The following is a 113,192-nucleotide window of genomic DNA, read 5'->3' on the forward strand; positions in this document are numbered from 1 at the left end:
CTCACCTCGCCGCTACACCCTCAACTGTGATGAGCCCTTTTAGCGCGTCGGGCTCAGTGCTGCAACCGTTGAGGTCGTTGGAGATATTCGCGCGCGGCGGCGGCGAGCCGGCTGTCTCCAAGTTCAGCCAGCTTGTCGCCTAGGACCCCAGGTTCGGCTCCACTTTGCGCGGCCCAATATAGATCGATCATTCGAATGTATGCGAGCAGGAGCGGGTCGGTGAGGTTGCAGTCGAGCGCCGAGAGGTCTTGGCCAGAGCGGATGCTGGCCTCCAGTCGCAACCACTCGGTCCACGCCGCGGAGGCGTCCTCCCAATCTGTGTCGAATTGCGGCGCCTGTGTCGCTCCGGACGCCGCCGGGCTCGGTTGATTGGCGAGAAGTCGTGAAGCCCGGTTGAAGTGGCGCTCGTAGAGATGTAGGGAAGAGCTAAAAATGACCAGTCGCCCAGGCATGCATTGGAGCCACCGCGACATCACTTCAAGCAGTAGTGTCCACTCGAAGGCGTTGATGCCTGAGAATCCCCACCAAATGTCAGTGCTGCGGGCGGCCACGTGGAGGTCGAGATGCCCATCCCTCATAAGGAAGTGAAGCCAGTTGTTGCATGGGATATCTCGACTCTCGACGAAGTCGCGATCGGGATCGTAGATGCTCGCGACGGCACGGCGCGAGAGCGGATCTTTCCGGAGAATTTTCATAATCTCCGCGAGTTGATCCACGCCGTTCCAATTTCGGAGACGGAGGCCGTACCCAGCGCGCCATGTAAGGCCATCATCCGAAAAGTCGACCGCGCGCTCTAGATAGGCGGTGAGAAAGCTCAAGTCGTTTCGGCCTGCCAGCACCCACATGCTCTCCGCTATCGAGGCAAAAACGTTATTGTTTCGGTGGGGGAGTACAACGTGGCGAGACCGAATGTCAGACACCTCGATGAGTCGCGCCCGCAGCTCCCGGGTCCGCTCTCCGCGGACCTCAACCGGGTCTCCAGAGTCAACAACGGCATCCAACTCGGCTAAGAATGCCTGCTCCACATCTCGATAGACGGCCACCGCGCCTCATTGATTCTCAACTCGAGCAAGTCCGCGATTCAGAAGCGTCTGAGTTACAAACGAGTGTGTCTCTTCTTCGTTCGCTTTCGGGACGACAACCGTGGACTTGGAGTATTCGTTCAAGAGTGCTCGATAGCCGTCCTGTACGCCCGGAACGTTGTTCGGGTCGAGATGGTGGGGTTCGAGAAAAACGAACACGATAGACGGCTTGATTGGTGACCAGATCGTGTCGATGAGTTCCTTGAAGCTCGTTTCAGGGAGTCCTGACTGCTTCACTGATCCGCCGCACCAGCCGTAAGCGAGGGTGGACCACCACCAACGATCCAGGATCAAAGATCGCGTCTCCGCAGCTCGCTTGAGATCGGGCACGGACTCCGCATGGCACGCGAGGTGCGCTAGCTGCTGGGCGAGGCCTGACGTGGGCTTCTCGTCAGGGGTCTCGCCCTCCAGTGCTCTGTACACACGTTCGGTGAACATAGTGAAGCCGCTTGGCATGTGAGCGAACACCGTGGACTTCTCGTCGAGCGAGCCACGGAGGCGGTTCAACTGAGTCGACTTACCAGTCTGATCGAGGCCCTCGAACACGATGACCGCACCGCGGCGGATGGTGAGATCAGTCTTGGCCATCACCAGCTCCTTCGCTCCGCCCAGCGTGGCTCCCGGGATGTGTTAGCGGTCAGCCCGAGCATCAAGCTATGCGACAGAAGCGGGCTCACGAGGGAGGTGCAGCGGCGCGTCGCCTCGGCGAGCCGTGGCGCGAGCTCCCCGATGCCGGCCGCGGCTACCTGTCTGTCTACTTCTCTGAGCCCCTTGCCCGATGGCCAGTTCGCGAGATCACCCGACGTGCGGATAACAAGAGCGATCCAAACATCGAGACCGGAACATACGGCCTGTTCTCCACCTGCGAGCCGTCCATGCGAAATCGGATCGTTCTCGATGGCGCGGCCACCATCTTCTTCCTCACGACACGCAAGCCGCACCAGGGGAGAGTGATCTCCGGGTACTACCACGTTGGCTGGTACACGGAAGGCACCCAGGGTGCGGTTAACCGTGACTACGCCCTCGCTGCCGACAACTTGCACTTCATAGACCCCATCCTCGCGAGCGATCTGCCAGAGCCGTTAGCAGCGATCTGTTCTCCGCAGTTCCGCACGATGAAACCGATCGATGTTGAGACTGTGGCGTCTCTTCGCCGGATATGCGACGAGCGCCCTGACCGCACGGCCGAATACTTGGGAGAAGTCGAGCGAGTCGAAGCGTTCGCGCGGGCTCGATCGGGCTACGCGTATCCGTCGTGGGGGCGGGAGGCTGGATTTTGCTGGGAAGATGCCCCCGAATACTACCAGACAGACGCTGAGCTCTCGAAGGTGCCCAACAGTTCCAGGAACCGCAAGTGGCGATGCCGAGAGTGCGGATATGTCATCAACAGCGGCGCACTGCTGAAGAAGTGTCCGTTGTGCAAGCAGATGGCAACGCTCGCTCCCACCGAGGAGGGCGCATGACCCGTCGAGTCTTTATCAGTTACCAGCATGCCGATCAGATGAAAGCCCGTGGCTTGAACCTGATGACGTACAACAAGAACGTCAACGTTGACTTCACGGGACGGCACCTGCTCGATCCGGTGAAGAGCCAGGACGCGGATTACATCAGCCGAAAAATCAAGGAGCGGATCAAAGGGTCATCGGCGACAGTCGTTCTCATTGGAAAAGATACCTCCCAAAGTGAGTGGGTTGAGAAAGAGCTCCAGTGGAGTAAGGAACAGGGAAAGGGCATCATTGGGATTCGTATCGATCCCGACGCCCCAGTCCCCGAAGGGTTGACAGAGTACGGCGCTGAAATTCTCGACTGGAACACTCCAGCAGATGTCAATCAGTTTGACGATGGCATCGAGCGAGCGATCGCAGCGACGAGCCGCGGCAGGTCGATGCCCACCAACACGATGAGTACATGCACGCGATGAGCAGTCACAACAACTCCCGCGGGCCAGGGAAAATCACGTTGCCCGTTATCCACGATGCGGCAAGCGAAGCGTCAGGGCGCGGACAAACAGCGTACGTCCGACTAAGCGCCTCCCGGCTAGTTGCGCTTCTAATCGCAACGCTCGCCGCGGCGCTGGGCATTGCCATCGGAAGTTGCGACTTCTCTGGCCTTGTAGTGCTTCTCGCGTTCGTAGTAGCCGCACTAGCCGAATTAGCTCTGATCCGGTTTCAGCCCGAACGTGACTGGTACGCCGGACGCGCGGTCGCAGAGTCCACCAAGACGCTCGCATGGCGGTTCGCCGTCCAGGGAGAGCCCTTCGGTCCGACTCTCACTGAACAAGACGCTGAGGCACTGCTTCGAACCCGAGTCAGCGAAGTCTTGCATCGTGGCAAGGACCGAATCAACGTGGGTCCTGGCGATGCGGTGCTCACAGAGAGCATGCTCGATCTCCGTCGGTCTCCATTCTCCGAACGCAGAGACGCTTATCTCGAGCAAAGGACAGAAGAACAGCGCGCCTGGTACTCGTCCAACGCCCGGAAGAACGAGGTCCGTGCTACGGCGTGGCGTTATGTTCTTCTTCTTGGTGAGTTGTTGGCAATCGTAGCTGCTGCTCTTTCCCTAGGTCGCGACGAGCCGTTCGACTTCGCCGGCATCGTCGCTGCGTTCGTTGCAGGAGGAGCCGCCTGGCTGGCGATCAAGCAACACTCCCAACTGACCTCTGCGTACAGGGTGGCGGCAGGTGAACTGGCCGTTCAAGCAGATGTTCTCCGCGGGGTGAGCGCTGAGGACTGGCCGCAAGCGGTGGCGGATGCTGAGGAAGCGATCAGTCGGGAGCACACAATGTGGCTGGCAACCCGCGGCGAGGAGCCGTTGCCGCCTCCCCACATAAGCAGGGCTTGATCGAGACTTCGGTCGCAACATGAGGTCCGGGCATTGTGGGCTCTTCGTACCTGCGGTGGGTGTGAGGGACTCGTTCGTGTGAGCTGAGGCCGGGAAGGGGTCGAGGCCTTTCAAGATCGGGAGCGACCAAGCCACCCGTTCCGGAAGGCCTCGACGGCGTCCGAGCTTACGGCGTGTTCTCGCGCGCGCTCTCGTCCCGATCCATCCGCTGATCCCTCGTACTGGGACCGCTGCGATCTGCTCGTCGGCCTGGACGGGTTCCAAGTCCTGGAGGTCGCCGAGCAGCCCGGCCGGATGAAGGTGGTGGTCGAGTCGACGCCGGTGCCGATGGGCCGCCTGACCTGCCTGCGGGGTTCTCGTCGGCAGCCGCGGTCGCCGCGACGTTGCCTTGATCGACGTGCACTGCTTCGGCCGCCCGGTCCGCCTGGTGTGGCGCAAGCGGACCTGGCGCTGCGCGGAGGACGCGTGCACCGGCAAAGCGTTCACCGAGCAGCACGCCGACCTGGCCCCGCCGCGCGCGCTGCTGACCACCCGGGCGGCCTGGTGGGCGGTCTGGCAGCTGCGCCGCGAGCAGGCCTAGGTCGCCGGGATCGCCGCCAGCTGGGCACGAGCTGGCGCACGGTGTGCGGTCGATCCGCCCCCTGCTGGAGGCGATGGCCGCCGACGAGACCCACTTCGCCGGCGTCACCTCCCTCGGCGTGGACGAGCACATCTGGCATTACGTCTCCACCAAGCCCGAGACCGAGGGCGGCCGGGGCCGCAAGGAGCTGACCGGCATGGTTGACCTCACCGTGACTCCGACGGACGTGTCAGGGCCCGGCTGCTGGACCTGGTGCCGGGACGGTCGGGGAAGGCCTACGCCGACTGGCTGAACGCCCGCGGCGACGCGTTCCGCTCCCGAGTGCAGGTGGCCACCCTCGACCCCTTCAACGGCTACAAGAACGCATTCGACGACCAGCTGGAGGACGCCACCGCTGTGCTGGACGCCTTCCACGTCGTCAAGCTCGGCACCGACGCGGTCGACCGCTGCCGGCGCCGCGTCCAGGAGATCCACGGCCACCGCGGCCGCAACAACGATCCGCTCTACGGCATCCGCACCACGCTGCGAGCCGGCGCGGAGAATGTCACCGACCGGCAGTGGGCACGGCTGCAGACCGCCTTCGACGCCGACGAGCGACACCTTCCGGTGTGGCTGGCCTGGTCCTGCGCGCAGCAGCTCCGGTCGGCTTACCGGCACGAGCGCACAGCCGAGGGCCGCACGATCGCCGAGAAGGTCATCGACTCCTTCCCGACCTGCCCCGTGCCCGAGATGGCTGCCTCGGCCGGACGCTGAAGCAGTGGCGTGAAGCGTTCCTGGCCTACCTCGACACTGACCGCGCCAGCAACGGCGGCACCGGAGTCGTCAACGGCCTCATCGAGCTCCACCGCCGCATCACCCGCGGCTTCCGCAACCGCAACAACTACCGGCTACACATGCTCCTGATCGCCGGCGGCCTATCCAGCCCCCACCTCAAGTAAGAAGAGCCGCATTGTGGTGCTATCGAGGAATCGCAAGGGCGCCCAGACATCTGCGGCGGGTGGATTCGGTTCATAGCACGCCGCAAGTGGGTTCGAAGGTGCGGCTGAGCGCCCTTGACCCGGTCAACCCCGGCCCGCCTCGGAATCTCATGCGCGGACCCAATCTGGGTGCCGCACGGTGGCGGAGCCCGTGGGGGTCAGCGGTGACAAGGTGATGAGGGATGCTCCTGCTGACCTTGCGAGCCTCCACTGAACGTCGTCTTCTCCGAATTCGGACGAGAGGCATTGGCGAGAGGGCTCGAAGCGGGGGCATCGCGGTTCCCTCCTGAGATGGTCTGTGGGTAGGGTGCGCGCGATCGGCCAGAGAAATGTCAGTGCCGGGTGCGATCGTGGAGGCATGCGGGAGCGGACGGAGGAAGACATGCTGGGAGCGATCAGAGCGATCCCGGAGACGATCAAGAACTGGCGAGAGAACCGAGTCATGCTGTATCAACTCGTCACGGGAATCTCAGCAGCACTCGTGGTGACCGCGCTTGCCGGCGGGAATCGACCGTCGGACTCCCTCGCGGCGGTCGCTCACGGGCTTGGGATCACCCCCGTCGCGAACTGGTTGAGCACGAACGCACCGCCGGTGCTGGCCGGGAGTAGTCCGACGGTGCAGTCGGTCGCATTGTCTGCTGTCCTGTTGCTCGTGGCTGGCATGGTGATCGTCCCGCTCTGGCTGGGTCGTCACGACGACAATCAGACGTTCAGCTATGAGCCCCTACGCCTGATTGGCTCACCGGCGGCATCCACAATCTGGATTCTGTTGCTCATCGCGGCGCAGCAAGGCGACATCATCTCGACGCTCCAGCGCTGGGCAGACACGGCTGTGGCGGCGGCAGGCTGGACGATCGCAGGGCTGCTTGTCTTCGGTGTGCTGCACCTCATCGCGAACCGTCACGGACTCGATGAGCTGACCAAGATGCTGTTCTGGCCCGTGGCGGCCGTGGCGTATCGCGGTGGTTACGGGCTCTGCGCGACGATCCTGGCGATCGCCCTCGCGGCCATCTCCCTGCCGCTGTCGATGATCGGTTGGATGAGTGCGTTGGAGTCCGACCACAGCCGCAAAGCTCGCTCCGAGATGGCGCGAGTACGCGCCGAGGGCGCGACACAGCCATCCGGTGCAGTAGCCGTACCGATCCGGCCCAGCTGAATCACTTGAACCCAGCGGCACAACGGCAACGCCGCCGCGTAAAACGCGGCGGCCTGTCGGCCCACCAGGAGACGAGGCCCGTAGGCGGCTTGGGTGACCGCTTGTTCGATCGCCGCGACCGCAGAGTCGAGTTCTCGGACGGTGGGTGAGGAGATGCCGGTGAGGCGTCTGCCTGCTGGCCATCGCGACACGGCGTAGCGAGTCGCTTCCGGGACGGGCTTGAGGTGGATTAGTTACACGTAGATGTGTGAAAATAGCGCGTGGGCAGTTTGCAGCGCCGGACGCAGCCTGCCCGCCGAACCCAGATCGAGGAGACACCATGACCGACCTGCCCATCATCGAGAAGGTCAGCTGCGGATGCGGCGACCACGACGAGGAGTTGCCCGTCCTCGATGCCCGGGTGATTCCGCATGCTCTCCGGCATGCGGCCATTCTTGGGGCGGTCGCGTCCCTCGCGCCGGGGAAGGCTCTCGCTCTGGTTGCCCCGCACAACCCCCTGCCCCTGTTGGCGCAGGTGAGGGAGGCCCACGGTGAAGCCATCGAGGTCTCCTACCTGGACGAGGGCCCGGAGGCCTGGACGCTCAAGCTCGCGCGCGTCCAGTGAACGACCACATTCCGGAAGATCTCGACCCTGCCGGGCGTGACCTGCGCGCCTACACCGACGAACTCCGCCCCGATCACCGGATGGTTCGCAACGCGCGGGGCGAGTGGGTGCTGCTGCGCCACGAGGACGTGGTCGCCGTGGCGCAGGACCCCGAGCGCTTCGCCAGCGGCGTCTCCCAGCACGTCCACGTGCCGAACGGTCTCGACGGGGACGCCCACCGTGCGGCCCGGCGAACGCTCGACCGCTACTTCGACGCAGAGGAGCTGCCGCCCTTCGAGCCCGCGTTCCGTGGCATCGCCCGGGCCCTGTTCGCACGCCTCGCGCGTGGAACGGCGGTGGACGCGGTGAACGACATCGGCGCCACGTTCGCCGTCCGTGCCCAGAGCGCCTGGCTGGGGTGGCCCGCCGAGATCGAGCCGCACCTGTTGACTTGGATGGCGGAGAACCATGCGGCGACGCGGTCGGGTGACCGGTCGCGGACGGCGGTGGTGGCGTCCGACTTCGACGCGATCATCCGCTCGGTGCTCCAGCCCCGGCGTGCCGGCGACGGCGTGCTCGGCGACGACGTCACCGCGCGGCTGATGCGCGACACCGTCGACGGGCGCCCGTTCACCGACGACGAGATCGTCTCCGTGCTGCGCAACTGGACCGGGGGAGACCTGGGTTCGATCGCGTTGTGCGTGGGCGTCCTGTTCGCGTTCCTGACGACCCATCCGGACGAGCAACGCCGGCTGCGTGCGGGCGTGTCGGACGCCGAGCTGGACGCCGTCATCGACGAGGTGCTGCGCATCGACGATCCGTTCGTGTCGAACCGTCGGGTCACGACCTGCCCGGTCCACATCGGCGGCGCCGACATTCCCGAGGGCGCACACGTCAAACTGCACTGGACGTCCGCCAACCGCGACGCTGAGGTGTTCGGCGACGCTGATCGATGCGATCCCCACGGCCATGCCGCGGCGAACCTGGTGTACGGCACCGGCCCGCACGTGTGCCCGGGGCGTCCCCTGGCCACCATGGAACTCCGCATCGCCGTGCAGGAAGCTCTCGCCGCCACGACGTGGATCACCGCGGCGCCCGGCGAGGAGCCCGAGCGCGAGGTCGCACCCCTCGGCGGCTGGGCCCGGGTTCCCGTGCTGCTCGGCTGAACCGCACCCGCCCCATCACGCTCCCGCCAGGATTTGGGCGGCCGTGTACCATGAATCATTGTCGCCGACCACCACGGTCGGCGCGGGAGCCGCAGCACAGCCCACAGCTGGGTGCACTGCACGGCCCCGTCCGCACGAACCAGAGACATGGTCACCTGCGCCGTTCGTGGCGCCACGCCGCATGCCGGCGTCCGGGGGCCACATTGCACTGTCCGGCTCACCCCGGGCTGAGGAAAGAAGAAGGAAAGCACGCATGATCACGAACACGGCGCACTGGCGCCTCACCGAGACCCCGCTCACCTGCGGCCACACCCTGGCCGTCCGCACCGGCGAGACCTTCGCCTGGTGCTCCTGGTGCGCGGCCACCCGGCCCGTGCTGCAGCACGCTGCGGCCTGACGCCACCCCGACGACCGCCGCGCCGGTCAGGTGATGCCCTGGTGCACCGCCTGACCGGCGCGGCTCTTTCGTGTCCGGGGTCAACCGCTGACGCTGCCGGGTCACGGAGCGTCAGCCGCCGCTCACTGCAACGCGGCCTTCACCTTGGCGGCCACCGCCGAGCCCTCCGCCCGGCCCGCGGCGCGCGCGTTGACGGCCTTGATCACCTGACCCATCTGGCGCATGCCGGGCTTCTCGCCCAGCGTCGCCTCCGCGGCCGCGACCTCCTCGGCCACCAGCGCATCCAGCTCGTCGTCGCTCAGCGAGGCGGGCAGGTACACGGCCAGCAACTCGGCCTCGGTGAGTTCCTTCTCGGCGAGCTCCGGGCGGCCGCCGTCGGTGTAGGCCTGCGCCGAGTCGCGCCGCGTCCGCACCTCACGCTGCAGCACCGCGATCTCCTCCTGCTCGCTCAGCTCGCGCGCCTGCTTGCCCGCCACCTTCTCGTTCTTGATCGCCGCGATCGCCATCCGCAGCGTGGTCGTGCGCTCCCCGTCGCGGGCCTTCATGGCCGCGACCATGTCGCCGTGCAACGTGTCCTCGAGGGTTCCCATGCGTCTCGTCCTTTCGTCGCGTTCGATTCTGTCACAGGCCCGCCGTAGAGTCCGTGGGCATGGGAGCACGCCTGTTCACCGCGGTCCTTCCGCCGCCCGAGCTCGTCGAGGAGCTCGACGCCTTCTGCCGCCCGAGGCGCGAGGCCGTCCCGCAGTTGCGCTGGACGCGGCCCGACACCTGGCACCTGACCACCGCCTTCATGGCCGACGTCGACGCCCGGCACCACGACCGGTTGGTGGAGGGCCTGGCAGCCGCGGCTGCCCGCACGCCGGCGTTCGCGATCCGGCTCGGCGGGGGCGGCACCTTCGGCCCGCCCGAGGCGGCACGCCACCTGTGGCTGGGCCTGACCCGGGGAGCGGACGCCCTCGCCGCGCTGGCCGTCCGCTGCCGCAACGCGGCCGAACACGCCGGTGTCCGCACCGACGGCACGAACTTCGTGCCGCACCTGACCCTGGCGCGGGGCACCCGGCACGCCGACCTGCGGCGGCTCCGCGCGGTGTTCGACACCTTCGACGCCGACGGCTGGGTGGCCGACGAACTGGTGCTCATCGAATCCCACCTCGCTGATCGGGCCAACCGCTACGAGGTCGTGGAACGCTTCACCCTGCCGCCAGCCGATACCACTAGCCTGAGGGCCGACACCACCAGCACCGAGGAGCCACGATGAGCGAACGCCGGTTCGAGACCCTGGCAGTCCACGCGGGCCAGGAGCACGCCGACCCCGCGACGAACGCGCGGGCGGTGCCGATCTACCAGACGACGAGCTACGTCTTCGACGACACCCAGCACGCCGCCGACCTGTTCGCCCTGCGCACGCCGGGCAACATCTACACCCGCATCATGAACCCCACCCAGGGCGTGCTCGAGGCGCGCGTGACCGCCTTGGAGGGGGGCCTGACGTCGCTGGCCACCGCCTCAGGTGCCGCGGCGATCACCTACGCGGTGCTGACGCTGGCCGGGGCCGGCGACAACATCGTCGCCTCGGCCAAGCTGTATGGCGGCACGTACGCCCTCTTCGCGCACACGCTGCCGCAGTTCGGCGTCCAGACGCGGTTCGTGGATCCCGACGACCCCGACGCGCTGGCCGAGCACGTCGACGACCGGACGCGGCTCGTCTTCGTCGAGTCGATCGGCAACCCGGCGCTCAACGTACTCGACGTGCCCGCCTGGGCGGACGCCGCGCACGCCCTCGGGCTGCCGCTGGTGGTGGACAACACGGTGCCCACGCCGTATCTCTGCCGGGTGCTCGACCACGGGGCCGACATCGCCGTGCACGCCACCACCAAGTACATGTCGGGCAACGGCACGTCGATGGGCGGGGTCATCGTCGACAGCGGCAGGTTCGACTGGGCGGCGCACGCCGAGCGCTTCCCCCAGCTGACGGGGCCCGACCACGCCTACCACGAGACCGTGTGGACGGACGCCGCCGGCCCGGCCGCCTACATCACCCGCGCCCGCACCGTGATGCTCCGCAACACCGGCGCCGCCATCGCGCCGATGAACGCCTTCCTCACCCTGCTCGGCACCGAGACCCTGCACCTGCGCATGGAGCGGCACAGCAGCAACGCGCTGGCCATCGCCGAGTACCTCGCCGCCGACGAGCGCGTGGCGTGGGTGCAATACCCCGGCCTGGCCGAGGACCGCTACCACGACGTGGCGAACCGGGTGCTCGAGGGGCGCGGCTACGGCGGGCTGGTGAGCTTCGGGCTGAAGACCGGCCGCGAGGGCGGCTCCCGGTTCATCGAGAGCCTCGGGCTGTTCAGCCACCTCGCCAACATCGGCGACGCCAAGAGCCTGGCGATCCACAACGCGACGACGACGCACTCGCAGCTCACCGAGTCCGAGCTCGTGGACGCCGGGGTGGCGCCCGAGGGCGTCCGGCTGAGCATCGGCATCGAGAACGCCGACGACCTGATCGCCGATCTGGATCAGGCGCTGTCTGCGTGACGAGCCCCGTGACCCCCACCGCCGACGTGATGGCCGGCTCCGTCGGCCTCGTGGAGACGGAGACGGTGCGGCTCTTCACCGCCGCGCAGCCCCTGGTGCTGGTCAGCGGCGCCACCCTGGGCCCCGTCGACGTCGCCTACGAGACCTACGGCCGGTTGAACGCCGACCGCAGCAACGCGGTGTTCATCTGCCACGCCCTGACCGGGGACGCCCACGCCGCCGGCTGGCACGCCGGCGACCGGCACCCGGGGTGGTGGGACAACCTGATCGGGCCGGGGCGTCCGCTCGACACCGATCGCTTCTTCGTCGTGTGCGCCAACCTGCTGGGCGGCTGCCAGGGCACCACCGGCCCGTCGTCGCCCCATCCGGAGACGGGCCGCGCCTACGGTCTGGACTTCCCGCTGCTCGAGGTCGCTGACTTCGTCACCGTGCACCGCGCCCTGCTCGCCCACCTGGGCATCGAGCGCCTGCTCGCCGTGCTCGGCGGTTCGCTGGGCGGCATGCAAGCGCTGCAGTGGTCCCTCGACCACCCCGAGGATCTGGCGAACGCGCTCATCGTCGCGGCGTCCAGCCGGTTGACGGCGCAGAACATCGCGTTCTCCGCAGTGGCCCGGCGGGCGATCATGTCCGACCGACAATTCCGCGACGGGCAGTACGCCGCGGAGGGCACGATGCCGGCCGTGGGCCTGGCGATCGCCCGCATGATGGCGCACATCACCTACCTCTCCGAGGACGCCTTCACCGCCAAGTTCGGCCGCACGTCGCAGTTCGAGACGCGGCGGCGGGGGTTCGGGATCGACTTCGCCGTGGAGAGCTACCTCGACCACCAGGGCACCACGTTCCTGGAGCGGTTCGACGCGCTGAGCTACCTCTACCTCACCCGCGTCATGGACTACTTCGACCCCTTCGCCCGCCCGGACGCCCTCGCCGCCGTCGAACAGCGCCCGGTGAACCACCTCGTGCTGTCCTTCGACTCCGACTGGCGGTTCTCGACCGACCACGCCCTGCGCATCACCCGCCGCCTGGAGCAGGCGCGCCTGCCGGTGACGTTCCGCGAGATCAGCTCGGCGTTCGGCCACGACTCGTTCCTGTTGGCCGACCCGGTGTACCACGCGACGTTGCGCGCGTTCCTGGATCGGGCGCTGGAGGTGGGCACGTGAGCGCACCCTCTCCGCGGCGCGGTGCGGCCCGCCCCGCGTCCCTGCGCCCCGACTTGGCGCTCGTCTCCGACCAGATCGCGGCGGGCTCGCGCGTGCTCGACCTGGGGTGCGGGCAGGGCGACCTGCTCCGCAGCCTGATGGACGCCAAGGACTGCACGGGCACGGGCGTCGAGATCGATCCCGACGCCGTGCTCGGGGCCATCCGCCGCGGCGTCCCGGTGATCGAACGCGACATCACGAGCGTGCTGGACGACCTCGCCGACCGGTCCTACGACGTCGTCGTTCTCTCCCGCACCCTGCAGACCATGTTGCAGCCGGCCACGGTGCTCGCGGGCATGGCGCGGGTGGGGGAGCGCCTCGTGGTGTCGGTGCCGAACTTCGGCTACTACCGCAACCGCTTCCGGTTGCTGCTGGGCCGCATGCCCATGAGCAAGGAGATCCCGTACTCCTGGTACGAGACGCCCAACCTGCGCTTCACCACGTTGGCCGACCTGGAGGATCTCTTCGACCGCCTCGGCCTGCGCATCGAGCGGCGCTTCACCTACACCGAGACCGGACGCCGCCTGCGGATGTACGGCCGTCTGTCGAACTGGGCCGCCGGCGCTGCCGTGTACGTGTTGTGCCCGATCGATGCCGGCCGGACGCGCGCCTGACGGCCTCAGCGGGCCATGGCCTCCAGGATGCGTCGTGCGCTGCCGCCCAGATTCAGCAGCTCGCTGAGCTCGGCGAACTCACTCGGCCGAGCCGGCGCGGTGGGCAGGGTGAGGTCGGGCGTCCCGAGGTCGAGGTCGCGGACGGCGCCGACGACCTGGCGTGCCGGGCCGAGGTAGTCGATCGCGGCCGTCAGCGCCCGGGACACGGCGGGGGAGAGCGACCCGGCGTGGGCCACGATCCCGTCCAGGTCGCCGTACTTGGCGATGAGCTGCGCGGCCGTCTTCTCCCCGATGCCCTTGACGCCCGGCAGTCCGTCCGAAGGATCCCCCCGCATCACGGCGAAGTCGACGTAGCCGGCGCCGGAGATGCCGTACTTCGCGGCCAGCCACGCGTCGTCGACGCGCTCGTGCTTCGCCACGCCGCGCGCCACGTACAGCACCCGGACGCCCTCGCCGTCCGACACGAGCTGGAAGAGGTCACGGTCGCCGGTCACCACGTCGACCGGGCCGGGGGCGCCCGTGGCCAGCGTCGCGATCACGTCGTCGGCCTCGTGGTCGGGGGCGCCCACCACGGGTAGGCCGAGGGCGTCCAACACCGCGCGGATGAGCGGCACCTGCCCGGTGAGGGCCTCCGGCACCTCCTCGACGTGGCCGTGGGCCACGCGGTGCGCCTTGTAGGTCGGGACGAGGTCGACCCGCCAGGCGGGCCGCCAGTCGTCATCCCAGCAGCAGGCCAGGCGCTGGGGGGCGTACTCGGTGATGAAGCGGGCCAGGAAGTCGAGCAGCCCCCGCACCGCATTGACGGGTCGCCCGTCGGCCGCGGTGAGGGCGTCCGGCAGGCCGTGATAGGCCCGAAAATACAACGACGCGGTGTCGAGCAGAAGTGTGCGGGGCGCGGTCACACCGGCCAGTGTGGCAGAGCACCTGCCCCGATCGGCGCACGATGTGAAACGATGACGTCCATGGAGAGCACGGATCAGCAGATTCTCTCGTTGCTGGCCCGCGACGGACGGATGTCGTTCACCGACATCGGCAAGGCCACGGGGCTGTCCACGTCCGCCGCGCAGCAGCGGGTCCGCCGGCTGGAGCAGCGCGGCGTCATCACCGGCTACCGGGCGGTGGTGGACGCCGAAGCGCTCGACAGGATGCTCACCGCGTTCGTGTCCCTGCGCGTGCCGAACCCCGGTGACGACGAGGACATCCCTGCCAAGCTCGCCCCGATCGAGGGCATCGTCTCCTGCTACTCGGTGGCGGGGCGCTACAGCTACCTGCTGAAGGTGCAGGTGGAGTCGCCGAAGGACCTCGAGCGGCTCCTGCAGGAGGTCGGCCAAGCCGCGAGCGTCTCGACCGAGACGACGCTGGTGCTGTCGGTGCCCTACGCCGATCGTCCGTTGGTCTGACCCGCTCGTCACCCCCGCCCGACCGCAGCGCCCAGCTCGGCCAACAGCAGCGCCTCGGCCAGGCAGGCCTTGCCGAAGTCGCCCAGGTCGAGCGACTCGTCGATGCCGTGCATCCGGGAGTCGGGGTCGCACACACCGGTCACCAGCACGGTCGCGTCCGGGAAGGTGCGCTGGAAGTCGGCCACCATCGGGATCGACCCGCCCTGCCCCATCTGCACCGGGTCGGTGCCCCACGCCTGGGTGAACGCGGCGACCGCGGCGTCCGCCACCGGCCCCTCCAGTGGGATCTGCGACCCGTGCCCGTAGTGCTCGGCACCGAAGGTCAGCCGGGCGCCCCACGGGGCGTGGGCGGTGAGATGGTCCTTGAGCGCGGTGAGCGCGGCCGGCCCGTTTTGGCCCGGCGCGAGCCGCACGCTGATCTTGGCCCGCGCCGTCGCGGTGAGCGTGTTGGACGCCTGCGCCACGCTCGGCGCGTCGACGGCGAGCACGGTGATGGCCGGCCGGGTCCACAGACGGTCGGCGAGCGGGCCGGTACCGAGGAGCTCCACCCCGTCGAGCACTCCGGCCTCCGCGCGCAGGCGGTCGGCGTCGTGCTCCAGGGGGAAGCCGTCGTCGCGCACCAGGCCGGCCACCGCGACGTCCCCGGCGTCGTCGTGCAGGGTCGCGAGCAGGCGCACCAGCGCGGTGAGGGCGTCCGGCGCGACGCCCCCATACTGGCCGGAGTGCAGCGCGTGGTCGAGCGTCGACACCTCGACCACAAGGTCGGCCAGCCCGCGCAGCGTGGTGGTGAACGCGGGCGTCCCGACCGCCCAGTTGGCCGAGTCGCAGATGACGTAGACGTCGGCGGCGAGCAGGTCGCGGTGGCGTTCGAGGATCGCCGCGAGCGTGGGGGAGCCGACCTCCTCCTCGCCCTCGACGAAGACGGTGACGCCGACCGGCGGCGTGCCGCCAAACGCGCGCAGCGCCGCGAGGTGCACGGCCACGCCCGCCTTGTCGTCCACGACGCCGCGGGCGTGCAGGCGTCCGCCGCGCTCGGTGACCTCGAACGGGGGCGACGTCCAGGCGTCCGGGTCACCGGTGGGCTGGACGTCGTGGTGGGCGTACAGACACACCGTCGGCGCGCCCTCGGGAGCCGGCCAGCGGCCGATCACCGCGGGCTGGCCGCCCTCGGCAACGATCCGGACGTCGGGGCAGCCGGCCCCGCGCAGGAGGCCGGCGACCGCGTCCGCGCTGGCGGACACGTCCCCGTGGTGCGCGGGCAGCGAACTGACCGAGCGGATGGCGACGAGGTCGGTGAGGTCGGCGAGGACGCCGGGGAGCAGGTCGGACACGGTGCGGCGCAGGTCATTCACCCCGGCGACGCTACCCCCTGGCGGGCGCGTGTGCCCAGACGGCCCGCAGCCGCGGGTAACCTGAGCGCGTGATCGTGTCCCGCCCGGTGAAGGAGCCGCTCCCCACCTGGTTGCTGCTCCCCGGCGCGATCGGCGGGGGACTGCTGGCCACCCTGGCCTTCGCCCCGTTCGGCTGGTGGCCACTCGCCTTCGTCGCGGTCGCCGCGCTCGCCGTGGTCGTCGGACGTGCCCGCCGCCTGGGAACGGCCATCGCGCTCGGCTACGCCTTTGGCCTGGCCTTCATGGGCACGTCGCTGCTGTGGCAGACCTCGATCCTCCTTCTCTCCTACACCGGGCTCACCCTTGCCACCGCCGCCGTCTACGCCGGGATCGCGGGCGTCATCCGCGTCACCCGACGTCTCCCGGGGGCCCCCGTCTGGGGCGCGGCGGGCTGGGGGTTCGGCGAGTGGGTGCTCTCGGTGTTCCCGTTCGACGGCTTCGCCTGGATGCGGCTGGGCTACTCCCAGGTGGACGGCCCGCTCGCGGGTTTCTACCCGTTCGTCGGGGCGGCCTTCGTGTCCTTCCTCGTCGCCCTCATCGGGCACCTGCTGGCGTGGGTGGCCGAGTCGGTGGTGGCCGGACGCCTCCGCGCCGGCCGCCGCCGGCCGCTCGGCGTCACCGCGGTGGTCGTGGTGGTCCTGCTGGGTGTGGGCTGGCTTGGCACGCGCTGGGACGCGCCCCGCTCCGGTGCCGGCACGGTCGAGGTCGGTTGGGTGCAGGGCGGCGCGCCCGGTGGGGGCGTCTACGGGCTGGGCCCCGCCCGCACGATCACGACCAACCAGGCCACCCAGACCGCGGGCCTCATGAACGCCGTCGCGGCCGGGCAGTTCCCGGCCCCGGACTTCGTCGTGTGGCCCGAGAACTCCACGGACATGGATCCGCGCGCGGACGCCACCACCCGGTGGCTCGTGGAGCAGGCGGTGGCGGACGCCGGCGTCCCGATCCTGGTCGGCTCCATCTACGAGGACCCCGAGCGCGAGGAACGCCAGACCGTCGCGTTGTGGTGGGACGCCGACGGCGTCGAGGCGAGCTACGCCAAGCGCAACCTGGTGCCGTTCGGGGAGTGGATCCCGTTCCGCTCGCTGCTGCTGCCCCTGGTGCCCGAGTTGCGCTACGTGGGAAACCAGTCGGTGCCCGGCACGGAGCCCGGTGTGTTGCCGGTGAGCCTGCCGGACGGGCGGAGCGTCGACGTCGGCGTCGCCATCTGTTACGAGGTGATCTTTCCCCAGACGCTGTACGAGGCGGCCCGGGCGGGCGCTGAGGTCTTCATCGTCCAGAGCAGCAACGCGATGTACCAGGGCACCACCCAGATCGACCAGCAGTTCGCCGCCACCCGGGTGCGCGCCGCCGAGATGCGCAGCGACGTCCTCGTCGTCACGACGTCGGGCGTCTCGGGCCGCATCGGCACGCACGGGGAGGTCCTCACCGTGGTGCCCGAGTCCGTCGGCGCCTTCGGCGTCGAGACCATGCCCCTGGCCCGGGCCCAGACCCCGGCCATGGTGCTGGGTCGCCTGCCCGAGGCCCTCGTCGTGCTGACCGCGGCGGTGGCGCTGGCGCTCGGATTGGTGGCGACCAAGGCCCCACGGCGCGGCGGGTTGGCGCGGAGCGGTGGAACCGGGCACCACGGTGGAAGAATGGAACGCACGCCGGCGCACGACGCAGGCGAGTGAGGAGAACAACCCCATGCCGGACGCCGACGCGTCACTCGGCCGCATCCTGGTGATCATCCCGACGTACAACGAGATCGACAACCTCGACATGATCACCACGCGCCTGCGGCAGGCCACCCCCGAGGTGCACATCCTGGTCGTGGACGACAACTCCCCGGACGGCACGGGTCGCCGCGCCGACGCCCTGGCCGCGTCCGACGACCACATCCACGTGCTGCACCGCGCGGGCAAGGAGGGCCTCGGCGCCGCCTACCTCGCCGGGTTCGCCTGGGGCCTGGAGGCGGGCTACGACGTCCTGGTCGAGTTCGACGCCGACGGCAGCCACCAACCGGAGCAGTTGCCGCGTGTGCTCGCGGCCCTCCACCACGCCGACATGGTGAAGGGCAGCCGCTGGGTCCGCGGCGGCCGCGTCGTCGACTGGGCATTGCACCGGGAGCTGCTGTCCCGCGGCGGCAGCATCTACACCCGCCTGATGCTCGGCGTGCCGGTGAAGGACATCACGGGCGGGTTCAACGCCTTCCACGCCGACACCCTGCGCGCCGTCCTCAGCGAACGGATCGACCAGCACGGCTACGGCATCCAGCGCGACCTCACGTGGCACGCCCACCGGCTCGGCAAGACCATCGTCGAGGTGCCCATCGAGTTTCGCGAGCGCCAGCGCGGCGCGTCCAAGATGAGCGGCGCGGTGGTGAAGGAGGCGATGCGCTCCACCACCCGGCTGGGTGTGGAACACCGCGGGCGGCAGGCCCGTGCCCTGGCGACCGAGCTGGGTCGGCGCGCCCAACGTGCGGGTGAGACGGCGAGGCGGGTCGCGGGCTCCCTCGCCCGCTCGGCCGGCGCCGCCCTCGGTGCGGCACGTCACCGCGACGCCCGACCGGACCCGACCGTCCCGGCCCAGCGCCCGGAGGATCGGCCATGAGCCGGTTCTGGCTGGTCGTGGCCGCCCTGCTGGGCGGGGCGGTGCTCGAGATCGCGGTGCTGTGGTGGCTGGCCGACACGATCGGGGCCGGGTGGACGCTGCTCGTGCTCGTCATCAGCGCCGTCGTCGGGGTGCTGCTGTTCCGCCGCGAGGGCGTCCGGACGTTCGCGTCGCTCCTCCAGGCTCCGCCGGAACCCGACCAGATCGGCCAGCGGGTCACCGACACCTTCTTGGTGATGCTGGGCGGCTTGCTGCTGCTGCTGCCCGGCCTGATCAGTGACGTGCTCGGCCTGATGTGCCTCGTGCCATTCACCCGGGCGATCGCGCGGCGCGGCGTCCAGGCGCTGGTGGGGCAACTGACGCGCCCCTACCGCGACCGCGCCGACCTCATCGACCTCCACCTGCGACCCGACACCGTGGTGCCGGGCCAGACGGTCAGCGGCGAGTCGACGGGCAACGGCGGCGGGGCGACCGCGGCCGACGACCGGACGCATCGGCCCCGCCCCGACGACCCCACCGTCATCCGCGGCGAGATCGAGCCCTGACCCGGGACTGAGCGGGAGCCAGGAGGGCCGGCATCGTTCAGTCCTGGGTGCGGATCTCCTGGAGCCGTTCGGCGAGGATGCCCTCCAGCTCCTCGATCGAGCGCCGCTCGCGCAGCATGTCCCAGTGGGTGCGGGGGGCCTTGCCCTCCTTCACCTCGGGCTCGACCCCGTCGGCCCGGCGTGCCTCGGTGCCGCAGCGGGGGCACTCCCACAGGGTGGGGAGCTCTGCCTCGGCGGCGAAGGTCAGGCTGAACTCATGGTCATTGGGGCAGATGAATGCGACGTCCTGCCGGGCGGCGAGTTCGACGCCGGCCGAGTCGGCCAAGCTCTTGCCACCGAGGCCCTGGCCCCGGAGTGTCTTGTCTGGCATGCGTCCTCCTTCGTTCGCACCTCAACGCTACCGGGCCACCGCAATGTTCCCGGTGGTGGGTCAGCCGCCCGGAACGATGTCGGCGGGCTCCCGCACGGGGATCAGCACGAGCAGGCCGGCCAGCAGCACCACGACGATGCCGAGGATGCCCCAGTACTGCGTGTTCTCCTCACCCGTGACCCAGGCACCGAGCAGGATCGCCAGGGCGAAGAAGGTGGGCGCCAGGAACGAGATGGCGCGGCCGGTGGTGGCGTAGAGCCCGAAGATCTCGCCGGACTTGCCCTCGGGGATCAGCCGCGCCAGGTAGGAGCGAGACGCCGCCTGCGCCGGCCCCACGAACGCCGTCATCGCCATGCCCAGGGTCCAGAAGACGATCTGGCCGCGGTCGTGGAGGAAGAAGATCCCGAGCCCCAGGGCCACCAGCGCCGTCAGGGAGAACAGGATGACCTTCTTGGGGCCGATCCGGTCGTCCACGACCCCGAACGCGATCGTGGAGACCCCGGCGATGACGTTGGCGAGCGCGCCGAAGATGATGACGTCGCCCGGCTCGAACCCGAACGTGCCTGCCGCAATCACGGCCCCGAAGGCGAACACCCCAGACAGGCCGTCGCGGAACAGTGCGGAGGCGGCGAGGAAGAACACCGTGTGCGGGCTCTGGCGCCAGAGGTCCACCAGGGAGCGGAACAGCAGTACGTAGGACTGGGCGACGCCGACGCGCGGCGGCGCCGGTTTCGGCCGGTCGCGCAGGGTGAGAAAGGTGGGGAGCGTGAACACCGCGATCCACATGCCGCAGACCACCATGGACGCGCGGATGTCGAGCCCGTCGGTGCTCGACACCCCGAACAGGCCGACCTCGGGGGCGATGAACCCGAAGTTGAGCGCGAGGAGGGCCACGATGCCGCCGAGATAGCCCAGCCCCCAGCCGAACCCGGAGACCCGCCCCACGTTCTGCTTGGTCGAGACCTCGTCGATGAGGGCGTAGTAGTTCACGTTCGCGATCTCGCCGACGATGGACGCCACCGCGAGGATGCCCAGCCCCAGCCACAGGAAGGTGGGATCGGGGCGCACGAAGAACAGGGCAGCCGCCAGGGCGGCGATGACCCACGTCTGCCAGCGCAGGTTGCGCACGGTGCGGCCCGTGCGGTCGGAGTTCTGCCCCAGCACCGGGGCGATGACGGCGACCACGAGGCCGGCCAAGGCCGTGGACACGGCCAGCGCGAGGGAGGTGACGTTGCGGTCGCCGAAGGCGGCGCTGGTGATGTAGACGCTGAAGACGAAGGTGATGATGACGGTGTTGAGGGGCTGGGTGCCCCAGTCCCACATCGCCCAGGCCACCACCGAGCGCCGGGGGACCTGCTTGGTGACCGCGAGCGCCGAGCCCTCGGGTGCGATCTCGGTCACGGCTGGCCCTCCCAGAGGTCGCGGTCGATCAGGACGGAGCGCAGCGTCACCAGGTCGTCGCTGACCAGGCCGTCGACGCCGGCGTCGATGAGCCGTTCCATGGTGGGCCTGTCGTTGACGGTCCACACGTGCACCTGGGCGCCGCGGTGGTGGGCGTCCGCGATCATCCCCGGGCTGAGGAGCCGCAGGCCGGTCTGCGGGTGGTGCTCGGGAATCTGGAACACCTGCCCGCGCAGCGGCCAGACCCGGCGCAACCCCGGCGCCAGCCCGAAGACGGCCGACTCGACCGGGGACGCCGCGGTGGCGACCCGGCCCTGCGTGAGCCGCCGGAAGCGCTCGATGCGCGCCTGACCGAAGCTGCCCACGCACACCCGGTCGTGGGCGCCCAGCCGGTCCAGCGTCGCCACGAGGGCGTCGACGGCCCCGCTGGCCTTGAGGTCGATGTTGAAGCGGGCGCCCGGGAGGGCGTCCATGAGTTCGTCGAGCCGGGGGATCGGCTCCTGCCCACCGATCCGGGCGCGCGCCACCTCGGCCCACGGCAGGTCGGCGAGCCGGCCGGCGGCGTCCGTCACCCGGTCGAGCACCTCGTCGTGGAACGCGACCAGCACGCCGTCGCCGGTCACGTGCACGTCGGTCTCGAGGTACCGGAAGCCCGCCGCCCACGCCGCCGCGAACCCGCGCAGGCTGTTCTCGACCTCGGCGGGCGCGTCGTCGGTGACGCCGCCACGGTGGGCCAGGGCAACAAAGCGTCCCTCGAAGTAGGCGAAGTCGTCCGCCCGGCGCGCAACCATGGGGGTCAGCATAGGGAGCGCGACTGACGCTGGGGTGAACGGCGGGTTCGACACGCGTGCGTCGCGGCCCGTGCCGGGGCAGAATGGCCCACCGTGACCACGATTCTCTCGATCCAGTCCAGCGTGGCCTATGGCCACGTCGGCAACAGCGCCGCGACGTTCCCCCTGATGCGGGTGGGGTGTGAGGTGTGGCCGGTGTTGACGGTGCACTTCTCGAACAACACCTCCTACCCGTCCAAGCGCGGCCCGTTGCTGCGGCCAGAAGACGTCCACGAGGTCGTCGAGGGCATCGACGAGCTGGGCGTGCTCGGCCGGGTGGACGCCGTGCTCACGGGCTACCAGGGCGCGCCGGCCATGGGGGCGGAGATCCTGCGCGTCGTGGAGCGGGTGAAGCAGGCCAACCCGGCGGCGATCTACTGCTGCGACCCCGTGATGGGTGACGTCGGGCGCGGCATGTACGTGCTGCCCGGCATTCCGGAGTTCGTGCGCGACCACGTCGTCGCGGCGGCCGATGTGCTGACGCCGAACCACTTCGAACTGAACTTCCTCACCGGTCGCGACGCCACGACCCTGCCCGAGGTGCTCGAGGCGGCGGACGCCCTGCGCGCGGCCGGGCCGGACGTCGTGCTCGTCACCTCGGTGGTGGTGGACGGCGCCGACCCCGACACGGTGATGATGGTGGCGGTCACGGACGCCGGTGCCTGGTCGGTCACCACGCCGCTGCTGGGCCGCACGTTCACCGGCTCGGGCGACCTGACCGCAGCGATGTTCCTCGCCGCGCTGCTCGAGACGGGCTCACCCGAGCAGGCCGTGGGCCAGACCGCCGACATCGTCTACTCGGTGCTGGAGCGCACCACCGACCTCGACCAGCGGGAGCTGGCCCTCGTGGCCGCGCAGGAGGACCTGGTCGCCCCGCGCTTCGGCTTCGAGGTCTCCCGGCTGCGCTGAGCACGCCGGGAGCGCGCAGCGGAGGGACGGGCCGGGCTCAGTCGAAGAAGACCTGGACGTCGGCTCCCAGCTTGGTGAGCCGGTTGGCCAGGTCCTCATAACCACGGTTGATGACGTAGACGTCGCGCAGCACGGTGACGCCGCGCGCCGCGAGGCTCGCCAGCAACAGGCACACCGCCGGCCGCAGGGCGGGCGGGCAGACCAGCTCCTGGCTGCGCCAGCGGGTGGGCCCGTCGACGACGAGGCGGTGCGGGTCGAGGAGCTGCGTCTGGGCGCCGAGCTTGTTCAGATCGAGCAGGTGGATCGCGCGGTTCTCGTAGACCCAGTCGTGGATCAGCGTCCGCCCCTGCGCCTCCGCGGCGATCACCGCGAAGAAGGGCAGGTTGTCGATGTTCAACCCCGGGAACGGCATCGGGTGGATCTTGTCCTGCGCCGCGACCAGGTCGCTCGGGTACACCGTGATGTCCACCAGCCGCGTGCGCCCGTTGGCCGCCGGGTATTCCTCGCTCAGGTCAAACCGTAGGCCCATGTCGGCCAGGATCGCGAGTTCGATCTCAAGGAACTCGATCGGCGCCCGTCGCACGGTCACCATCGACTTGGTGACCACCGCGGCGGTGATGAGGCTCATGGCCTCGATGGGATCCTCGGACGGCGCGACGCGGACGTCGGCCTCGATGCGCTCCACGCCGCGGATGCGCAGGGTCGTCGAGCCGATGCCCTCGATCGCGACGCCCAGGCTCTCCAGGAAGAAGCAGACATCCTGCACCATGTAGTTCGGCGAGGCGTTGCGGATCACGGTCTCGCCCGGGTAGAGCGCGGCGGCCATGAGCACGTTCTCGGTGACGGTGTCGCCCCGCTCGGTGAGCGTGATGTGGCGGACGCCCTCGGCGGGCTCGCGGACGTGAGCGTGGTACCAGCCGTCGGTGGCCTTCACGTCGAGCCCGAAGTACTGCAGCGCCTGCAGGTGGGGCGTCACGGTCCGTGCCCCCAGGTTGCAGCCGCCGGCGTAGGGCAGCTGGAAGTCGGGCAGCATGTGGAGCAGCGGGCCGAGGAACATGATGACGCTGCGGGTGCGGCGGGCGGCGTCGACGTCCATGCCGCCGAGGTCGAGCACCTCGGGGCGAACCAGCTCGAGCTCGCTGCGGTCGTCGGACCAGGTCACCTGGACGCCGATGCTCTCCAGCACCTCGAGAATACGGTTGACCTCCTCGATGCGGGCGATGCCCTCGAGCACCGTCAGGCCCTTGTTGAGCAGGGAGGCGCACAGCAACGCGACGGCGGCGTTCTTCGAGCTGCGCACGTCGATGCTGCCCGACAGCTTGGTCGGACCCTTGACGCGCAGGTGCATGGTGCGCCCCACGGGGGCGAGCGCCGGATCCTGCAGAACGTCCGCGATGCGGGCGATGCCGCTCACGTCGAGGTCCTGCGTGCCGTGCTCGATGTCGCGGACGACCGTGGGCTCGACCTCCAGGGCCGAGGCAACCTGCTCGGGGGAGAGGCCACGCTGGAGGCGGGCGTCGCGGATCAGGCGGCCCACGCTGGCGGGTGTGTTCTGGGTCACGAGGAGCCAGCCTACTCGACACCCGCGCGTCGGTCGGTGCTCTAGAGTTGGGGCCATGAGCTCTCACTTCGACGTTGTCGTGCTCGGCGCCGGCCCCGGTGGTTACGTGGCCGCAATCCGGGCCTCCCAGTTGGGCAAGAAGGTCGCCATCATCGAGAAGGAGTACTGGGGCGGTGTCTGCCTCAACGTCGGCTGCATCCCGGCGAAGTCCCTGTTGCGCAACGCGGAGCTCGCCCACGTCGTGACCCGTGAGGCCGACAAGTTCGGCATCGGTGGTGACATCAGCCTGGACTACGGGAAGGCCTTCTCCCGCAGCCGGGACGTTTCCGGGCGCATGGTGAAGGGCGTCCACTTCCTCATGAAGAAGAACAAGATCACCGAGTTCAGCGGGTGGGGCACCTTCACCGACGCGAAGACGATCGAGGTCGCCGCCGAGGACGGGTCGACGCAGACGGTGACGTTCGACAACGCCATCCTCGCCGTCGGCGCCACCACGAAGCTGCTGCGCGGCACCGAGCTGAGCGAGAACGTGATCACCTACAAGGAGCAGATCCTCACCGACAACCTGCCGAAGTCGATCATCATCGGCGGGTCGGGGGCGATCGGTACGGAGTTCGCGTACATCCTCAACAACTACGGCGTCGAGGTGACGATCGTGGAGTACCTCGACCGGTTGGTGCCGAACGAGGATCCGGAGATCAGCAAGGAACTCGCGAAGGCCTACAAGAAGCTCGGCATCAAGGTCCTGACCTCCACGGCCGTCACCTCGGTGGTCGACACCGGCTCGGGCGTCCGCGTCACGGTGACGCCCGCCAAGGGCGGCGACTCGACGATCCTCGAGGCCGACAAGATGATGCAGGCGATGGGTTTCAGCCCGCGGCTGGAGGGCTACGGCCTGGAGAACACGGGCGTGACGGTGTCCGAGCGCGGCCTCATCGAGATCGACGACTTCATGCGCACCAACGTCGACGGCATCTACGCCATTGGCGACTGCACCGGCAAGCTCATGCTGGCCCACACGGCCGAGGCGCAGGGCGTCGTCGCGGCCGAGACGATCGCCGGCGCCGAGACGCTGCCGATCAACTACGACATGATCCCGCGCGCCACCTACTGCCAGCCCCAGATCGGCTCGTTCGGCTACACCGAGGCCCAGGCGAAGGAGAAGGGCTTCAACGTCAAGGTCGGCAAGTTCCCGTTCTCGGCGAACGGCAAGGCCTGGGGCCTGGGCGACGGCGTCGGGTTCGTCAAGATCGTGGCGGACGCCGAGCACAACGAGATTCTCGGCGCCCACATGATCGGGCCGGACGTGACCGAGTTGCTGCCCGAGCTGATCCTGGCCCAGATGTGGGATCTCACCGCCGACGAGGTCGGCCGGACGATCCACGCCCACCCCACCCTCTCGGAGGCCATCAAGGAGGCCGCCGAGGGCGTCGGCGGGCACATGATCAACTTCTGAGGATGGGGCCGCGACCGACTCGCGCACCACAGCGCAGCTGCGCTGGCAGGGTCGGTCGACAGATGCGGCCCGGCCCGGCGGGCAGGAGACCACGTGTGGTCGCCTTTCTTGCGGCCCATGCGGTCGTGACATCTCTCTTACTGGAGCCCGGTCAGCGCTTGTCGTGCGGCATCGCTCTGGCAGGATCGTCCGGCACCCACTCCAGGAGGTCGCCCGGCTGGCAGTCGAGCACCTCGCACATCGCCTCCAGGGTGCTGAAGCGCACCGCCTTGGCCCGGCCGTTCTTGAGGACGGCCACGTTGGCCGGGGTGATGCCGACCCGCTCGGCGAACTCGCCGACCGAAATCTTGCGCCGGGCGAGCTCCACATCGATCCGGATGACGATCGCCATCAGATGACCGCCTCCCTCTCCGTGCGTAGGCCGGTGGCCTGCACGAGCAGGGAGCGCATGAGCAGCGCCAACCCGACGCCCATCGCCACGCCGCACAGGAGCAGGAACATCCACGGCGGTGGGCCGCCGACGGTGAACGACTGGTAGACGATCGTGGCCAGGCAGACCGTGCCGCCGCCAAGGAAGGCCAGCGTCAGCCCGTCGACCCAGCGCAGCGCCTGCGGGGTGAAGACCTCGTCGCGCGAGGTCAGGCCCAGCAGGAGAAAGGTGCAGACGATCCCCACCTGGACGCAGCCCAGGCCGAGGATCGCGAAGGTCAGGATGGGCCAGCGCATGTAGGCCTCTGCGGGCAGGTCGCGAGCCACTTCCCCGGAGAGCAAGGGCAGGACCACGACCTGGATCAAGGCGATGACGCCGAAGGCTCCGGCGAGGAGAGCCCGGAGGACACCGGTCACAAGAAGGCGTTTCATAGATCGATCTTCGGTCACGATCTATTGAAAGTCAATAGATCGGGTCGGCCTTGCTGGCCTGCTCGCTCGGTGGGCCGCGCACCGCTCGCCCGATCGCGCGTCGGGGCGTGCGGCGGCGGACCCGCCTCTCAGGCGGGGGATTCGTTGGTGCGGATCACCTTCGCCGGGACGCCGGCGACGATCGCGTTCGCCGGCACGTCCTTGGTGACGACGGCGCCGGCTCCGACGATCGCACCGTCGCCGATCGTGACGCCCGGAACGACGGTGACGGAGGCCCCCAGCCACGCCTTGCGTCCGATGCGGATGGGTGCGGGCAGGGTGTCGGCTCGCCGCGCCGGGTCGACGGGATGGTTCAACGTGGTCAGGGTGCAGCCGTGCCCGATGAGGGCGTCCTCACCGATGGTGATGCCACCGGTGTCCTGGAACCGGCACCCCATGTTGATGAAGACACCCGGGCTCAGCGTGAGGTTCTTGCCGAACTCGGTGTAGAAGGGCGGGAACAGACCCACCGAGTCCGGGATCTCCTTGCCCGTCAGTTCGGCGAGCAGGGCGCGCACCTGATCGGGGGCGACGTACCCGGAGTTGAGCCTGGCCGTGACCGCCAACGCTTCTTGGGCGGCGGCGTGCATGAACGCGTGCTCCTCCGAGCCGCCGATCACCGGCGCGCCGCTGTTGATGTGGGCAAGGAAATCGTGGAGGTCCATGGCCGGCACGTTACCGGGGAAGCCGCAACGGCGGGCCTCAGACGAGGGGCCAGGGATAGGCGTAGTCGGTGGTGGGGTAGGGCAGCACGGGGTCGCGCAGCAGGCGTCGGACGCGGCGGCGCACGAGCTCGGCCTCGTGGTCGTCCAGCAACTCGGCGACCTCGGGCGGCAGCCCGTCGGCCAAGGGGGCGAGATCCACCAGCACGTCGTCGGGGAGCGGATCGCCCGCGAAGTCCCAGATCACGGTGCGGAGCCGGGCGAACGCGCCGAAGCACAGCCCGTGGTCGATGCCCCAGACGCGACGGTCGGCGTCCAGCAACACGTGGCCGCTCTTGCGGTCGGTGTTGTTGGTGATGACGTCGAACACGGCCAAGCGGCGCAAGGCGTCGTGGGTGTCGGCGTGGCCGTCCCACAAGGTGAAGTAGTGCTCGCCGTCGTTCTCCACGAACCACTGCACCGACCCGACGCCGGCAGGGGCGTCCGAACGCACCACGGTGGGGGGAACGAGGTGCCAGCCGAGGGACTCGCTCAGCAGGAACGCTGCCCGTTCGCGGGCGTGGAGGCCGGGCGGGAAGTCGTGCAGCGGGCGCTCACCCACCTCGGGCTTGTAGACGCCCCAGGCGTAGTCGTCGTCGCTGCCGAACTCGACGACGAAGGTCAGGTTGCTACTCTCCGTGACGCGCCCGATGATGGTCAGCTCTTGGGTGGCCAGCAGGTCCAGCTCGCGGGTGAACGGCGGCTCAGGGCGGGTCATGGGCTCAGGCGTCCGCCGCGGGAGGAGCGGCGGGACGGAGCTCGCGGAGCGATCCGGTGGTCGTGTTCGTGTGCAGGACGCCGACGCTGCCGTCCGCGTGACGCGCGATCACCGACACCGAGGCGGGGTTGACCCAGATGCGCTGGAAGGAATCCAACGGCGTGCCCAGCGCGTGGGCCAGGGCAGCCTTGAGGGGGTCGGCGTGGCTGAAACAGGCCACCACCTCGCCGGGGTGCGCGGCAGCGATGTCATCCAGCGCGCCGACGATGCGCTCGGACATCTCGGTGAAGCTCTCCCCGCCGGGGAAGCGGAACTCCGACGGCTTCTGCTGCACGGTTTGCCACTCGGGCAGCTTCGAGAGCTCATCGAGGCGGGCACCGGTCCAGTCGCCGAAGTCGCACTCCAGCAGGCCGTCATGACCTCTGGCCTCCAGCCCGAAGCGCACCGCGGTGGGCGCGGCGGTCTCGCGGGTGCGCTCCAACGGGGAGGTGTAGATCGCCGTCACCGGCAGCTTCTCCAGCCGCTTGGCGACCTTCTCGGCCTGGGCGAGCCCGGCCTCGGCCAAGTGCAGGCCCGGGGCGCGTCCGGGCAGCACCTGCCCGGTCGTCGGGGTGACGCCGTGCCGGACGAGCAGCAGGAGGGTCGGCAGGTTGGTGCTCATGGGCTCCGGAGATTACCCCCTCACGAGCTCAGCGCCGCCAGGTCTTCCCGGACGGACGCCGGCTCGTCGGCCAGCGGCAGCGTGTCGGGGTCGAGCGCGCCGTCGGTCGCATCGGCGGCGTCGGGGGTCAGGGCCGCGAAGAGTGGTGCCAGGTCGTCCTGCTCGGGGCCGCGCTCGGCGACCAGCTCGAGGGTGAGCCGTTCGGCGTCCGCTGTCAGGCCGGCCAGCAGGACGCGGGCGATCTGGTCGCGGGCGATGACGCCGTCGCTGGAGTCCCCGGCCCTGCGACCGTCACCCTGGAGGAACACGAGGTGCCGCTCATCGGCGTCGTTGTAGTCGAACCACCCCGGCCGCACGACGGTGTAGGGGTGACCGCTGCGCCGGACGAGCCGCTCCGCGCGCCGCTTCTGGTCGTGCGAACCGAGCTGCCGGTTGTAGGGCGAGTCGTGCACGGTCACACCGATCGCGGTCATCAGCGCGATGCGGATGTCCCGGCCGCGCGCCGCGTCCAGCACCGAGCGCACGAAGCCATAGTCGACACGCTCGACCTCGGCCGCGCTCGCGTGGGTGCCGTGGGTGAACACCACGGCGTCCATCCCCTCCACCGCAGCGGCGGCGGTGGCGGGATCACCGGGGTCGCCCACCAGCAGTTCGACGGCGTCGGGCAGGGTGCGGGCGGCGCGCTCCGCGTCCCGCACCACCGCGCGCACCCGCAGGCCGGCGTCCACCGCCTGCTGGGCGACGAGGCGTCCGATGCTGCCCGTGCCGCCCACCAGCAGGACTGTCGAGATGGTCATGCGTGCTCCTCGCGCCGAAGGGTCTGAATCCACCAGTTCCACCAGCGTCGCGCCCGGGCGCGCGAGGGGGAAGGCCCTGACCAGCGGGGTACCGCTGGAACCCCCCAGCCTCTTGCGCCCCGGGTTAGGTTGGCGGTGTGAGCGAACGCCCCCAGATCAGCACGGCCGGCGCCCTCCGAGCCTCCGGCCTCACCGTGAAGACCCTGCGCGAGGAGCTGCGCGCCAACCTGCTCGCGCGGCTGGCGTCCGGGGAGAACCCCTGGCCGGGGCTGCACGGCCTCAGCCGCACGGTGTTGCCGCAGCTCGAACGAGCCCTCATCGCGGGGCACGACGTCGTGCTGCTGGGCGAGCGCGGGCAGGGCAAGACGCGCCTGCTGCGGACGCTCGTCGGGCTGCTCGACGAGTGGACGCCCGCCGTCGAGGGCTCCGAGCTGCGCGAGCACCCGTTCAACCCGATCACGGACGCCACCCGCGCCCGCATCGAGGCCGAGGGCGACGACCTGCCGATCGTCTGGGTGCACCGCGACGAGCGGTACGCCGAAAAGCTGGCGACGCCGGACACGTCCGTGGCCGACCTCATCGGCGACGTCGACCCCATGCGCGTGGCCGAGGGCCGCCGCCTGGGTGACCCCGAGACCATCCACTTCGGCCTGATCCCGCGCTCGAACCGCGGCATCGTCGCCATCAACGAGCTGCCCGACCTCGCCGAGCGCATCCAGGTCGCCATGCTCAACGTGATGGAGGAGCGCGACATCCAGATTCGCGGCTACGTGCTGCGGCTGCCGCTGGACGTGCTCGTCGTCGCGTCCGCCAACCCGGAGGACTACACCAACCGCGGCCGCATCATCACGCCGCTGAAGGACCGTTTCGGCGCCGAGATCCGCACGCACTACCCGATCGAACTCGCCGACGAGGTCGCCGTGATCGAGCAGGAGGCCGAACTGGTGGCAACCGTGCCGCCGGTGATCCTCGAGATCCTGGGCCGGTTCACGCGCGCGCTGCGGGAGTCGCCGTCGGTGAACCAGCGCTCCGGTGTGTCGGCGCGGTTCTCGATCGCGGGCGCCGAGACCGTGGCGGCCGCCGCTCGGCACCGCGCCACCGTGCGCGGTGAGGCGGACGCCGTCGCCCGGCTGGTCGACCTCGAGGCGGCCGTCGACGTGCTCGGCGGCAAGATCGAGTTCGAGTCCGGCGAGGAGGGCCGCGAGTGGGATGTGCTCGCCCACCTGGTGCGCACCGCCACCGCGGACGCCGTGCGTGCCCACCTGCGCGGGCTCGACCTTGGGCCCCTCGTCGCGGCGCTCGACGGCTCCCGCACCGTGGTGACGGGGGAGCAGGTCACCGCCCGCGAACTGCTGGACGCCCTGCCCGAGGTGCCCGGCGGACTGTACGACGCCGTCGCCGAGCGCTTCGACGCGGGCAACGACGGCGAACGCGCCAGCGCGATCGAGCTGGCGTTGGAGGGGCTGTACCTGGCCCGCCGCATCAGCAAGGAGTCCGACGACGGGGAGACCATCTACGGGTGATCCCCGCCGCTGGTCAGCGCGTCGCGCACCGCACGCCACCCACGCACAGGCTCACGCAGAGGCCACCCACGCACAGGAGGTGAACCGATGGCAGGTCCCCAGCACCACCGGGCCCGGTACGGGCGTTACGCCGGCGGTCCCGATCCGCTGGCCCCGCCGGTCGATCTCGCGGAGGCGCTGGACGCCATCGCCGACGACGTCATGGCCGGCTACTCCCCGGAGCGGGCGCTGCGCGAGTTCCTGCGCCGTGGCGGGGAGCGGCAGCAGGGCTTCGACGACCTGGCGCGCCGCGTCCAGCAGCGCCGACGCGACCTGCTGAATCGGCACAACCTCGACGGCACGTTCCAGCAGGTGAAGGAGCTGCTCGACGAGGCCGTCCTGGCTGAGCGCAAGCAGCTCGCCCGCGACGCGATGATGGACGACGACGACCGGGCCTTCCGCGAGATGCGGCTCGACAACTTGCCTGCGTCCACCGCCGCCGCGGTGAACGAGCTCGCGTCCTACGACTGGCAGTCCAGCGACGCCCGGGAGTCCTACGAGCAGATCAAGGACCTGCTGGGACGCGAGCTGCTCGACCAGCGGTTCGCCGGGATGAAGCAGGCCCTGCAGAGCGCCACGGACGAGGACCGCCAGGCCGTCGCCGAGATGCTCGGTGACCTGAACGAGCTGCTCGACAAGCACCGCCGCGGTGAGGACACGCCCGAGGACTTCGACGCCTTCATGGCCAAGCACGGCGAGCACTTCCCCGAGAACCCCCGCACCGTGGACGAGCTGATCGACGCCCTCGCCCAGCGGGCGGCCGCGGCGCAGCGCCTGCTGAACTCGATGACGCCCGAGCAGCGGCGCGAGCTCATGGAGCTCTCGGCGCAGGCGTTCGGTTCGGCGTCCCTCATGGCACAACTGGACGCCCTCGACGGCAACCTGCAGGCGCTGCGCCCCGGGTTGGACTGGACCGGTTCGGAGAATTTCCGCGGCAACGAGGGCATGGGGCTCGGCGACGGCACCGGCGTCGTCCAGGACCTCGCCGAGCTGGATGCCCTGGCCGAGCAGCTCCAGCAGGACTACAGCGGCGCGCGTGCCTCCGACATCGACGTGGACGCCGTGATGCGCCGGCTGGGCGAGGACGCCGCCGTCTCGGCGCGCACGTTGGCGCAGCTCGAACGGGCGCTGCGGGAGGGCGGGCTGTTGCGCCGCTCGGCCGACGGCTCGCTCCGGCTGTCACCGCAGGCGATGCGCCGGCTCGGCAAGGCGCTGCTGGCGGACGCCGCGAAGCAGCTGTCGGCGCGCACGGGCGCCCGTGATGCGCGGACGGCGGGCGCGGCGGGCGAAGCCACCGGTGCGACACGGCCGTGGGAGTTCGGCGACGCCCAGCCCTGGGACGTGACGCGGAGCCTCACCAACGCGATCCTGCGCACCGCGTCGGAGGGCGGCGACCCGGGCGCGGGCGTCCGGCTGGACGTGCGCGACGTCGAAGTGGTCGAGACCGAGGCGCGGACGCAGTCGGCGGTCGTGCTGCTCGTCGACACCTCGTACTCGATGGCTGCCGAGGGTCGCTGGGTGCCGATGAAGCGGACGGCCCTCGCCCTGCACCACCTCGTCTCGACCCGCTTCCGGGGCGACCAGCTCCAGCTGATCGGCTTCGGACGCCTCGCCCAGAGCCGCAGCATCGATGAATTGACCGCCTTGCCGCCGGTGCGCGAGCAGGGCACCAACCTGCACCACGCCCTGCTGCTCGCCGAGCGGTTCTTCGCCGCCCACCCGAGCATGGATCCGGTGCTGCTCGTGGTCACCGACGGCGAGCCCACGGCGCATCTGGAGAGCTACGGCGATGCCTGGTTCAACTGGCCCCCGGAGCCGGAGACGATCCGCCGGACGGTGACGCAGCTCGACCGGGTGACCCGACGGGGGACCCGCACGACGTTCTTCCGGCTGGGCGACGACCCGGGGTTGCGGCACTTCCTTGACCAGCTGGCCGACCGGGTCGGCGGCCGGGTCATCGCGCCGGAGCTGGACGACCTCGGCGCCGCGGTGGTGGGGGAGTACCTCCGGTTCCGCCGCGCCGGCTACGACGACCTGGAGTGGGAGGCCTGACGCGAGCGTCAGCAGGGTTGCGCAATCGCCTCTTCCTCCATGACGAGCAACCGTCCACTGATGTCCTGCACCGTATAACGCCACAGGGTCGTCGCCGGCTCGTCTGGGGCGGCCACGGATCGACCCTCCTGATCCACCACCTCGATGGCCGACGTGTCGAGGCAGGCCTCGACATCGTAGGACGCATCCTCTCCGGTCACGTCACGAATCTCTACCGCTGTCGTTCCAGTCCAGATGAACTCATTGACGTGCAGCTGCTGAAGCGCTCGGAGTTGCCCTCGAGCAGCCTCGCCCGATGCGGCCTCATAGAGCGAGTCGAGCGGGATGGTCCGATCAGCGGCGATGCGATCCATGAGTCCCACGTAGCGCTCCACCACGGCGGCCGCCTCTGCTTGGCCGGCGTCGAGGGTGACGGTGGGCGTTGGGGTCACCACGGGTGTCGGGGTCGGCGTCGCCGTGGTGGGAGCCGGTGTTGCCAGGGAAGGAGCCGACGTGGGCGAAGGTGGCGCGGGATCATTGCCACTACAGGCGCTCAGCACCCCCGCGGCGGCAAAAGCCACGGTCGTCACGATCACGCATCGTTTCCGCACGAGTCGGCCTCCTTTGCCGCTTGCCCCACGCCCGCCAGGGCAACGGAGCTGTTCACACGGTCACACGTGGCGCTCGCGGGGTGGGCGGCCCCGGGGTGGGTTGCTGAGAAGCAGGCTAGGCGCCACCACTCCGCACGCACCGACGTGTCACCACCTGAGACCCGCAGTGTGGCTTGACGAGGTCGCGACGGGAGGCGCGCGTGTCGCTCGTCTGAGGCGGGGGAGCCTTCCCTAGCCTGTCGAGGTGACCACCACCCGCTACCGCTGGCAGCTGCAACCGCGGTTCTTCGTCATCCTGGGCGTGCTGGTGGCCCTCATCCTCGGCATCTGGGGCGTCTCGGCCCTCGTCGGGGTGGTGACCGCGCCGCGTCCGGCCGAGTTGCCGCGCGGGGGCCGCACGATCTTCCCTGAGTACCGCCTGTACGGCTATTCCGGCTACCCGGGCTCGTCGGCCCTCGGACGGCTGGGCACCGGTGACCTCGACGAGCGGATGACCGAGATCGAGCAGACGGGCGCCGACTATGTGGGGGACAGGGAGCTGCTGCCGGTCATGGAGCTCATCGCCGTCACGGTGCACGGGACGCCCCAGGCCGACGGCCTGTACCGCACGAGGACGTCCGATGAGATCATCCAGAGCTGGCTGGACGCGGCGCGGCGCCACGAGGCGCTGTTGCTGCTGAACATCCAGCCGGGCCGGGCGTCGATGCTGGACGAGGTGAAGCACCTGGAGAAGTGGCTGGTCGAGCCGGACGTGGGCCTGGCGCTGGACCCGGAGTGGGCGGTGAGTGGCGACGAGATTCCCGGGCGGGTGTTCGGCCACACCACGGGGGCGGAGCTGAACGAGATCGCCGACTGGACCGCCGCGTTGGTCGCCGAGCACGACCTGCCGGAGAAGGTGCTGCTGTACCACCAGCTCCACGAGAACATCGTGTCGGACGAGGCAGCGCTCGTGCCGCACGAGGGTGTGGTGCTGATCAAGTCCATCGACGGCATCGGGACGCCCCGGGCCAAGACCAACACCTACGAGCGCATCGTCGCGACGACGCCCGAGTACGTCCACTTGGGGTTCAAGCTGTTCTTCGAGGAGGACGCCCGCCACGGCCCGCTGATGACGGCCGAGGAGGTCATGGCGTTGACCCCGCAGCCGGAGTATGTGCTCTGGGAATGAGGCTCGGAGCTCAGCCGGCGCCGGGGGCGTGCCAGCGCTCGACGCCGACGCCCGCAGCGGTGAGGATCGCCGCGCCCGAGGGCAGGCCGGAGGTCGCGCGCACCTCCTCGGTGTAGGTGGTCTCGAAGACGACCCGGCGGCTGTTGACGATGAGCCGCGCGCAGGTGGCGCAGGGCTCGTGGGTGACGTAGAGGGTGTGCTGTTCACCGTTCCAGTTGGCCGCGAGCAGGGCGTTCACCTCGGCGTGGATGAACCCGCTGAGCCCCTGGTCGAGCGACTCGCGCTCGTTGGGCTCGCCGGCGGCCCGGCCGTTGTAGCCGACGCCCACCACGCGGTGGAAGTGTTCGAGCAGGCAGGCGCCGACGCGCACCTTGGCGTCCGCGCTGCGGGAGGCCCACAGCCGGGCCGTCGCGATACCCAGTTCGTCGAAGCTCGGGCGGTTCGTCGTCATGGCGGCAACCTAGCGGGAGGTGGGCGCAGGCGGGGTCAGTGCTCCAGAGGTGGGTGCAGGTCGCTCATCCGGAACCGCTGGCGAGCCATGACGGCCAGCACGTCCAGCACGAGGGCGGCCGCCCCGATGCCCACCAGCACCGCGACGTCACCCATCAGATGGGCCCACTGCCCTCCGGAGATGACGACGCGGAAGGCGTCGATGGTGTAGCTGATCGGCATGAACGGGTGGATCCAGGCGAAGAAGGGCGGCAGCACCTCGACCGGATAGGTTCCCCCGGTCGCCGAAAGCTGCAACACCAGCCACACGAGCAGGAGCGCGGAACCGGGCAACCCCAGCGCCATGCGCATGAGGTGCGCGATGCCGGAGAACACGAGGGCTCCCAGGGCCGTCAGGAGCACGGTCGCCACGGGGTGGACGGGGTCGAGCCCCATGCCCCACCAGGTGATGCCGAGCATGAGCAGGGCGCCCGCCAGCGCCACGGTTCCGAACGGCAGCCAGGCGCTCACCGCGAGGCGCAGGGGGTGGAGCCGGCCGGCCAGCAGGCGTCCGGAGATCGGTCGCATGACGAGGAAGCCCGAGATCCCGAAGACCCACATGGCGATCGAGAAGAACAGGGGCGCCAGGCCGCGGCCGTAGTAGGTGGCCGGGTTCAGCACGTCCATGCCGACCTGGACGGGGGAGGACAGGACGAGCGCGGCGGCGTCCTGCTGGTCCTCGGTCAGCAGCGGAATCTGTCGGACGCCGGACGCGAGTCCGTCCCGCAACGTCTGGGCCCCCTCAAGCAGGCGGCCGAGCCCTGTTTCCAGTTGCTCGGACCCCGTCACGAGGCGGGTGAGGCCCTCGTCGAGTTGCTGCCCGCCGTCCACGAGCCGGTCCAACCCCGTCGCGAGGCTGCCCGAGCCGTCCGCCAGCTGGTCCACGGCGTCCGCAACTTGGCCCACGCCAGAGGCCACCGAGCCGGCGCCGTCGGCGGCCCGGCCGGCGCCCGCCGTCAGGTCGTCGGCACCGGACGCGACCCGGTGGGCCCCGTCGTTCAGCGCCGTGAGATCGTCGCGGGCCTGCTGGGCCTTGTCGTCCGCGACGAACGACTGCACCTTCTGGTTCACGGTGGCCGAGTCGGCCGCCACCGTGGCCACGGCGCTCTCGATCGTGCCCGCCCGGTCAGCTGCCCGCTCGAGCGCGGCCCGGGCGTCGGCGAACTGGGGGGAGTCGGCGATGTCGGGGTTGGCCTCGGCCAACGCGTCCAGCCGCGCGGACGCCGCGCTGAGTTCTGCCGAGAGCGCTGCGGCCGCGGAGTCGCCCTGGACGGTGTCGTTGATCTGCTGGACGCGGTCGTCGATGGCCTGCACGTCCGTCGCCACCGTCTGCTGCACGGAGATCGCGGTGTCGAGCACGGGGAGCACGGTGTCATTGAGCCGCTGGGTGCCGTCGGCCACCTGGTGCGCACCGTCGGCCAGCGTCGAGGAGCCGGCCGTCAGCTGGTCCAGCCCCGTGTGCACCTGGTCGGCGCCGGACTTCAGTTGGGGCAGCTTGCGATCGAGCTCGGACGCGCCCGCCGCGAGCCGGCCGGCGCCGGCGTCCGCCTGGCGCAGGCCGGCGAGGAGGTCGCCCGAGCCGGACTGGGCGGTCTCCAATCCGGTCGTCAGGTCAGCCGAGCCGGTGTGGGCGTCGGCGAGCCCGGACGCCAGCTGGTCGGCCCCGGAGGCGGCGGAATCCATGCCTTCTCGAATCGTGGCGAGATTCTTGAAGACCGCCTTGAAGTAGGCGTCCACGGCCGCCTTGTCGACCGCATTCTCGATCTTGGTCTGCGCCGATCCGGTCACCGACCCGATGACGAAGCCGTTGGCGTCATTGCGCCGAAGCGTGATCTGGGCCCGCTGGGGGTCGGCGCTCTGGCCGCTCACGAGATCCTCGCTGAAGTCCTCCGGAATCTCCATGACGAGGTAGTAGCGGCCCTCGACCAGACCGGCCTCGGCGTCGGCGCGCGAGGTCACCCGCCAGTCGAACGTGTGTTGCTCGAGAATCTCCCGCTGGACGTCGTCGCCGGCGGCGATCGTCTCGTCGTTCAGGGTGACGGGGGAGTCCTCGTTCACCAGCGCCACGGGCAGCTTCGTCAGGTTCCCGTACGGATCCCAATTGGCGTAGAGGTAGACCGCGCCGTAGATCACGGGCACCAGGAGGGCGAACAGCAGCGCCAGGACAGGCAGGACGCCGCGGAAGCGGCGAAGTTCATAGCGCGAAAGCACTCACGACTCCTGGGTGATGACGCGGGGGCGCAGGTGCCCGAACGAGAGGGAGAGGGCTTCCCGCGTCTGCGGGGGTGGCAGGTGCAGGACGGCTGCGCCGCGGGGGAGCGCGGAGGACTCCAAGGCGCTCACCACGAAGGAGTGCCCGAGCGCGCCCAGGAGATCCATGGCCCGATACAGCTCCTGGAGCTGCGGCACGGTGAGTGCGTCGTCGACGTCGTCGAGGACGATGTGGTGGGCCGGCCGCTGGCAGGCCAGGAGTGCAGCCAACAGGGTCCGCTCGTAGGCGCTCAGGGTGTCGACCCGGGCCGACGGAGCGAAGTGGTGGTCGATCGCCTCCTGCAGCGCCATGAACGACTCCCGCCCACGGCGCACCCCGATGCCGTCGGCCAGCGCGTGTTCGTCGGCGGCCTCGGCGACGGTGAGATCCGGTTCGAGCTCCACGAGGTCGGTGATCCTGGCGACCGCGGAGCGGTGGCGCAGCAGCCGGGGTTGGCGCAGGCCATCGAGGTCGCCCACGCGCAGGGTGCCCGTCAGGCCACGCATGCGCCCGGTGATCGCGAGCAGGAACGCCGACCTCCCCGACCCCTGCACCCCGAGCACGGCCCCGTGGGTGCGCGGCGGCAGTACCCAATCGACAGGGCCGAAGACGCGGCCGTGCGGCGTGGTGAGTTCAAGGCCCTGCGCCACGAGCGCCTGACCCTCATGGGTCACGCCCCGTGCAGCATGCCGGGGCGCCGTCCTCGGCGCTGGAGATGCGGTCGTCATCGGTTCGGCGTGATCGGCAGCAGGCTCACTGCTGGCCTCAGGAGTGGCCTCGGGCGCGGGCACCTCGCGGGGAGTGTCGTCCGAGGCCGGCTCGGGCAGGGCATCGGGTGAGGTCTCGGGCCCGTCGTCAGCAGGCTCACTGTCGTTCATCGTCATCTCCGGGAGTTGCGGCGTCTGTCAGCTACGATACCATCAGTATCGAATCCCAGTGGTATCGAGGAGTTCGGATGACAGAGGGCACAGGGGCAGGGCGGCCCAGCCGGCCGAAGCGAGCCCAAGTACGCGCCGACATCGTGTCGGCCGCCACGTCAGCCTTTGAATCCGCAGGCTATGCCGACACCTCCGTGGACGCCGTCGCGGCGGCCGCGGGGTACACGAAGGGTGCTGTCTACTCGAACTTCGGCAGCAAACCCGAGCTGTTCGCCGAGGCCTGCGCCGAGAGACTCGCCGCCATCAGCGCCGACCTGCTCGAACGGGTGGCGCCGGTGCTCGATGCGGGGGGCGAGCGAGACGAGCTCGTGCGGCCCCTGGCCGAGGCGGTCGTGGCCGCCACCCTGGACACCCCGTTGCGGTGGCAGCTGCTGCTCAACGAGTTCCGGGGCGTGGCGCTGCGCGACCCGGCCGTCGACGCGGCCTATCAGAAGCTGTCCGCGCGTCGCGTCGCTGTCCTCGTCGAGCTGCTGAGCTCCAACGCCTACCTGGCCCGCTTGGCGCCGGCCGCTCTGCAGCGTTCGGTGCTGGTGCTGCTCACCTTGGTGAACGCGCTCGCCCTGGAGCATGCGGCGGCCCCCGAGACTGTCGATGCCTCGACGGTCACCCACATCGTAACGGCGTTCTTCGACGTCGTCCTGCCCTGAGTCCTTGCTCGGGCGGGGGGCCGAGCCACCTGGCGCCATGGGGTGCGACGTGGCGCAGCGGACCACCACGTGGCGCAGTGGAACTCACGTGGAGGGCCTTGCACGGGCCGCCACGTGAGCTGCACCGCGCCACATGAAGCGGAGCTGCGCCACGTGCGTTTGCGCTGCGCCACGTCGCGAGCGGCTACCATCACGTCGTGGATTCCGGGGACCCCGCCGACTGTGTGTTTTGCGCCATCGTCGCTGGGACCGTCCCGTGCGCCAAAGTGGCCGAGGACGAACTCACCTTCGCCTTCATGGACGTCGATCCGGGCACAGACGGCCACCTGCTGGTCATTCCGAAGCGGCACAGCGCCGATCTGCTCGACGTTGATGCCGATGATCTGACCGCGACCGTGCTGGCTGCCCAGCGGATCAGCAGGGCTGTGGTGTCCGAGCTGGGCGCGGACGGTGTGAACCTGCTGAACTGCAGCGGCAAGGCCGCCTGGCAGACCGTCTTCCACGTCCACCTACACGTGATCCCGAGGTACGACGATCGGAGCAGGGATCGGATGGAGCTCCCGTTCGAGCCGGGGATGCCGGCCGACGCCGCGGCCATCGCCGAGCACGCCAGGTTGCTGGCTGCTGCTCTGATCCCCGAGAAGAACGCGTCTGGCAAGGAGTTCGTCGACGCTGATCTGTCGGGAGCACGTTTTGTGCGCTCCAACCTTGCCCGTGCCGTGATGCGAGGGGTTGACGTGGCCGGCCTGGACGTGGACGCCCCGTGGCTGCTGGACGGGGAGAGCTCGCTGAGGGTCAACGGTGTGGACGTGGCCCCGTTGGTTGACGCCGAGTTGGATCGTCGGTTTCCCGGCCGGGCACTGCGCCGAGCGGAGGATCCTGACGGCCTTCGCGCGGCCTGGGCTGCTGTTGAGCGGGCGTGGGATACGACACTGGAGCGGGCCCAGGCGTTGCCCGAGAACAGCGTCGACATCCAGGTCGACGGGGAATGGTCCTTCGCCCAGACCCTGCGTCACCTCGTCATGGCGATCGACACGTGGCTCGGGCGCGCAGTGTTGCGTCAAGGGCGAGAGGCCTACCATCCGATCGGTCAGCCCAATATCGAGTTCGAGGCCGACGGCGGCGACATGTCGATCTTCAGTCGCACCGAGCCGACCTTCGCCGAGGTCCTCACCGTACGCGCCGATCGGGTCGCCATGGTCCGGGACTTCTTGGAGCAGGTGACGCCCGAGGTCCTGATGGCCGAACGGGTCAACCCGTGGGCGCCCGGACACTCCGAGACTGTCCTTGCCTGCCTGCACACCATCCTCGAGGAGGAATGGGAACACCACCGGTACGCCGTGCGTGACCTGGAGTCGATCCAGGTTCTCGCGCCGGATGCCTGAGTCCGATAATGCACATTATGTCAGATTCCACCAGGACTGCCAGGGTGGTGTTGCACAGTCTGTCCCCTCTTGCTCTAACCTGCACATCTCCTGGTCTACCTTGCACCTGCTATAGTAAGAACCTCACTTCTCGCCAGAACATGCATCTTCGCCTCTGGCTCCAGCGCAAGGAGGTTCGGTGCCGAAGGTCAAGACCGAGACGCCGCCGCCTGGCTCGTTGCCGCGCAACTCCAACCCCGAGCGCTCGATGATCCTCGCTCGGATCGCTGGGCAGCCGGTGTCCGAGGTTGTGCTGGACGACCAGGCTGTGTCCCTGATCCGCTTCGAGGACGCTGAGCCCATCAGGAAGTTCTACGCCTGGCCTCATCGGAGGGTCTACGACGGCCTCTACTGGTCCTCCACGACGCGCACCCATGTCGAGTTCGCGTCGCTGCTGGAGCGCGAGTTCCTCATGAAGAGCGACTTCGACATCGAGGTTGCCGACATCTCGGCCCAGCCCTTGGCGATCCTGTGGCCCTACCGTAAGCACGGTCCGCGTGACCATGTGCCCGACTACTTCGTTCGTCTCACCGATGGTTCAGGCCGCGTGGTGGATGTCCGTCGCCCGGACAAGGCCCAGGACAACGAGCAGTTCGCCATGACCCGCCGCCTGTGCGCTCAGATCGGCTGGGACTACGAGGTCTTCACCGGGCTGTCGGCGCAGCGGGAGGCGAACCTGCGCTTCATGGCAGGCTTCCGGGCCGACCGCTATCAGCCCGAGGGGTCGCTCATCCGAGTGATCCAGGACTGCTACTCCCCTGCCACCTCGTTCAGGGCTGGACTGCTGCGAGCGGTGCGGTCGACCAAGTTGGCCAAGGAGCAGGTGCATGGGCATGTCCTGTGGATGATCTTCCACTCCCTCCTGGTGCTCGATCTCGATGCGGCGATCTCGATGGAGACCCAGGTGCACAACCCTCGCGAGGTGGCCCCGTGACCTCGGTGCGGCTCTTCGACTTCATCGAGTTCGACGGCCAGGCATGGCAGGTCGTCGCTCAGGACGGCACCGAACTGGCCCTGCGGAACCTCGGGACCAACCGCATCCGTAAGGTCCCAGTGCTCGACCTCCTTCAGGACGACTCGCTCCTGCCCGACGACGGGTCCCGGGACACCCGCCTGGACGACCTGTCCGTGTTGGACACCGTGCCAGCACCAGCCGCCGACCGCGCGCTCTTCGTGCACCGACACGTCTACGAGGTCCTGAACGGGTTCCCCCCACCATGGACGCACCTGGACGACGAGAAGGTCGTGGTCGAGCCAAACCCCGACTACGACCCGGCCAACACCTTGGAGTCACGGATCGAGGCGAAGGTCGAGGAACTGCGAGCGGCGGGCACTCCCCTGGCCAAGCGCACCCTGAAGGGCTACCTCGCCCGGTACCGGGACGAGGGCCTGGCGGGACTGGTGGACAAGCGGATGACGCAACCCGTCTCCCGCACCGGGACGATGGACCCGCGCACCGTGGCCCTGCTGGAGCAGATCATCGAGCGTCAGGGCACCATCTCCACCGGCTCCAAGAGCAGGATCATCGGGCAAGTTCGTCTGGAGGCGGCGGCGCTGGGGCTACCGCTGAAGTTGGCGGACTCGACCCTCTACCGGATCATCTCTCAGGTGGGCCGAGCGTCCCTGCACACCTTCGGCAACGCCACCACACGCCGGACACAGGCCAACAAGCCGGGTCGCTCGTACGGGGCCCAGAAGCCCATCCGACCCGGTGAACTCGTGGAGATCGACAGCACGCCGTTCGACGTGATGGTGGTGATGCCGGACGGCTCCGTCAGCCGTCCCACGCTCGTCGGGATGATCGACATAGCCACCCGCACCGTCTGCGGTGCTCGGCTGGCCCCGGGGCCGACCAAGGGCGTGGATCTTGCTGCTGCTGTCCTCGGACGCTCGCTCACTCCTCTGGAGATGGTGCCGGGCTGGAGCGAGTCGATGTCGTTGACCCGCTCGATCCTGCCCGCAGGGATGATCGAGCCCGACGAGGAGTTGCACGCTTCCCTGGCGGCACGACCGATCATCTTCCCCACCTCGATCACGATTGACCGTGGCAAGGACTACATGTCCAAGGTCTTCATGGATGCCTGCGAGTACCTCCAGATCGACGTGGTTCGGGCCAACCCCCGGACCCCGACCGACAAACCGCACATCGAACGCACCTTCGCGGCGATCAACTCCGGCTTCACTCAGTTCCTCAACGGCTACGTCGGGCAGCACGTCGTGCGTCGGGGCTCCTCCCCCGACCAGGAGGCTGTAATCACCCTTCAGCAGGCTCAGGACCTCTTGGACGGCTGGCTGGTGAAGGTCTGGCAGAACCGCGCCCACGACGGGCTGCGGCACCCGGCTGCGCCCGGGAAGACGCTGACCCCGAACGAGATGTATCGCGCCCTGGCAGGCGTGGCTCCGACCGTGCCACGGACCCTGACGCGCGATGACTACATCGCACTGCTCCCGCGTCGTTGGAACCGCATCCAGCCCTACGGGGTCAAGGTGGCCAACCTGCGATACTCCGCCGAGGAACTGCGCCCCTTCATCGGGCAGGACAGCGGCCTGAAGGGCGTCGCCAACGGTCGGTGGGAGGTCCACTACGACCCGTGGGCCATGAACAGCGTGTTCGTGCGCGACCACCACCAGGGCCGATGGATCGAGGCCGTCTGGCAGCCGGGACAGTCAGCACTGGCTCCGTTCTCCATGGAAGTGCTCCAGGCAGCGATCAAGGCGGCGCAGGGCCGCGACCCCCACGCGACCCCGATGGACTACCTGGCCGAGATCAACCGCATCCAGACCACTTCCGGTCCGATGACGCGGGCCGAGAAGAAGGCGTCGCGATCCCAGCGTCCGGCCATGGTTCCGGTTGAGCCCGCTCTCGACGTGGACGAACTGGCCGATGAGCCCGAGCCCACCCCGCCGACCCCCATCCGCAAGCCTGCTCGCAAGAGCATGCCGCTGCTCGACTAGGAGACACCATGACGGACTTCGACACCGAGACCTGGGTTCCCGACACCATCGACAAGTGGCGGCAGTGGGTGGCCTACGCCCCGGTGAAGCCGACCATCCTGACCACGAAGGAGGCCGAGCGCCTCAGCGAGGACGACCGTGAGGACTACCGGGATGCCCGGCTCGCGTGGCTGAACTCCAGCCACGTGCTGGCCACTCCGGATGTGCTCCGGCTCCGCCGCGAGTTCGACATCACCACGGCGATGAACTCCGGGCAGTCCTTCACGGCTCGGCAGGCTCTGGCGGTCAGCGGCACCCAGACCATGGGCAAGAGCACGGCGGTACTGCACCTGGGGAAGAACTACGAGCGCAAGATGATGCGTAAGTCACCGCACGCCAAAGACCCGTCGTACGTGCCTGTCATCTACTTGGCCCTGCCGGAGACGAGCACACCGAAGGCCCTGATGCGCGCGTTCGCACGGACCCTTGGTGCTGACTACCGGGACCGGACCTCCACCGATGTCCTGACCGACCGGATTGCCGAACTCCTCCGGGAGAAGACAAGAACCTCCCTGGTGATCCTTGACGAGGTGCAGCGCCTGACGACGAAGCAGATCGCGGGCAGCGAGGCCGCAGGGGCGCTGAAGGGCTTCATGGAGAAGGTGCCTGCATCCTTCGTCCTCGTCGGCGTCGATCTACCTCGCAGCGACCTGCTGGGAGGACCGTTCGCAGACGAGATCGCAGGGCGGGTGACGATGCACGAGATGCGTCACCACGGCATCGGCACAGCCGAGCAGCGTGAGGACTGGGACACCCTGCTGCACGCCATCGAGGAGAACATCCTCCCGCTGGCCGATCATGAACTGGGGTCCTTGGAGGCCCGAGCCGGATGGCTGCATGACCTCACGGGCGGCAACATCGGTTCGCTCATGCTGCTCCTACGTCGTGCCACGACGACGGCTCTCATCGACGGCGACGAACAACTGACGGACGAGCACCTGGATCAGACCGTGCCCGACTACCGCGCCGCCCTCACCCACAGGAACAAGGCCAAGGAGCGAGCCCAAGCGGAGGCCAGGGCCCGCTACCGTCAGCCCGCGAAGAGTGCTGGATGATCGCTCCGCTGCCAGTGAGGACCAGGTTGATCGGTGGCGAGGGACTGCCCACCTACCGGACGCGCCACGCTGCCAACAACCTGACCACTGTTGCCGACGTGGAGCGCTACGTCGAGGAGCAGAGCGGACAGCGCCTGAGCAAGTCCTCTCGTCACGCGGAGGTCCTCCAGGCGTGGCGGGAACTCGGCAGCCTGCACCAGCGTGCCTTCACCGAGCCGCAGGTCGTCTCGGGCAACTGGGTCATCGACCGAGACCTGTGCGAGCGCTGCGTACCTCCCTACGAAGGTGCCCACGGGCGACTCCCCTGGGTCGGCTGGGTCTGTCTGAAGCACAAGCGCTGGATCAAGGATGACGAACAGACGGACCTGTGCCGCTTCGGAGAGGCACTCGTGGCCGAGCGGCACTGGCGCGGGCGGCTCACGCCACGACGAGTCGTCGTGGACTCCCCGCTGCTGCTCCTCGCGGAGGAGTCCGCCACGGTGGGCATCTCCAAGGCCGTCCTGGAGGAGCGCGCTGAGCGAGTTGCGTCCCCCTCCCCTGGTCTGCTCGTCTATCCCGAGACCGTGAGGATCGCCCGCCTCCTCTCGCGGCCCTCGTTCCTCGACGCGATCCTCAGCGATGCTCCCAGTCTGTGGAAACGCGCCTTGGTCGAGCGCGAGGTCAAGGCGATCCTGCCCGACGCTGAGGACGCGGAGATGTGGCGTGCGCTCGCCCGAGTCTGGGACTTCGTTCTGAGCCTCCAGGACGTTGTGCGGGATGCCCGCTGGCTCGGGCAGGTTCCGGAGGATCGGTGGAACGTCCTGCGGTACTGGTCAGGCTTTGCGGAGTTTGAGCGCGTTGAAGTCGTCCAGACTCACCCGCTGGTGTAGGTACCGCCGCCGCAGGGCACCCACCATCTCGGGGTCATCGTGGAGGAGCACCCGCCACCGGGTCTGACCTTCGTTGATCGGCTCGATGGCCTCAGCCACCCAGACGCCGAAGACAAAGCCTCCCGGGATCACGCCGCGCCCTGTCCGGCCCTCGGCAACCAATAAGAGCGGCAGTGGCCCACCTTCCCTCAAAGCCTTGGCCACCGTCTTGGGGGCGGTGCTCCCCTCGATCACGGCGAGGCTCTCCCCGAAGAGCGACTGCTCGTCCAGGACTGGCAACTGGCCAATGGGAGTTGGTCCGGTGTGCGTCCTCAGGATGGCCCCGTCCTCGGGCAGGGGGACGAACTGTGCCCGCTCAACGGTCTGCACCAACGTGCCTGGCCAACGGACGCTCTTCATCCGCTCGTTCAGGGGTGCAGGGTGCAAGCAGGCGCAGAGAGTGCCAACGGTGCGTGCGAGGTGGCCCGATTCGGCGCTCGGCCAGGCTTGCTCCGGCACTACCTCCACGATCACCCGGATTCCCGCCTGGCTCAACTTCCCCAGTCGCTCACGCGCTGCTCCCTCGCCCTCGGGAAGCGACTCGGGCTCAGTGGCTTCGCGCAGGTCCACGGGCTGCGGAAGTTCGTGCCGCAGCCCCACGTAGAAGATCGTCCCCAGGGCGTGGTTGCTCGGCCCGGTGGTCGGGTCGATCAGTAGGTAGATTCGCCACGGGACGGCTTCTCGGGTGACGGGCATGAGTTGGGTGGCCGGCCTTCCGGTTCTTGTCGGTCTCTCTGTCCCGCAGTCTAGGGGCTGGCCACACCTCCCCTGGCTGGTCATGGACGTCCGCGACACGCCCAAGCGTCGAAAGAATCCCGAGACGCACTCTCCGTGCTCGTCACTGAGGTTCTTCGGCGTACCAACGGCTGAATAGCAGGGTCTCCACCCCGAGAGAAATGCCGCGAAGGGCGAATAGGACTGGCTATGAGCGAAGGAAACTACTTCTCACACGACTTAGGAGGTGGACGAATGGCTCGGAGCCGTTCCGCATTCGTGGACAAGATCAAGAGAACCGTCGCCATGAGGCCGGACATTTACAACCGGCTCACCGAGATGGCCGGTGCCGAGCGTCGTTCGATCTCGTCGCAGATCGAGACCCTGATCGAGGACGGCGTAGCGCGCTGGGAGAAGCAGCAGCGACGCGAAGAGGCAGCGAGGGCGAAGGTCCAGTAACAGGACGAAGCGCCCCCTTGCTTGGCGGCGGAGGGCGCTTCGTGAAGTCCGTTAGGAGGACACTGATGACGATAGCACCTGGGTCTGACCAGGCTGATAAGCCGCCGGGGAGCGTGTCGCGGCCCGGGCACTCAGAGGCCGTGAACCGGCTCGTGAGCACCCGGGCACAGATCATCGCGCTGATGCGTGACCCCCGACTGCCCCCGCTGGCGAAGCAGGTCGGCTCTCTCCTCTGGGCGATCACGGAGACCTGGGAGCGCGGGGAGACCAAGACACTCACCTACCAGCAGTTGGCCGAGCAGATCGTCTGGGAATCCCGAGATGGTGTCGTGCAGACCGCCTCGGCAGAGGGCGTGCGCAAGGCCGTGAAGGCACTCCGTGAGGCGGGCTACGTAGCGGTGGCCTCCGTGCAGCACCCCGGCAACGGCAAGCCCTCCGGCATGCAGTGCATCCCGAGGGCGACCAGTGACGCCCTCACACACGACGAGTCGGGGCCCTTCCGAGTCTGGACCAACGGCACCTTCTCGCAAAGTGCCGGTTCCTGGGAACCGGGAGTTTCCCCTAGTTACGACGAAGTGCCGGTCCCCCGGAACCGGGAGTCTGAAAGTGGCGGTTCTGGGGAACCGGGAGTTGGCAAGGTGCCCGTTCCGGGGAACCGCCCTAGTAAGGAGACCTCCTGGAAGAGCACCTCCCTGGATGAAGACGACCAACTGACACCCCCTCCTCGCGGCGATGCCGCTGATGCCGCCGCCCTGGAGAGCGTGGACTGGGACTCCCTCACGACCGCCTCGGACGTCGTGAGCCTGCTGGAGAAGGCTCTGACGCCTCATGGGCAGTGCGAGGTACGCAAGCGCACGAAGCGCCGCGAGATCGAGGCCAGCGTCGCAGCGCTCCTCGCGGAGGACTGGGACATGCCCCGGGTGGTCGCAGGCGTCGGGCTCTGGGCCGGTGATCGGGAACTGAGGAACGCGGACGTGCTGCACCAGATCGCCAAGCGCCTGGTGCGCACCCAACTCGCCTCCCCCGCCCGACTGGTTCTGCACAGCCCTATGGACCTTCTCCGCCAGTCCTTCGCGCTGGGCGTGGAGGTGCGCAAGGAGCGTGAGTCGGATGCAGGCACCACCGGGGAGTGAGTCCGCCGCGAGTGGACTGAGGCTCAACACGTGGCTTCGGCCCCGCCTGGCCGGTTCTGTCGGCCTGGCCACCTACTATCAGAAGAAGCCTGACACAAGCACGAGATCGGACGTAACGCATGGCCCCACGTGGGACGAAGACAGCCTCGCTCGGACTGGAGGACGCCCTCTGGAAGGCAGCCAACCAACTCCGCTCCAACATGGAGTCCTCGGAGTACAAGCACGTCGTGCTGGGGCTGCTGTTCCTGAAGTACGTCTCCGACAGGTTCGAGTTGCACCGCTCTCGGCTGGAGGCGCTGACCAAGGACGAATCCAGCGACTACTTCATGCCGACCGACGAGGCGCGTGAGGCACTCCTGGAGGACCGCGACGAGTACACCGCCGAGGGCGTGTTTTGGGTCCCGGAGGGGCACCGCTGGAGCGACCTCCAGAAGGTCGCCAAGCAGCCCGTCATCGGTGCGCGCATCGACGCCGCCATGGAGGCAATCGAGAAGGAGAACCCCACGCTGAAGGGCGTGCTCCCGAAGAACTTCAACCGTCGCGAACTTTCACCGACCACGCTCGGCGGCTTGATCGACACGTTCTCCCGGGACGATCTCGCCGCAGCCGAGCACGAAGGCATGGATGTGCTCGGGCGGGTCTACGAATACTTCCTGGCCCAGTTCGCCTCAGACGAGGGCAAGAACGGCGGAGAGTTCTACACGCCCCGGTCGGTGGTCTCGCTGCTGGTGGAGATGCTGCGCCCCTACAACGGGCGGGTCTTCGACCCCTGCTGCGGCTCTGGTGGCATGTTCGTCCAAGCCGAACACTTCGTCAGCCATCACGGAGGATCGAAGAACGACATCTCCGTGTTCGGCCAGGAGATGAACCCGACCACGTGGCGGCTGGCCCAGATGAACCTCGCCATCCGTGGCATCGAAGCCAACCTGGGGCCCGAGTGGGGTGACTCGTTCCATGATGACAAGCACCCCGACCTGCGGGCTGACTTCATCATGGCCAACCCACCGTTCAACATCTCTGAGTGGGGTGGGGAGCGGCTGACCGACGACAAGCGGTGGGTCTACGGCACACCGCCTCGCGGGAACGCCAACTACGCCTGGCTCCAGCACATGCTCCACCATCTCTCGCCCACGGGGACGATGGGTGTGGTGCTCGCCAACGGTTCGCTGGTGGTCGACCAGTCCGGTCAGGGTGAGATTCGCAAGCGCATGGTCGAGGACGACGTGGTGGAGTGCATCGTCGCGCTGCCTTCGCAGTTGTTCTACTCCGTACAGATTCCTGTGACCCTGTGGTTCCTGACCAAGGACAAGACGGCCCGGAAGGTGAAGTCCGAGCGCACACAACGTGACCGTCGAGGCGAGGTGCTCTTCATCGACGCCCGCGAGATGGGCCACATGGAGTCGCGCACTCACCGCAATCTGTCGCCCGAGGACGCGGCGAAGATCGCGGACACCTACAACGCCTGGCGAGGTGACCCGGACCTTCAGCCCTACGAGGACGTGCCCGGCTTCTGCGTATCAGCGACGACTCAGCAGGTGTCGGAGGCGGGATATGCGCTGAGCCCGGGGCGGTACGTGGGAACTGAAGCAATCGAGGACGACGGCATCCCAGTCGCGGAGAAGATTGCCCTCCTCACGGAAGAAGTTCGCTCGGGATTCGCCACGCGGGCAGACCTCCAGACTGCTGTGGTTGCGGCGCTTACTTCGCTGGAGGAAGTGGAGTGAGCGCATGGCAGCAGGGACAACTGGGCGACCTATGCCGCTTCGTCGGAGGCCAGGGTTTCTCTCCAGAGTTTCAGGGCAGCCAAGCGGGAGACGTGCCGTTCATCAAGGTGAGCGACATGGAGTTGCCGGGGAACGAAAGGCGCATCACGGCTGCGAACAACTGGGTGACATACGAGGTCGTCTCCACGGCTAGGTTCAAGACTCAGCCAGTCGATTCAATCGTATTTGCAAAGATCGGGGAGGCAATCAAGCGAGAGCGAGTGCGCTTGCTCACCCGCCCAACGATCATCGACAACAACATGATGGCAGCGATCCCTAACCTGAACACCTGCACTCCGGGCTTCCTCTACTATCTGTTCCAGTTCACTCCGTTCTCAAAGGACCACGGAGGCACGTCGTTGCCGTACCTTCGGGCCGGAGACATGGTGAACATCGGAGTTTCATACCCGCCACTCGATGAGCAGCAGCGCATCGCGGGTGTGCTCGGGGCCTTCGATGACCTCATCGAGACGAACCGAAATACGCAGCGCTCGATGGAGGCGCTGGCCCACGCCCTATTCGCTCGTGAGGGTTTCGACGCACTTCCTTCGGGCGACATGGTGAGCCTGGGTGAGGTGATCGAGGTCAATCCGAGGGTGAGCAAGCCGAAGGGCCAAGCGCCCTATGTGGACATGGCCGCGCTGCCCGCTGATTCGGCGCTGCTCGGTCCTGCATCCGCCCGAGAGGCCGCGGGTGGAGCCAAGTTCCACAACGGGGACACCCTGCTGGCTCGCATCACCCCATGCTTGGAGAATGGGAAGACAGCCTTCGTCACGAATCTTCCCGACCAGTCAACAGGTGTGGGTTCCACCGAGTTCATCGTCCTTCGGGGCTCTCGCGATACAGGTTCCTTCTGGCCTTACTGCCTCGCACGGAGTCCACGGTTTCGGGCCTTCGCCATCCAACAGTTGGGTGACGGAACCTCCGGGCGTCAAAGGGTGTCAGCAGGCGCAGTCTCTGAGTACGTGATCCCCGTTCCGGGGCAGAAGCCCCTGCGGCGCTTCAGGGAAGCAGTCGAACCACTCGTTGAAGGCATGATCGCGCTGCACGAGGAAGCGCTTGATCTCACCCGCCAGCGCGACAAACTGCTCCCGCTCCTCATGTCGGGCAAGGTGCGGGTGTCTGATCTGGAGGGAGTCGCCTGATGCAGTTTGCCGAGTCAGACTTGGAGGACTGGGTTCTGGAGATGCTGGCCGAGCAAGGCTGGCAGACCGCCCATGGCCCGGACATCGCACCCGACACGCTCTTGGCCGAACGTGCGGACTACCGAGAGGTGGTGCTCTCCGACCGGCTCCGCAACGCGATCAGCGACCTAAACCCCGACCTGCCCACCGATGCTGTCGAGGATGCCGTGCGGACGGCGTTGCGTCCTGAGTCTGCGGTCATACAGAGCGAGAACTGGCGCGCCTACCAGTTGCTCGTCATGGGCGTCCCCGTGGATTACCGGGACTCAGACGGCACGCCACGGACCGCTCGGGCACGCCTGGTCAACTGGGAGACCCCGACCGCCAATGACCTGCTGGCGGTAAACCAGTTCACGATCCGGGGTCCGAAGAGGGAGCGTCGTCCTGACGTGGTGCTTTTCGTGAACGGGCTGCCGCTGGGTCTGTTCGAGTTGAAGAAGCCTGGCGACGAGAACGCCACGGTGGCCGGGGCCTACAAGCAGGTGCAGACGTACAAGGCCCAGATTCCCGACCTGTTCACGTGGAACCAAGGCATCGTCGTCTCGGACGGGCATCTGGCCCGGATGGGCACGCTCACGGCTCCCCCGAACCACTTCCAAGCATGGAAGACGATCCACGGCTCCGATCTCGCTGGCAAGTACCAGCCTGAGATCGAGGTCGTGATCGCCGGGTACCTGCGCCCCGAAGTCTTCCTGGACTGGGTGCGCTACTTCATCGCCTTCAAGGGCGACGGCGAGAAGGCCATCAAGATCGGCGCGAAGTACCACCAATACTGGGCCGTGACCAAGGCGGTTAACGAGACCGTGGAGGCCATGGAGAACGACGGGCGTGCCGGGATCGTCTGGCACACCCAGGGTTCGGGAAAGTCGTTCGAGATGGCGTGGTACGCGGGCAAGTTGATGCAGCACCCCGCGATGGAGAACCCGACGCTGGTAGTGCTCACTGACCGCAACGACCTCGACAACCAACTCTTCGAGGAGACCTTCGCGGCCACCAAGCCCCGCGCCCCTCTTCCGGAGGCTCCGGTGCAGGCCGACTCGCGCAAGCACCTGAAGGACCTGCTGGTCGGTCGCCAGACGGGCGGGATCATCTTCTCCACGATCCAGAAGTTCGGCCTGACCAAGGACGAGCGCGATGCTGGGAAGCGGTTCCCGCTGCTCTCGGATCGGCTGAACATCGTCGTCATCGTGGACGAGGCCCACCGCTCGAACTACGACTTCATCGACGGCTTCGCACGCAACCTGCGCGACGGCCTGCCCAATGCCACCTACATCGGCTTTACCGGCACCCCCATCGAGGCCAAGGACCGCTCCACCACCGCAGTGTTCGGGGATGTCATCGACACCTACGACCTCACTCAGGCTGTTGAGGATGGGGCCACGGTCAAGGTCCTCTACGAGGCGCGACTGGCCAAGGTACGGCTCCCCGAGAACGCCCTGGACGAGATTGACGACGCCTTCGCCGTGGCCGTGTCCGGCAGTGAGGAGGAGGCTCAGGAGCGCCTGAAGTCCAAGTGGTCCCGGGTGGAGGCCATCGTCGGTGCCGACGACCGGCTCGATGAGTTGGCGCGAGACATCGTGGCCCACTGGGAGGCCCGCAAGCAGGTTATGCCCGAGGCCAAGTGCATGGTCGTGGCCATGTCCAGGCGCATCGCTGTGGCCCTGCACGACAAGTTCCGCGTGCTGCGTCCGGACTGGTACTCCGCAGAGGACGAGCAGGGCCGGATGAAGGTCGTCATGTCTGGCTCTGCCAGTGACGATGAGCACTGGCAGGAGCACCTGCGCTCCAAGGAGGCGACACGGAGGCTGAAGGTCCGCGCCTCCGACCCGGAGGACCCGCTGGACATGCTGATCGTTCGCGACATGTGGCTGACCGGCTTCGACTCCCCGTCCATGACCACGATGTACGTCGACAAGCCCATGGCTGGCGTCTCGCTCATGCAGGCCATCACCCGGGTGAACCGGACGTTCAAGGACAAGCCCGCTGGGCTCATCGTGGACTACATCGGCATCGCTGAGGACTTGAAGACCGCTCTGGGCGACTACACGAAGCGCGATCAGGACAACGAGAACGTCGGAGCCGACATCGAGAAGACGGCCATCCCCGAGATGGTCAAGGAGCACGAGATCGTCTGCTCGATCCTGCACGGCTTCTCGTGGCGTCCGCTTCTGGAGGACACGTCCGCGAAGGCATACATCAACGCCGTCGCAGCGGGCGTCGAGTGGCTACTGGAGCAGGAGCACCACCAAGACCCCACCGAGGGACTGGGCGAGCCCCAGGAGGGCACGCAGAAGCCCCTGACGACCAAGCAGCGGTTCATGGCCCACACCAAGAGGCTGCGGTCCTTCTTCGTGATGGCTCCAGCCTCTCCCCAGGCCACCTCGATCCGCGATGACGTGGCCTACTTCGACGCCGTGCGTGCCGCCATCAGCAAGATCGAGAACGCTGGCCGAGGCGCGGGCGACGCTGACGCAGAACTCGACACCGCCATCCGCCAGATCGTGAGCGAGAGCATGACGGGCATGGGCGTGGTGGACATCTACGCCGAAGCCGGGATCGCCAACCCCGACATCTCCCTCATTGACGAGGGCTTCGTAGAGCAGATCACCAAGTCCAAGCGGCCCAACCTCCAGATGGAGGCCCTTAAGCGCCTGCTCGCGAGCGAGATCAAGGCCATCGCCAAGCGCAACGTCGTCAAGGGACGCGAGTTCTCCGAGATGCTCGGTGACTCACTGCTGCGCTACCAGAACCGCAGCCTCGACACCGCGACCGTGGTGGCCGAACTCGTGCGGCTCGCAAAGGCGCTGAAGGCCGAGCACGACCGAGGTGCCCAGACGGGTCTCAGTGAGGACGAACTGGCCTTCTACGACGCCCTTCGCACCAACGGCTCCGCGCTGGAGGTCATGAAGGACGACACCATGAAGGTCATCGCCCACGAACTCACCGAGATCGTCCGCCGCGATGCCAAGACGGACTGGGCTGTGAAGGAGCAGGTCAGGGCCAAGTTGCGCACCACCATCAAGCGACTGCTTCTGAGGCACGGCTATCCGCCCGACAAGGCTCCCGACGCCACGGAACTGATCCTGAAGCAGGCCGAGGTCCTGGGTGAGAGGCAGGAGGGCTGACATGCGCCTGAAGGAACTCCGATTCGTAGGCTTTCGACGGTTCACAGACCTGACTATCACGGACCTGCCAGACACGGCTCGTTTGATCGTTCTCGCTGGCCCAAACGGCACCGGCAAGTCGTCCATCTTCGACGGATTGAGAACCTGGCAGTTCACTCTCGGATTCAACTACGGGTGGGATGAGACCTACGGGCACAAGAAGGGATCGCCGAAGGTCGATTGGACACAACATGTGCGGGTGGCCTTTCACGGCGACCAGCACCCCAAGCATGGTGATGTTGCTGGACTCATCTACCTTCGCTCAGCATTCCGTCACGATCCAGACTTCTCGCTTGCAAATGTGTCGGTCATGCCCGATCCAACTCAGAATCAACGCACGATGAAGACCATCGACCATGACGCAAGCGTTTCCGAGAACTACCAGCGCCTCATCATGCAGTCCTTGGAGATGGTGTTTGAGGAGAATCCTGAAACGGAGCAGATGCCTCGCAAGGAACTCAGGGACGCCATTTTGGGAGAGGTCCGCAGGTCAATGTCAAACGTGTTCGATGACCTTACGGTCGAGGAGGTGAGCGGTATCGGTAAACCTAGCAGTCCGGCCACTTTCCTGTTCAGCAAGGGACAGTCGAAGCGTTTCCTGTACAAGAACCTTTCCGCAGGAGAGAAGGCGCTGTTTGACCTGATTCTGGACATCGTGATAAAGCGTTCCCACTTCAGCGATTCGGTCTGGTGCATTGACGAACCTGAGGCCCACATCGGAACTCGCGCACAGGCTCGCCTCCTGCGTGAGATGTACCGGCTACTTCCTGTCGGTTCGCAACTGATCCTCGCATCACACAGCATCGGACTAATGAAGGAGGCGGTTCGTATCGGGGCCGAGCGGCCAGGTGCAGTCGTCTTCCTCGACATGGATGGACACGACTTCGATGCGGTGACCGTGATCCGACCCACAGTTCCGGATCGAGCATTCTGGCAACGCTCGCTGGATGTAGCCCTTGATGACCTTGCCGCACTCGTCTCGCCGCGTGAAGTCGTGATGTGTGAGGGCAGACCAGGAGCAAGCAAGGGGAAGAATGCAGATTTCGACGCCAAGTGCTACCGCACGATATTTCATCCGCAGTTCCCCGACACAGACTTTCTTTCTGTCGGAAACAGCGATGATGCCAGCAACGACACACTGGGCTTAGGTGTAGCGCTCCAAACGCTGACTCCTGGAACAGAGATCATTCGCCTCATCGACCGCGATCTTCGAACTGACGAAGAGATTGACCTTGCAGGGAAGCAAGGAGTCCAGGTCTTGTCCAGACGTCACATTGAGTCGTTCCTATATGACGATGAGGTCCTGACGGCGCTGTGCCATCAATATGGAAGATCAGACTTAGTGAGTGAGATCGTCTCGTTAAAGCAAGATGCCATAAAGGCGGCAACGGCCCGAGGCAAGGATGCTGACGACATTAAGGCTGCCGCGGGTGATATTTACAACGGAGTCAGGACCAAACTCAACATCCGTCAACCAGGAAGCAACCAATACGCATTCGCTACCGCGATGCTGGCCCCGCTTATTCGGCCCGGGATGTCCGTCTATGACGAACTAAGGAAGTGCATCTTCGCTTCGTAATCTTCGTACACCTGTGCGCCTACTCTCGCTAGCACCCAGTCACCCAAGGCCGATCCGAGAGGGACCGTCATGAACCAGCCCCGCAAGCCCGACGCCGCCCGTCAGGCTGACCTGGAGCGCCTCGACGCCCAGTTCGCCGCCGAGGACCGCGAGGACCGCCGCAAGGAGGCAGAGCGCCGCCGCAAGGGCCTCCCGGAGCCCAAGCGCGATCTCCGCGCCTTCGAGGGCTTCGCGGACGGTGGAGCGGCTCCGCGCGACTGATCGTCAGCGGTTCGCCTCCCACGACTCTTCCAGCAGCACGCTCGCGATGGCGTACTCGGCGCGGTCCCGGTCGAGGTCGGGGACGAGGTGGGTGAGGTTGTCCGTGGCACGCTCGGCTGCCTCGAAGACGGCGGTGATGATCTGCTGGCTGGTCGCTCTCTTCATGCGCCTGGACTGTAGCCAGGACCAATGACATCCGATAGCGGTTGCGGATCGTCTGCTCTTGCGGCAAACAACCGTTCTTGCTGGCGCACCAGCCGCAGCCCGCCTCTTCTCGCCCTACTCTGCACAAGTCGATGTCGGATGTTGTGCAAGGTAGCAAGAGACGAACGGACCGTGATGCCTCTCGTTCTATCCTGCATATCTCCTAGTTGTCAGTGCATGGTGCCGCGAGACGGGACACAGTCTGTCAGTCCCCACCGGCGCCCCTCCCCCCGCACGGCCACTGGCAGAGCTAGAAGCCCGCCTCCGACCGGCTCGGACCACGGTGGACGCGGTACATCATCGATAGACGTCTGCGCGGTGCTCGATGGCCGCGATCGCCACGCGGGTGTCAATTCGATAGATGACGCGGTAGTCACCGCGGCGTGCGCTGTGCAGACCCTCCAGGTTGATGCGCAGCGCTTTGCCGGCCCGTTGAGGATTGCTGGCCAGAGGTCCGTAGATGAACTCGATGACCGCTGCAGCGACCTTCTCGGGCAGCCGATGCAGGGCACGCCTGGCCGCGGGGGTCCACGAAATCTCATACGTGTCAGCCATCAGCGGCCAAGCGTCGCGAGAAGCTCTTCCTTGCTCATGACCTCGGCCCGGCCTGCGAGCAGCTCGGCAAGACTCTCCCGAACCTGGCCCACCAGCTCAGGACGGCTCATGACCTCGAGCGTCTCCTCCAGCGAAGCCAGATCATCGGTGCTGATCACCACTGCAGCTGGTTTGCCGTGGCGGGTGATCACCACCCGGTCATGCTGGTGCTCAACTTGGTCGACCACCTCGGACAGGTGGTTCTTCACATCCCTGAGTGCCATGGTTGCATCCGCGCTCATGGCTACAAGTGTAGCTACAACGAGGCGTGTCGCCCCATGCTGCTCGTGGTGTTCGGCCCGCCGGCCGTGGGGAAGATGACGGTTGGCCGCGCGCTGGCCGAGTCTGGTCGCTTCCGGCTGTTCCACAACCACATGACGATCGAGCCCCTGCTCGAAACCTTCGGGTTCGAGACGCCGCCGTTCGACACGCTCAACAGCGAGTTCCGGCGGCGGGTCCTGGAGGCCTCTCGCCCTCGTCTCACCGGCCTGTGCAGCCCGTCGCCGAGAGACATCTCCCAGCCCTGGACGTGTCTGCGCTCCCCGAGCCAACACCGGGGTGGTCAGGAAAGACGCCGCTGTCAGAGCCGATTAGAGTGGCTCCCATGACCCGGTTGAGCATGTGGCATGCCCAAGACACGATCGAAGGCCGCAAGATCAGTCGGGCCAAGGGCGTCCTCATCGCGCTGATCGCTGTGACGTCGCTGCTCCCGCTGGTGTTCGTCTCCCCCGACGACGCTCCCCTGCTGGTCAACGTTTACAAGTACGTGGCCAAGACGGGCGCGTTCGTCGGCAGCATGCTGCTCATCTGGCAGTTCATCCTGGGCTTCCGCGGGGCCCTGTCGTCGTTCTTCCCCGATCTCACGTGGATCGTCGAACTCCACAAGACACTCGGGCAGTGGGGCGTCCCGATCATCCTGCTGCATCCCGTGTTCATCGGCCTCTACTACCTCGAGACGCGCGGGCAGAACATCTACGCCCTGGACCTGGGTGACAGCTTCTCCCAGCTCGTGCTGCTCGGCATGGTCACGCTGGCCGTCATCGCGTTCGTCGTCGTGACGAGCGTGTGGTTCCGCGGCCGCCTGGGCTTCTACCCGTGGCTCTACACCCACATGTCGGCCTACGTCGTGCCGCCGTTCCTGTTCATCCACAGCTTCCTGCTCGGCCCGACGATCCAGGGCACCTTCCTGCAGTACTACTGGTGGTTCTTCACCGCCGTCATCGCGGCCCTGTTCGTCTACCGCATCCTGCACAAGCTGGGCCTGTTCAGCGCGCGCTACCGCGTGGCCACCACCCGGACGGTGGCCGACTCCACCACCGAGATCACGATGGACGCCGTGCACCGCCGCATCGTGCCCGCGCCGGGGCAGTTCATCTACCTGCGCCACAACCTGGCGGAAAACTCGCACCCCTACACCGTCTCGACCTACGACGAGGAGCGGAAGCGCCTCGGCATCACCGCCAAGCAGGAGGGCGACCAGACGGCTGCGCTCCAGAAGGCCCAGGAGGGTGACCTCTTCATCATTGACGGCCCGTACGGCGTGTTCACGCGCCCGGCGCGGGAGGCCGCTCTCCCCCTCGTCGTGATCGCCGGCGGCATCGGCATCACGCCGTTTCGCCGCCTCTGGCAGGACGCCGAGCGGCGGCAGAACCGCGAGGTGCACGTCTTCTACGCCAACGAGACGTTCGACGAGATCTCCTACCGCGACGAGCTGGACGCCCTTGAGCACGTCCAGGTCGTCCACGTGTTGAACGACGAGCCGGACTTCGACGGCGAGACCGGTCTGGTGGACGTCGACGTGCTGGAGCGGAACCTGCCCCGGGACATCACGGACTACCAGTACCTGCTCTGCGGTCCCCCGCCGATGATCACCTCGCTGGAGGAGGAACTGCTCGAGGCCGGCGTCCCCGACGACCAGGTGAGCCACGAGCTGTTCGCCACCTGATCGGCACGCAGCATGATCGGCGCGCAGCAGGATCGAGCCCGCCACGCAGCAGGGCCCCGGGACGCGCGTCCCGGGGCCCTGCTGATGTCTGTCGAAAACGACAGGCGAGACCGGTCAGACCTCGTCCTGGCGCACCTCGCGCTCGACGACCTGGTTGTTCACCGGGCCGCCGGCGACACCGCCGGTGCCCTGCACGTCGGTACGCTCGCTGGTGACGCGCGTGCGGGGGCGGTTCACGAGGAGACCCACCACGAGCCAGATCGCCGCAGCGACCATGAGAATGAGGCCGATCATGGCCGTGTCGACGCCCTCGATCATGTCGGACAGGGCGAAGTACAAGATGGCACCGATCACGGCCAGGGTGATCGGGCCGCCGATGTTCGCGACGCGCATGGTTCTTGCCTTTCGGGCTGGAGGTCCCAGCGACCTCCGGTCGGTTCACTGTAACGGGTGGTTGAGCCTTCATCCAGAACGCGCGCGGGTGACACGCCGCCCCCTCAACCCGCGTGAACCAGCTCCCCCCGCAGCCACGTCTGTGCCACGCGCACGTCGCCCAGCTGAGCCGCTGGGAGGGCGAACGGGTCGGCGTCCAGCACCACGAACGAGGCGTCGTAGCCGGGCGCGAGGCGTCCGACGCCCCGCAGCTGCGTGATCTGGGCGGCGCGGCCGGTGTACAGCTCGAGCGCCTCGCCGACGCCGATCGCCTGGGACGGGGTGAACGCCGAGCCGTCCCACGTCCGCCGGTCGACCGCCGCGCGGATGGAGGTGAACGGGTTGTCGCAGTCCACCCAGGTCGTGGCCGGCGAGTCGGACGCCAGCGCGACGGTCGCGCCGGCATCCAGCAGGCGCCGCAGCGGGTAGGCGTGCTCGGCGGCGCTCGGGTTCAGGTTGGCCCGGTAGGACTCCCACTCGGCGAAGAAGAAGATCGTGTGCGTCACGAGCCCGAACCGCATGCGCGCGGCGGCGATCCGCGCGAGCATGGCGGGCGTCACGAGCGTGCAGTGCTCGAACACGATCGAGGGCCGCTCGGCCAGCCACGGCGTGGCGTCGGCGAAGAGGTCCAGCAGGTGCGTGATGCCCCGATCCCCCATCACGTGGATGCGGCACTGGACGCCGTTCGCGCGCGCCCAGTCGGCCGCGGCCCGAAGGTCGTCGTCCGTCGCCGTGGCCAGGCCGTGGTCGTGGCTGCCCGGGTAGCACTCCTCCACCCAGGCCGTCCGGGAGGAGTAGGCCCCGTCCATGAAGACCTTGACCCCGCCGATGCGAATCTGGCCGGTGCGGTCGGCGTCCGTCACCGGGGGCATCGCGTCCGGATCCCACCCGAAGAACACCGCGACCTGCGGCAGGAAGCCGCGCTCCACGGCCAGCCGGTACACCGTCAGCGGATCGTCGACGAACGTCGCGAGCAGGTCGTCGAGCGCCACCAGCCCGAAGCCGAGGAAGTGGTCGTTCAGCGCGACCAACCGGTCCGCCAGGTCGGACGCGGTGGGCGCCGGTTGGTGCCTGGCCACCAGGTCGACCGCCGCGCTCTCGATGAGACGGCCGTCGAGGTGGCCGTCGGCGTCGCGCCCGAGGCGTCCGCCGGCGGGGTCGGGGCTCGCGTCGTCCAGGCCCGCCCGGGCCAGCGCGACCGAGTTCACCAGCGCGTTGTGGCCGTCGGCGCGGCGCAGCAGCACCGGCTGGGTGCTGGTGAGCGCGTCCAGGTCGACGCGCGTGGGCCCGCCGTCGGGGTAGGCGTCCTCGTTGTAGCCGAAACCGGACACCCAGGCGTCCGGCCCCGCGCCCCACCCCGGGTGGGCGCGCAGCGCGGCGAGGACGTCGGCCTTCGACCGGCAGGTCGGGGGCAACAGGTTGGTCGCATCCGCGAGCAGCGCCATGAACAGCGGATGGGTGTGCACGTCGAGCATCCCGGGCAGCACGCGCGCTCCCCCGAGGTCGATCACGTCGTCGGACGCCGCCGCCTCCGCCGGCACGTCCCCGACCGGCCCCACCCAGGTGATGCGTCCGTCCGCCACGGTGAAGGCGCACAGGGCCTCAGGGTCGACCGTCGGGTCGGCCAGGAGTCCGGTGAACAGCCGCGCGTGGGTGAACGTCGTCATGCCCCCATCGTCCCCGGTCGCGCCGGCTCAGGCCAACCACCGCTGCACGAACGAGGGGGCTCGACGCCGAGGTCCTTCCACACGAACCCGGGGACCCGGCCGAAGAAGCCGCGGGCGAACGACAGCCAGGCCTCGACCGTGGCGACGTCGCCGTCGTGCTCGACCTCGAACCGGTCGCCGATCACCTGGAACGCCGCGGGCCGTCGTCGCTGCAGGTACTCCATCTGGCGGGGGTGGAACACGGCGCTCGCGAACCGGCCGTCCGCGCAGCGCACGGTGAACTCGCGGTTGAAGTCCTCCGACTCGAACCGGACGCGACCCCGCCCCCAGTCGCCGCGGGTGTTCACCGTGAGATCGACGAAGGGGAAGCCGAGCACCAGCTCGCACAGGTGTTCCTCGTGGTCGTCGACGACCGTGCGGGTCTGCATCTTGCCGTCGGGGCCGGTCTCGGTGACGGTCCGCCTGGTCCGCCACGTGTGTCGCAGGGCGATGGCCCCGAGCTCCGGGTCGGGGGCGATGACGACGTCGTGCGCCTCGTGGTCGAAGCCGCCCCCGGTGGCACGCACCGCGGCCAGCTTGGCGTCGTCGCGGGCCCGGTAGATCCAGCTCGGGTGGTCGGTGAAGCTCAGCTCGCGGGGCACCGGAGGCCCGGTGAAACCGCCGCCCCCCGCGGCACCCGGCGTGGCCTCCACCAGCGCGGCAGCCGCCCGGCCGAGCTGGGGCACGAACGCGGCCAGGGCGTCCGCGTCGCGGGGGCACCCGAGACCCACGAGCGCCGCGCCGTCCACGCTGAGGGCGGCACCGCGCTCGGCGGTCAGCGCCGCGAGGGTCGGCGCCAGGATGGGCAGCGCGACGCTCGCCCACGCCGGATCGGACGCCCACGCCGCCCGACCCGCGGGTGCGGGGACGGGGGCGCCGGCGAGGCGGCTGGGGAGCGCGTCCGGCGAGCCGACGACCAGCGGCGGCAGCGAGCGCGGCAGCGCCACGATGACGGCGTACCCGGTGACCCGCTCCCGGTCGGTCTCGTAGGCCACCGCCGTGAACGCCACCCCCTCGACCGTGCCGCGCACCACCTCGCCCACGCGGCGGCCGAGGTCGCGACCGAAGGGCGGATGGTTGAGCCCGAAGACGGGCTGCTCACCAGGGTTGCGCTCGAACGTCCACCCACGGCCGGTGAACTGGCGGGCATGGGCGATGCGCAGGCCACCCCAGATCGCCGCGCCGGCCGCGCCCAGCCCCAACGCGGCCCACAGCACCATGATCGGGTCCACGGCCCGCCTTCCCCTCGGTTGACCCCATCATGCCCCGTCGGCGTCCGCGTAGGGTCAAGGACATGGCCACGTTCCTGTTCGCCACCACGCCGGTGCCCGCGCACACGTGGAACGCCCAGACGTTCGCCGCCGGGCTGACCGCCGCCGGCCACCGCGTCGTCTGGTACGCCGGGGACGCCTTCGCCCGCGACGTCGCCCGCACCGGCGCGGAGTTCCGGCCCTTCCGGCGCGCCACCCAGCCGACGACCCGGGGCCTCGACCAGCTCAACACACCCCTGGACGTGCTCGACGCCTTCCGCTCCTACTTCATCGGCGACGCCGCGGCGCGGGCGTCCGACCTGACGTCCCTCATCCACTCCGAACGCCCCGACGCCCTGTTCACCGAGAGCCTGTGCTTCGGCGCCGGCCTGGCCGCCGAGGCCGCCGGGCTGCCGTGGGCGTCCTTCGGGGACGGCCCGCTGATGTACGCCGAGGCCGACACCCCGCCGTTCGGTTCCGGCCTGCCCTTTCGCACGGAACCCCGCCACCTGCGGCGCAACCGCGTCGTGTCCGGCGTGGTCCGTCGGGGCATGCGACCCGCCCGGCGCTCCTACGACCGCGCGAGGGCGGACGCCGGCCTGCCGCCCCAGCGTGGCCCGGTGCTCCAGGCCAACCAGTCACCGCACCTGCACCTCCACGCGGCGGTGCCCGGATTCGAGTACCCGCGGGCGCACCTGCCGGCGCACGTCCACTTCATCGGAGCCATCCAGCCGTTCCGGCCCGAGCCGTTCGAGCCGCCGCCCGGTTGGGCGGAGCTGGTCGCCGGTCGGCGTCGGTTGGCCGTGATCACCCAGGGGACGCTGCGCGACGACCCGCGCGAGCTGATCCGCCCCGCGCTTCGGGCGCTCGCGCGGCTGGACGTCGACGTCCTGGTGCTCACCTCCCGCCCGTCGGAGGCCCCGCCGGGCGTGACCGCCGCCTACGTGCCCTACGAGCAGGCCCTGCCCCATGCCTCCGTGCTCCTGACCAACGGCGGTTTCACCGGGGTGACGATGGCTCTCGCGCACGGCGTCCCCGTCGTGCAGGCGGGTGTCACGGAGGAGAAGTCCGACATCGGGGCGCGTGTCGCCTGGTCGGGCGCCGGCGTCCGGTTGGGAACCTCGCGCCCGAGTGCGCGCGCGGTGAGGCGGGCGGTGCGCCGGGTGCTCGAGGACCCGCAGTACGCCACACGCGCCGCGGTTCTGCAGGAGGAGTTTGCGCGGTACGACTCGGGGCAGCTCGCGATCACGCTGTTGGAGGATCTGATCCGGTGAAGTACGTCCTGGTGAGCGTCGGCACGCGCGGCGACCTGCAGCCGTTCCTGGCCCTGGGCCGGCGGCTCGCGGCCCGGGGGGACGACGTGACGGTGACGGCGTTCGCGTCCCACCGCGCCCTGGTGACCGACGCCGGGTTGCGCCACGCGCCCCTGCCCGGCACCCCGGAGGGCACCCTGTGGCCCCGGGGACGCGCCGCGCTGCGGCTCGCGCTGTCGCAGCCGCTGGCGCTGTACGTCGCCCAGCGGACGGCCCTGCGTCGCGCCGCCCCGGGGCTGGCCCGGGCCCTCGCCGCGGCCGTGACGCCGGACGCGGTGGTCGTGGCCGGCACGGTGGGGGCGGGCGTTGCGGCCCTGCTGCAGCGCGACGGCCACCCCGCCGCGCTGGCGCTGTTCGCACCCCTGCTGCCCGCCGGTGACCACCGGGCCACCCTCATGGCGGCCGGACGCCTCGGCGACGGCCCGGCCAACCGGGCGCTCAGCGGGCTGCTGTGGGGCATGTCGAGCGGCTTCACGAGCGCCCTGGCCGGTGAATTCGCCCGGGTCACCGGGCGGCGACCCCCCGGCCCCGCGCGCGTGGCGCTGGCGTCCCTGCCCGTGCTGATGGCGACCAGCCCGGCGGTGTGCCCGCCGGCCGCTGAGTGGCCGGGCCGGGTGATTCAGACGGGGTTCTGGGCCGCGGCGCCGGACGCCCGGGTGCGCGACGGCGCGGGAACCCGCCCGCTGCTCGTGACCTTCGGCAGCAGCCCGGGCACCGACGTCGCCCGCGAGGGCGAGCTGGTGGTGGCCGCGGCCGACCGCGCCGGCGTCGACGTGCTGTGGCAGCACCCCGGCGCGTCGACCGGCCCACGATCCGACCGGGTTCGGGTGATCGGCGCGGCCGACCATGCCGACGTCGTGGGTCGGGTGCGCGCGGTCGTGCACCACGGCGGCGCGGGCACCACCGCGACCATGCTGACCGCGGGACTCCCCACGTTCGTGACGCCCCTGCTGGGAGACCAGCCGTACTACGGCGCGCGGGTTCGGGCGCTGGGGGCCGGGCCGCGACCGGTGCCGCTCGGACGCCTCGGGGTCCGCTCGCTGGCGCGGGGTCTCCAGCGCTTGGCCGCGGGTGGCCACGACGCCGCGGCGGCCGCGCTCGGGCGCCAGCTCCGGGCCGAGGACGGCGTCGGCCGCGCGGTGGACGCGCTGGACCGGCTGGTCAGCCGGCACTGACACCACGTGGCTCAGCGGAAGCGGCGCCCCTCGTCGCGGCGTTGGGCCGCGACGGCGAACGCGCCGGTCGCGACCAGCCAGACCAGCCAGACCAGCGGCGTCCACCACGCCACGGTGCCGTCGGTGAGGACGGCCACGGTCGCGTCCCGGGCGGCACGCGCGGGCGTGAGCAGGGAGACGGTGTCGAGCCAGCCCGGCAGCAGGCCGGGTGGGAAGATCAGCCCGCCGACGAGCGCGAGCGGAAACACGACCACCTGGGCCAGTGCCAGGGCGGTGCGCGGCGCGACCGAGAACGCGATGCCGACGGCCAGGGCCAGGAACGGCAGCCCGCCCACCAGGGTCGTCACCCCCGCGGCCGGAATCCGCCACCAGCCGAGTTCACCGGCCCAGAACGGCTGCCCCGCGGTGGAGAGCGTGAACGCCGCGAGCCCGAGCGGCACCAGGCTGGCGGCGACGAGCACCACGGCGACCACGAAGCGGGCCCCGACGGCCGCGGAGGCGGGCACGGGCAGCGTCCGGACGTACTGGCTCCAGGGGTTGGCGCGCTCCTCGGCCACCGCGATCCCGTAGCCGAACACGAACCCGGAGAGGGCCCCCAGCACCGCGAGTTGGCCCGTGGCCACCAGCGACTGCAGCGGATCGGCCGCGATCGCGCGCTGCGGCACGATGAACAACACGAAGGCCGCCACGGGGTAGAGCGTGTTGGCGATGAGAGCGGCGGGGACGCGGCCGAGCTCGCGCAGGTGCGCGGCGGTGTGCGCGGCCACGAGGGTGAGCGGGCTCACGCCCTCGGGTGCGACCTCCGTCGTGGGGGGAGGCGAGCTCACGGCTCCTCCGCTCCGAGGGTGGCCACCACGTCGGTCAGGCTCGCCCGGTTGATCTGCAGGTGCGCGAAGTCCACCCCGGCGCGGACGAGCGCGCGGACGGTTTCGTCGGCGTCCGAGGTGACGAGCTCGACCCGCCCGCGGCCCGTCGCCCCCGCATGGCGGACGGCGGCCAGGTCACCGAGCCGCTCGGGCCGCACGGGGGTGTCGAGGGTGACGGTGGCGGTGCCGTAGCGCTGCTTCAACGCCGCGATGGGCCCGCGTTCGGCGACCGTGCCGCGTCGCAGCACGATCGCCGTGCGGCACAGACGCTCGGCCTCCTCGACGTGGTGGCTCGTGAGCAGCATCGCCCCGCCCGCGGCGTGATGATCGGCCAGGCGCTGCCACAGCGCCTCGCGGGACTCGGCGTCCATGCCCGTGGTGGGCTCGTCGAGCACCAACAGGCGCGGACGCCCCACCAGCGCGAGGGCCACCATGACACGGCGGCGCTGACCACCCGACAGGGCGCCACAGAACGTGCGGCGGGCACCGGCGAGATCGATGCCGTCCAGGAGTTCGGCGGTGGGCACGGGGTCGCGGTGGTGGCGGGCCACCAGCTCCACCACCTCACCGACCCGCAGCATCTCCGGCAGCGCGTTCGCCTGCGGCACCACCCCGAGCCACCGGCGGGCACCGGCCTGGCGCGGGTCGCGTCCGAACAGGCGGATGTCTCCCTGTGTGGGCCGGCGCAGTCCGCAGGCCAACGCCACCAGAGTCGACTTGCCGGCGCCGTTCGGGCCGAGCAGGGCGACCGACTCCCCCGGCGTGATCGTCAGCGAGGCGTCCCGCACCGCCCAGTGATCGCCGAAGCGGCGGCCCACCCCGTCCAGCTGCAGCGGCGCGTCGGCGCGCGCGGCACCCTGCATGGGCGTGCTCCTCTCATCCGGCCGGCGTGGCCACGGTACCTGTCGGGGCCACGCGGGTGCGTCCTGACCCGTTCAGCGGGGGTGGTGACGTCTGGCGCCGAAGCGCCCGAGGCGGCGCTCCACCCGAAACGCCACCGCAAACTGAACTTCGAAAAACTCGCGTGATGATGACATTGAAGAGGTGGGGGGGCCGCCCATAGTTTTGGCTCCATGCACGACGACGCCCAGAGCCCCCCGCCGCAAGGACATCACCATGTGATGCTCCTGGTCGTCGCCGTGGTGATCGCCCTGGTCGGACTGGGAAGCATGGCCTCCGGGAGCGCCCAGGGAATGCTGCTGCTCGTGGCCGGCGTCACGCTGTTCGTGCTGCACCGCTCGTTCGTCGAGCCTCCCGTCGCGCCGTCGTCGTGACCTTGGGGTGACTCCGTGCCGCCGAATCCCCCCTCGGCGGCACGGTGTCAGCTCAAGGACGGTGTCCTTTCGAGGACGACTTCGCTCCCCTGCCGCAGCGCTGCTCCCCTGCCGTAGCGCTGCTCCCCCGGCAAACCACTTCGCTCCCCGGCCATAGCGGCGCTCTCGTGGCAAGGAGAGCGCCGCCTCGCGCGGGGAGCGAGGTGGTTTCGGCGGACGCCCCACGGGCCGCAGGGACGCCACCGCCACAGGGACGCCACCGCCACAGGGACGGAGTCCCCACCTCAGCAGGGTCACTGCTGCAGCGCGGCCTCGACCTCCGTGCGCAGCGACGCGACGGCGTCGGCGATGGAGGCCCGCTCGAAGAGCACGTCCTGGCTCTTGCGCAGCAGGATCTGCTGGAAGGTACTGCCACCGACCGGGGTGATGCCGCCGGCGTCCTCCACCTCCGGCTCGATCGAGCTCAGGAACTCGGCCACCTTGGCGTCCGAGGCCGGCAGGTCGGGGGCGATGGCCTCGCGCGCCGCCAGGTTCGGCGGCAGGCCCCGCTCGGCGGTGAGGATCTGGGCGCACTCGGTCGAGTTCGCCAACCAGTCGATGAACGCGGCCACCGCGGCTGGGTTCGAGGTCCGCGAGGACGCCGACCAGTACATCGACGCCTTGTACCAGAGCCACCCCTCCGACGACCCGTCCACGCTCGGGGGCCGCAACAGGGCCATGTCGACCCCGGAGGCGTTGTCGAGGGCCTTGATCTGGTTGGACCACAGGTACGTCATCGCCACGTTGCCGGTCGCGATGGCGGTCTGGTCCAACGGCTTGGCGTCCTCCTCAGCCAGCTCGGCCGGCGACTGGATCGACCCGGCCGCCTGCATGTCCAGGAGCATCTGCCAGAAGTCCTCCAGCATCGCGGGCTCCCAGCCCATCTGCCCGTCGGCGGTCCACTGCTGTCCGCCACGCTGGCGGGCGTAGGCCTTGAACAGGCCGTCCTGGCTGAACAGGTTGCCCGCGCCGTAGACCCCCGATCGCCCGATGCCCTGGGTGAGTTGCTCCGACAGCGCCATGAACTCCTCCCACGTCCAGGTGGTGTCGTCCGGCAGGGCGACGCCGGCCTCGGCGAACAGCGTGGGGTTCGCCACCAGCACGGGGGCGTTGACGCCCGCGTTGATCCCGAACAGGCCGCTCTCGAGGCGTCCGGTGTCCGCCGTGCCGGGAGCGAAGCCCGACACGTCCACGCCGGCGCCCTCCAGATCGAGCAGGCCGCCGCGCTGGCCGTACTCGGCAAGGTACTTCTCGTCCATCTGGATGATGTCGGGGGCGTCGCTGGCCGCGAACTGGGTGGCCAGCTTGTCCCAGTAACCACTCCACTCGCCCGGCTCGGGCGCGATGCTGACCCCGCTGTGGGCCGCCTGGTAGGCCGCGATGGCCTCGTTGGTCAGCTGGTTGCGGGTGTCGTTGCCCCACCAGCAGAAGCGCAGCGATGCGCTCTCGGGGTCCCCGCCTGTGGTGGCCGCGCCACCCTGCCCACAGCCCGCGAGTGCGAGGGCAGCGCCCGCGCCCGCACCCAGACCAAGGAACGTTCGCCTGTCCATGTGTTTCTCCTCGTTGATGGTCCACGTGACCGGAGGCACCCGGCCCCCGGCGTCATCGTAGGTTCCCACGGCCCGTTCGGACAGCCACCACGACGTCGCGGTGACCGCGTCTCTGAGGCCGGGCGTCACGCATCCCGGGGCCGCGCGGGGGCGTCCACCCAGTGACGCCCCCGCGGTGGCCGGGGAGGCGGGGGCTAGCGTGGGGTCCCCGACCTCCCCGGGCCTCACCAGCGGACAGGAGCCACCATGACCGAGCAGACGGGCACCGACGTCAACGTCCACATCGAGGCCAAGGCCGAGACCCCGGCCGAAGTGGTCTTCGCCGTGGCCGTCGCCCACGGCCCGATCGTCACCAACGAGGTGCTCGCGTTGACGGTCGGTGGTGAACCCATCGACCTCAGCGAGGTGGCCGCGCCCGACGGTGGACGCCTCCACGTGGCGAAGATCCCCGCCGGCCCGATCACCTTCGACTACCGGGCCACCACGGACGGCTCGGCGTCGGCGGAGCCCGTGTCCGGCATCGAGGAGATCGAGTTCCGCCGCCCGTCGCGCTACGCCGAGTCGGACAAACTCGGCATCATCGCGTCCAAGCGGTTCGCCGGTCTGGAGGGCCAGGAGCAGATCAACGCGATCGCGGACTGGGTGCACGACAACCTGTTCTACGTGTCGGGCAGCAGCGCTCCCACCGACGGGGCGGTCGACACCTACCTCGCCCAGCAGGGAGTGTGCCGCGACTTCGCGCACCTCACCATCGCGATGACGCGCGCGTGCGGTTTCCCCGCGCGGCTGGTGGCTGTCTACGCGCCCGGGCTCGATCCAATGGACTTCCACGCCGTCGCCGAGGTGGCCCACGAGGGGCGCTGGCAGGTGGTCGACTCCACGCGCATGGCGCCGCGGCAGTCCCTGGTGCGCATCGTGAACGGGCGCGACGCGTCCGACACCGCCTTCCTCACCGTGCAGTCCGGCCAGGTGGAGTTCGGCGACGTGCAGGTCATGTGCGTGCGCCACGAGGGTCTGCCGACCGAGGATCCGGACGCGGTGGTGTACCTGGGCTCGACCGCCCCCTGACCCGGACGCGCCGGGCTCCACACCGCGCGACCCCGCCCCTGCCGGCAGGGGCGGGGTCGTTTCGCGCCCGGCCCTCCGGGCCCGCCCCCTCGGGCCTTTCCCGGCTCCGTGATGGTGAAAAGCCGTACGGGTCATATTGGTCGAGTGGGCCACACCAATATCTCTGTGACTTGGTTTATTGGTCGTCTCGAGCTTCCCAAGGCGGCCTCCGTCGGTTAGCCTTCTGGTCACGCGAGGAAATGAGAGCGCTCTCATTACCCGCCTCCCCCAGCGTCGCCGGAAGGACCTCCCCCGCCATGTCAGCCCCCACCGCTCCCCACCGCCTCGCGACCGGATTGGTCACCCTCGCCGTCTCCGCGGCCACGCTGGTCGGGTTCGTCCCGTCCGCCACGGCCGCCTCCGAACCGGCACGGGTGTTACCCGTTCACCCGACCCTCTACCGCGGGGCGGACGCGCCCCGCCTCGGCCCGGGCATCCTGCCGCCCACCAACTCCTGGATCAGCGGGGCCGTCTTCAACAAGGACGGCCTCTTCGCCCCGACCTGGGTGGGCGGCGGTCTGGCGTTCCGCGCCCAACCCACCACCTTCGGCGTCGCCCTGCCCGAGGTGTGGACGTGGGGGGACAAGGCGGTCATCGCGAGCTGGGTGCGCAACGGCGATCCGCTCGGCTCGGAGAACCAGGCCCTCACGCTGGCGCCGGCCGGCGCCACCGACTACCGACTCACCCGCCTCGACGACATCAGCGCCGACCTCACCTGGTTCGCCGGGGCGAGCGCCGTCGGCACGCTGACCGCCGTCGAGGGGTGGCCCTACGTGCAGTACCGCGCCGCGTCGGCCCAGACGCTCGGTACGAACCGCGCGCTCACCCCCGCTGGTGTGGGGCACTGGACGTGGCAGGCCCCCACGGGCCAGGTGCTGCACGTCGTCGCCGGGCAGGCCAGCCGCGCCGCCTCCGGGGGGTTGACGCTGCCCCAGGGTGGGCTCGTCCATGTCTTTGCCGAGCCGCAGGACGCCACCGCGGCCGACATCGCGGCGCTGGTGGCCGGCGCCGTCCGCGTCACCGGGACGCGGGTGAGCCACGCCGTCGCGGGAGGGCAGGCGTCCACCACGTTCTCCCTCACCACCGAGGGCGGCCGGCCCACCGTGTTCACCCAGATGCCGCACCAGAACTACGGACTGACCACGCTGACCGGCCGCTGGGAGAACCCGAACGGGTGGGCGTCCGCCGTGCGCGGCACCACGTTCACCTTCTCCGTGCCCGCCCACACCAGCCAGCGGGACGTCGACCTCACCGGGCTCACCTCGGCCCAGCGCGCCGAGCTGGCCGCCCTCGTGCGCGCCGACCTGCCGAAGGTCACGCGCTTCGTCGCCGCCGACACCTACTTCGGCGGCAAGGAGCTGTACCGGGCTGTCAACGTCCACCGGCTCGCCGCCCAGCTCGGGCTGACCGCCGAGGCGTCCGCCATCAAGGACGCCGTGGTGGCCCAGCTCGACCTGTGGCTCGACCCGCAGCGCTGCACCACCGTGAAGGAGAAGTGCTTCACCTACGACGCGACACTGCACACCGTCGTCGGGCACGGCGACAGCTTCGGCTCGGGCGACAACGTCAACGACCACCACTTCCACTACGGCTACTTCCTCTACGCCGCCGGCGTCCTCGGCCTGGACGACCCCGCGCTGGTGACCCGCTATGCCCCCGTGGCCGACGCGCTCGTCGCCGACATCGCCAGCCCGACCGACACCGCCACCACCATCAAGCGCCGCTCCTTCGACGACTGGCGCGGCCACTCGTGGGCGAACGGCACCGGCGGCGGGTTCGACGGCAACGACCAGGAGTCGACCTCCGAGGCCGTCAACGCCTGGGCCGGCCTCGACTTCTGGGCCCGCGCGTCCGGCGACGCCGCGCTCAGCCAGCAGGCCACCTGGATGCTCAGCACCGAGATGGCCACGGCGTCCGCCTACTGGTTCACCCCCTACCGCACCGGCGCCTTCGACAAGACCATCGTCTCGATGATGTTCGCCGGCAAGACCGACTACGGCACGTGGTTCAGCGCGGACGCCAGCGACATCCTCGGCATCCAGGTCATCCCGATGGGGCCCACGCAGTTCGCCCCGATGAGCGCCCTCGGACGCGACGTCATCACCGAGGCCTTCGACGCCGTGCTCGCCCAGAACCCCCAGGTGAGCGGCCGCAGCCATCTCATCGACTGGAACATCATGCTGCTCTCCCTGGTCGATCGGCAGCGGGCGAGCGCCCTGGCGGCGCGGCTGAGCGATGCTGACATCGACAACGGCAACACGCGCTCCTACCTCTACGCCGTGGTCGCCTCCGGACGCGCGCGGGACGACGCGCGGCGGGCCGGATCGCCGCCCTCCCCTGTCCCGACGCCCACGCCGATTCCGACGCCCACGCCGATTCCGACGCCGACCCCCGTGCCGACGCCGACACCCCCCGCCCCCTCACCCACCCCCACGGTGCCGGCGCGGGCCGGTGACCCCTACGCGGGGTTCGCAGCGAACACCGCGACGGCGTCCTCCCTGGCAACGGATGCCGCGGGCACGGCCCGCGCGCGTCACAACGACTGGGTGACGTTCCGGCTCGATTTCGGCTCGGGCGGGTACACCGACGCCGTGCTGCGGCTCGCCTCGGGAGCCGAGGGTGGGGCGTCCGGGCTCGTCGAGATCCGTGACGGTGGGGCGACCGGCCGGGTGCTGGGCAGCCTGGCGGTCGGCAACACGGGCGGCTGGGACGCGTGGCGCTCGATTCCGCTGAACGTGGACGCCTCACTCACCGGCGTCCGGGATGTGACGGTCACGTTCACCTCCGGCCAACCGGCTCCCTTCGCGCGGCTCGCGTCCGGGCAGTTCCGCGGGCGGGTGGCCAGCCCCGCACCGACCGCCGCACCCACGCCGGTGCCGACCGCCACACCGACCCCCACGTCGCCGGCGCCCACCGCTCCGCCGGCGACCCCGGTGGACGCGTTCAGCCCCATCGCCGCCACGGCGGCGGTGGCGCACGCGGGCGTCACCTGGCAGGGGCGCACCACCGGCCCCCTCGCCACGGGGGCGTGGCTGGCGTTCGACGTCGAGTTCGGCGCCGGCACGTCGCGTGACGTCGTGGCCCGCGTGGCCTCGGGCGCCCCGGGCGGGGTCTCCGGGCTGGTGCAGGTGCGCGTCGGGAGCCCGACCGCAGCACCGGTCGGCTCCATGGCGGTCGGCAACACCGGCGGCTGGGGGTCGTGGCGCGACATTCCGTTCAATGCCCCGGGCCTCACCGGTCGCCAGCGGGTCTACGTGACCTTCGACTCCGGGCAACCGGGTGCGTTCGTCGCCGTCGACACGCTGACGTTCCGGGGCTGACTCACCCCGGCCCCTGGCACCGGACCCGGCCCCTGAACCACTGCGCTCCCCTGCCACCGCGGGGCTCTCCGTGCACGGAGAGCCCCGCTACGGCGGAGGAGGGAGGTGACCTCGGCGGGAGAGCCGCGCTGCGGCCGGGGAGCCGCGCTGCGCCCGGGGAGCGAGGCGGCGGCCGGGGATCGGTCACACACCCGTAACAGGGCGCGGGCCGGATCGTCGGTCCGGCCCGTTAGGCTGTCGGCCGTGACGATTCGCGTGGCGCTGCACCATTCGACCCAGTACACGTTCGACCACGAGGTCAACATCAATCCGCACACCGTGCGCCTGCGACCGGCACCCCACAGCCGGACGCCGATCGAGGCCTACTCGTTGACCGTGTCGCCGCCGACCCACTTCCTCAACTGGCAGCAGGACCCGTTCGGCAACTACATCGCGCGCCTGGTGTTCCCCGAGCCGGCCGACCACCTCTCGATCACGGTCGACCTGGTGGCCGACATGACGGTCATCAACCCGTTCGACTTCTTCGTCGAGGAGTACGCGGAGAACTTCCCCTTCACCTACCCCGACGCGCTGCGCGAGGACCTGGCGCCCTATCTCCGCCCGGTCCCGGCCGGGGGTGAGGCGTCCGCCGAGGAAGACGAGGTCGACGCCTGGATCGAGCGCCGCATCGCCCCGCTGGGGGTGACGGCCGGCGACACGCGCATCGTGGACTTCCTGGTCGCGGTCAACACGGCGATCCAGCAGGACATCGCCTACACCGTCCGTCTCGAGACGGGCGTCCAGACGCCGGCGGAGACCCTCGCCAAGGCCCTGGGCTCGTGCCGCGACAGCGCGTGGCTGCTCGTCTCGGTGCTGCGCCGCTACGGCCTCGCTGCCCGGTTCGTCTCGGGCTATCTCGTGCAGCTCACGGCCGACCTCACGCCCGTCGACGGCCCCGCCGGGCCGAGTGAGGACTTCACCGACCTGCACGCCTGGGCCGAGGTGTACGTGCCCGGGGCCGGCTGGATCGGCCTGGACGCCACGAGCGGCCTGTTCGCCGGCGAGGGTCACATCCCCCTCTCGGCGACGCCCCACCCGTCCAGCTCGGCGCCCATCGAGGGCTCGACCGGGGTGGTCGGCGTCCAGTTCGCGTTCGAGAACACCGTCACGCGCATCCACGAGGACGTGCGCGTCACCAAGCCCTACACCGACGACCAGTGGGAGGCCGCGCGGGCCCTCGGCACCGCGATCGACGCCGCCCTGACCGACGCCGACGTCCGCCTGACCATGGGCGGGGAGCCGACGTTCGTCTCCGCCGGGGACACCTCCACCCCCCAGTGGGAGACCGCGGCCGACGGCCCGGAGAAGCGTGAGCTCGCCACACGCCTGGCCGACCGGCTGCGCGAGCGGTGGGCCCGCGGTGGGCTCACCCAGCACGGCCAGGGCAAGTGGTACCCCGGTGAGCCGCTGCCCCGGTGGCAGATGGCGCTCGCCTGGCGCGCGGACGGCGTCCCGCTGTGGCAGGACCAGGCCCTCCTGGCCGACCCGTGGGGGCCCGCGGTGCTGCCCGCCGACACGGCGGACGCCGACGCCACCGTGAGCGCGTTCACCACCGCGCTCGCATCGCGGCTGGGGGTGGGCGAGGAGTTCGTCACCCCGGCGTTCGAGGATCCGATCGACGCCGTCCTCGCCGAGGCGCGCCAACCCTACGGTGACCGGCCCGACGATCCGGCGCCCGACGACGACGCCTTGACCACCGAGGCCGGCCGGGCCGGGCTCGCCGCCGAGCTGGACGCCGCCGCCGGGCGTCCGGCGGGCTGGGTCATGCCGCTGTTCGCCCACCCCGAGGGGGGCTGGGGGACGACGCGGTGGCGGCCGCGCCGTCGCGCCCTGTTCCTCATGCCGGGCACCTCACCGCTCGGCCTGCGTCTGCCCCTGAACGCGCTGGCGTGGGGTGACCAGCCCGACGTCACCCACAACGCCGATCCCGACTCCCCGCTGCCGGCCGGCGATCCGGCCGCCGCGGCCCCCGCCGCGCGCGAGCTGCCGGTCTCCACCGCGCCCCGCACCGCGGTCGCCGTCGAGGCCCGCGAGGGGCACCTGTTCGTGTTCCTGCCGCCCCTCGACGCGCTGGATGACGCCGTGCGCCTCGTCGCGGCCGTCGAGGGCGCGGCCGCAGAGGCGGGCGTCCCGGTCGTCCTCGAGGGCTACCCCCTGCCCGGTGACGACCGCCTCACGACGATGTCGGTGACGCCCGACCCCGGCGTGATCGAGGTCAACGTGCACCCGACGCGCTCCTGGGCCGAGCTGGAGGAGCTGACCACCACCCTGTACGACGACGCCCGGCGCTCCGGGCTGGCCACCGAGAAGTTCGACCTCGACGGCACCCACACCGGCACCGGCGGCGGCAACCACATCACGCTCGGTGGCGCGACGCGGTTCGACTCGCCGCTGCTGCGGCGTCCGGACCTGCTCCAGTCGATGCTCACGTTCTGGCAGCACCACCCCGCGTTGAGCTATGTGTTCTCGGGGCGCTTCATCGGCCCGACGAGCCAGGCGCCGCGCGTGGACGAGGGGCGGCACGAGTATCTCTACGAACTCGAGATCGCGTTCGCCGAGCTGGAGGCGATGCAGAACGACCCGGCGGTCAACCACGACGTGGAGTCCGCCATCCGGGCCGACCAGGTGTGGGACGAGGACCCCGAGGAGCGCATCGAACGGCAGCGCACCTCGCAGGTGTGGCTGACCGACCGGCTGCTGCGCCACCTGCTCACCGACGTGACGGGCAACACGCACCGGGCGGAGTTCTGCATCGACAAGCTCTACTCCGGCGACCGCCCGGGCGGCAAGCTCGGCCTGCTGGAGATGCGCGGCTTCGAGATGCCCCCGCACGAGCGGATGTCGCTGGTGCAGGCACTGCTGGTCCGCGCGCTCGTGCTGCGCTTTTGGCACGAGCCGTATCGCAAGCCGCTCGTCCGCTGGGGCACCCGCCTGCACGACCGGTTCCTGCTGCCCGCCTTCGCGACCGCCGACCTGTGCGCGGTGGTCGACGACCTCAACGCCCACCTGGAGCCCCTGATCGGCGAGACGTTCGACGTCGCGTGGTTCGCGCCGTTCCTGGAGTTCCGCTTCCCGCGCGTGGGTGAGACGGACGCCGACGGCGTCCATCTCGAGCTGCGGGGCGCGCTGGAGCCGTGGCACGTGCTCGGCGAGGAGGTCACGCTCTCGGGCACCTCGCGCTACGTCGACTCCTCGGTGGAGCGGGTGCAGGTGGCGGCCACCGGCCTGGTGGAGGGCCGCCACGTCCTCACGGTGAACGGCGTGCCGGTGCCGCTCGCCAACCCGGGCGGCACCTGGGGGGTGGGGGTCGCCGCGTCGCCGGCGGCGCGCGTCGGGGGCGTCCGCTTCCGCGCCTGGGCCCCGCCCTCGGCACTCCACCCGTCGATCGGCATCCACAGCCCGTTGCGGTTCGACCTCGTGGACACCTGGAACGGCCAGTCCCTGGGCGGCTTCACCTACCACGTGGTGCACCCCGGTGGGCGGTCCTACGACCGCTACCCCGTGAACGCCGCCGAGGCCGAGTCGCGACGCAACAGCCGCTTCGTACCGGAGCAGACGACCGGGGCGGTGGACATGGACGCGTGGCCATCGGCGTCGAGCCTGCTGGCGGGCACCACCGGGGAGTACCCGGCAACGCTGGACCTGCGACGCTTCGACCGCGGCCGTCACTGACGGCTCGCGATGCATCCCCCGCACCCGCTAGGGTGGGCCGCCTCATGACAGCCGAACGCATGGAGGCCGGCAACGCGCTCCTGGAGGGCTACGCCGAGCGTCTCACCCACCCCAACCCCTCCCTCCCCCTCGGCACCCCCCGCGGTCAGGACGAACTCCTCGCCGACGGGGAGGTGAGGCCCGGGTCCGAGGCCATCGTGGACGCCCTGGGTCGCTTCGGCACCATCGGGCTGCAGACGCGGCGCCGCACGGTGGAGCGACTGATCTCCGACGATGGCATCACCTATGGCGGCACCGCCCCGAACCGGCCCCCCCGGCCGTGGCTGCTCGACCCGCTGCCGTTGGTCATCGACAGCCCCGAGTGGATGCGGCTGGAGGCGGGGCTGGAGCAGCGTGCCCGGCTGTTGAACGCCGTCATGGCGGACCTGATCGGTCCGCGCCGCCTGCTGCGTACCGGGGTCATCCCCGCCGCGGTCGTCGCGGGCCACCCCGGCCTGTTGGTGCCCGCGCACGGTGTCGCGCTGCCGGGGGTGCACAAGCTCCCGATGACCGCCACCGACCTGACGCGCACCGCCGACGGGTCGTGGACCGTGGTCGGCGACCGCACCCAGGCCCCGTCCGGGGCGGGGTACGCGATGGCGAACCGCCGCATCATCGCGCGGACCCTCGAGACGGTGCACCGCCAGACGAACCTGCGGCGCCTCCGCGGCTGGTTCGACGTCATGCAGGCGGCGCTGCTGAACGCCGCCCCGCCCGACGTCGACGACGTCCCCCGCGTCGTCCTCCTCACGCCGGGGCCCGGCAGCGAGACCAGCTACGACCAGGGGCTGCTGTCCATCCTGCTCGGTCACCCGCTCGCCCAGTCCGACGACCTGCTGATGCGTGGCGGGCGGCTCTGGCTGCGGACGACCGGCCGGTTGGAGGCGGTGGACGTGGTGCTGCGCCGCGTCGACCCCGCCTGGTCGGACTCCCTGGATCTGCTCCCCCAGTCGCGCCTCGGCGTCCCCGGCCTGGTCGCCGCAGCGCGGCGCGGGGTGGTCAGCATCGTCAACCCGCTGCGCGCCGGCGTCATCGAGAACCCCGGGCTGCTCCCGTTCCTCGCCGACGCGTGCCGCGCCCTGCTCGGCGAGGAGCTGCTGCTGCCGCAACCGACCACCTGGTGGTGCGGTGACCCGGAATCGCGCCGCCACGTCCTGGCGAACCTGGGCCGGCTCATCATCAAGCCGATCGCGCGTGCCTTCACGGCGGCGCCGGCACCCGGCTGGCTCATGAGCGCCGCCGAGCTGGATGCCTTGCGCGCCCGCATCGAGGACGAGCCGTGGGCCTGGACGGCGCAGGAACCCCTCACCCCCGCCACCGCCCCGGTCGTCACCCAGGTCGGGCTCGAGCCGCGCAACGTGGTGCTGCGGACGTTCGGTGTCGCCCTCGGTGACTCCTACCACTTCATGCCCGGCGGCCTGGCGCGCGTCGCGAGCGAGCCGGACGCCTACATCGTCACCAACCAGTCGGGTGCGACGAGCAAGGACGTCTGGGTGCTGGAGGCCGACGGGACGCAGGCTCCGCGCGTCGACCTCGACCTCCGCGTCCGCACCCGCGCGATCCCGTCGGACGCCGAACTGCCCGGCCTGACCCCCCGCTCCGCCGACAACCTGTTCTGGATGGGCCGCTACGCCGAGCGCGCCGAGTTCGTCGCCCGCATGCTGCTGGTCTCCGACAACATGGTGGAGGACCACGCGCGTCACCCCCACACCCCCGGGCACACCGCCATGCGGGCCATGCTGACGTCCGTCACGGAGGTCACCACGGTGCGGCCCGGCTTCACCGGGCCAGGCAGCGAGGAGCGGCTCGCCAACCCGCTCCCGCACCTGGCAGCGCTGCTGCTCGACAGCTACGTGCCGGGCACCGTGGCCAACAGCGTGGTGCGCGCCGTGAGCGCGGCGACCGACGTCCGCGAGCTGCTGAGCCTCGACACCTCCAGCGTGCTCTCACGGTTGCAGCGGGCCATCGACGACGCCCGCGCCGAGGGTGGGGACGTCCCGATCCAGCTCGTGGCCCTGCGGACGCTCGACTCCACGCTCGCCCTCTCGGGGCTCGTGGCCGAGAGCCTGGTGCGCGACCCCACGTGGGCGTTCCTGGACGCCGGCCGCCGGGTCGAGCGTGCCCAGACCACCGTCCGCCTGCTGCGCAACACGATCGCCCTCACCGCGACGCCGGTGGTGGAGCCCATGGTCGTGGAGTCCGTGCTGCGGGTGGGCGACTCGCTGATCACCTACCGGCGCCGCATGGCGGCCGGCGTCGGCTCGGCCCGCCCCGTGGCGGCGGCCCTCGACCTGCTGCTCGCCGACGCGACCAACCCGCGATCGGTGGTGTTCCAGCTCGAGCGGCTCCGCGAGGATCTCGCCCAGGCGCCCGACCCGCGTCTCACGGCGTCCATTCGGGAGGTCATCGGCTTCGTCCGTGACATCGAGGTCGAGGAGGCCAGCACCGGGCTGCGGCTCGACCTTGTCGACGCCCTCGTGGAGCTGGAGGACCGACTGCGCGGGTTGTCGGACGCCATCGTCGCCACGCACTTCACCACGCAGGCTCCGCAGAGCAGCTTCGCCGTGGCCGAACTCAGCCGGGAGGACGGATGAGCGCACCCGAGCGCAACGCGCCGGACCACTACGCACCGCACCGTTACGAGGTGCGCCACGAGACCGCGTACACCTACGAGCTGGACGTGACGAGCTCGTTCGGTCGGGCGTGCCTGCGCCCACGCGAGACGGCCTACCAGCGCATCCTGACCCACGAGATCTCGGTGTCCCCCGAGCCGGACGTCCTCGACGAGCACACCGACCTGTTCGGCAACCACAGCCACTACGTGGAGATCCAGACGCCGCACACCTCGCTGGTGGTGACCAAGCGCAGCACCGTCCTGGTCGAGTTCGACCGGGTCGACCTTGACGGGCTCAACGCGATGACGGTGGCGGAGGCGGCCGCCGCGGTGGCGGCCGACGAGACGGTCGACCCGCTGGAGCGTGCGATCTTCTCCCTGCCGTCGGAGCTGGTGGAGCTGTCCCCGCCCGTGCACGCCTTCGCGCAGACGCTGCTGTGGCCCGAGCGCGGGCTGGGTGACGCGATCCGCGCGATGTACCACGACATCTACACCGACTTCACGTACTCCAAGGGTGCGACGTCGGTGAAGACCACCCTGCCGGAGCTTCTGGAGAGCAGGGCCGGGGTGTGTCAGGACTTTGCGCACCTCGCCGTCGGCTGCTTCCGTGCCGTGGGCCTCCCCGCCCGCTACGTGAGCGGGTACATCGAGACCTATGCGCCCCCGGGGCAGCAGAAGCTGGCGGGTTCGGACGCGACGCACGCCTGGGCGTCGGTGATGATCCCCGGCGGCCGCTGGGTCGACCTCGACCCGACCAACGACCACCTCGCCGACAGCCGCTACATCACCACGGCGTGGGGCCGGGACTTCCGCGACGTGTCGCCGTTGAAGGGTGTCATCTTCACCGAGGGCAAGCGCAGCACGCTGAAGGTTGGCGTGGACGTCATCCCGATCCCCGACCCCACCGGCTGAGCGCGTCGCTGCCCCCGCGGCGGCGCGGTGGCCGCGCCGTCGGCGTCCGGCTGTTCTAGGGTGGGAGCGTCACGAGGAGGAGCCATGACGCCATCAGACCGCCCCTGGGACGGCGGGGACGACGCCGAGCGCACGCAGGAGTTCGCGGCGCGCCCCGACACCACCGATGCGGAGCGGACGCGGGACTTCTCCCGTCACGACTCCCCCGACGCCGACCGCACGCAGGACTTCTCCGGTGCCCGGGCCTACGACTTCGACCGGACCCAGCAGCTGCCGACGCAACCTCCGGTCGTCCCCCACGACGACTGGTCCGACGCGCACCGGACCCGCGAGCTGCCCACCTACGACGAGCCTGCGGCGAACCCGCTCCAGCCGCGGCGCGAACCGGTGGCGGTGCCGGCACCCCAGGCGTGGGGCCCGGACGCCGGCGCGGCGCCCTACGCGACCCCGGGGATCGGGCTCGCCGGGGCGTCCGCCGCCGACGACACCGACCCGCACGACAGCGACACCTGGCGCTGGCAGATGGCGCGGCTCCACAACAAGCCGAGCACGGACTTCGGCTTGCTGCTCCTGCGCTTGTTGTCTCTCCCGCTGGTGCTGCACGGCATCCACAAGCTGGTGGACTTCGGCGGGTTCGCCGGGGCGTTGCGGGGCAACGCGATCGGCGCGCTGGCCCCCGAGATCATCGGGGTCGCCATCGTCGCGGGCCAGATCCTGCTGCCGCTCATGATCGCCGTGGGCGCCATGACGCGCCTGAGCGCGCTGCTGCAGGCGGTCATGATGGGTGCGGTGTACGCCTTCTGGGTGCTGGCCTCCGAGCCGGTGCTGAACCCGGCCACCGGGGGGCTCTCCGGGGAGGCGGCGCTCGCGTACGCGGCGCTGGCCCTGCCGCTGTTCTTCACCGGTGCGGGCCGGTTCTCCGTTGACCATGGGCTCACCACCGGACGCCGCGAGCGGACCGCCGACAAGCGGGTCGCCAAGGCCGCTCGCTGACGCATCGGCCCCCGGAGACGGCGCGTCACGAGGGAATGCACAGCCCCCACCCGGCGTTGACCCAGGTGACCCGTGCACGATGCTCGGGAAGGAGGAACCCGAGATGCTCGACCCGACCACCCTGTTCGCCTGGGAGCCCCACGTCGACCAGCGTGCCGTGCACGCCGACACGATGATCGTCACCCTCGGCAGCTACACCGACGCCGGGCACACCCAGCGGCAGACCGACGAGCAGCTGCTCCAGCACCTGCCCAACCGGCTGCTGGGCACCTTCGACGCCGACCAGCTCATGGACTACGCGGCGCGCCGACCCTCGATCACGTTCGACAAGAACCACTTCAGTGATTACGCGCCGCACCGGATCGCGCTGCACCTGGTCTCCGACACCGACGGCCGCGACTTCCTGCTGCTGAACGGCCCCGAGCCGTCGTTGCAGTGGGAGCGGATGGCCGCGGCGGTGAACCACCTCGTCGACCAGTTGGACGTGCAGCACACGGTGCTGGTGCAGACCATGCCCGCGCCCGCCCCGCACACCCGCCCGGTGGTGGTGACGCAGTACGCGAGCGACCCGGCCCTGGTGTCGACCGAACCCGTCCTGGGCACGTTCACCCTGAGCGCATCCTTCACCGGTGTGCTGACGCTGCGCCTGGGTGAGGCGGGCCACCCCGTGCTCGGGCTGCTCGCCCACGTGCCCCACTACATCGCCGACAACGACTTCCCGCCCGCGGCCGCGGCCGTGCTCCAGGCGCTGCAGGACGCCACCTCGTTGCGCCTGCCCGCCGACGGGCTCGACCTGGCGTCCGCCCTCGTGCGGCAACAGATCGACGCGCAGGTCACGCAGAGCGAGGAGCTGACCGCGATGGTCGAGGCGATGGAGCACCAGTTCGACGCGTTCACCGAGAAGCTCAACCCGGCGCCCCCGGCCGGGCAGGAGCTGCCCGGGGCCCACGAGATTCCCACCGCCGAGGAGATCGGCGCGAAGTTCGAGGACTTCCTGGCCGGCCTGGGCGAGCCCGGCGATGACGACCCCACCAGCGAGGACGACACGGCGGGCTGACCGGTCAGGCGCCGGCGGCCAGCGCGACGTACAGCATCGGAAGGCCCAGCCCGACCACGTCGAGCAGCACGTGGGCGATGATGAGGGGCGCCAGGCGGCGGTGCCACCAGTAGAGGGCGCCGAACAGGAGGCCGGCGAGGAACGTCGTGACGAAGCGGGCCAGCCAGGCCTGCGGATCGGGTGGGGTCAGGAAGAAGTGCTGCACACCGAAGAACGCGGCGGCGACGAGCCAGCCGGCCCACCGGCCCCAGCGGCGCGTCAGCTCACCTTGGCCGATGCCCCGGTACACGAGTTCCTCCGCCACGCCGATGGTCAGCGGCATCAGCGCCAGCGACCACACGCCGAGCCACAGCGGCACCGTGAAGCCACCCTCGGTGTCGGCCGGCGGGGGGCCGGCGTAGGCGACGAGGTTGCCCACGTAGCTGGCCGCCACGAAGCCGACCATCACGATGAGGAACGTCAGCGGGGCGCGCCACCAGTCGGAGGCGCGCAGCGCGATGAGATCGCGCGCGCGGCGCCCGTGACGGTGGAGCAGGGCCACGACCACGGCGATCGACACGAGGTCGACCGCGACGATGACGACGTTCTGCCACAGCAGCGCACCCGGCAGGGCGGCGGCACCGACCGCGAGCAGGAGCACCAGCCAGCTGACGGCCAGGAGGACGGGCCGCAGGGCGAGGACGCCCAGGACGGCCGGTAGGGGGAGCGCGGGGGGTGGCGCGACGGGCGAGGGGTTGCCCGGGACCTCGTGGAAACTCATGAGCACAACGTAACCACTTGCGGATATGGAAACAAGATGCATCCGGAAAAGGGACCCGGGGCGTTGCGTGCGCTCTGGCAGGATGAACCATGGCCAAGACTCCGAAGCTGGGCAAGAAGATCTACGAGGCCGAGCTGTCGCGCCTGCAGCGCGAACTCGTCGAGATGCAGGAGTGGGTGAAGCAGTCGGGGGCACGGATCGTCGTGTTGTTCGAGGGCCGGGACGCCGCGGGCAAGGGCGGCGCGATCAAACGGATCACCGAGTTCCTGAACCCCCGCGTCGCCTCCGTCGTCGCGCTGCCGTCGCCCACCGAACGGCAGCGGACGCAGTGGTACTTCCAGCGCTACGTGGAGCATCTGCCCGCCGCCGGGGAGATCCGGCTGTTCGACCGCTCCTGGTACAACCGCGCCGGTGTCGAGAAGGTGATGGGGTACTGCACGGCGGCGGAGCACATCCGCTTCCTGCGCCAGTGCCCGATCTTCGAACGCATGCTCATCGACGACGGGATCATGCTGCGCAAGTACTGGTTCAGCGTCTCCGACGCCGAGCAGGAGCGGCGCTTCCGCTCCCGCCTGGACGACCCGATGCGGCGCTGGAAGCTCTCCCCCACCGACGTCGAGTCGCTCACCCGCTGGGAGGATTACAGCCGCGCCAAGGACGAGATGTTCGTGCACACCGATGTCGAACCCGCCCGGTGGAACGTCGTCGAGGCGGAGGACAAGCGCAGCGCGCGGCTCAACATGATTCACCACCTGCTCGACTCGATCCCGTACAGCCACGTCGAACGACCCACGCTGAAGCTGCCGGAGCGTCCGCCGAGCACCGGGTACGTCCGCACCGACCGCAGCCTGCTGCTCGAGGTGCCCCACCACGCGCAGAGCCTCACCGAGGAGCAGCTGCCGTCCTCCTACGACGACCCCGAGGACGACTGAGGGCCCCCGACCCGGGCCTTTCCGGTTGCCCGCACGATTTTCCCGCCGGGTCTGGTGAGAGCGCTCTCATGATCACTAGAGTGTGGCGTCCAGACCGCGACAAAGGAGTTCATCGTGTCTTCCTCCCTCCCCCTGTCCCGCCGCCACGCCCTCGCCCTCGGCGGCCTGGCCGCCGCCGGCACCCTGGTGCCGGCACTGCCCGCCGTCGCCGCCAGCCAGTCCCCGCGCGCCGCCGTCCAGCCGCAGGCGCGCGAGGGCGTGCTCGCCGCGCGCGGCTTTCTCCGCCGCATGACGGACGCGTACCCCCAGGCCGGCAACCCCACCCTGCCCCAGAGCTACGCCGATGAGCTCGGGCTCTTCTCCACCGCCTTCGTCTACGACGCCGCCCTGGCGGTGTGCGCCGCGCTGGCGGTCGGCGACTTCCGGCTCGCCCGCACGATCGGCGACGGCCTGGTGTTCGCCCAGGCCAACGATCCGACCCACGCCGACGGGCGGTTGCGCCAGGGCTACAACGTCGGCCCCTACACGTTCTACGACGGGACGCCGAACCTGCACGGGCTGCGTCTGCCGGACGGCACCGCCAACATCGGGTGGCAGTTCGGCTTCCTGGGCACGGCGGTCGGCGACATGGCCTGGCCGGGCATCGCGCTCGTCCGGCTGTATGCCACCACCGGCGATGCCCGCTATCGCGACGCCGCGCGTCGCATCGCCACGTGGATCGTGGAGAACGCCACCAACGAGCGAGCCCTCGGCGGCTTCACGTTCGGCGTGAACGGCGGCAACGAGCGCCAGACCAACGCATCCACCGAGCACAACATCGACTGCGTGGCGTTCTTCACCCTGCTGCAGCGCATCGACAAGCAGGGCGGCTGGGCCAGCCAGGCCGAGCGGGCACGGGCCTTCGTGGACCGGATGTGGTCCGGTGAGTACTTCTACACCGGCACCAACGACGGCGCCACGGTCAACACCGCGGTCCTCCCCCTCGACCCGCAGACGTGGAGCTGGCTCACCCTGCTCGAGCCCCGCTACGTCGATGCGCTCGGCTGGGCCACCGACGCGTTGGGGACGACCGACTCCCCCGAGCAGGAACACAGTCAGCTGCCGGATGGCCTCAGCCTCTCGGGCGTGACCTTCTCCGATGCCAGCCTGCGCTCCACCGCGTCCTACAACGGAATCCAGGTCAACCCGCACGGCGTGTGGTTCGAGGGGTCCGCCCAGCTCGCCCTGGCCACCCGCACGCGGGCGGGCAAGCGACACCGGCAGACCTCCCGCACCCTGCTGGACAACCTGCGGGTGGCCCAGACGTCCCTCGGCCTCGGCCAGCACGTCGGGGGGCAGCCGGTCAGCGGCGGGGTCGTCGCGGCGTCCAGCGTGATCGACTCCGGGTTCGGCTTCGGCTACTTCGGCGTGCAGCACGTCGGCGCCACGGCCTGGTACGCGATGGCCGAGCAGGGCTACACCCCGATGCGGTTCTGACCCCGCCGGTCAGGTCGCGAAGGGTTCCGGGTCGCCGACCCCCACGCGGACCACCTCGGCAGCGTCCCCGGTGAGGTCCACGACGGTCGTCGGCCCCAGGCCGGCGTCACCGGAGTCGAGCACCGCGTCGAGCGCGTGGCCGAGTTCGTCGTTGACCGACCACCCGTCGGTGGCGGCGTCCTCGGACCCGGGCAGGATCAGGCTGCTCGACATGAGTGGCTCGCCGAGGGCGTCCAGCAGCGCCCGCGCGGTGACGTGCTCGGGGATGCGGACGCCCACCGTGCGCCGCTTCTCCTGCAGCATCGCCTTCGGAGCCTCCCGCGTCGCCCTCAGAATGAACGTGTACGGCCCCGGCGTGAACGCCCGCAGCAGGCGGAACGTGTCGTTGCCCATCTCGACGTACTGGCCCAGCTGGGCGAACGTGCTGCACACCAGGGTGAAGTGGTGGTGCCGGTCCAGGTCACGGATGGCGCGGATGCGGTCCAGCCCCTCCCGGTTGCCCAGCACGCAGCCGAGCGCGAAGCCCGAGTCGGTCGGGTAGGCCACGAGACCTCCGTCGCGCAGGATGGCGACCACCTGGGTCAGCGCACGCGGCTGCGGGTTGTCGGGGTGCACGTCGAAGTAGCGGGCCATGGCCGTCAGCCTACGACGGTCGGGCCACGGCGCGCGGCGGCGCTGCCTGCCTGGGCGGCCGGAGAAGCACCCCGCCGGTCGTGGAAGAATGCCGGGCATGGCGCTGCTCACCCTGACCGAGGCCGAACTCCGCGAACGGACGTCGCTGAAGTGGCGCACGTTCGAGCCCGACGTGTTGCCGATGTGGGTGGCGGAGATGGACGTCCACCAGCACCCGGCCGTCGTCGACGCCTTGACCGAGGCGATCCGCCGCGGTGACACGGGCTACCCGCACGGCACCGCGTACGCCGAGGCCTACGCCGCCATGGCAGAGCACCGGTGGGGCTGGCGTCCTGAGCCGGCGCAGATCCGGCGCTCCGGCGACGTGATGAACACCATGCTCGCGCTCCTGGTCGGCTCCACCGCCGAGGGCGACCACGTCGTGATCAACCCCCCGGTGTACCCCCCGTTCTGGCAGGTCGTCACCGGGTATCGGCGTCACCTCACCGAGGTGGCCCTCACCGCGGACGCGCGCCTCGACCTGCCCGCCATCGAGGCGGCCCTCGACGGTCCCGACCGGCCCACGGCCTACCTGCTGTGCTCCCCCCACAACCCGACCGGCACGCTCCACACCGCCGAGGAGCTGACGGCGCTCGCGCAGTTGTGCGGCGAGCGCGGCGTCACGCTGATCGTGGACGAGATCCACGCCCCGCTCACCGACCCCGGGCAGACGTTCGTGCCGATCCTGTCGCTGCCGCAGGCGCAGAACGCCGTGGTGACGTTCTCGGCGGGCAAGGGGTGGAACCTCGCCGCGCTGAAGGGCGGCGTCATGATCCGCGGCACGCAGGCCGAGGAGGTGTTCGCCCAGGCGCCGCCCCTGGCCAACCAGTCCACCGGGCACCTGGCCACGATCGCGCACACCGCGGCCCTCACCCACGCCCAGGGGTGGGTCGACGATCTGATGGCCGAGGTGGCCGCCCGCAAGCGGCTGCTGGTCGACCTGCTCGCCGAGCACCTGCCGCAGGTGCGCCACGTCCCCGGCCCGGCGACCTATCTCGCCTGGCTCGACTGCTCGGCACTCGGCCTGGCGCACCCGCGCAACCACTTCCTGACCCACGGGAAGGTCGCGCTGAACGCCGGCGAGGACTTCGGCCCGGCCTATGGTCAGTTCGTGCGCATGAACCTGGCGACGTCGGAGGAGATGCTCACCCAAGGCGTGCGGCGGATGGCGGCCAGCCTGTCCTGACTCCGCGCTGCGGGGGTGCTCGCGGACGCGCAGGGCGTCAGGGCGTGCGCAGCTCGGCTTCGGCCGACCCGGACGCCGCCAGCACGTCGACGCCGATCAGGCTGAGGAACACCGTGGGCGCCGACGTCGAGGTCTCCACGCGGACGCGCCCGTCCCGGATGCTGACGGTGCCGGCCAGGCCCCGCTCGGCCAGCTCCTGTTCGGCGGCGGCGCGTGCCGCCTCGACGCCGTTCCCCGCTCCCCCGGCGCGAGCGGTGGCCCCTGCGTCCACGGCCGCCCGGGCCGCCTGGGCCGCGCCGGACTCGGCGGCGCGCGCCGCATTGGCCTTCGCCCCGCCGTCGACGACGAGCCCGGCGACCAGGATGAGGGCGACGACGACGACCGACACGAAGCTCGACATGGCGTGACCGCGCTCGGCGTCCCTTCGCCCAGAAGCAGCAGTCATGGTCGGTCCCCCCGTTTCCCCCCGGGCCCGTTGCGGCCCCGCACGGCGATTCTGCCACGCCGGGGCCGGGGCGCGGGCGCGGCGTCGCTCGCCATCCACAGGCAGGGCAACCGCCAGCGGCGGCGTCCGGATCGCCGTAGGCTGGGGAACGGTCCACACCACCCGTGCGCACGCACGGACCCCAGTTCGACGAGAGGTTCTCCCAAGATGACGAAGAAGGTCGCCCTGCTCACCGCCGGTGGCTTCGCCCCGTGCCTGTCGACCGCGGTCGGCGGACTGATCAAGCGGTACACCGAACTCGCCCCCGACGTGGAGATCATCGCCTACAAGCTCGGCTACCAGGGCCTGCTGCGCGGCGACCACTTCACCGTGACCGACGAGGTGCGCGCCAACGCGGACGTGCTGCGCGACTTCGGCGGCTCCCCCATCGGCAACAGCCGCGTGAAGCTGACCAACACCAAGGATCTGGTGAAGCGCGGCCTGATCGAGGAGGGCGTGGACTCGCTGAAGTTCGCCGCCGACCGTCTGATCGAGGACGGCGTGACCATCCTGCACACGATTGGCGGCGACGACACCAACACCACCGCGGCCGATCTGGCGCACTACCTGCACGAGCACGACTACGAGCTCACCGTGGTGGGCCTGCCCAAGACCATCGACAACGACGTGGTTCCGATCAAGCAGAGCCTGGGCGCCGACACGGCGGCCGAGATGGGGGCGCGCTTCGCGAGGAACGTGCTGGCCGAGCACAACGCGTCCAACCGCACGCTCATCGTGCACGAGGTCATGGGCCGCAACTGCGGCTGGCTGACCGCGGCCACCGCCCGCAAGTACCGCGAGTGGCTGGAGGACCAGCAGTGGCTGCCGGAGCTCGGCCTGAGCAAGGAGGCCTGGGACGTCCACGCGGTCTTCGTGCCCGAGGCGGAGATCGACATCGCCGAGGAGGCCGAGCTGCTCAACAAGGTCATGGACGAGGTCGGCAACGTCACCATCTTCCTCTCCGAGGGCGCCGGCGTCGAGAGCATCATCGCCGAGATGGAGGCCGCCGGCGAGGAGGTGCCGCGCGACGCGTTCGGTCACGTCCGGCTCGACGAGATCAACCCGGGCGCCTGGTTCGCCGAGCAGTTCGCCGCGAAGCTGAACGCCGAGAAGGTGCTGGTGCAGAAGTCGGGCTACTACAGCCGTTCGGCGGCCTCGAACGCCTACGACCTCGAGCTCATCGACACGATGGTCGAGCTGGCGGTGGACGCCGCGCTGCGCGAAGAGCCCGGCGTCATCGGCCACGACGAGGAGAACGGCGACACGCTGTCGGTCATCGCGTTCGACCGCATCAAGGGCGGCAAGCCGTTCGACATCACCGAGCCCTGGTTCACCGAGATGCTGGCCGCCATCGGCCAGCCCGCACCGGTGGCCGCCGCCCCCGCTGAGCACTGAGCCGGACGCCGGCGTCCGCCCCCGCGCGGGCGCCGGCCCCCGCGTCAGCGCCCACGCCGTCGAAGCGCCGCCGCCAGGGTGGCCAGCCCCGCCAGCGCGGTGCCCCACGCGGCGCCCACACCCAACCCAGCTGCCCGCGCCGGCTCGTCCGGCGCGGGCAGCTGCGCCTCGCCGGCCTCGGCCAGGCGGGCCCGGACGAGCTTGGTGGCGTAGTCGGTCGGAGTGTCCAAAGGCGCGGCGCGGACGGGCAGCTGCGGGGCGAGGGCCGGCGCGTCGGCCGTCGCCACCCACGCCGCCACGAACACCACGAGGCGGGCGAAGAGGTTGAAGAAGCCCATCAGGACGATGACCGACCCGAAGGCCGCGGTGACAGGGTTGGCCGCCAGGGTGCCGAACAGGGCGCCGGTGGAGAACTGCAGGGCCGCCATCCCCACCGCGCCCATCGCGGCGGCCTGCAGCAGCCGACGGGTGTCGAGCCGCCCCACGGGCAGGAATCGGAGCAGGAACGCGAACAGCGCGAAACCGAGCACGAGGTTTGCCACGAGCGGGAGCAGGGAGAGCAGCCACGCCACCAGCGCCGTGTCGGGCAGCGCGAGCAGGTCGGCGATCAGGCCGCGGGCGGCGGTCGCGACGGCGGACAGCGCGCCGGCCACCCCCAGCAGGAGCAGCAAGCCGAAGAGGACGGCGATGTTCTGCGCAATGCCCACCACGGGGTTGGGCTCGGCCGAGATGTCGTCGAGCGCGCTGCGGAACTGCGCGCGGACGCCCATGCGCAGGTTGTGCACCCACACGTGGCCCGACCACAGCGCGGAGAGCAGGCCGACCACACCGACGACCTGCCACCGCGTGAACGCCTCGTCGACCAGCGCCGACAGCTGGGCCCCCAGGGTCGGATCGGCCGCCACCGCGTCGACGATCGCGCTCTTGGCGAGCTCGAGCACGTCGGGGAAGAAGCGGGTGAGGGTGAAGCCGAGAGCGGCGAACGCGACCATGAGGATCGGGGTCAGGCTCAACACCGAGAAGTACGTGATGGCCGCGGCGAACGGGCCGCCCAGCCGGTCGGAGAACCGCCGCAGCGCCCGCACCAGGTGCGCCACCGCCGGGTGACGCGGGCTCATCGCCGTCTCCCCGACCGTCGGGGCCGCTCCCGGGCGGACCGCACGGCGTGGACGCCGCTCGCCACCACCGCCGCCGCACCGGTCAGCGCCCCCCAGCCGAGCACACCGACGGCGACACCCGCCGCGGCCTCCCCCGCCGTTCCCACGCGGGGCGCCGCAGTCGCTGCGGCGGGGCTGGGGGCGCCGATCCGCGCGGCGATGGCCTGCATCGCCCACGCCTGCGGCGCGCTGCGCAGCAACTCCTCGGCGAGCTCGACGGAGCGGGAGGTGGCGTCCGGTCGGTCGATGGTGCCGACCCACGCCGCGACGATGAGGAGGATGATGCCGATCACGTTGACGTACAGCATCAGCACGATGACCGAGCCGAACACGCCGGCCGCGGGATTGTTGCCGAAGACCGACAGCAACCAGCCGGTGAGGAACTGCAGGGCGGTGAGCGCGACCCCGCCCAGCGCGCCCGCGCTCAGGACGTCGCGCCACGGCAGCCGCGGGCTCGGGAAACCGAGGAAGATCAGCACGAACAGCAGGAATGCGATGAGCAGCGTGCCCGCGAGCGGCACCAGGGAGAGCAACCAGTCGGCCGCGGGGGTCGCCCCCAGCTGCAGCCAGCCCCGGACGAGGTCGCGTGCCCCGGTGGCCACGGCCGTCAGCACCACCAGGGCGACGAGCAGCGCCTCCACCGCGAACAACAGCCCGAGGTTGTGGGCGAGGCGGCGCAACCGTAGCCCGGCGCCGCGGGGCAGGGCGTAGTCACGCCGCAGCATGACGCGGACGGCCATCCGCGTCCGGGTGATCCACCACGTCCCGAACACCAGGGACGCCGGCAGGCCCACGAGGATGACGGTCTGCCAGGTGTCGAAGGCATCCTCGATCACCCCGGTGACCGTGTCGCCCAGTGCGGGCTGCGCGGCGAACGTGGCCGCGATGGCGGCGCGGGCGTCGTCCACCAGGAACGGGAACCAAGTGGTCACCACGAAGCCGAAGGTGCCGAACGTCACCATGAGCACCGGCACGATGGCGAGAGCCAGGTAGAAGGTCAGCCCGGCCGCGAGCGCGAAACCCATGCGCAGCAGATACCGGTCGATCGCCCGCACCCAGTGCGCGACGACCGGCCGGGCGAGCAGCCGCTGCACCCAGCCCATGGGTCCACCTCCTCAGCGCGTCAGGAGGCGGCGTACGCCTCGATGGGGGGGCACGAGCACACGAGGTTGCGGTCGCCGAAGGCCTGGTCGATCCGGGCCACCGCCGGGAAGTACTTCTCCACGGCGCCCGCGGAGACAGCACCACGCACGTCGCCGGCCGGGAACGCCGCGAGGCTGCGGGGGTACGGGTGCTCCCACGTGTCGCCGGAGACCTCCGCCAACGTGTGCGGGGCGTTGACGAGGGGATTGTCGTCGGCCGGCCACTGCCCGGACGCCACGGCCTGCGCCTCGTCGGCGATCGCGAGCATGGCGGTGACGAAGCGGTCGAGCTCGGCCAGCGATTCCGACTCGGTCGGCTCGACCATCAGGGTCCCGGCCACCGGGAAGCTCATCGTCGGGGCGTGGAAGCCGTGGTCGATCAGGCGCTTGGCCACGTCGTCCACCGTGATGCCGGTGGCCTTGGTCATCGGCCGGAGGTCGACGATGCACTCGTGGGCCACGAAGCCGCTCTCGCCCGTGTAGAGGATCGGGTAGCGCTCCGACAGCCGGCGGGCGAGGTAGTTGGCGCTGAGCACGGCGGTCTCGGACGCCAGGCGCAGGTCGGGGCCCAGCAGCGCGATGAACGCGTACGAGATCGGCAGGATGCCCGCCGAACCCCAGGGCGCCGCGGCGATCACGGCGGCGGAGCCGGCCGGGCCCGCGTCCGGCACGACGGGGTGGCCCGGCAGGAAGGGCGCGAGGTGGTCGCGCACCGCGACCGGCCCCACGCCCGGGCCGCCGCCGCCGTGCGGGATGGCGAATGTCTTGTGCAGGTTCAGGTGGCTCACGTCGGCGCCGAAGCGGCCCGGCTGGGCGAGGCCCATGAGGGCGTTGAGGTTCGCCCCGTCGACGTAGACCTGCCCGCCCGCGTCGTGGACCAACGCACAAAGATCAGCGACCCGGGCCTCGTAGACCCCGTGGGTCGAGGGGTAGGTGATCATGATCACGGCCAGCTCGTCGGCGTGCCGGGCGACCTTGGCCGCCAGGTCGTCGGGGTCGATGGAGCCGTCGGGGGCGGTCTTGACGACGACGACGTCCATGCCGGCCATCGCGGCCGAGGCGGCGTTCGTGCCGTGTGCCGAGGCCGGGATGAGGCACACCGTCCGGTGCTGTTCGCCCCGGGAGCGGTGGTACGCCCGCACCGCCATCAACCCGGCGAACTCCCCCTGGCTGCCCGCATTGGGCTGCAGGCTCACCCGGTCGTAGCCGGTCACGGCGACGAGCTGCTCCTCGAGCCGGTGGATCAGCGCGGCGTAACCGCGCGCGTCGGCCGCCGGCACGAACGGGTGCAGGTTGGCGAAACCGGGGTAGCTGATCGGTTCCATCGCCGCCGCAGGATTGAGCTTCATCGTGCACGAACCGAGCGGGATCATGCCCCGGTCGAGGGCGAAGTCGCGGTCGGCCAGGGCGCGCAGGTACCGCATCATCGCCGTCTCACTGCGGTAGGAGTGGAACACGGGGTGGGTGAGATACGCGGTGGCGCGCTCAGGCTGGCCCGTCGCGCCCGCCTCCTCGGCCCCGAGCGTCGCGCCGAAGGCCTCGGCGACGGCCGCCAGGTCGGCCTCCGTGGCGTCCTCGCCCACGCTCACGCCGACCGTGTCCGGTGAGACCTGCCGCAGGTGGACGCCGCGCGCCCGCGCGCGGGCCACGATCGCTGCGGCGTCACCGTCCGCGCGGACGCCGATGGTGTCGAAGAAGGTGTCGGACGTGAGCTCGAACCCGGCCGCGATGACCGCGGCGGCCAGCCGACGCGCGTTCCGCGCGATCTGCTCGGCGATGGCCCGCAGACCGTCCGGGCCGTGGTACACGGCGTAGGCCGCGGCGGTCACGGCCAACAGCACCTGCGCGGTGCAGATGTTGGAGGTCGCCTTCTCGCGGCGGATGTGCTGCTCGCGGGTCTGCAGTGCCAGCCGGAACGCCGGCGTCCCCAGCCGGTCCTGACTCACGCCGACCAGCCGGCCGGGCAGCTGGCGCTCCATGCCCGCGCGCACGGCGATGTACCCCGCGTGGGGCCCGCCATAGAACAGTGGGACGCCGAAGCGCTGGGTGCTGCCCACCGCGATGTCGGCGCCCCACTCCCCCGGCGCGGGCAGCAGGGTGAGGGCGAGCAGGTCGGCGGCCGCGATCACCTGGGCACCGTTCTCGTGAGCCTTGGCGGCGATGAGGGTGAGTTCCTCCACGCTGCGCAGGGAACCGTCGGACGCCGGCGTCTGCACCACGACGGCGAACGCCTCGTGGCGCTGGAGGCCGGACACGAGGTCGTCGGTGGAGACCACCGTGATGTCCTGGGCGAGGGCGCGGGTCTGCAGGACGGCGAGCGACTGCGGCAGGATGCCGCCGTCGACGAGCACCACGGAGCCCTTGCGCACCTGGCGGCGGGCCACGCCGACCGCCTCGGCCACCGCGGTGGCCTCGTCCAGCAGGGACGAGCCGGCCGTCGCCAGCCCGGTGAGATCGGCCACCATCGTCTGGAACGTCAGCAGCATCTCGAGCCGGCCCTGACTGATCTCCGGCTGGTAGGGCGTGTAGGCGGTGTACCACGCCGGGTTCTCCAGCACCCCGCGGCGAATGACCGGCGGGGTGAGGGTGCCGTGGTAGCCGAGACCGATCATGGCGCGGCCGGGCACGTTCAGCGCGGCCAGCGCGGCGAGCTCGGCCTGCACCGCGTCCTCGCTGAGCCCCGCCGGCAGGGCGAGCGGCTCGGTCATGCGGATCTCGGCGGGCACGGCGGCGTCGACGAGTTCCTCCAGCGAGCCGACGTCGAGAACCTGCAGCATGCGCGCGCGGTCCGCAGCGTCCGGCCCGAGGTGGCGCTGGACGAAGGCGGGCGCGCCCATCAGCCGGCGTGCCGCGACCGGCGGCGGGCCGCGAGTTCGTCGGACGCGGCGACCGCGTCGATCGGATCCTCGGCGGGTGCCTGCTGGCGCTCCGACGGCAGCGAAGCCAGGCTGCCCTCGAGGTCGTGCCACACGCGGCCGAGGGCGATGGCGAAGATGCCCTGACCACCGCGGACCAGGTCGATGACCTCCTCGTCGGAGATCGCCTCGTAGACCGACACCCCGTCGCTCATCAGGGTGACGGCCGTCAGGTCGTCGACGCCGCGTGCCCGCAGGTGCTCGATGGCGATCCGGATCTGGTTGAGGGCGATGCCCGCGTCGAGGAGTCGCTTGACGATCTTGAGCAGCAGGATGTCGCGGAAGCTGTAGAGCCGCTGGGTGCCCGACCCGCCGGCGGTGCGCACCTCCGGCGTCACGAGACCGGTGCGCGCCCAGTAGTCGAGCTGCCGGTACGTGATGCCGGCGGCGCTGCAGGCGACCGGCCCGCGGAAACCGATGTCCTCCGGCAGCGGAGCGAAGTCACCCTCGAAGAGCGTGTCCTGCAACCCCACCAGGCTCGGGACCTGCGGTTCCGGTGCGTTCACCATGGCCTCCTCGACTTCCCCTGTGCTTCGTGTTTCCCCGTACGACCAGTATGACGGTAGTCGGCCCCGTCGCGTGGCCCTCCCGACACGCCGCGCCAGCGCCGGGCGCGGGCCGAACCCTCCACCGCGACCTCAGGGTTGCGCGGCGGGGCCGGTGTCGAAGTCGTCGGGGTTGATCGAGTCGAGGAAGGCGCGGAAGCGTTCCATCTGCGCGTCGGTGCCGCCCAGCAGGTCGGGGCCGGTGGCGGCGCGCCCGCCCACGGCTGACGCGTCCATCACCGCCTCCTGTGCCAGCAGCGGCGCCCCGCCGCGCAGGGCCAGGGCCACGGCGTCGCTGACGCGCGCCGGCACCGGGGTGCCGCCCACGACCACCTCCGCGTCGAACACCCCGTCGGCGTAACCGACGACCCGCACCTCGTCGATGACCCCACCCAGGGCGGCGAGCGCGTCCAGCACCAGGTCGTGCGTGCCCGGGTGGTGCTCGTCACCGGGGGTTTCCAGCGCCGACAGCACGGCGTTGGCGCCCACGGCGGTCGTCCACACGGGCAGGACGCGAACCCCGTCGGTCTCCTTGAGCAGCAGCAAGGGTTCGTCGGCGACCCCCGTGACCCGGACCTCGACGAACTGCAGCGCGATCACCGTCGTCCGCCTAGCCGATGGAGTTGCGCAGCAGCGCAGCGTGGGCGTGGAGGATGAGCTGCATGACCTCGGCCACCGCCTTGCGCGAAGGGGCACCGCGGCGAGCCAGCGGCGCGACGGCCTGGTCGATGAGGGACGCCTCGCGTTCGGCGGCCTGCTTGATGGCACGCAGGTGACGGGCGTCCATGCCGTAGGGGCCGAGCTTGCGGGCGACGACCGCGACGGTGAGGGCGTCCCGGCCGAAGTACACCGTGCCGCGCCGGGGCACGACGAGGGCGAGCCGCTCCAGCTCGGCCAGATCCGGTTCGGACAGCCCCGAGAGGCGGAGCAGCTCCTTGCGGGTGATGTGGATGGGGCGCTTGGCGGGAGGGATGCGGTGCGGCGGCAGCGCCGCGGCCTCGGCGAGATCCGGCGTGACCGGCACCGTGTCGTCGGGGGGCGCGACCGCGGGGGCCGGGGCCTGGGGGGCCGGGGTGGTCTCGCCGGCGTCCATGGCCGCGAGGTTCTCGCGGATGACCTTGAGTGGCAGGTAGTGGTTCTTCTGCACGTCGAGGATGTAGCGCAGCCGGTCGACGTCGGCCGCGGAGTAGCGTCGGTACCCCGACGGCGCGCGCTCCGGCGTGATCAGGCCCTCACCCTCCAGGAACCTGATCTTGCTGATGGAGACGTCCTCGAAGTCCTCCTTGAGGATCTTGAGGACCTGCCCGATGCTCCGCGTTGCTGGGGGCATCTAGTTCCGCCCGGACGGCGCCACCAGGTAGACGAGCCGGAACTTGCCGATCTGCACCTCATCGCCGCCGCGCAGCGCCACCTCGCCGTCGATGAGGGTGCGGTTCACATAGGTGCCGTTGAGACTGTTCTCGTCCGACAACCACCGGTGGCCGCCCCGCTCGCTCACCTTCGCGTGGTGCCGCGAGACGGTCACGTCGTCCAGGAAGATGTCGCTCTGCGGGTGCCGGCCGGCGGTGACGACCTCGTGGTCGAGCAGGAACTTGGCGCCCTGGTTGGGGCCGCGCACCACGACCAGCACGGCGGAGCCGGGCGCAACGTCACGCAGGGCGACGAGGTGGCTGTCCGTCAGCTCGACGCTGGCCTCGTCGTGCGACGCCACCGGGATCGCGCGGGTGGTGTCGCCGGTGTTGGTGCGCAGCGACGCGCCGCAGTTGGAACAGAAGTTGACCCCGTCCGCGACCGGCTGGCCGCACTGGTGACACGAATCCATCACTCCTCCTTCGTTGCCGTCGCTTCTCGCGCGTCGCTTCTCGGACACCGTTGCGCGGTGGGACGTCGAGGCTACCCGTTCTCCGCCCACCTCGGGGACCGGGCCCGGGCCGGGCTCAGGCGTCGGTGAGCGCGCCGTAGGCGTCGGCGTCGAGCAGGTCGTCGAGCTCGTCGGTGTCGGACAGCTCGAGTTCGAACAGCCAGCCGTCGCCGTACGGGTCGGCGTTGATCGTCTCCGGGGTGTCCGCGAGCTGCTCGTTGACGGCCGTGATCACCCCGGACAGCGGCGCGTACACGTCCGACACGCTCTTGGTGGACTCGACCTCCGCACAGGAGTCGTCGAAGGCCACCTCCTCGCCCACCTGGGGCAACGAGACGTAGACCACGTCACCGAGCGCGTCCGCGGCGTAGGCCGTGATGCCCACCCGGGCCACCGATGCGTTGCCGACGCGGACCCACTCGTGCTTGTCCGTGTAGCGAAGGTCCTCTGGGTTCACCGTGCAACTCCTGTTCGTGCCTGGGGGGTGACGTGCGGGACTCCCCTGCCGTTCGGGGAGTGTCCCGCCGAGGGGACGCGTCCCACGCTCACCCTAACCCACTGGGGCCGCCCCCCGTTCGCCAAACGATGGAGCGCGGCTCGGACGCCTCAGGCCGGGCGGGCGAACTGCGGGGTGTGCGGCGTGACGACCGAGCCGATCTCGAGCCGCTCCTCCGGGGTGACCCGCACCGAGCCCTGCACGCGCTCCCCCTCGATGGTGCTGACCAGGCCGCCGCGGAACCGGGTGGCCTCGGCCAACGTCTGCGGGTCGCCGATCGCCTCGATCCGGTAGGGCGGGGTGAGCCGGACGCCGTCCACCACCAGCCCGCCGTCGGCGGTGCCCACCCAGCTGGACGCCACGAGCCGCACCTGGTCGTTCACCTCGATCACCTCGGCGCCGGCGTCCCGCAGCTCCTCGATCGTGTTGAGCATGATCTCGGTGGTCACCTTGCGTTGGGGGTCGTCGATGACGACGAGGATGCCGGGGCCGGTGACCGGCACGGTGCCGCCGAGAATGCGCAGCGCCTCGAGGCGCCGCTCGGCCTGGTCGCGGGCCACGTCGCTGGCGTCCGCGCCGGAGATCAGTTGGGCCCGGGTGTTCTCGAGCTGGGCGATGTTGGCCTCCAGCCGCCGGGTCTCGGCGGTCACGTCGTCGAGCACCGCGACGAGCTCGGACTGGCGCAGGGAGCTGTACCGCTGCTCGTCGGCGCCGCTCAGTTGCACCGTCAGGGCGAAGCCGCACGCGAACAGGATCAGACCCACGACGAGCTGGCCGCGGCGGGGGCGGAGCAGGTCGCGCCCCAACTCGCGCCACGTGACCGGGCCGGGCGCCTCAGGCATGGAACAACTTGCGGCGGATCGCCGCGGCGTTGGTGAAGATGCGGATGCCCAGGACGACGACCACGGCGGTCGAGAGCTGGGCCCCCACGCCGATCAGGTCGCCGACCCACACGATGAGCGCGGCGATGAGCACGTTCGAGACGAACGAGACCACGAACACCCGGTCGTCGAACAACCGGTCGAGGTAGGAGCGGAACCCGCCGAACACGGCGTCCAGCGCCGCCACGATGGCGATGGGCAGGTAGGGCTGCACCTGGGGCGGCAGCGACGGCTGCAGCCAGATGCCCAGCGCCACGCCGAGCACCAGTCCGAGAATCGCGTACACGTCGTCCTCCTACCTCATCCGCTCCGCGCGCTCGGTTCCCAGGCCGGGGTCGGCCCCGAGCGTCAGCGCGCGCTCCTGGGTCAGCGTCCACGCGACGCCGTAGTGCTCGGCCAGCCCGGCGAGCCACCGCCCACCCTCGGACGCCGCGAAGGCCTCGCTCAGGGTGGTCGGGTCGCCGATCGCCTCGACCACGTAGGGCGCGCTCAGCGAGCGGAAGTCGACGGTGATCGCGTCCCCGGCATTGCGGATCGGCGTGCGCGTGGACAGGCGATGGCCGTTGATCGCGACGGCCTCGGCGCCGGCGGCCCACAGGCCGTGGGCGACCATGCGCAGGTCGGTGTCCACCACCCGGCTGCCGCGGACGCTGCCGTCCGGACCGTCCTCGAGGGTGACGCGGACGCCGCCGCCGGTCACGGCCAGCGTGCCCGACAGGACACCGAGGCGGTCACGCTCAGCCGCGGTCGCGGCGTCGAGTCCGCCCGAGGCCCGGGTGAGCGCGTCGTTCTCGACGCTCAGCGCGACGGCGCGCTCCCGCAACACGTCCTGGTCCGCCTCGGCCTGGGTGATGCGGGCGATGAGATCCGCCCGCTCGACCGCGGTGGCCGGGGCGGCGCGCAGCTGCGTGGCGACGGTGAGGCCGAGCACCACGCCCACGACGCCGAGCAGGGCCACCACGGTGACAGGCCGGGGTGGGCGCCGCGGGCCGCGAGCGGCGACGGCGGCGTACTCCGGGTCGACGGCCTCCAGCCGCAGGGTGCGCAGCAGGTCCATGGACGCGTCCAGGCGCCGCCCCTGGGCATCCGTGGGGGCGTCCACCGGGTCGTCCGCGGCCGCGTCGACGCTGGGGGCTGGGCGCATGGGGGGAGTCTAATCCACGCGTCGCCGGCCCCTCCGGACGCTGCCCACCCTCACCCGGCGACGTCGGCCGCCCAGGCCTTGGCCAGCAGCGTGCGGGTGTCGTCGAGCAACTGGGGCAACGCCTTGGTGCGGCCGACGACCGGCAGGAAGTTCGCGTCCCCCTGCCAGCGCGGCACGACGTGGGCGTGGAGGTGCGCCTGGATCCCCGCCCCGGCCACCTCGCCCTGGTTGATGCCCAGGTTGAACCCCGCGGGGTGGGACACCGCGCGGATCACCCGCATGGCCCGCTGCACCAGGGCGGTGACCTCCGCGCTCTCGGCGTCGGTCAGCTCGGTGAAATCGCTGACGTGGCGGTAGGGGCACACCAGCAGGTGGCCGGGGTTGTACGGGTAGAGGTTCAGCACCGCGTAGGCCACCTCGCCGCGGCCGACGACGAGCCCCTCGGCGTCACTGCGGCCCGGTGCCCGGCAGAACGGGCACTGACCCGCGGAGGCGTCGGCGGGCTTGTTCTCCCCGTCGATGTACACCATGCGGTGCGGCGTCCAGAGCCGCTCGAAGGCGTCGCCGACGCCGGCGAACGACTCCGGACGCTCCGCGGTCATGCCAGGGCCTCCGCCGTGGGGCTGTCGTTGCGGCGGCCCGCCACCCAGTCGGCGATCAGGGCGACGGCGTCCGCCACCGGCACCCCGTTGCGCTGGCTGCCGTCGCGGAACCGGAACGACACCGCGCCGGCCTCGACGTCCTCGCCCCCGGCGATGAGCACGAACGGCACCTTCTCCTTGGCGGCGTTGCGGATCTTCTTGCCGAAGCGGTCGTCGCTGTCGTCGACCTCCACCCGGACGCCGGCCGCGCGCAGCTGCCCCGCGACGCCCTCGAGGTGCTCGGCGAAGGCCTCGGCGACCGGCACGGCGATGACCTGCACCGGGCTCAGCCAGGCCGGGAAGGCGCCCGCGTAGTGTTCGATGAGGACGCCCATGAAGCGCTCGATCGAGCCGAACTTGGCCGAGTGGATCATGACGGGCCGCTGGCGGCTGCCGTCGGAGGCCGTGTACTCCAGACCGAAGCGCTCCGGCTGGTTGAAGTCGTACTGGATCGTCGACATCTGCCAGGTGCGGCCAATGGCGTCCTTGGCCTGGATGGAGATCTTGGGCCCGTAGAACGCGGCCCCACCGGGATCGGGGACGACCGGCAGGCCGGACTCCTCCGCGATCTGCGCCAGGATCGCCGTGGCCTCGTCCCATTGGGCGTCGGTGCCGATGAACTTGTCGGCCTTCTTGCCGTCGACATCGCGGGTGGAGAGCTCCAGCACCACGTCGGTCAGGCCGAAGTCGGTGAGCAGCCCCAGCACGAACCGCAGCAGGTGGCGCACCTCGTCGGGCGCCTGCTCGCGCGTGCAGTAGCTGTGCGAGTCGTCCTGGGTGATCGAGCGGACGCGGGTGAGCCCCTGCACCACGCCGGACTTCTCGTCGCGGTACACGGTGCCGAACTCGAAGAACCGCAGCGGCAGCTCGCGGTAGCTCCGCCCGCGCGAGGCGAAGATGAGGTTGTGCATCGGGCAGTTCATCGCCTTGAGCCGGTAGGCCTGCCCGCCCTTGACGACGTTGCCCTGCGCGTCGCGCTCGGCGTCCTCCAGCAGCGCCGGGAACATGCCCTCGGCGTAGTAGGGCAGGTGCCCGGAGGTGTGGAACAACTCCTCCTTGGCGATGTGTGGCGTCCCGACGTAGTCGAAGCCGTTGGCGACGTGCGCGGCCCGCACGTAGTCCTCCATCGTCCGCTTGAGGACGCCGCCGCGGGGGTGGAACAACGGCAGCCCGGATCCCACGAGATCGTGGAAGCTGAACAGGTCGAGCTCGGCACCGATGCGGCGGTGGTCGCGCCGAGCGGCCTCCTCCAGGCGGGTGCGGTAGGCCTGCAGATCCTCCTTGGACGCCCACGCGGTGCCGTAGAGGCGCTGCAGGGCGGCGTTGCTCTGGTCGCCGCGCCAGTAGGCGGCGCTGGTGCGGGTCAGCGCCCAGCCGTTGCCGAGGTAGCCGGTGTGCGGCACGTGGGGCCCGCGGCACAGATCCTGCCACGCGACACTGCCGTCGCGGCGCTCATTGGCGTAGATCGTGAGCTCGCCGGCGCCGACCTCGACCGAGGCGCCCTCAGTGTCGGACGCCGCGCCCTTCAGCCCGATCAGCTCGAGCTTGAACGGCTCGGACGCCAACTCCTCGCGCGCCTCGGCGTCGGTCACGACGCGCCGGACGAACCGCTGCCGCTCCTTCACGATGCGGCCCATGGCCTTCTCGACCGCCGCCAGGTCGTCCGGGGTGAGCGGCTCGGTCTCGAAGTCGTAGTAGAAACCGTCGACGATCGGCGGGCCGATGCCGAGCTTCGTGTCGGCCCGCAGGCCCTGCAGCGCCTGGGCGGCCACGTGGGCCGCGGAGTGACGAAGGATCGACAGTCCCTCGGGCTCGGCCAGGGTCACGGGCTCGACGACGTCGCCGTCGCTGACCTCGCGGGCCAGGTCGAGCACCTCGCCGCCGATGCGCATGGCGACGACGCTGCGGTCGCCGCCGAACAGGTCGAGCCCCGTGGTCGTCGTCTCCAGCGGCCTGGTCTCTTTCTCGTCGGATCGCAGGACGGTGATCTGGGCGGACAACGCGGGTTCCCTTCGTCGTGGATGGACGCCTGCCATTGTGCCCCATGTGGGGTGATTCCCCCGCCGGGGGCGTCCGGCTCAGGCGGGGGGTGGCGCGAGGGGGAACGGGTGCGGCCAGGCCGGGTTGTGGCCGTGCAGAATCACCAGGAAGACGATGACGTCGAACAGCAGGTGCAGCACCACGACGTAGGTGAGGTTCTTGGTGAGGCCGAAGATCGCACCCTGGATGAGCGCGAACGGCACGGTGAGCAGCGGCCCCCACGCCTGGTAGCCGAGCTCCCACAGGAACGAGACGAAGATCGTGGCCTGGAGCACGTTGGCCTGCCAGGTCGGGAAGTGGCGGCGGAACAGCGCGAACACGGTGCAGATGAAGAAGAGTTCGTCCCACAGCCCGACCACGTTGACGCCGACGAGGAGGCGTCCGATCTCGCTCGGGGTGGTGATCGCCGGCCAGTTCTCATAGACGCCGGAGGACAGGAAGTAGGACGGCAGGAGGAAGTAGGCGGCCGTCAGGACGCCGACGAGGTAGGCCCACTGGGCGCCCGACCAGCGCCAGCCACCCCAGGGGAAGCGCACCGCGTCCACGCCGAACACCCGGTGCGAGAGCCACCACGGCACGGCGACCGCCGCGGTGAGCACCACGCCGAACGTGAAGAACATCGGCCAGCTGATGTCGGCCTTGAGGGGGATGAGGCTGATGATGGCGAGCCCGGCGGCGACGCAGGCCAGGTCGGGCAACAGCCGGTCGGAGAGCCGCCGGGCATCCGTGACGGCCGCCCCGATCAGGCCGGCCACGATGAGCAGATACCCGGTCGAGCTGTCGAGCGCGGCGAACAGGAACACCGCTGCCAGGGCCACAGCCGCGGCCGGCACCAGCCCCCAGGCGCTCGTGTGCTGCGTCCGGGCCGAAGGGGTCATGCGCCCAGCCTGTCATGTCCGCCCAGCGGGGCGCTCCACCGACCCCACCCCCGAGCGCCTATCATCACGCCCGATGAGTGAAATCGGACCCGAAGAATTCACCACGCGTCTGCGCGACGCGATGGCCGCCCGCGACCTGCCGCTGGACCGCATCCAGGCCCACCTGGCGGCCGCGGGCGTCCCCGTCTCCTCGGCGACCCTCAGCTACTGGCGCTCCGGGCGGTCCCGGCCGTGGCGTCGGCAGTCGTTCGAGGCGGTGACCCAGCTGGAACGCATCCTCGGCGTCGCGCCCGGGCACCTCACCGACGTGTTGCCCGAGACCCGCCGGGCCGAGTGGAACCCGCTCAGCGTCCTCCCCCAACGGGAAATCACCGAGTCGATCGTCGCTGACCTCACGACCGACCTCACCCGCCGGTGGCGACGCATCGCGGTGGAGGACCTCCTGTTCATCGACGACCAGCGCCACGAGGTGCGCCAACGGACGCGCATGACGGTGGAGGCACTCGTCGACGACGCCGTCGGCTGGCCGGTGGTCGTGTACGCCGACGACGACGCCGAGGCCGGCGGCCTGCGGGCCGTGTCGGGGTGCGTCATCGGGGACGTGGTGGCGGTGTCCGGCACCTCCATCCAGGTCGCCGAGGTGTTCACCCCCCGGCCGTTGCAGCGCGGCGAACGCACCGTCATCGAGTACGAGGTCGACTTCGGCGACACCCACGCCGAGGCCTATCGCGTCGGTCGCTCGCTGCCCGGCCCGGTGGCCCTGCTGAGCCTGGGCGTCCGATTCGCGGGGGAACTGCCGGCCGCACCCGGGGTGCGGGCCACCGCCCCGGGCGGCACGCAGCTCTCGATGGGGGCGCCCGCGCTGATCGGACGCGAACTGCGCTCGGTCACGCTCGACGCGCCCCTCGGGGTCTACGAGCTGGAGTGGACGTGGTCGCCGGCCGAGGGCAGCTCCCAGGTGTGAACCGGCGCGTTGCCGTGCATGCCCTCGGCGTACGCGCGGGTCATCGCGCGGAGCGCCTCGGCGCGGCCTGCTCCGCGCGACTCCAGGCGCTCGACGCAGGCGACCTGCCAGTCGGCCCCGTTGACGCCGGCCAGGCAGCGTCCCTCGATCACGCCGAGGTAGCGGTCGCGCAGGTCGGCGTCCACCCCCCAGGCCTCGAGGCCCGCGTGGGCCAGCGGCAGGAGGTGCCGCAGCACGAGCTCGCTGGCGGGCAGGTGGCCGAGGCCGGGCCAGAAGAGATCCGCGTCGATGCCTTGCGTGGCGCCTGCGATGAAGTTCTCGCGGGCGGTGCTGAACGCCATGCGCGACCACACCGGACGCTCCTGGTGCGCGAGCGCGTGGAGCACGCCGTGGAAGAACGCGGCGTTGGCCACGGTGTCGATGACGGTGGGCCCGGCGGGGAGCACCCGGTTCTCCAGGCGCAGGTGCGCCTCTCCCCCGACCGTGTCGTACACCGGCCGGTTCCAGCGGTAGATGGTGCCGTTGTGCAGCCGCATCTCGGCCAGCTCCGGGACGCCGCCGGCCTGCAGCACGGCGGCGGGATCCTCGTCCGACAGCTCGGGCAGCAACGCCGGGAAGTAGCGGGAGTTCTCCTCGAACAGGTCGAAGATCGAGGTGATCCAGCGCTCGCCGAAGAACACCCGGGGCCGGACGCCCTGGTTGGCGTACTCGACGGGACGCGTGTCGGCCGCCTGCGTGAACACGGGAATGCGACTCTCGGCCCACAACCGGTGGCCGAACACGAACGGCGAGTTCGCGCCGAGCGCGAGCTGGGGCCCGGCCAGGACGGTCGCGGCGTTCCAGTGGGGGGCGAAGTCCGCGGGACGGAGCTGGACGTGCAATTGCATCGACGTGCAGGCGGACTCCGGGGCCAGTGAGTCGGCCCAGGCCTGCAGGTGCTCCCCCGACGGGCCGGCGATGTCGAGGCCGATGTCCTCACCGCGGGCGGCCAGAACGGCGTCGTTGAGCGCGACGTAGCGCCGGCTCGGGCTCATCCAGTCGCCCTCGAAGTGCTCCAGCAGCACCGTGGGCAGGATGCCCGTCATGACGATGTGGGTGTCGAGCTCGTTGCAGCGCCGTTCGGCGGCGTTCAGGGACGCCCGAAGGTTCGACTCAAGATCGGCGAGGCTGCGGCCGCGCAACGGGCCGGGGGGCACGTTGAACTCGATGTTGAAGCGGGCCAGTTCGTTCTGGAAGTCCTCATCGGCGATGGCGGCCAGGACGTCGGCGTTGTTCATGCGCGGCCCGTAATCGGCCGCGGCGAGATTCAGCTCGATCTCCATGCCGGTGAGCGGTTCACTGTCGACGAACGCATCAGCGACCAGCATCTGCTCCAGCGCATCGAGGCAGGCGAGCACCTTGTGGCGGTACTGGTGACGCTGCTCCCGGGTGAACGTCGGCGTCTCGATCTCGGCTCCCATGCGCGGAGTATGCCCTACTCCCCCGGTTGTGCGGCACGCCCCCGACAGCATGCGGCCACGCCGGGCCGGGGTCGCCGGGGGTGGCATGCGAGGGCCACGGCTGGGGGGCGGCTCGTGAACGCGTGGTGGGCGGCTCGTCGACGGGTGGGCGTCCGCGGGTGGAAACGACAACACCTCCCGCCGGAGCGGGAGGTGCGTGGTGGGCGGTACCAGACTTGAACTGATGACCTCTTCCGTGTCAGGGAAGCGCGCTACCAACTGCGCCAACCGCCCGAGGTGGAGACGGGATTTGAACCCGTGTACACGGATTTGCAGTCCGTTGCCTCGCCTCTCGGCCACTCCACCGGTGAAGAACCGGCCTCGTCATGGCAAGGTACGAGACCCTCTCCGAGCGGACGACGGGATTCGAACCCGCGACCCTCACCTTGGCAAGGTGATGCTCTACCAACTGAGCCACGTCCGCATGCCCAGGCCCACCGGATCTCCCGGTTTCGGGGCGTGGAACACCATACTAAGGCTGGCCCAGATGTCCAAACCGGGGCCGCCCCGGCTGCCGGAGGGGGCCGGATCCGAGCTCGGGCGAGGGGTCTGCCGACCCGAGGGCTCCGCGTGCCCCGCCGCCCGGGGAGCCTGAGCGGTTCCGGGGGCTGAGCACGACTGGGGGCCGAGCGGTGGCGGACGTCAAGGCGGCCGGTCGCGACGATTGTGCGGAGCGCCACCATCTCGGCTAAGGTGTCTCACCGCGGGCGATTGGCGCAGTGGTAGCGCGCTTCGTTCACACCGAAGAGGTCACTGGTTCGAACCCAGTATCGCCCACCGCACGAGCCGTCCGGATTCTCCGGGCGGCTCGCTTCGTTCTCGGGACGCCGCCCCGCGCCCCCCGTCGGGTGCGCAGCGCCCCAGGCGACCCGTGCCGCGCGCGCTGCACCACCGCCGTTCGACATTCGGACCCGAGAAAATGGCGCCATGGCACGGATCTTTCGGGTCCAAACCGCCGGGCCGAGCCACGCCGGCGCGCCGCGGCGGTCGCCACCCGGACGCGAGCGGCTCCCGAGTGTTGCTGGCCAGCTGGCGATCGTCGAGGACGCCGCCGCTCCCCCCGCCGTCCGCCAGCGTCGACAACCCGAGCACAAGCCCGGCTCCCCGACGCCCCGCCGTCCGCCAGCGTCGACAACCCGAGCACAAGCCCGGCTCCCCGACCCCGCCGTCCGCCAGCGTCGACAACCCGAGCACAAGCCCGCCTCCTCGACGCGCCTGCTGCCGCGCCGGACGCCGCGGCGTCCGACCACCCCGTCGTTGCGGCCACTGCCCTGTTGCCCGCAGCGCCACCCTGCCCTTCCGTCCACCACCCTGCCCCTCCGACCGCCTCCCTGCTCAAAGCCCACCCCCTGCTGTCGCAACGGCAGGGGGGTGGGCATTGAGCAGGGGGGCGGCCACGAGGGCAGGGAGGAGCGCGCTGAACCAGGGAATCCGCACAGCCAAGCGAGCCGGGCAACTGCGTGGCGGCACGACGTCGGCACGGCGAGACGCGGGCACGATCGGGCGGCTCCCTGCGGCGCGCAGCACCGCCACGGCATCATCACGACACCGCCACAGCCCAGCCCAGCACAACCCAGCACAGCACCACTGCCTGCACCAGAAACGCACAGCACCACTACCCGCACCGGCACAGCACCCCCACGGCGCAGCATGGTTCGTGTCAGGAGGCTCGCCGTACCCCAGCCGGATCGGCAATCCCAGCCCCCAGGCAAGCCGCCCCGGCGGATGCGGCACCCAATACAGCCGGCGCCCGGGACTGGTGATCTCAGGATGCAAGACACATGACCACATCGTGGAATGTCCTTCTTGCCACGCTCGCACCATTTAAGTCACCATGACTCATGTCAAGCGGCAACGGAGCCGACGCACCGATGAGGGAGGTTCCGACATGACCGCACCCGCACTCGTCCTGGTTGCTCCTGGGAGCCGGGAAGCCCGCGTCTCTCGCGTGGCGACGGCACTCCGCGCCGAACTCAGGCAGGCACGCCCCGACATTGCCTGCGAGGTGGCCGTCGGCGCCCCCGACGAGCCCGGCATCGCCTTGGCGGTGTCGCGTGCCGTGTCCGGAGGGGCCACCGAGGTCGTCCTGGTGCCGCTGGATCTCGCCCACGCCGTGGACGTCGACCCCGGCCTGCACGGGGCCGCCGACGATGCCCGCCGCGATCACCCCGGCCTCGCGGTCGCCGTCGCGCGACCCGTGGGCCCGGAGGCGTCGCTGCTGGCGGTGCTCGACGTGCGGTTGCGGGGTGCGCTGGCGTCCGCCCGCATCCTGGAACTCGACGGCTTGGTGCTCAGCGCCGCCACCAACGGTGACACGCGCGGCGCGGCGCTGCTCGCGCGGCGCGCACGGCAGTGGTCCACCCACCACCGGCTCCCCTGCCTGGTGGCGGTGGCGGACGGCACGGGTCCGTCCGTGGCCCACGCGGTCGCCGGGCTGCGTGCACAGGGACGCCGACACATCGCCGTCGGCTCGCTGTTCTGGGCGCCGGACGAGGCCTACGCGCAACAGAGCGAGGTGGCGGTGCGTGCTGGCGCGCTGGCGGTCTCCGAACCGCTCGGGGCGACCCGGGAACTCACCGAACTGCTGCTCGCCCGGTACGCGTACGCCGCGATGGACCTGCTCGACGCCGACCTGCACATCGCCGGCCCGGTCCGGCTGGCCGCGTCCGCCTGAGCCGAGGCGCAGCCCACCGGTTCGGCTCAGGTGAGCTGGACGGTCGTGAGGCAGGTGGGGCTGTCGTCGTCGGTGCGGATCTCGGCCGAGCCCGTGCGGCCGTCGGCCGTCACCTCGACGGTGGCCCCGATGCCGCGGGGCAGCCAGAACCCGACAAAGCCGTTGCGGTAGGTCGTGGCGTCCTCGTCCACCAGCACCGTGCCGTCCTCGCCGGTGATGGTGACGCGGACGGGCTCCCCCGCCATCTCGCCGCGGCAGGTGGCCAGCGAGTGGTTGAAGCAGTCGTGGGTGGTGCTCTGGTAGGGCGCGATCGAGAGGTAGAACTGGTCGTCCGGCAGCGGCAGCGCGACCGTGTTGGCCTCGTCGGTGGCCAGAATGAGCTGCGTCCCGGTCACGGAGCCACGGAAGTCGAGCGGACGCTGCTCGTCGAGCTGGTCCAGGTGCTCGACGGCCTCCTGGGCCGTCATGCCCGCGACGCCCACCGTCGCGAGCACGTCACCGGTGTCGGCGGCACCCCCCACGCTCGAGGCGGACGCCGCAGGGGTGGTCGGAGCCGAGGTGTCGACGGCGGGAGTGGCGGCACAACCGGCCAGGGTGACGACGCCGGCGAGGGTGATGAGGGACAGGCTTTGAAGGGGCATTCGGCGCTTCTCCATGCCCCCCATGATACCGGGCAGGGGTATCGGGTGGGATCATTCGGGCAAGCCGGGCCACTTTTCGGCGAGGTACGCTGGGCGAGCCGCCGACCAAGGAGCACCCGTGAGCGACCAGCGCCCCGACACCCCCGCCCCGACCGTCCTCCGCACACCGCGCGAGTGGCGCGAGGTGCTGACGCCGTTCGAGTTCGCCGTGCTCCGCGAGGGCGCCACGGAGCGTCCGTTCACCGGGGAGTACGACCGGACGTTCGAGGCCGGCACCTACGCCTGCAAGGCGTGCGGCGCCGAACTGTTCACCAGCGAACAGAAGTTCGCCTCGCACTGCGGCTGGCCAAGCTTCTACGCCCCGTCCGACGAGGAGCGCATCACCTACATCCGTGACGACTCCCTGCCCGGACGCCCGCGCATCGAGGTGCGCTGCTCGGCTTGCCAGAGTCATCTGGGCCACGTGTTCGAGGGCGAGGGTTACGACACCCCCACCGACCTGCGCTACTGCATCAACTCGATCTGCCTGGTCCACACCCCGAACTCCTGATGCGCCGGCCCGGCCCGGGCGGTGTCTGCCCGTGCCCGGCGCGTCGGGCGAGCCCGGCCGCCGCGCGCCCCGTAGCCTGACGGGCGTGGGGGTGAACCGGCCGGAGTCAGGCGTCTTCGATGACGCGGTGAGGGCGCTGCTCGGGCTGTCGTGGCGTCCGGAGTTGATCGTGGAGGAAATCCCCGCCCCCCAACGCATCGCACCCCACGCGGTGGCCATCGGGGCCGAGGTGGAGATCGCCGACGAAGAACTCGGCAACGGCCGTCTGGTGCTGCTGCACGACCCGGCGGGCAACCCCGCCTGGGACGGCACGTTCCGCTGCGTGACCTTCGCCCGCGCCGTCGTGGATGCGGACATCGCCCTCGACCCCCTGCTTGCCGAGGTCGGCTGGTCGTGGCTGACCGACGCTCTCGAGCACCGCGACGCCACCTACACCGCCCCGAGCGGCACCGTGACCGCCGTCAGTTCGAAGTCCTTCGGCTCGATGGAGGGCGATCCGGACAAGTCCGAGGTCGAGATCCGCGCCTCATGGACCCCCGTGCTCAGCAGCGGTACCGGTGTCGTCCCGCACGTGCTGGCTTGGCAGGACCTGCTCTGCATGGTGGCGGGTCTGCCGCTGCTGCCCGAAGGGGTCGTGCCGCTCGACCCGCACCGCACCGGTCGTCGTCGCCGATGAGCGCTCCGGAGACGCCACCCGACCCGACGCCGGATCCCCCTCGTCCGGTCACCGTTCCTGCCGACGGAATCCCGCCCGTCGTCGACACGCCGGACGCCCTCGCCCGCACGATCGACCGGCTGACCGCCGGCACCGGCCCGGTCGCCCTCGACACCGAGCGGGCCCACGGGTTCCGCTACTGGCCCAAGGCCTACCTGATCCAGGTGCGGCGCGCCGGCTCGGGCACCCATCTCATCGATCCGGTCGCCTTCGAGGCCGGCGCCCCACGCGCCGACCTCTCGGCGCTGCGCGCCGCCATCGCCGACGAAGAGTGGATCCTCCACGCCGCCACCCAAGACCTGCCCTCCCTGGCCGAGGTGGGGTTGCTGCCCGAGCGGCTCTTCGACACCGAGCTGGCCGGCCGCCTCCTTGGCCTGCCGCGGGTGGCGCTGGGAGCGCTGCTCGAGCGCGCCCTCGGCGTCAGCCTCGCCAAGGAGCACTCGGCGTCCGACTGGTCGACCCGGCCGTTGCCCGAGGCGTGGCTCGCCTACGCCGCCCTGGACGTCGAGCTGCTCGTCGATCTCCGGGACTGGATCGAGGCCGAGCTCGAAGCAGCAGGCAAGCTGGCCTGGGCCGAGCAGGAGTTCGCCCACCTCGTCGCGCACGCCGGCGACGAGCCCCACCGCCGCGCTGAGCCCTGGCGGCGGTGTTCGGGCCTGCACGCCGTCCGCACCCCGCGCGGGCTCGCCGCCGTCCGCGAACTCTGGACCGCCCGCGACACCCTCGCCCAAGAGCTCGACCGGGCTCCTGGGCGCATCCTCGGCGACTCGTCGATCACGGACGCCGGCCTGGCGGTGGATGCCGCCAAGAGCGCCGCGCTCGGCCGCGACACGCTGCGTCGGATCCACGGCTTCACCTGGCGGCTCGCCAAGCGGTACGAGTCCCGGTGGTTGGACGCCCTCAGCCGGGCGGACGCGCTGAGCGCCGCCGAGCTGCCGCCGCGACGGGCGGCGTCCGGAGATCTGCCCCAGCCGCGGAGCTGGGCGCGTGCGAACCCGGAGGCGGCAGCGCGCTGGGAGCGGATCCGTCCGGCGGTGAACGCCCTGGCCGAGCAACAGGGCCTGCCGCCCGAGAACCTCCTCAGCCCGGACGCCCTCCGGCGGCTCGCGTGGGCCCCGCCTGCGGACGTCAGCGAGGCGGGTGTGGACGCCGCACTCGCGGCGCTGGACGCCCGGCCCTGGCAACGCGGGCTCGTCGTGCCGGTGGTCGCCCCCCTGCTGTCCGACGCCTGAGTCTCAGCTCTCCGCGGCACGCCGATCGGCGCTGTGTTGATCGGCGCTGTGTTGACCGGCGCGGTGTTGATCCGCGTCCTGTGGCTCGGTCGTCCCGGTCCCGGCCTCGGTGCAGCTGACGGCCAGCTCGACCGCGGCGCGGGCGACAGCCTGCGCGGTGAGGCCGAGCCGCTCCAGCACCTGGTCGCGGCTGCCCTGGTCGAGGAACTCCGCGGGCACGCCCAGGCTGCGCACGGGCGTCCAGACGCCGGCGCGGGCCGCGTCCTGAGCGAGGCGGGCACCGAGACCGCCGTTGACCCCGCCGTCCTCGAGGGTCAGCACGAGGCGGTGTGTGCGGCAGAGCTCGATCAGGTCGTCGCTGGTCGGCAACGCCCAGACGGGATCGACGACCGTGGCCGGGATGCCCTGGGCCCCCAACCGCTGACCCGCCTCGACGCCGAGGCCGGCGAAGGAGCCGTGGGCAACGATGAGCACCTGGGAATCGGTGGCACGGGCCAAGACGTCGACGCTGCCGTGCTGCGCGACGGCCGGCAGCTCGGGCGGGAGGGCTTCCTTGCTGTAGCGAATGACGCTCGGGGCGTCCGCGATGCCGACGGCGGTCCGCAGCGCCTCGGCGAGACGCCGCTCGTCGCGGGGCGCCGCGAGGTGCACCCCCGGCACCATGGTGAGCAGCGAGGTGTCCCACATGCCGTGGTGGCTGGGGCCGTCCGGCCCGGTGATGCCGGCCCGGTCGAGCACGAACGTGACGCCTTGGTGGTGCAGGGCGACGTCCATCAGGAGCTGGTCGAAGGCGCGGTTGAGGAAGGTCGCGTAGAGGGCGACGACGGGGTGGAGCCCCCCGGCGGCCAACCCGGCGGCGGACGTCACCGCGTGCTGCTCGGCGATGCCGACGTCGAAGACACGATCGGGGAACTCCCGGGCGAACGTGTCCAGCCCGGTCGGGTGCAACATCGCGGCGGTGATGCCCACCACGGACGGGTGGGTGCGGGCGATCTCTGTGATCTCGTCGCGGAACGCGTCGGTCCAGGTGCGCTTGGGATTCGCCGTCAGCGGCTCGCCGGTCTCCTCGTCGATGGCGCCCACGGCGTGGAAACGGTCGGCCTCGTCCTGCTCGGCGGCCCGGAAGCCGCGCCCCTTCAGGGTCATGCAGTGGACGATGACGGGCCCGCCGTAGTTACGGGCGGACTCGAGCGCGCGCTCGACCAGGCCAATGTCGTGCCCGTCGATGGGTCCGATGTACTTCAGGCCCAGGTCGGAGAACAGACCCTGGGGCGCGAGGACGTCCTTCACGCCGGTCTTGAAGCCGTGCATCAGGTCGTACACGGGGCCGCCCACGACGGGGGCCGACCGGACGCGCTGCTTGATCAGGTTGAGGGTCGCCTCGTAGCGGCGGTCGGTGCGCAGGCTGGAGAGGTGCGTCGCGATGCCGCCCACCGTCGGGGTGTAGGAGCGGCCGTTGTCGTTGACGACGATCACCAGCTTGAGCCCGGCGTCGACGGCGATGTTGTTCATCGCCTCCCAGGCCATGCCGCCGGTGAGGGCGCCGTCGCCGATCACGGCGACGACCGTGCGGTCCTCCCCGCGGAGCTGGAACGCCTTCGCCAGCCCCTGCGCCCAGGACAGCGACGTGGTGGCGTGGCTGTTCTCGACCCAGTCATGCTCGGACTCCTGCCGCGACGGGTAACCCGACAGCCCCCCCTCCTGCCGGAGGCCGGGGAAGCCCTCCTGCCGGCCGGTGAGGATCTTGTGCACGTAGCTCTGGTGCCCGGTGTCGAAGACCATCGGGTCGTGCGGGGAGTCGAAGACGCGGTGCAGCGCGATGGTCAACTCGACGACGCCCAGGTTGGGCCCGAGATGACCGCCGGTGCGGCTCACGTTGCGGATCAGGAAGCTCCGGATCTCCCCCGCCAGCTGCTCGAGCTGGGTGGCGCTGAGCTCCCGGAGGTCGCGCGGCCCCCGCACCGACTCCAACAAAGACATGCGTGCGAGTCTACCCGTGACCAGCGGCGATGCCCGGGACGCCGGGGCCCCGGCGTCACAGCTTGCGGATGAAAACCTTGCCACGCAGGGCCTCCTCGACCAGGGCCACCTCGCGCCGTCGGCGGCGCAGGGAGGCGTCCAGCTCCTGCCACGCCTGGGTCGCGGCCTCGACCACCTCGGGCGAGACGTACTCCCCCAGACTCGCCCGCACGCGCCCGAGGCCTTCACGGCAGGCAATCAGCTGGCTCTCGACGTGCTCCGCCGCGAACCGTGCCAGCACCACGGAGTGGCGTCGCAGCACCGGGTAGCCGCGGTACTCCGGTGGCGAGCAGTCGAGCAGGAAGTTGGTGGCCGTGGCCTCCCAGTCCGGGGCATGGGGTGGACGCACGGCGTCCGGCCAGCCGGGTGGGGTGTACAGGGCCGTCTGCGCGGGGAACCGGGTGCGACCGGCCGGCCGATCCTCCCCGATGTGGCGGGTGAAGCCCTGCGGCTGTGCCGGTGCCCACGTGGTGCTCATGACCCCTCCTTCTTTTC

The 113,192-nt window shown here is 70.3% G+C and carries 105 protein-coding genes, 4 tRNA genes and 2 pseudogenes; 58 read left to right on the top strand and 53 right to left on the bottom strand.

Annotated features, from left to right (window positions below; translation table 11 throughout):
- Window positions 1–53: 53 nt before the first annotated feature.
- Both IFY26_RS05085 and IFY26_RS05090 read right to left on the bottom strand, forming a co-directional pair.
- A complete protein-coding gene (locus tag IFY26_RS05085) occupies window positions 54–1,043 on the bottom strand; it encodes a thymidylate synthase (RefSeq protein WP_332836150.1) in 990 nt (329 codons plus the stop codon).
- 6 nt (window positions 1,044–1,049) lie between these two features.
- Window positions 1,050–1,670, bottom strand: coding sequence for a dTMP kinase (locus IFY26_RS05090; protein WP_232547926.1), 621 nt, complete (start codon window positions 1,668–1,670; stop codon window positions 1,050–1,052).
- A gap of 68 nt (window positions 1,671–1,738) precedes the next feature.
- Between IFY26_RS05090 and IFY26_RS05095 the strand changes: the two genes are divergently transcribed.
- The 10 genes and pseudogenes from IFY26_RS05095 to IFY26_RS05140 all read left to right on the top strand — a co-directional run bounded on the left by IFY26_RS05095 (window position 1,739) and on the right by IFY26_RS05140 (window position 8,782).
- Window positions 1,739–2,545 (top strand): rubredoxin-like domain-containing protein, encoded by an 807-nt coding sequence (locus tag IFY26_RS05095; RefSeq protein ID WP_232547927.1) that lies wholly within the window; start codon window positions 1,739–1,741, stop codon window positions 2,543–2,545.
- The gene (locus tag IFY26_RS05100) at window positions 2,542–3,003 is read left to right on the top strand and encodes a TIR domain-containing protein (RefSeq protein ID WP_232547928.1); all 462 of its coding nucleotides are present in this window, start codon (window positions 2,542–2,544) and stop codon (window positions 3,001–3,003) included. Before IFY26_RS05095 ends, IFY26_RS05100 begins: the two co-directional genes overlap by 4 nt.
- Window positions 2,991–3,923 (top strand): DUF4231 domain-containing protein, encoded by a 933-nt coding sequence (locus IFY26_RS05105; RefSeq protein WP_232547929.1) that lies wholly within the window; start codon window positions 2,991–2,993, stop codon window positions 3,921–3,923. Before IFY26_RS05100 ends, IFY26_RS05105 begins: the two co-directional genes overlap by 13 nt.
- Window positions 3,924–4,311: 388 nt before the next feature.
- Entirely contained in the window at window positions 4,312–4,503 is a 192-nt protein-coding gene (locus IFY26_RS05110) for a hypothetical protein (protein ID WP_232547930.1), read from the top strand.
- Window positions 4,504–4,546: 43 nt separating this feature from the next.
- Window positions 4,547–4,795 (top strand): hypothetical protein, encoded by a 249-nt coding sequence (locus IFY26_RS05115; RefSeq protein WP_232547931.1) that lies wholly within the window; start codon window positions 4,547–4,549, stop codon window positions 4,793–4,795.
- A pseudogene (locus tag IFY26_RS05120) lies at window positions 4,756–5,441 on the top strand (ISL3 family transposase). Before IFY26_RS05115 ends, IFY26_RS05120 begins: the two are co-directional and overlap by 40 nt.
- Before the next feature lie 421 nt (window positions 5,442–5,862).
- Complete coding sequence (locus IFY26_RS05125) at window positions 5,863–6,636, top strand: hypothetical protein (protein ID WP_232547933.1); 774 nt, start codon at window positions 5,863–5,865, stop codon at window positions 6,634–6,636.
- A gap of 319 nt (window positions 6,637–6,955) precedes the next feature.
- On the top strand, window positions 6,956–7,240 hold the full coding sequence (locus IFY26_RS05130) for a DUF2249 domain-containing protein (protein WP_232547934.1): 285 nt from the start codon (window positions 6,956–6,958) through the stop codon (window positions 7,238–7,240).
- Window positions 7,237–8,385 carry a cytochrome P450 gene (locus tag IFY26_RS05135; protein ID WP_232547935.1) on the top strand — a complete coding sequence of 383 codons (1,149 nt, stop codon included), beginning with the start codon at window positions 7,237–7,239 and terminating at the stop codon, window positions 8,383–8,385. The genes IFY26_RS05130 and IFY26_RS05135 overlap by 4 nt, the downstream gene beginning before the upstream one ends.
- A gap of 253 nt (window positions 8,386–8,638) precedes the next feature.
- A complete protein-coding gene (locus IFY26_RS05140; protein WP_232547936.1) occupies window positions 8,639–8,782 on the top strand; it encodes a hypothetical protein in 144 nt (47 codons plus the stop codon).
- Between the two features lie 122 nt (window positions 8,783–8,904).
- On the opposite strand, the gene IFY26_RS05145 is transcribed toward IFY26_RS05140, so the two are convergent.
- Window positions 8,905–9,372 carry a GatB/YqeY domain-containing protein gene (locus tag IFY26_RS05145; protein ID WP_232547937.1) on the bottom strand — a complete coding sequence of 156 codons (468 nt, stop codon included), beginning with the start codon at window positions 9,370–9,372 and terminating at the stop codon, window positions 8,905–8,907.
- 59 nt (window positions 9,373–9,431) lie between these two features.
- Between IFY26_RS05145 and thpR the strand changes: the two genes are divergently transcribed.
- The 4 genes from thpR to metW are packed head-to-tail and all read left to right on the top strand — an operon-like array spanning window position 9,432 to window position 13,133.
- Window positions 9,432–10,040: an RNA 2',3'-cyclic phosphodiesterase gene (gene thpR, locus IFY26_RS05150; RefSeq protein WP_232547938.1), complete on the top strand. Its 609-nt coding sequence runs from the start codon at window positions 9,432–9,434 to the stop codon at window positions 10,038–10,040.
- Window positions 10,037–11,320, top strand: a complete 1,284-nt coding sequence (locus IFY26_RS05155; protein ID WP_232547939.1) for an O-acetylhomoserine aminocarboxypropyltransferase/cysteine synthase family protein — start codon at window positions 10,037–10,039, stop codon at window positions 11,318–11,320. Before thpR ends, IFY26_RS05155 begins: the two co-directional genes overlap by 4 nt.
- Before the next feature lie 29 nt (window positions 11,321–11,349).
- On the top strand, window positions 11,350–12,480 hold the full coding sequence (gene metX / locus IFY26_RS05160) for a homoserine O-acetyltransferase MetX (RefSeq protein ID WP_232548282.1): 1,131 nt from the start codon (window positions 11,350–11,352) through the stop codon (window positions 12,478–12,480).
- Window positions 12,477–13,133, top strand: coding sequence for a methionine biosynthesis protein MetW (gene metW / locus IFY26_RS05165; protein WP_232547940.1), 657 nt, complete (start codon window positions 12,477–12,479; stop codon window positions 13,131–13,133). Before metX ends, metW begins: the two co-directional genes overlap by 4 nt.
- Window positions 13,134–13,138: 5 nt before the next feature.
- Here the strand turns inward: metW and IFY26_RS05170 are convergent, their stop codons facing one another.
- Window positions 13,139–14,035 carry a 5'-3' exonuclease gene (locus IFY26_RS05170; protein ID WP_232547941.1) on the bottom strand — a complete coding sequence of 299 codons (897 nt, stop codon included), beginning with the start codon at window positions 14,033–14,035 and terminating at the stop codon, window positions 13,139–13,141.
- 60 nt (window positions 14,036–14,095) lie between these two features.
- On the opposite strand from IFY26_RS05170, the gene IFY26_RS05175 reads away from it, so the two are divergent.
- On the top strand, window positions 14,096–14,533 hold the full coding sequence (locus IFY26_RS05175; RefSeq protein ID WP_232547942.1) for an Lrp/AsnC family transcriptional regulator: 438 nt from the start codon (window positions 14,096–14,098) through the stop codon (window positions 14,531–14,533).
- Between the two features lie 8 nt (window positions 14,534–14,541).
- Here IFY26_RS05175 and IFY26_RS05180 read toward each other — a convergent pair whose 3' ends face one another.
- On the bottom strand, window positions 14,542–15,885 hold the full coding sequence (locus tag IFY26_RS05180; RefSeq protein WP_232547943.1) for a dipeptidase: 1,344 nt from the start codon (window positions 15,883–15,885) through the stop codon (window positions 14,542–14,544).
- A 68-nt stretch (window positions 15,886–15,953) separates the two neighbouring features.
- Between IFY26_RS05180 and lnt the strand changes: the two genes are divergently transcribed.
- The 3 genes and pseudogenes from lnt to IFY26_RS05195 all read left to right on the top strand — a co-directional run bounded on the left by lnt (window position 15,954) and on the right by IFY26_RS05195 (window position 19,058).
- Complete coding sequence (gene lnt, locus IFY26_RS05185) at window positions 15,954–17,594, top strand: apolipoprotein N-acyltransferase (RefSeq protein ID WP_232547944.1); 1,641 nt, start codon at window positions 15,954–15,956, stop codon at window positions 17,592–17,594.
- Between the two features lie 13 nt (window positions 17,595–17,607).
- Window positions 17,608–18,402 (top strand): annotated as a pseudogene (locus IFY26_RS05190) (polyprenol monophosphomannose synthase); the annotation flags it as partial.
- A gap of 107 nt (window positions 18,403–18,509) precedes the next feature.
- Window positions 18,510–19,058, top strand: coding sequence for an FxsA family protein (locus IFY26_RS05195; protein WP_232547945.1), 549 nt, complete (start codon window positions 18,510–18,512; stop codon window positions 19,056–19,058).
- 37 nt (window positions 19,059–19,095) lie between these two features.
- On the opposite strand, the gene IFY26_RS05200 is transcribed toward IFY26_RS05195, so the two are convergent.
- From IFY26_RS05200 to IFY26_RS05210, 3 genes are read right to left on the bottom strand one after another with little or no spacing between them, the layout of a single operon-like run.
- Window positions 19,096–19,428 carry an RNA polymerase-binding protein RbpA gene (locus IFY26_RS05200; protein ID WP_232547946.1) on the bottom strand — a complete coding sequence of 111 codons (333 nt, stop codon included), beginning with the start codon at window positions 19,426–19,428 and terminating at the stop codon, window positions 19,096–19,098.
- Window positions 19,429–19,488: 60 nt separating this feature from the next.
- A complete protein-coding gene (locus tag IFY26_RS05205; protein WP_332836151.1) occupies window positions 19,489–20,829 on the bottom strand; it encodes an MFS transporter in 1,341 nt (446 codons plus the stop codon).
- A complete protein-coding gene (locus tag IFY26_RS05210; RefSeq protein ID WP_232547947.1) occupies window positions 20,826–21,620 on the bottom strand; it encodes a glycerophosphodiester phosphodiesterase family protein in 795 nt (264 codons plus the stop codon). The genes IFY26_RS05205 and IFY26_RS05210 overlap by 4 nt, the downstream gene beginning before the upstream one ends.
- Window positions 21,621–21,713: 93 nt before the next feature.
- On the opposite strand from IFY26_RS05210, the gene pdxY reads away from it, so the two are divergent.
- Window positions 21,714–22,568: a pyridoxal kinase PdxY gene (gene pdxY, locus IFY26_RS05215; RefSeq protein WP_232547948.1), complete on the top strand. Its 855-nt coding sequence runs from the start codon at window positions 21,714–21,716 to the stop codon at window positions 22,566–22,568.
- A gap of 37 nt (window positions 22,569–22,605) precedes the next feature.
- Here the strand turns inward: pdxY and IFY26_RS05220 are convergent, their stop codons facing one another.
- A complete protein-coding gene (locus IFY26_RS05220; RefSeq protein WP_232547949.1) occupies window positions 22,606–24,129 on the bottom strand; it encodes a UDP-N-acetylglucosamine 1-carboxyvinyltransferase in 1,524 nt (507 codons plus the stop codon).
- Between the two features lie 55 nt (window positions 24,130–24,184).
- On the opposite strand from IFY26_RS05220, the gene lpdA reads away from it, so the two are divergent.
- Entirely contained in the window at window positions 24,185–25,585 is a 1,401-nt protein-coding gene (lpdA, locus tag IFY26_RS05225) for a dihydrolipoyl dehydrogenase (RefSeq protein ID WP_232547950.1), read from the top strand.
- Window positions 25,586–25,736: 151 nt separating this feature from the next.
- Here lpdA and IFY26_RS05230 read toward each other — a convergent pair whose 3' ends face one another.
- The 6 genes from IFY26_RS05230 to IFY26_RS05255 all read right to left on the bottom strand — a co-directional run bounded on the left by IFY26_RS05230 (window position 25,737) and on the right by IFY26_RS05255 (window position 29,362).
- Complete coding sequence (locus IFY26_RS05230) at window positions 25,737–25,976, bottom strand: helix-turn-helix domain-containing protein (protein ID WP_232547951.1); 240 nt, start codon at window positions 25,974–25,976, stop codon at window positions 25,737–25,739.
- Window positions 25,976–26,446 (bottom strand): DUF2975 domain-containing protein, encoded by a 471-nt coding sequence (locus tag IFY26_RS05235; protein ID WP_232547952.1) that lies wholly within the window; start codon window positions 26,444–26,446, stop codon window positions 25,976–25,978. Before IFY26_RS05235 ends, IFY26_RS05230 begins: the two co-directional genes overlap by 1 nt.
- A gap of 128 nt (window positions 26,447–26,574) precedes the next feature.
- Window positions 26,575–27,150, bottom strand: coding sequence for a DapH/DapD/GlmU-related protein (locus IFY26_RS17715; RefSeq protein ID WP_269779156.1), 576 nt, complete (start codon window positions 27,148–27,150; stop codon window positions 26,575–26,577).
- A 37-nt stretch (window positions 27,151–27,187) separates the two neighbouring features.
- On the bottom strand, window positions 27,188–27,904 hold the full coding sequence (locus IFY26_RS05245) for an SCO1664 family protein (protein WP_232547953.1): 717 nt from the start codon (window positions 27,902–27,904) through the stop codon (window positions 27,188–27,190).
- 4 nt (window positions 27,905–27,908) lie between these two features.
- On the bottom strand, window positions 27,909–28,565 hold the full coding sequence (locus IFY26_RS05250; RefSeq protein WP_232547954.1) for a histidine phosphatase family protein: 657 nt from the start codon (window positions 28,563–28,565) through the stop codon (window positions 27,909–27,911).
- A 20-nt stretch (window positions 28,566–28,585) separates the two neighbouring features.
- Window positions 28,586–29,362 carry an SDR family oxidoreductase gene (locus IFY26_RS05255; protein ID WP_232547955.1) on the bottom strand — a complete coding sequence of 259 codons (777 nt, stop codon included), beginning with the start codon at window positions 29,360–29,362 and terminating at the stop codon, window positions 28,586–28,588.
- Between the two features lie 137 nt (window positions 29,363–29,499).
- On the opposite strand from IFY26_RS05255, the gene IFY26_RS05260 reads away from it, so the two are divergent.
- Both IFY26_RS05260 and IFY26_RS05265 read left to right on the top strand, forming a co-directional pair.
- A complete protein-coding gene (locus IFY26_RS05260; RefSeq protein ID WP_232547956.1) occupies window positions 29,500–30,885 on the top strand; it encodes a MoxR family ATPase in 1,386 nt (461 codons plus the stop codon).
- 87 nt (window positions 30,886–30,972) lie between these two features.
- Window positions 30,973–32,976, top strand: a complete 2,004-nt coding sequence (locus IFY26_RS05265) for a vWA domain-containing protein (protein ID WP_232547957.1) — start codon at window positions 30,973–30,975, stop codon at window positions 32,974–32,976.
- Window positions 32,977–32,984: 8 nt separating this feature from the next.
- On the opposite strand, the gene IFY26_RS05270 is transcribed toward IFY26_RS05265, so the two are convergent.
- Window positions 32,985–33,551 (bottom strand): hypothetical protein, encoded by a 567-nt coding sequence (locus tag IFY26_RS05270; RefSeq protein WP_232547958.1) that lies wholly within the window; start codon window positions 33,549–33,551, stop codon window positions 32,985–32,987.
- Between the two features lie 259 nt (window positions 33,552–33,810).
- Here IFY26_RS05270 and IFY26_RS05275 point away from each other — a divergent pair, with 259 nt between their 5' ends.
- The gene (locus tag IFY26_RS05275) at window positions 33,811–34,734 is read left to right on the top strand and encodes a hypothetical protein (protein WP_232547959.1); all 924 of its coding nucleotides are present in this window, start codon (window positions 33,811–33,813) and stop codon (window positions 34,732–34,734) included.
- 10 nt (window positions 34,735–34,744) lie between these two features.
- Here IFY26_RS05275 and IFY26_RS05280 read toward each other — a convergent pair whose 3' ends face one another.
- From IFY26_RS05280 to IFY26_RS05290, 3 genes are read right to left on the bottom strand one after another with little or no spacing between them, the layout of a single operon-like run.
- Complete coding sequence (locus IFY26_RS05280; protein WP_232547960.1) at window positions 34,745–35,185, bottom strand: deaminase; 441 nt, start codon at window positions 35,183–35,185, stop codon at window positions 34,745–34,747.
- A gap of 35 nt (window positions 35,186–35,220) precedes the next feature.
- Window positions 35,221–37,434 carry a YhgE/Pip family protein gene (locus IFY26_RS05285; RefSeq protein WP_232547961.1) on the bottom strand — a complete coding sequence of 738 codons (2,214 nt, stop codon included), beginning with the start codon at window positions 37,432–37,434 and terminating at the stop codon, window positions 35,221–35,223.
- Window positions 37,435–38,148: a P-loop NTPase family protein gene (locus IFY26_RS05290; protein ID WP_232547962.1), complete on the bottom strand. Its 714-nt coding sequence runs from the start codon at window positions 38,146–38,148 to the stop codon at window positions 37,435–37,437.
- Window positions 38,149–38,429: 281 nt separating this feature from the next.
- On the opposite strand from IFY26_RS05290, the gene IFY26_RS05295 reads away from it, so the two are divergent.
- The 6 genes from IFY26_RS05295 (at window position 38,430) to IFY26_RS05320 (ending at window position 45,401) form a co-directional block, all read left to right on the top strand.
- A complete protein-coding gene (locus tag IFY26_RS05295) occupies window positions 38,430–39,059 on the top strand; it encodes a TetR/AcrR family transcriptional regulator (RefSeq protein ID WP_232547963.1) in 630 nt (209 codons plus the stop codon).
- 224 nt (window positions 39,060–39,283) lie between these two features.
- Window positions 39,284–40,444, top strand: coding sequence for an HIT domain-containing protein (locus tag IFY26_RS05300; RefSeq protein ID WP_332836158.1), 1,161 nt, complete (start codon window positions 39,284–39,286; stop codon window positions 40,442–40,444).
- A 178-nt stretch (window positions 40,445–40,622) separates the two neighbouring features.
- On the top strand, window positions 40,623–41,417 hold the full coding sequence (locus tag IFY26_RS05305; protein ID WP_232547965.1) for a TnsA-like heteromeric transposase endonuclease subunit: 795 nt from the start codon (window positions 40,623–40,625) through the stop codon (window positions 41,415–41,417).
- A complete protein-coding gene (locus tag IFY26_RS18100) occupies window positions 41,414–43,438 on the top strand; it encodes a Mu transposase C-terminal domain-containing protein (RefSeq protein ID WP_232547966.1) in 2,025 nt (674 codons plus the stop codon). Before IFY26_RS05305 ends, IFY26_RS18100 begins: the two co-directional genes overlap by 4 nt.
- A gap of 8 nt (window positions 43,439–43,446) precedes the next feature.
- Window positions 43,447–44,532 carry an AAA family ATPase gene (locus IFY26_RS05315; RefSeq protein WP_232547967.1) on the top strand — a complete coding sequence of 362 codons (1,086 nt, stop codon included), beginning with the start codon at window positions 43,447–43,449 and terminating at the stop codon, window positions 44,530–44,532.
- 14 nt (window positions 44,533–44,546) lie between these two features.
- A complete protein-coding gene (locus tag IFY26_RS05320) occupies window positions 44,547–45,401 on the top strand; it encodes a hypothetical protein (protein WP_232547968.1) in 855 nt (284 codons plus the stop codon).
- Here the strand turns inward: IFY26_RS05320 and IFY26_RS05325 are convergent.
- Window positions 45,345–46,136 (bottom strand): hypothetical protein, encoded by a 792-nt coding sequence (locus IFY26_RS05325; RefSeq protein WP_232547969.1) that lies wholly within the window; start codon window positions 46,134–46,136, stop codon window positions 45,345–45,347. The two genes, IFY26_RS05320 and IFY26_RS05325, sit on opposite strands and share 57 nt — an antisense overlap.
- A gap of 324 nt (window positions 46,137–46,460) precedes the next feature.
- Here IFY26_RS05325 and IFY26_RS05330 point away from each other — a divergent pair, with 324 nt between their 5' ends.
- The 7 genes from IFY26_RS05330 (at window position 46,461) to IFY26_RS05360 (ending at window position 55,697) form a co-directional block, all read left to right on the top strand.
- Window positions 46,461–46,613, top strand: coding sequence for a hypothetical protein (locus IFY26_RS05330; RefSeq protein WP_232547970.1), 153 nt, complete (start codon window positions 46,461–46,463; stop codon window positions 46,611–46,613).
- A 140-nt stretch (window positions 46,614–46,753) separates the two neighbouring features.
- On the top strand, window positions 46,754–47,746 hold the full coding sequence (locus tag IFY26_RS05335; RefSeq protein WP_232547971.1) for a hypothetical protein: 993 nt from the start codon (window positions 46,754–46,756) through the stop codon (window positions 47,744–47,746).
- A 119-nt stretch (window positions 47,747–47,865) separates the two neighbouring features.
- Entirely contained in the window at window positions 47,866–49,470 is a 1,605-nt protein-coding gene (locus IFY26_RS05340) for a class I SAM-dependent DNA methyltransferase (protein ID WP_232547972.1), read from the top strand.
- On the top strand, window positions 49,467–50,654 hold the full coding sequence (locus IFY26_RS05345) for a restriction endonuclease subunit S (protein WP_232547973.1): 1,188 nt from the start codon (window positions 49,467–49,469) through the stop codon (window positions 50,652–50,654). The genes IFY26_RS05340 and IFY26_RS05345 overlap by 4 nt, the downstream gene beginning before the upstream one ends.
- Complete coding sequence (locus tag IFY26_RS05350; protein WP_232547974.1) at window positions 50,654–53,818, top strand: type I restriction endonuclease subunit R; 3,165 nt, start codon at window positions 50,654–50,656, stop codon at window positions 53,816–53,818. The genes IFY26_RS05345 and IFY26_RS05350 overlap by 1 nt, the downstream gene beginning before the upstream one ends.
- 1 nt (window position 53,819) lies before the next feature.
- Window positions 53,820–55,436: an AAA family ATPase gene (locus IFY26_RS05355; protein WP_232547975.1), complete on the top strand. Its 1,617-nt coding sequence runs from the start codon at window positions 53,820–53,822 to the stop codon at window positions 55,434–55,436.
- A 69-nt stretch (window positions 55,437–55,505) separates the two neighbouring features.
- A complete protein-coding gene (locus tag IFY26_RS05360) occupies window positions 55,506–55,697 on the top strand; it encodes a hypothetical protein (RefSeq protein WP_232547976.1) in 192 nt (63 codons plus the stop codon).
- 3 nt (window positions 55,698–55,700) lie between these two features.
- Here the strand turns inward: IFY26_RS05360 and IFY26_RS05365 are convergent, their stop codons facing one another.
- The 3 genes from IFY26_RS05365 to IFY26_RS05375 all read right to left on the bottom strand — a co-directional run bounded on the left by IFY26_RS05365 (window position 55,701) and on the right by IFY26_RS05375 (window position 56,737).
- On the bottom strand, window positions 55,701–55,862 hold the full coding sequence (locus tag IFY26_RS05365) for a hypothetical protein (RefSeq protein WP_232547977.1): 162 nt from the start codon (window positions 55,860–55,862) through the stop codon (window positions 55,701–55,703).
- Between the two features lie 336 nt (window positions 55,863–56,198).
- Window positions 56,199–56,456 (bottom strand): type II toxin-antitoxin system RelE family toxin, encoded by a 258-nt coding sequence (locus IFY26_RS05370; RefSeq protein WP_269779157.1) that lies wholly within the window; start codon window positions 56,454–56,456, stop codon window positions 56,199–56,201.
- Window positions 56,456–56,737 carry a type II toxin-antitoxin system Phd/YefM family antitoxin gene (locus tag IFY26_RS05375; RefSeq protein ID WP_232547978.1) on the bottom strand — a complete coding sequence of 94 codons (282 nt, stop codon included), beginning with the start codon at window positions 56,735–56,737 and terminating at the stop codon, window positions 56,456–56,458. The genes IFY26_RS05370 and IFY26_RS05375 overlap by 1 nt, the downstream gene beginning before the upstream one ends.
- Window positions 56,738–56,773: 36 nt before the next feature.
- On the opposite strand from IFY26_RS05375, the gene IFY26_RS05380 reads away from it, so the two are divergent.
- Both IFY26_RS05380 and IFY26_RS05385 read left to right on the top strand, forming a co-directional pair.
- The gene (locus IFY26_RS05380) at window positions 56,774–57,103 is read left to right on the top strand and encodes an AAA family ATPase (RefSeq protein ID WP_232547979.1); all 330 of its coding nucleotides are present in this window, start codon (window positions 56,774–56,776) and stop codon (window positions 57,101–57,103) included.
- On the top strand, window positions 57,100–58,440 hold the full coding sequence (locus IFY26_RS05385) for a ferredoxin reductase family protein (RefSeq protein WP_232547980.1): 1,341 nt from the start codon (window positions 57,100–57,102) through the stop codon (window positions 58,438–58,440). The genes IFY26_RS05380 and IFY26_RS05385 overlap by 4 nt, the downstream gene beginning before the upstream one ends.
- A gap of 114 nt (window positions 58,441–58,554) precedes the next feature.
- On the opposite strand, the gene IFY26_RS05390 is transcribed toward IFY26_RS05385, so the two are convergent.
- From IFY26_RS05390 to IFY26_RS05400, 3 genes are all read right to left on the bottom strand, one after another.
- On the bottom strand, window positions 58,555–58,833 hold the full coding sequence (locus tag IFY26_RS05390; protein ID WP_232547981.1) for a DUF6458 family protein: 279 nt from the start codon (window positions 58,831–58,833) through the stop codon (window positions 58,555–58,557).
- Between the two features lie 104 nt (window positions 58,834–58,937).
- Window positions 58,938–60,539 (bottom strand): amidohydrolase, encoded by a 1,602-nt coding sequence (locus tag IFY26_RS05395; RefSeq protein WP_232547982.1) that lies wholly within the window; start codon window positions 60,537–60,539, stop codon window positions 58,938–58,940.
- Window positions 60,536–61,810, bottom strand: a complete 1,275-nt coding sequence (locus tag IFY26_RS05400; RefSeq protein WP_232547983.1) for a type 2 periplasmic-binding domain-containing protein — start codon at window positions 61,808–61,810, stop codon at window positions 60,536–60,538. The genes IFY26_RS05395 and IFY26_RS05400 overlap by 4 nt, the downstream gene beginning before the upstream one ends.
- Window positions 61,811–61,872: 62 nt before the next feature.
- Here IFY26_RS05400 and IFY26_RS05405 point away from each other — a divergent pair, with 62 nt between their 5' ends.
- Window positions 61,873–63,102 carry a glycosyltransferase gene (locus tag IFY26_RS05405; protein WP_232547984.1) on the top strand — a complete coding sequence of 410 codons (1,230 nt, stop codon included), beginning with the start codon at window positions 61,873–61,875 and terminating at the stop codon, window positions 63,100–63,102.
- Window positions 63,099–64,316, top strand: coding sequence for a glycosyltransferase (locus tag IFY26_RS05410; protein ID WP_232547985.1), 1,218 nt, complete (start codon window positions 63,099–63,101; stop codon window positions 64,314–64,316). The genes IFY26_RS05405 and IFY26_RS05410 overlap by 4 nt, the downstream gene beginning before the upstream one ends.
- A gap of 11 nt (window positions 64,317–64,327) precedes the next feature.
- On the opposite strand, the gene IFY26_RS05415 is transcribed toward IFY26_RS05410, so the two are convergent.
- On the bottom strand, window positions 64,328–65,143 hold the full coding sequence (locus tag IFY26_RS05415; RefSeq protein WP_232547986.1) for an ABC transporter permease: 816 nt from the start codon (window positions 65,141–65,143) through the stop codon (window positions 64,328–64,330).
- Window positions 65,140–66,045 carry an ABC transporter ATP-binding protein gene (locus IFY26_RS05420; RefSeq protein ID WP_232547987.1) on the bottom strand — a complete coding sequence of 302 codons (906 nt, stop codon included), beginning with the start codon at window positions 66,043–66,045 and terminating at the stop codon, window positions 65,140–65,142. Before IFY26_RS05420 ends, IFY26_RS05415 begins: the two co-directional genes overlap by 4 nt.
- 210 nt (window positions 66,046–66,255) lie before the next feature.
- Here IFY26_RS05420 and IFY26_RS05425 point away from each other — a divergent pair, with 210 nt between their 5' ends.
- Window positions 66,256–66,456: a hypothetical protein gene (locus IFY26_RS05425; protein ID WP_232547988.1), complete on the top strand. Its 201-nt coding sequence runs from the start codon at window positions 66,256–66,258 to the stop codon at window positions 66,454–66,456.
- A 293-nt stretch (window positions 66,457–66,749) separates the two neighbouring features.
- On the opposite strand, the gene IFY26_RS05430 is transcribed toward IFY26_RS05425, so the two are convergent.
- Complete coding sequence (locus tag IFY26_RS05430; protein WP_232547989.1) at window positions 66,750–68,045, bottom strand: ABC transporter substrate-binding protein; 1,296 nt, start codon at window positions 68,043–68,045, stop codon at window positions 66,750–66,752.
- 246 nt (window positions 68,046–68,291) lie between these two features.
- Between IFY26_RS05430 and IFY26_RS05435 the strand changes: the two genes are divergently transcribed.
- The 7 genes from IFY26_RS05435 (at window position 68,292) to IFY26_RS05465 (ending at window position 81,798) form a co-directional block, all read left to right on the top strand.
- The gene (locus IFY26_RS05435) at window positions 68,292–69,113 is read left to right on the top strand and encodes a transglutaminase-like domain-containing protein (protein WP_232547990.1); all 822 of its coding nucleotides are present in this window, start codon (window positions 68,292–68,294) and stop codon (window positions 69,111–69,113) included.
- Window positions 69,114–69,409: 296 nt separating this feature from the next.
- Window positions 69,410–72,472 carry a glycosyl hydrolase gene (locus tag IFY26_RS05440; RefSeq protein ID WP_232547991.1) on the top strand — a complete coding sequence of 1,021 codons (3,063 nt, stop codon included), beginning with the start codon at window positions 69,410–69,412 and terminating at the stop codon, window positions 72,470–72,472.
- Between the two features lie 243 nt (window positions 72,473–72,715).
- Window positions 72,716–76,183, top strand: a complete 3,468-nt coding sequence (locus IFY26_RS05445; protein ID WP_232547992.1) for a transglutaminase family protein — start codon at window positions 72,716–72,718, stop codon at window positions 76,181–76,183.
- Window positions 76,184–76,227: 44 nt separating this feature from the next.
- Window positions 76,228–78,816, top strand: coding sequence for a circularly permuted type 2 ATP-grasp protein (locus IFY26_RS05450; RefSeq protein WP_232547993.1), 2,589 nt, complete (start codon window positions 76,228–76,230; stop codon window positions 78,814–78,816).
- Window positions 78,813–79,748, top strand: coding sequence for a transglutaminase family protein (locus IFY26_RS05455; protein ID WP_232547994.1), 936 nt, complete (start codon window positions 78,813–78,815; stop codon window positions 79,746–79,748). The genes IFY26_RS05450 and IFY26_RS05455 overlap by 4 nt, the downstream gene beginning before the upstream one ends.
- Before the next feature lie 84 nt (window positions 79,749–79,832).
- Window positions 79,833–80,741 carry a DoxX family protein gene (locus IFY26_RS05460; protein ID WP_232547995.1) on the top strand — a complete coding sequence of 303 codons (909 nt, stop codon included), beginning with the start codon at window positions 79,833–79,835 and terminating at the stop codon, window positions 80,739–80,741.
- Between the two features lie 103 nt (window positions 80,742–80,844).
- Complete coding sequence (locus tag IFY26_RS05465; protein ID WP_232547996.1) at window positions 80,845–81,798, top strand: PAC2 family protein; 954 nt, start codon at window positions 80,845–80,847, stop codon at window positions 81,796–81,798.
- Between the two features lie 4 nt (window positions 81,799–81,802).
- Here IFY26_RS05465 and IFY26_RS05470 read toward each other — a convergent pair whose 3' ends face one another.
- The gene (locus IFY26_RS05470; protein ID WP_232547997.1) at window positions 81,803–82,558 is read right to left on the bottom strand and encodes a CPBP family intramembrane glutamic endopeptidase; all 756 of its coding nucleotides are present in this window, start codon (window positions 82,556–82,558) and stop codon (window positions 81,803–81,805) included.
- An 89-nt stretch (window positions 82,559–82,647) separates the two neighbouring features.
- Here IFY26_RS05470 and ppk2 point away from each other — a divergent pair, with 89 nt between their 5' ends.
- Both ppk2 and IFY26_RS05480 read left to right on the top strand, forming a co-directional pair.
- Entirely contained in the window at window positions 82,648–83,490 is an 843-nt protein-coding gene (gene ppk2, locus IFY26_RS05475) for a polyphosphate kinase 2 (RefSeq protein WP_232547998.1), read from the top strand.
- A gap of 114 nt (window positions 83,491–83,604) precedes the next feature.
- Window positions 83,605–84,966: a hypothetical protein gene (locus IFY26_RS05480; RefSeq protein WP_232547999.1), complete on the top strand. Its 1,362-nt coding sequence runs from the start codon at window positions 83,605–83,607 to the stop codon at window positions 84,964–84,966.
- Window positions 84,967–84,975: 9 nt separating this feature from the next.
- On the opposite strand, the gene IFY26_RS05485 is transcribed toward IFY26_RS05480, so the two are convergent.
- A complete protein-coding gene (locus tag IFY26_RS05485) occupies window positions 84,976–85,599 on the bottom strand; it encodes an L-threonylcarbamoyladenylate synthase (protein ID WP_232548000.1) in 624 nt (207 codons plus the stop codon).
- A gap of 97 nt (window positions 85,600–85,696) precedes the next feature.
- Here IFY26_RS05485 and IFY26_RS05490 point away from each other — a divergent pair, with 97 nt between their 5' ends.
- Window positions 85,697–86,824, top strand: coding sequence for a MalY/PatB family protein (locus IFY26_RS05490; RefSeq protein WP_232548001.1), 1,128 nt, complete (start codon window positions 85,697–85,699; stop codon window positions 86,822–86,824).
- Window positions 86,825–86,861: 37 nt separating this feature from the next.
- Here IFY26_RS05490 and IFY26_RS05495 read toward each other — a convergent pair whose 3' ends face one another.
- Window positions 86,862–87,269: a hypothetical protein gene (locus IFY26_RS05495; protein ID WP_232548002.1), complete on the bottom strand. Its 408-nt coding sequence runs from the start codon at window positions 87,267–87,269 to the stop codon at window positions 86,862–86,864.
- A gap of 207 nt (window positions 87,270–87,476) precedes the next feature.
- Between IFY26_RS05495 and IFY26_RS05500 the strand changes: the two genes are divergently transcribed.
- Window positions 87,477–88,703 (top strand): pyrophosphate--fructose-6-phosphate 1-phosphotransferase, encoded by a 1,227-nt coding sequence (locus tag IFY26_RS05500; protein WP_232548003.1) that lies wholly within the window; start codon window positions 87,477–87,479, stop codon window positions 88,701–88,703.
- 44 nt (window positions 88,704–88,747) lie between these two features.
- On the opposite strand, the gene IFY26_RS05505 is transcribed toward IFY26_RS05500, so the two are convergent.
- From IFY26_RS05505 to IFY26_RS05575, 14 genes are all read right to left on the bottom strand, one after another.
- On the bottom strand, window positions 88,748–89,821 hold the full coding sequence (locus IFY26_RS05505) for a YhjD/YihY/BrkB family envelope integrity protein (protein WP_232548004.1): 1,074 nt from the start codon (window positions 89,819–89,821) through the stop codon (window positions 88,748–88,750).
- Complete coding sequence (locus IFY26_RS05510; protein WP_232548005.1) at window positions 89,818–90,963, bottom strand: YihY/virulence factor BrkB family protein; 1,146 nt, start codon at window positions 90,961–90,963, stop codon at window positions 89,818–89,820. Before IFY26_RS05510 ends, IFY26_RS05505 begins: the two co-directional genes overlap by 4 nt.
- Window positions 90,964–90,983: 20 nt before the next feature.
- Window positions 90,984–93,839, bottom strand: coding sequence for an aminomethyl-transferring glycine dehydrogenase (gene gcvP, locus IFY26_RS05515; protein WP_232548006.1), 2,856 nt, complete (start codon window positions 93,837–93,839; stop codon window positions 90,984–90,986).
- Window positions 93,839–94,426, bottom strand: coding sequence for a MerR family transcriptional regulator (locus IFY26_RS05520; protein WP_232548007.1), 588 nt, complete (start codon window positions 94,424–94,426; stop codon window positions 93,839–93,841). Before IFY26_RS05520 ends, gcvP begins: the two co-directional genes overlap by 1 nt.
- Window positions 94,427–94,555: 129 nt before the next feature.
- Window positions 94,556–95,062, bottom strand: coding sequence for a bifunctional nuclease family protein (locus IFY26_RS05525; RefSeq protein WP_232548008.1), 507 nt, complete (start codon window positions 95,060–95,062; stop codon window positions 94,556–94,558).
- Window positions 95,063–95,072: 10 nt separating this feature from the next.
- Window positions 95,073–95,792, bottom strand: coding sequence for a transcriptional regulator FtsR (gene ftsR, locus IFY26_RS05530; protein WP_232548009.1), 720 nt, complete (start codon window positions 95,790–95,792; stop codon window positions 95,073–95,075).
- The gene (locus tag IFY26_RS18105) at window positions 95,793–96,284 is read right to left on the bottom strand and encodes an FHA domain-containing protein (protein ID WP_332836152.1); all 492 of its coding nucleotides are present in this window, start codon (window positions 96,282–96,284) and stop codon (window positions 95,793–95,795) included.
- A gap of 115 nt (window positions 96,285–96,399) precedes the next feature.
- Window positions 96,400–96,780, bottom strand: a complete 381-nt coding sequence (gcvH, locus tag IFY26_RS05545; RefSeq protein WP_232548010.1) for a glycine cleavage system protein GcvH — start codon at window positions 96,778–96,780, stop codon at window positions 96,400–96,402.
- A 149-nt stretch (window positions 96,781–96,929) separates the two neighbouring features.
- The gene (locus IFY26_RS05550; protein ID WP_232548011.1) at window positions 96,930–97,661 is read right to left on the bottom strand and encodes a DUF881 domain-containing protein; all 732 of its coding nucleotides are present in this window, start codon (window positions 97,659–97,661) and stop codon (window positions 96,930–96,932) included.
- A complete protein-coding gene (locus IFY26_RS05555) occupies window positions 97,654–97,986 on the bottom strand; it encodes a small basic family protein (protein ID WP_232548012.1) in 333 nt (110 codons plus the stop codon). Before IFY26_RS05555 ends, IFY26_RS05550 begins: the two co-directional genes overlap by 8 nt.
- 9 nt (window positions 97,987–97,995) lie before the next feature.
- On the bottom strand, window positions 97,996–98,844 hold the full coding sequence (locus tag IFY26_RS05560) for a DUF881 domain-containing protein (RefSeq protein ID WP_232548013.1): 849 nt from the start codon (window positions 98,842–98,844) through the stop codon (window positions 97,996–97,998).
- A 50-nt stretch (window positions 98,845–98,894) separates the two neighbouring features.
- Window positions 98,895–99,446 (bottom strand): HIT family protein, encoded by a 552-nt coding sequence (locus IFY26_RS05565; RefSeq protein WP_232548014.1) that lies wholly within the window; start codon window positions 99,444–99,446, stop codon window positions 98,895–98,897.
- The gene (gene thrS / locus IFY26_RS05570) at window positions 99,443–101,521 is read right to left on the bottom strand and encodes a threonine--tRNA ligase (protein WP_232548015.1); all 2,079 of its coding nucleotides are present in this window, start codon (window positions 101,519–101,521) and stop codon (window positions 99,443–99,445) included. The genes IFY26_RS05565 and thrS overlap by 4 nt, the downstream gene beginning before the upstream one ends.
- Window positions 101,522–101,563: 42 nt before the next feature.
- Window positions 101,564–102,403 carry a CPBP family intramembrane glutamic endopeptidase gene (locus tag IFY26_RS05575; RefSeq protein ID WP_232548016.1) on the bottom strand — a complete coding sequence of 280 codons (840 nt, stop codon included), beginning with the start codon at window positions 102,401–102,403 and terminating at the stop codon, window positions 101,564–101,566.
- 73 nt (window positions 102,404–102,476) lie between these two features.
- Between IFY26_RS05575 and IFY26_RS05580 the strand changes: the two genes are divergently transcribed.
- Window positions 102,477–103,367, top strand: a complete 891-nt coding sequence (locus IFY26_RS05580; protein WP_232548017.1) for a hypothetical protein — start codon at window positions 102,477–102,479, stop codon at window positions 103,365–103,367.
- On the opposite strand, the gene IFY26_RS05585 is transcribed toward IFY26_RS05580, so the two are convergent.
- The 4 genes from IFY26_RS05585 to IFY26_RS05600 form a co-directional block, all read right to left on the bottom strand.
- A complete protein-coding gene (locus IFY26_RS05585) occupies window positions 103,316–104,827 on the bottom strand; it encodes a glutamate--cysteine ligase (protein ID WP_232548018.1) in 1,512 nt (503 codons plus the stop codon). The two genes, IFY26_RS05580 and IFY26_RS05585, sit on opposite strands and share 52 nt — an antisense overlap.
- A gap of 197 nt (window positions 104,828–105,024) precedes the next feature.
- Window positions 105,025–105,100, bottom strand: a tRNA-Val gene (locus IFY26_RS05590).
- A gap of 1 nt (window position 105,101) precedes the next feature.
- A tRNA-Cys gene (locus IFY26_RS05595) sits at window positions 105,102–105,172 on the bottom strand.
- Between the two features lie 45 nt (window positions 105,173–105,217).
- A tRNA-Gly gene (locus IFY26_RS05600) sits at window positions 105,218–105,290 on the bottom strand.
- A 281-nt stretch (window positions 105,291–105,571) separates the two neighbouring features.
- On the opposite strand from IFY26_RS05600, the gene IFY26_RS05605 reads away from it, so the two are divergent.
- Window positions 105,572–105,643 (top strand) — tRNA-Val (locus IFY26_RS05605).
- A 1,111-nt stretch (window positions 105,644–106,754) separates the two neighbouring features.
- A complete protein-coding gene (locus tag IFY26_RS05610) occupies window positions 106,755–107,540 on the top strand; it encodes a sirohydrochlorin chelatase (RefSeq protein WP_232548019.1) in 786 nt (261 codons plus the stop codon).
- Between the two features lie 26 nt (window positions 107,541–107,566).
- On the opposite strand, the gene IFY26_RS05615 is transcribed toward IFY26_RS05610, so the two are convergent.
- Window positions 107,567–108,196: a CueP family metal-binding protein gene (locus IFY26_RS05615; RefSeq protein ID WP_232548020.1), complete on the bottom strand. Its 630-nt coding sequence runs from the start codon at window positions 108,194–108,196 to the stop codon at window positions 107,567–107,569.
- A gap of 103 nt (window positions 108,197–108,299) precedes the next feature.
- On the opposite strand from IFY26_RS05615, the gene msrB reads away from it, so the two are divergent.
- The 3 genes from msrB (at window position 108,300) to IFY26_RS05630 (ending at window position 110,678) form a co-directional block, all read left to right on the top strand.
- Window positions 108,300–108,731: a peptide-methionine (R)-S-oxide reductase MsrB gene (msrB, locus tag IFY26_RS05620; RefSeq protein WP_232548021.1), complete on the top strand. Its 432-nt coding sequence runs from the start codon at window positions 108,300–108,302 to the stop codon at window positions 108,729–108,731.
- Window positions 108,732–108,816: 85 nt separating this feature from the next.
- Complete coding sequence (locus IFY26_RS05625) at window positions 108,817–109,407, top strand: DUF3000 domain-containing protein (RefSeq protein ID WP_232548022.1); 591 nt, start codon at window positions 108,817–108,819, stop codon at window positions 109,405–109,407.
- A complete protein-coding gene (locus IFY26_RS05630) occupies window positions 109,404–110,678 on the top strand; it encodes a ribonuclease D (RefSeq protein WP_232548023.1) in 1,275 nt (424 codons plus the stop codon). Before IFY26_RS05625 ends, IFY26_RS05630 begins: the two co-directional genes overlap by 4 nt.
- A gap of 3 nt (window positions 110,679–110,681) precedes the next feature.
- On the opposite strand, the gene dxs is transcribed toward IFY26_RS05630, so the two are convergent.
- Window positions 110,682–112,658, bottom strand: coding sequence for a 1-deoxy-D-xylulose-5-phosphate synthase (gene dxs / locus IFY26_RS05635; protein WP_232548024.1), 1,977 nt, complete (start codon window positions 112,656–112,658; stop codon window positions 110,682–110,684).
- A gap of 55 nt (window positions 112,659–112,713) precedes the next feature.
- Window positions 112,714–113,175, bottom strand: a complete 462-nt coding sequence (locus IFY26_RS05640) for a hypothetical protein (RefSeq protein WP_232548025.1) — start codon at window positions 113,173–113,175, stop codon at window positions 112,714–112,716.
- Between the last annotated feature and the right edge of the window lie 17 nt (window positions 113,176–113,192).

This window comes from Propioniciclava soli (assembly GCF_014858005.1).
Taxonomy (GTDB): domain Bacteria; phylum Actinomycetota; class Actinomycetes; order Propionibacteriales; family Propionibacteriaceae; genus Propioniciclava; species Propioniciclava soli.

Coding starts and splice junctions, on each gene's coding strand:
- IFY26_RS05090 (WP_232547926.1), bottom strand. CDS start 1,670: ATGGCCAAGACTGATCTCACCATCCGCCGCGGTGCGGTCATCGTGTTC.
- IFY26_RS05095 (WP_232547927.1), top strand. CDS start 1,739: ATGCGACAGAAGCGGGCTCACGAGGGAGGTGCAGCGGCGCGTCGCCTC.
- IFY26_RS05100 (WP_232547928.1), top strand. CDS start 2,542: ATGACCCGTCGAGTCTTTATCAGTTACCAGCATGCCGATCAGATGAAA.
- IFY26_RS05105 (WP_232547929.1), top strand. CDS start 2,991: ATGCACGCGATGAGCAGTCACAACAACTCCCGCGGGCCAGGGAAAATC.
- IFY26_RS05125 (WP_232547933.1), top strand. CDS start 5,863: ATGCTGGGAGCGATCAGAGCGATCCCGGAGACGATCAAGAACTGGCGA.
- IFY26_RS05130 (WP_232547934.1), top strand. CDS start 6,956: ATGACCGACCTGCCCATCATCGAGAAGGTCAGCTGCGGATGCGGCGAC.
- IFY26_RS05140 (WP_232547936.1), top strand. CDS start 8,639: ATGATCACGAACACGGCGCACTGGCGCCTCACCGAGACCCCGCTCACC.
- IFY26_RS05145 (WP_232547937.1), bottom strand. CDS start 9,372: ATGGGAACCCTCGAGGACACGTTGCACGGCGACATGGTCGCGGCCATG.
- thpR (WP_232547938.1), top strand. CDS start 9,432: ATGGGAGCACGCCTGTTCACCGCGGTCCTTCCGCCGCCCGAGCTCGTC.
- IFY26_RS05155 (WP_232547939.1), top strand. CDS start 10,037: ATGAGCGAACGCCGGTTCGAGACCCTGGCAGTCCACGCGGGCCAGGAG.
- metX (WP_232548282.1), top strand. CDS start 11,350: ATGGCCGGCTCCGTCGGCCTCGTGGAGACGGAGACGGTGCGGCTCTTC.
- IFY26_RS05175 (WP_232547942.1), top strand. CDS start 14,096: ATGGAGAGCACGGATCAGCAGATTCTCTCGTTGCTGGCCCGCGACGGA.
- IFY26_RS05195 (WP_232547945.1), top strand. CDS start 18,510: ATGAGCCGGTTCTGGCTGGTCGTGGCCGCCCTGCTGGGCGGGGCGGTG.
- IFY26_RS05200 (WP_232547946.1), bottom strand. CDS start 19,428: ATGCCAGACAAGACACTCCGGGGCCAGGGCCTCGGTGGCAAGAGCTTG.
- IFY26_RS05210 (WP_232547947.1), bottom strand. CDS start 21,620: ATGGTTGCGCGCCGGGCGGACGACTTCGCCTACTTCGAGGGACGCTTT.
- lpdA (WP_232547950.1), top strand. CDS start 24,185: ATGAGCTCTCACTTCGACGTTGTCGTGCTCGGCGCCGGCCCCGGTGGT.
- IFY26_RS05230 (WP_232547951.1), bottom strand. CDS start 25,976: ATGGCGATCGTCATCCGGATCGATGTGGAGCTCGCCCGGCGCAAGATT.
- IFY26_RS05235 (WP_232547952.1), bottom strand. CDS start 26,446: ATGAAACGCCTTCTTGTGACCGGTGTCCTCCGGGCTCTCCTCGCCGGA.
- IFY26_RS17715 (WP_269779156.1), bottom strand. CDS start 27,150: ATGGACCTCCACGATTTCCTTGCCCACATCAACAGCGGCGCGCCGGTG.
- IFY26_RS05245 (WP_232547953.1), bottom strand. CDS start 27,904: ATGACCCGCCCTGAGCCGCCGTTCACCCGCGAGCTGGACCTGCTGGCC.
- IFY26_RS05250 (WP_232547954.1), bottom strand. CDS start 28,565: ATGAGCACCAACCTGCCGACCCTCCTGCTGCTCGTCCGGCACGGCGTC.
- IFY26_RS05255 (WP_232547955.1), bottom strand. CDS start 29,362: ATGACCATCTCGACAGTCCTGCTGGTGGGCGGCACGGGCAGCATCGGA.
- IFY26_RS05265 (WP_232547957.1), top strand. CDS start 30,973: ATGGCAGGTCCCCAGCACCACCGGGCCCGGTACGGGCGTTACGCCGGC.
- IFY26_RS05280 (WP_232547960.1), bottom strand. CDS start 35,185: ATGACGACGAACCGCCCGAGCTTCGACGAACTGGGTATCGCGACGGCC.
- IFY26_RS05295 (WP_232547963.1), top strand. CDS start 38,430: ATGACAGAGGGCACAGGGGCAGGGCGGCCCAGCCGGCCGAAGCGAGCC.
- IFY26_RS05315 (WP_232547967.1), top strand. CDS start 43,447: ATGACGGACTTCGACACCGAGACCTGGGTTCCCGACACCATCGACAAG.
- IFY26_RS05325 (WP_232547969.1), bottom strand. CDS start 46,136: ATGCCCGTCACCCGAGAAGCCGTCCCGTGGCGAATCTACCTACTGATC.
- IFY26_RS05330 (WP_232547970.1), top strand. CDS start 46,461: ATGAGGCCGGACATTTACAACCGGCTCACCGAGATGGCCGGTGCCGAG.
- IFY26_RS05340 (WP_232547972.1), top strand. CDS start 47,866: ATGGCCCCACGTGGGACGAAGACAGCCTCGCTCGGACTGGAGGACGCC.
- IFY26_RS05350 (WP_232547974.1), top strand. CDS start 50,654: ATGCAGTTTGCCGAGTCAGACTTGGAGGACTGGGTTCTGGAGATGCTG.
- IFY26_RS05355 (WP_232547975.1), top strand. CDS start 53,820: ATGCGCCTGAAGGAACTCCGATTCGTAGGCTTTCGACGGTTCACAGAC.
- IFY26_RS05360 (WP_232547976.1), top strand. CDS start 55,506: ATGAACCAGCCCCGCAAGCCCGACGCCGCCCGTCAGGCTGACCTGGAG.
- IFY26_RS05365 (WP_232547977.1), bottom strand. CDS start 55,862: ATGAAGAGAGCGACCAGCCAGCAGATCATCACCGCCGTCTTCGAGGCA.
- IFY26_RS05370 (WP_269779157.1), bottom strand. CDS start 56,456: ATGGCTGACACGTATGAGATTTCGTGGACCCCCGCGGCCAGGCGTGCC.
- IFY26_RS05375 (WP_232547978.1), bottom strand. CDS start 56,737: ATGAGCGCGGATGCAACCATGGCACTCAGGGATGTGAAGAACCACCTG.
- IFY26_RS05380 (WP_232547979.1), top strand. CDS start 56,774: ATGCTGCTCGTGGTGTTCGGCCCGCCGGCCGTGGGGAAGATGACGGTT.
- IFY26_RS05385 (WP_232547980.1), top strand. CDS start 57,100: ATGACCCGGTTGAGCATGTGGCATGCCCAAGACACGATCGAAGGCCGC.
- IFY26_RS05390 (WP_232547981.1), bottom strand. CDS start 58,833: ATGCGCGTCGCGAACATCGGCGGCCCGATCACCCTGGCCGTGATCGGT.
- IFY26_RS05395 (WP_232547982.1), bottom strand. CDS start 60,539: ATGACGACGTTCACCCACGCGCGGCTGTTCACCGGACTCCTGGCCGAC.
- IFY26_RS05405 (WP_232547984.1), top strand. CDS start 61,873: ATGGCCACGTTCCTGTTCGCCACCACGCCGGTGCCCGCGCACACGTGG.
- IFY26_RS05420 (WP_232547987.1), bottom strand. CDS start 66,045: ATGCAGGGTGCCGCGCGCGCCGACGCGCCGCTGCAGCTGGACGGGGTG.
- IFY26_RS05425 (WP_232547988.1), top strand. CDS start 66,256: ATGCACGACGACGCCCAGAGCCCCCCGCCGCAAGGACATCACCATGTG.
- IFY26_RS05430 (WP_232547989.1), bottom strand. CDS start 68,045: ATGGACAGGCGAACGTTCCTTGGTCTGGGTGCGGGCGCGGGCGCTGCC.
- IFY26_RS05435 (WP_232547990.1), top strand. CDS start 68,292: ATGACCGAGCAGACGGGCACCGACGTCAACGTCCACATCGAGGCCAAG.
- IFY26_RS05440 (WP_232547991.1), top strand. CDS start 69,410: ATGTCAGCCCCCACCGCTCCCCACCGCCTCGCGACCGGATTGGTCACC.
- IFY26_RS05450 (WP_232547993.1), top strand. CDS start 76,228: ATGACAGCCGAACGCATGGAGGCCGGCAACGCGCTCCTGGAGGGCTAC.
- IFY26_RS05455 (WP_232547994.1), top strand. CDS start 78,813: ATGAGCGCACCCGAGCGCAACGCGCCGGACCACTACGCACCGCACCGT.
- IFY26_RS05460 (WP_232547995.1), top strand. CDS start 79,833: ATGACGCCATCAGACCGCCCCTGGGACGGCGGGGACGACGCCGAGCGC.
- IFY26_RS05465 (WP_232547996.1), top strand. CDS start 80,845: ATGCTCGACCCGACCACCCTGTTCGCCTGGGAGCCCCACGTCGACCAG.
- IFY26_RS05470 (WP_232547997.1), bottom strand. CDS start 82,558: ATGAGTTTCCACGAGGTCCCGGGCAACCCCTCGCCCGTCGCGCCACCC.
- ppk2 (WP_232547998.1), top strand. CDS start 82,648: ATGGCCAAGACTCCGAAGCTGGGCAAGAAGATCTACGAGGCCGAGCTG.
- IFY26_RS05485 (WP_232548000.1), bottom strand. CDS start 85,599: ATGGCCCGCTACTTCGACGTGCACCCCGACAACCCGCAGCCGCGTGCG.
- IFY26_RS05490 (WP_232548001.1), top strand. CDS start 85,697: ATGGCGCTGCTCACCCTGACCGAGGCCGAACTCCGCGAACGGACGTCG.
- IFY26_RS05495 (WP_232548002.1), bottom strand. CDS start 87,269: ATGACTGCTGCTTCTGGGCGAAGGGACGCCGAGCGCGGTCACGCCATG.
- IFY26_RS05500 (WP_232548003.1), top strand. CDS start 87,477: ATGACGAAGAAGGTCGCCCTGCTCACCGCCGGTGGCTTCGCCCCGTGC.
- IFY26_RS05505 (WP_232548004.1), bottom strand. CDS start 89,821: ATGAGCCCGCGTCACCCGGCGGTGGCGCACCTGGTGCGGGCGCTGCGG.
- IFY26_RS05510 (WP_232548005.1), bottom strand. CDS start 90,963: ATGGGCTGGGTGCAGCGGCTGCTCGCCCGGCCGGTCGTCGCGCACTGG.
- gcvP (WP_232548006.1), bottom strand. CDS start 93,839: ATGGGCGCGCCCGCCTTCGTCCAGCGCCACCTCGGGCCGGACGCTGCG.
- IFY26_RS05520 (WP_232548007.1), bottom strand. CDS start 94,426: ATGGTGAACGCACCGGAACCGCAGGTCCCGAGCCTGGTGGGGTTGCAG.
- ftsR (WP_232548009.1), bottom strand. CDS start 95,792: ATGCCCCCAGCAACGCGGAGCATCGGGCAGGTCCTCAAGATCCTCAAG.
- IFY26_RS18105 (WP_332836152.1), bottom strand. CDS start 96,284: ATGGATTCGTGTCACCAGTGCGGCCAGCCGGTCGCGGACGGGGTCAAC.
- IFY26_RS05550 (WP_232548011.1), bottom strand. CDS start 97,661: ATGCCTGAGGCGCCCGGCCCGGTCACGTGGCGCGAGTTGGGGCGCGAC.
- IFY26_RS05560 (WP_232548013.1), bottom strand. CDS start 98,844: ATGCGCCCAGCCCCCAGCGTCGACGCGGCCGCGGACGACCCGGTGGAC.
- IFY26_RS05565 (WP_232548014.1), bottom strand. CDS start 99,446: ATGACCGCGGAGCGTCCGGAGTCGTTCGCCGGCGTCGGCGACGCCTTC.
- thrS (WP_232548015.1), bottom strand. CDS start 101,521: ATGGCAGGCGTCCATCCACGACGAAGGGAACCCGCGTTGTCCGCCCAG.
- IFY26_RS05575 (WP_232548016.1), bottom strand. CDS start 102,403: ATGACCCCTTCGGCCCGGACGCAGCACACGAGCGCCTGGGGGCTGGTG.
- IFY26_RS05580 (WP_232548017.1), top strand. CDS start 102,477: ATGAGTGAAATCGGACCCGAAGAATTCACCACGCGTCTGCGCGACGCG.
- IFY26_RS05585 (WP_232548018.1), bottom strand. CDS start 104,827: ATGGGAGCCGAGATCGAGACGCCGACGTTCACCCGGGAGCAGCGTCAC.
- IFY26_RS05610 (WP_232548019.1), top strand. CDS start 106,755: ATGACCGCACCCGCACTCGTCCTGGTTGCTCCTGGGAGCCGGGAAGCC.
- IFY26_RS05615 (WP_232548020.1), bottom strand. CDS start 108,196: ATGGAGAAGCGCCGAATGCCCCTTCAAAGCCTGTCCCTCATCACCCTC.
- IFY26_RS05630 (WP_232548023.1), top strand. CDS start 109,404: ATGAGCGCTCCGGAGACGCCACCCGACCCGACGCCGGATCCCCCTCGT.
- dxs (WP_232548024.1), bottom strand. CDS start 112,658: ATGTCTTTGTTGGAGTCGGTGCGGGGGCCGCGCGACCTCCGGGAGCTC.
- IFY26_RS05640 (WP_232548025.1), bottom strand. CDS start 113,175: ATGAGCACCACGTGGGCACCGGCACAGCCGCAGGGCTTCACCCGCCAC.